This window comes from Variovorax sp. 05L425, from assembly GCF_056397705.1.
In genome coordinates this window covers 1-86,792 of record NZ_JBFTNY010000026.1, presented here as the reverse complement: position 1 = coordinate 86,792, position 86,792 = coordinate 1, and the positions used below count along the sequence as shown (strand labels likewise).

General features: G+C 65.6%; 78 protein-coding genes. 37 read left to right on the top strand and 41 right to left on the bottom strand.

Translation table 11 applies throughout. From position 1 onward, the window contains the following. Positions 1 to 479: 479 nt before the first annotated feature. Together AC1DN9_RS24745 and AC1DN9_RS24740 are read left to right on the top strand one after the other, a co-directional pair. Positions 480 to 3,743: an efflux RND transporter permease subunit gene (locus AC1DN9_RS24745; protein ID WP_478104435.1), complete on the top strand. Its 3,264-nt coding sequence runs from the start codon at positions 480 to 482 to the stop codon at positions 3,741 to 3,743. 47 nt (positions 3,744 to 3,790) lie between these two features. After that, positions 3,791 to 5,233, top strand: coding sequence for an efflux transporter outer membrane subunit (locus tag AC1DN9_RS24740; RefSeq protein ID WP_478104434.1), 1,443 nt, complete (start codon positions 3,791 to 3,793; stop codon positions 5,231 to 5,233). A 1-nt stretch (position 5,234) separates the two neighbouring features. Here AC1DN9_RS24740 and AC1DN9_RS24735 read toward each other — a convergent pair whose 3' ends face one another. Next, positions 5,235 to 6,101 carry a MurR/RpiR family transcriptional regulator gene (locus tag AC1DN9_RS24735; RefSeq protein ID WP_478104433.1) on the bottom strand — a complete coding sequence of 289 codons (867 nt, stop codon included), beginning with the start codon at positions 6,099 to 6,101 and terminating at the stop codon, positions 5,235 to 5,237. Positions 6,102 to 6,231: 130 nt separating this feature from the next. On the opposite strand from AC1DN9_RS24735, the gene AC1DN9_RS24730 reads away from it, so the two are divergent. The 4 genes from AC1DN9_RS24730 (at position 6,232) to AC1DN9_RS24715 (ending at position 9,894) form a co-directional block, all read left to right on the top strand. After that, complete coding sequence (locus AC1DN9_RS24730) at positions 6,232 to 7,578, top strand: aspartate aminotransferase family protein (RefSeq protein WP_478104431.1); 1,347 nt, start codon at positions 6,232 to 6,234, stop codon at positions 7,576 to 7,578. A gap of 71 nt (positions 7,579 to 7,649) precedes the next feature. After that, positions 7,650 to 8,291, top strand: a complete 642-nt coding sequence (locus AC1DN9_RS24725) for an aspartate/glutamate racemase family protein (RefSeq protein WP_478104430.1) — start codon at positions 7,650 to 7,652, stop codon at positions 8,289 to 8,291. Between the two features lie 43 nt (positions 8,292 to 8,334). Then, entirely contained in the window at positions 8,335 to 9,012 is a 678-nt protein-coding gene (locus tag AC1DN9_RS24720) for a GNAT family N-acetyltransferase (protein WP_478104429.1), read from the top strand. Positions 9,013 to 9,069: 57 nt separating this feature from the next. Beyond that, complete coding sequence (locus AC1DN9_RS24715; protein ID WP_478104427.1) at positions 9,070 to 9,894, top strand: undecaprenyl-diphosphate phosphatase; 825 nt, start codon at positions 9,070 to 9,072, stop codon at positions 9,892 to 9,894. Between the two features lie 117 nt (positions 9,895 to 10,011). On the opposite strand, the gene AC1DN9_RS24710 is transcribed toward AC1DN9_RS24715, so the two are convergent. The 3 genes from AC1DN9_RS24710 to mutS all read right to left on the bottom strand — a co-directional run bounded on the left by AC1DN9_RS24710 (position 10,012) and on the right by mutS (position 14,393). Further along, positions 10,012 to 10,815, bottom strand: coding sequence for an alpha/beta fold hydrolase (locus AC1DN9_RS24710; protein WP_478104426.1), 804 nt, complete (start codon positions 10,813 to 10,815; stop codon positions 10,012 to 10,014). Positions 10,816 to 10,892: 77 nt separating this feature from the next. After that, on the bottom strand, positions 10,893 to 11,732 hold the full coding sequence (locus AC1DN9_RS24705) for a proteasome-type protease (protein WP_478104425.1): 840 nt from the start codon (positions 11,730 to 11,732) through the stop codon (positions 10,893 to 10,895). 36 nt (positions 11,733 to 11,768) lie between these two features. Then, on the bottom strand, positions 11,769 to 14,393 hold the full coding sequence (gene mutS / locus AC1DN9_RS24700; protein ID WP_478104424.1) for a DNA mismatch repair protein MutS: 2,625 nt from the start codon (positions 14,391 to 14,393) through the stop codon (positions 11,769 to 11,771). Between mutS and AC1DN9_RS24695 the strand changes: the two genes are divergently transcribed. The 3 genes from AC1DN9_RS24695 to AC1DN9_RS24685 all read left to right on the top strand — a co-directional run bounded on the left by AC1DN9_RS24695 (position 14,394) and on the right by AC1DN9_RS24685 (position 16,574). Continuing rightward, the gene (locus AC1DN9_RS24695; protein ID WP_478104422.1) at positions 14,394 to 14,519 is read left to right on the top strand and encodes a hypothetical protein; all 126 of its coding nucleotides are present in this window, start codon (positions 14,394 to 14,396) and stop codon (positions 14,517 to 14,519) included. 73 nt (positions 14,520 to 14,592) lie between these two features. Next, a complete protein-coding gene (locus AC1DN9_RS24690; RefSeq protein WP_478104421.1) occupies positions 14,593 to 15,672 on the top strand; it encodes a helix-turn-helix domain-containing protein in 1,080 nt (359 codons plus the stop codon). Continuing rightward, complete coding sequence (locus tag AC1DN9_RS24685) at positions 15,672 to 16,574, top strand: antitoxin (protein WP_478104420.1); 903 nt, start codon at positions 15,672 to 15,674, stop codon at positions 16,572 to 16,574. The genes AC1DN9_RS24690 and AC1DN9_RS24685 overlap by 1 nt, the downstream gene beginning before the upstream one ends. A 119-nt stretch (positions 16,575 to 16,693) precedes the next feature. Here AC1DN9_RS24685 and AC1DN9_RS24680 read toward each other — a convergent pair whose 3' ends face one another. The 3 genes from AC1DN9_RS24680 to AC1DN9_RS24670 all read right to left on the bottom strand — a co-directional run bounded on the left by AC1DN9_RS24680 (position 16,694) and on the right by AC1DN9_RS24670 (position 18,759). Then, complete coding sequence (locus AC1DN9_RS24680; protein WP_478104418.1) at positions 16,694 to 17,206, bottom strand: hypothetical protein; 513 nt, start codon at positions 17,204 to 17,206, stop codon at positions 16,694 to 16,696. Between the two features lie 114 nt (positions 17,207 to 17,320). Then, positions 17,321 to 18,160: a siderophore-interacting protein gene (locus AC1DN9_RS24675; RefSeq protein ID WP_478104417.1), complete on the bottom strand. Its 840-nt coding sequence runs from the start codon at positions 18,158 to 18,160 to the stop codon at positions 17,321 to 17,323. 11 nt (positions 18,161 to 18,171) lie between these two features. Beyond that, on the bottom strand, positions 18,172 to 18,759 hold the full coding sequence (locus AC1DN9_RS24670) for a PadR family transcriptional regulator (RefSeq protein WP_478104440.1): 588 nt from the start codon (positions 18,757 to 18,759) through the stop codon (positions 18,172 to 18,174). Between the two features lie 141 nt (positions 18,760 to 18,900). On the opposite strand from AC1DN9_RS24670, the gene AC1DN9_RS24665 reads away from it, so the two are divergent. Continuing rightward, a complete protein-coding gene (locus tag AC1DN9_RS24665) occupies positions 18,901 to 19,827 on the top strand; it encodes an AraC family transcriptional regulator (protein WP_478104416.1) in 927 nt (308 codons plus the stop codon). A gap of 16 nt (positions 19,828 to 19,843) precedes the next feature. Here AC1DN9_RS24665 and AC1DN9_RS24660 read toward each other — a convergent pair whose 3' ends face one another. From AC1DN9_RS24660 to AC1DN9_RS24645, 4 genes are read right to left on the bottom strand one after another with little or no spacing between them, the layout of a single operon-like run. Continuing rightward, positions 19,844 to 21,160, bottom strand: coding sequence for a sulfatase family protein (locus AC1DN9_RS24660; protein WP_478104414.1), 1,317 nt, complete (start codon positions 21,158 to 21,160; stop codon positions 19,844 to 19,846). Between the two features lie 24 nt (positions 21,161 to 21,184). Continuing rightward, on the bottom strand, positions 21,185 to 22,282 hold the full coding sequence (locus AC1DN9_RS24655) for a mechanosensitive ion channel family protein (protein WP_478104413.1): 1,098 nt from the start codon (positions 22,280 to 22,282) through the stop codon (positions 21,185 to 21,187). Then, a complete protein-coding gene (locus AC1DN9_RS24650; RefSeq protein ID WP_478104412.1) occupies positions 22,282 to 24,531 on the bottom strand; it encodes an FUSC family protein in 2,250 nt (749 codons plus the stop codon). The genes AC1DN9_RS24655 and AC1DN9_RS24650 overlap by 1 nt, the downstream gene beginning before the upstream one ends. Continuing rightward, positions 24,531 to 25,568 carry an inositol monophosphatase family protein gene (locus AC1DN9_RS24645; protein ID WP_478104410.1) on the bottom strand — a complete coding sequence of 346 codons (1,038 nt, stop codon included), beginning with the start codon at positions 25,566 to 25,568 and terminating at the stop codon, positions 24,531 to 24,533. The genes AC1DN9_RS24650 and AC1DN9_RS24645 overlap by 1 nt, the downstream gene beginning before the upstream one ends. A 138-nt stretch (positions 25,569 to 25,706) precedes the next feature. Between AC1DN9_RS24645 and AC1DN9_RS24640 the strand changes: the two genes are divergently transcribed. Together AC1DN9_RS24640 and cysE are read left to right on the top strand one after the other, a co-directional pair. After that, positions 25,707 to 26,468: an RNA methyltransferase gene (locus AC1DN9_RS24640; RefSeq protein ID WP_478104409.1), complete on the top strand. Its 762-nt coding sequence runs from the start codon at positions 25,707 to 25,709 to the stop codon at positions 26,466 to 26,468. A 36-nt stretch (positions 26,469 to 26,504) separates the two neighbouring features. Beyond that, complete coding sequence (cysE, locus tag AC1DN9_RS24635; RefSeq protein WP_478104408.1) at positions 26,505 to 27,281, top strand: serine O-acetyltransferase; 777 nt, start codon at positions 26,505 to 26,507, stop codon at positions 27,279 to 27,281. 9 nt (positions 27,282 to 27,290) lie between these two features. Here cysE and AC1DN9_RS24630 read toward each other — a convergent pair whose 3' ends face one another. Beyond that, positions 27,291 to 28,988, bottom strand: a complete 1,698-nt coding sequence (locus AC1DN9_RS24630) for an electron transfer flavoprotein-ubiquinone oxidoreductase (RefSeq protein WP_478104406.1) — start codon at positions 28,986 to 28,988, stop codon at positions 27,291 to 27,293. A 119-nt stretch (positions 28,989 to 29,107) separates the two neighbouring features. Between AC1DN9_RS24630 and AC1DN9_RS24625 the strand changes: the two genes are divergently transcribed. Together AC1DN9_RS24625 and AC1DN9_RS24620 are read left to right on the top strand one after the other, a co-directional pair. Beyond that, positions 29,108 to 29,890, top strand: a complete 783-nt coding sequence (locus AC1DN9_RS24625; protein ID WP_478104405.1) for an SDR family oxidoreductase — start codon at positions 29,108 to 29,110, stop codon at positions 29,888 to 29,890. 8 nt (positions 29,891 to 29,898) lie between these two features. Continuing rightward, positions 29,899 to 30,789 carry a DMT family transporter gene (locus tag AC1DN9_RS24620; RefSeq protein ID WP_478104404.1) on the top strand — a complete coding sequence of 297 codons (891 nt, stop codon included), beginning with the start codon at positions 29,899 to 29,901 and terminating at the stop codon, positions 30,787 to 30,789. 30 nt (positions 30,790 to 30,819) lie between these two features. Here the strand turns inward: AC1DN9_RS24620 and AC1DN9_RS24615 are convergent, their stop codons facing one another. From AC1DN9_RS24615 to AC1DN9_RS24595, 5 genes are read right to left on the bottom strand one after another with little or no spacing between them, the layout of a single operon-like run. Then, on the bottom strand, positions 30,820 to 32,190 hold the full coding sequence (locus AC1DN9_RS24615) for a sensor histidine kinase (RefSeq protein WP_478104403.1): 1,371 nt from the start codon (positions 32,188 to 32,190) through the stop codon (positions 30,820 to 30,822). Continuing rightward, complete coding sequence (locus AC1DN9_RS24610; RefSeq protein WP_478104401.1) at positions 32,187 to 32,864, bottom strand: response regulator; 678 nt, start codon at positions 32,862 to 32,864, stop codon at positions 32,187 to 32,189. Before AC1DN9_RS24610 ends, AC1DN9_RS24615 begins: the two co-directional genes overlap by 4 nt. 17 nt (positions 32,865 to 32,881) lie before the next feature. Then, positions 32,882 to 33,460: a peroxidase-related enzyme gene (locus tag AC1DN9_RS24605; RefSeq protein ID WP_478104400.1), complete on the bottom strand. Its 579-nt coding sequence runs from the start codon at positions 33,458 to 33,460 to the stop codon at positions 32,882 to 32,884. 31 nt (positions 33,461 to 33,491) lie between these two features. After that, positions 33,492 to 34,283, bottom strand: a complete 792-nt coding sequence (gene eutC / locus AC1DN9_RS24600) for an ethanolamine ammonia-lyase subunit EutC (protein ID WP_478104399.1) — start codon at positions 34,281 to 34,283, stop codon at positions 33,492 to 33,494. After that, positions 34,280 to 35,674 (bottom strand): ethanolamine ammonia-lyase subunit EutB, encoded by a 1,395-nt coding sequence (locus AC1DN9_RS24595; protein ID WP_478104397.1) that lies wholly within the window; start codon positions 35,672 to 35,674, stop codon positions 34,280 to 34,282. The genes eutC and AC1DN9_RS24595 overlap by 4 nt, the downstream gene beginning before the upstream one ends. Positions 35,675 to 35,802: 128 nt before the next feature. Between AC1DN9_RS24595 and AC1DN9_RS24590 the strand changes: the two genes are divergently transcribed. Further along, the gene (locus AC1DN9_RS24590) at positions 35,803 to 36,177 is read left to right on the top strand and encodes an FKBP-type peptidyl-prolyl cis-trans isomerase (RefSeq protein ID WP_478104439.1); all 375 of its coding nucleotides are present in this window, start codon (positions 35,803 to 35,805) and stop codon (positions 36,175 to 36,177) included. A 109-nt stretch (positions 36,178 to 36,286) separates the two neighbouring features. Here the strand turns inward: AC1DN9_RS24590 and AC1DN9_RS24585 are convergent, their stop codons facing one another. Next, positions 36,287 to 37,885, bottom strand: a complete 1,599-nt coding sequence (locus tag AC1DN9_RS24585; RefSeq protein WP_478104396.1) for an OpgD/OpgG family glucan biosynthesis protein — start codon at positions 37,883 to 37,885, stop codon at positions 36,287 to 36,289. Between the two features lie 174 nt (positions 37,886 to 38,059). On the opposite strand from AC1DN9_RS24585, the gene ada reads away from it, so the two are divergent. From ada to AC1DN9_RS24565, 4 genes are all read left to right on the top strand, one after another. Continuing rightward, positions 38,060 to 39,142 carry a bifunctional DNA-binding transcriptional regulator/O6-methylguanine-DNA methyltransferase Ada gene (gene ada, locus AC1DN9_RS24580; RefSeq protein ID WP_478104395.1) on the top strand — a complete coding sequence of 361 codons (1,083 nt, stop codon included), beginning with the start codon at positions 38,060 to 38,062 and terminating at the stop codon, positions 39,140 to 39,142. After that, a complete protein-coding gene (locus AC1DN9_RS24575) occupies positions 39,139 to 39,876 on the top strand; it encodes a 2OG-Fe(II) oxygenase (RefSeq protein WP_478104394.1) in 738 nt (245 codons plus the stop codon). The genes ada and AC1DN9_RS24575 overlap by 4 nt, the downstream gene beginning before the upstream one ends. Positions 39,877 to 39,890: 14 nt before the next feature. Then, on the top strand, positions 39,891 to 40,547 hold the full coding sequence (gene alkB, locus AC1DN9_RS24570) for a DNA oxidative demethylase AlkB (RefSeq protein ID WP_478104392.1): 657 nt from the start codon (positions 39,891 to 39,893) through the stop codon (positions 40,545 to 40,547). A gap of 95 nt (positions 40,548 to 40,642) precedes the next feature. Continuing rightward, positions 40,643 to 42,100 carry an NCS1 family nucleobase:cation symporter-1 gene (locus AC1DN9_RS24565; RefSeq protein ID WP_478104391.1) on the top strand — a complete coding sequence of 486 codons (1,458 nt, stop codon included), beginning with the start codon at positions 40,643 to 40,645 and terminating at the stop codon, positions 42,098 to 42,100. 2 nt (positions 42,101 to 42,102) lie between these two features. Here the strand turns inward: AC1DN9_RS24565 and AC1DN9_RS24560 are convergent, their stop codons facing one another. Genes AC1DN9_RS24560 through AC1DN9_RS24545 form a run of 4 tightly spaced genes read right to left on the bottom strand, consistent with a single transcriptional unit; the run spans position 42,103 to position 45,875 of the window. Further along, a complete protein-coding gene (locus AC1DN9_RS24560) occupies positions 42,103 to 43,188 on the bottom strand; it encodes a TAXI family TRAP transporter solute-binding subunit (protein WP_478104390.1) in 1,086 nt (361 codons plus the stop codon). Between the two features lie 35 nt (positions 43,189 to 43,223). Then, on the bottom strand, positions 43,224 to 44,159 hold the full coding sequence (locus AC1DN9_RS24555; RefSeq protein ID WP_478104388.1) for a hypothetical protein: 936 nt from the start codon (positions 44,157 to 44,159) through the stop codon (positions 43,224 to 43,226). 59 nt (positions 44,160 to 44,218) lie between these two features. Then, positions 44,219 to 45,295: an MBL fold metallo-hydrolase gene (locus AC1DN9_RS24550; protein WP_478104387.1), complete on the bottom strand. Its 1,077-nt coding sequence runs from the start codon at positions 45,293 to 45,295 to the stop codon at positions 44,219 to 44,221. A gap of 13 nt (positions 45,296 to 45,308) precedes the next feature. Next, on the bottom strand, positions 45,309 to 45,875 hold the full coding sequence (locus tag AC1DN9_RS24545; protein ID WP_478104438.1) for a LuxR C-terminal-related transcriptional regulator: 567 nt from the start codon (positions 45,873 to 45,875) through the stop codon (positions 45,309 to 45,311). A gap of 102 nt (positions 45,876 to 45,977) precedes the next feature. Here AC1DN9_RS24545 and AC1DN9_RS24540 point away from each other — a divergent pair, with 102 nt between their 5' ends. The 3 genes from AC1DN9_RS24540 (at position 45,978) to AC1DN9_RS24530 (ending at position 48,888) form a co-directional block, all read left to right on the top strand. After that, positions 45,978 to 46,781 (top strand): CoA transferase subunit A, encoded by an 804-nt coding sequence (locus AC1DN9_RS24540; protein ID WP_478104386.1) that lies wholly within the window; start codon positions 45,978 to 45,980, stop codon positions 46,779 to 46,781. Between the two features lies 1 nt (position 46,782). Beyond that, the gene (locus tag AC1DN9_RS24535; protein ID WP_478104385.1) at positions 46,783 to 47,421 is read left to right on the top strand and encodes a 3-oxoacid CoA-transferase subunit B; all 639 of its coding nucleotides are present in this window, start codon (positions 46,783 to 46,785) and stop codon (positions 47,419 to 47,421) included. Positions 47,422 to 47,508: 87 nt separating this feature from the next. After that, positions 47,509 to 48,888 (top strand): CoA transferase, encoded by a 1,380-nt coding sequence (locus tag AC1DN9_RS24530; protein ID WP_478104383.1) that lies wholly within the window; start codon positions 47,509 to 47,511, stop codon positions 48,886 to 48,888. A 25-nt stretch (positions 48,889 to 48,913) separates the two neighbouring features. Here the strand turns inward: AC1DN9_RS24530 and AC1DN9_RS24525 are convergent, their stop codons facing one another. Both AC1DN9_RS24525 and AC1DN9_RS24520 read right to left on the bottom strand, forming a co-directional pair. After that, on the bottom strand, positions 48,914 to 49,393 hold the full coding sequence (locus AC1DN9_RS24525) for a VOC family protein (protein WP_478104382.1): 480 nt from the start codon (positions 49,391 to 49,393) through the stop codon (positions 48,914 to 48,916). Positions 49,394 to 49,543: 150 nt separating this feature from the next. Next, positions 49,544 to 50,608, bottom strand: a complete 1,065-nt coding sequence (locus AC1DN9_RS24520; protein ID WP_478104381.1) for an AraC family transcriptional regulator — start codon at positions 50,606 to 50,608, stop codon at positions 49,544 to 49,546. A 98-nt stretch (positions 50,609 to 50,706) separates the two neighbouring features. On the opposite strand from AC1DN9_RS24520, the gene AC1DN9_RS24515 reads away from it, so the two are divergent. From AC1DN9_RS24515 to AC1DN9_RS24490, 6 genes are all read left to right on the top strand, one after another. Then, positions 50,707 to 52,194, top strand: a complete 1,488-nt coding sequence (locus tag AC1DN9_RS24515; RefSeq protein ID WP_478104379.1) for a flavin-containing monooxygenase — start codon at positions 50,707 to 50,709, stop codon at positions 52,192 to 52,194. A gap of 11 nt (positions 52,195 to 52,205) precedes the next feature. Further along, positions 52,206 to 53,087: an alpha/beta hydrolase gene (locus tag AC1DN9_RS24510; protein ID WP_478104378.1), complete on the top strand. Its 882-nt coding sequence runs from the start codon at positions 52,206 to 52,208 to the stop codon at positions 53,085 to 53,087. 34 nt (positions 53,088 to 53,121) lie between these two features. Beyond that, positions 53,122 to 53,925, top strand: a complete 804-nt coding sequence (locus AC1DN9_RS24505) for an SDR family NAD(P)-dependent oxidoreductase (protein WP_478104376.1) — start codon at positions 53,122 to 53,124, stop codon at positions 53,923 to 53,925. A gap of 30 nt (positions 53,926 to 53,955) precedes the next feature. Further along, complete coding sequence (locus AC1DN9_RS24500) at positions 53,956 to 55,029, top strand: helix-turn-helix domain-containing protein (RefSeq protein WP_478104375.1); 1,074 nt, start codon at positions 53,956 to 53,958, stop codon at positions 55,027 to 55,029. A gap of 113 nt (positions 55,030 to 55,142) precedes the next feature. After that, complete coding sequence (locus AC1DN9_RS24495; RefSeq protein WP_478104374.1) at positions 55,143 to 56,618, top strand: DUF1254 domain-containing protein; 1,476 nt, start codon at positions 55,143 to 55,145, stop codon at positions 56,616 to 56,618. Positions 56,619 to 56,640: 22 nt separating this feature from the next. Then, positions 56,641 to 58,044 (top strand): DUF1254 domain-containing protein, encoded by a 1,404-nt coding sequence (locus AC1DN9_RS24490; protein WP_478104372.1) that lies wholly within the window; start codon positions 56,641 to 56,643, stop codon positions 58,042 to 58,044. A 24-nt stretch (positions 58,045 to 58,068) separates the two neighbouring features. Here AC1DN9_RS24490 and AC1DN9_RS24485 read toward each other — a convergent pair whose 3' ends face one another. Both AC1DN9_RS24485 and AC1DN9_RS24480 read right to left on the bottom strand, forming a co-directional pair. Further along, the gene (locus tag AC1DN9_RS24485; RefSeq protein ID WP_478104371.1) at positions 58,069 to 59,142 is read right to left on the bottom strand and encodes an NAD(P)-dependent alcohol dehydrogenase; all 1,074 of its coding nucleotides are present in this window, start codon (positions 59,140 to 59,142) and stop codon (positions 58,069 to 58,071) included. Between the two features lie 99 nt (positions 59,143 to 59,241). Continuing rightward, positions 59,242 to 60,129, bottom strand: a complete 888-nt coding sequence (locus AC1DN9_RS24480; protein WP_478104370.1) for a LysR family transcriptional regulator — start codon at positions 60,127 to 60,129, stop codon at positions 59,242 to 59,244. A 102-nt stretch (positions 60,130 to 60,231) separates the two neighbouring features. Here AC1DN9_RS24480 and AC1DN9_RS24475 point away from each other — a divergent pair, with 102 nt between their 5' ends. Genes AC1DN9_RS24475 through mmsB form a run of 4 tightly spaced genes read left to right on the top strand, consistent with a single transcriptional unit; the run spans position 60,232 to position 64,989 of the window. Beyond that, a complete protein-coding gene (locus AC1DN9_RS24475; RefSeq protein ID WP_478104368.1) occupies positions 60,232 to 61,755 on the top strand; it encodes a CoA-acylating methylmalonate-semialdehyde dehydrogenase in 1,524 nt (507 codons plus the stop codon). 10 nt (positions 61,756 to 61,765) lie between these two features. Then, positions 61,766 to 62,920: an acyl-CoA dehydrogenase family protein gene (locus AC1DN9_RS24470; RefSeq protein WP_478104367.1), complete on the top strand. Its 1,155-nt coding sequence runs from the start codon at positions 61,766 to 61,768 to the stop codon at positions 62,918 to 62,920. A 16-nt stretch (positions 62,921 to 62,936) separates the two neighbouring features. Further along, positions 62,937 to 64,052: an enoyl-CoA hydratase/isomerase family protein gene (locus tag AC1DN9_RS24465; RefSeq protein ID WP_478104366.1), complete on the top strand. Its 1,116-nt coding sequence runs from the start codon at positions 62,937 to 62,939 to the stop codon at positions 64,050 to 64,052. Positions 64,053 to 64,089: 37 nt separating this feature from the next. After that, a complete protein-coding gene (gene mmsB / locus AC1DN9_RS24460; RefSeq protein WP_478104364.1) occupies positions 64,090 to 64,989 on the top strand; it encodes a 3-hydroxyisobutyrate dehydrogenase in 900 nt (299 codons plus the stop codon). A gap of 9 nt (positions 64,990 to 64,998) precedes the next feature. On the opposite strand, the gene AC1DN9_RS24455 is transcribed toward mmsB, so the two are convergent. The 6 genes from AC1DN9_RS24455 to AC1DN9_RS24430 form a co-directional block, all read right to left on the bottom strand. Next, a complete protein-coding gene (locus AC1DN9_RS24455; RefSeq protein WP_478104363.1) occupies positions 64,999 to 66,261 on the bottom strand; it encodes a dihydrolipoamide acetyltransferase family protein in 1,263 nt (420 codons plus the stop codon). A gap of 1 nt (position 66,262) precedes the next feature. Further along, positions 66,263 to 67,276 carry an alpha-ketoacid dehydrogenase subunit beta gene (locus tag AC1DN9_RS24450; RefSeq protein WP_478104362.1) on the bottom strand — a complete coding sequence of 338 codons (1,014 nt, stop codon included), beginning with the start codon at positions 67,274 to 67,276 and terminating at the stop codon, positions 66,263 to 66,265. Between the two features lie 2 nt (positions 67,277 to 67,278). Next, positions 67,279 to 68,517, bottom strand: a complete 1,239-nt coding sequence (locus AC1DN9_RS24445; RefSeq protein WP_478104361.1) for a thiamine pyrophosphate-dependent enzyme — start codon at positions 68,515 to 68,517, stop codon at positions 67,279 to 67,281. 95 nt (positions 68,518 to 68,612) lie between these two features. Beyond that, complete coding sequence (locus AC1DN9_RS24440) at positions 68,613 to 69,059, bottom strand: outer membrane lipoprotein (RefSeq protein WP_478104359.1); 447 nt, start codon at positions 69,057 to 69,059, stop codon at positions 68,613 to 68,615. Between the two features lie 111 nt (positions 69,060 to 69,170). Next, the gene (locus AC1DN9_RS24435) at positions 69,171 to 70,433 is read right to left on the bottom strand and encodes an MFS transporter (protein WP_478104358.1); all 1,263 of its coding nucleotides are present in this window, start codon (positions 70,431 to 70,433) and stop codon (positions 69,171 to 69,173) included. Positions 70,434 to 70,538: 105 nt separating this feature from the next. Then, positions 70,539 to 71,270 (bottom strand): hypothetical protein, encoded by a 732-nt coding sequence (locus AC1DN9_RS24430; protein ID WP_478104357.1) that lies wholly within the window; start codon positions 71,268 to 71,270, stop codon positions 70,539 to 70,541. A gap of 162 nt (positions 71,271 to 71,432) precedes the next feature. Here AC1DN9_RS24430 and AC1DN9_RS24425 point away from each other — a divergent pair, with 162 nt between their 5' ends. The 3 genes from AC1DN9_RS24425 to AC1DN9_RS24415 all read left to right on the top strand — a co-directional run bounded on the left by AC1DN9_RS24425 (position 71,433) and on the right by AC1DN9_RS24415 (position 74,996). Continuing rightward, the gene (locus tag AC1DN9_RS24425; protein ID WP_478104355.1) at positions 71,433 to 72,401 is read left to right on the top strand and encodes a Bug family tripartite tricarboxylate transporter substrate binding protein; all 969 of its coding nucleotides are present in this window, start codon (positions 71,433 to 71,435) and stop codon (positions 72,399 to 72,401) included. Between the two features lie 4 nt (positions 72,402 to 72,405). Then, positions 72,406 to 74,139, top strand: a complete 1,734-nt coding sequence (locus tag AC1DN9_RS24420; RefSeq protein WP_478104354.1) for a dipeptidase — start codon at positions 72,406 to 72,408, stop codon at positions 74,137 to 74,139. Between the two features lie 62 nt (positions 74,140 to 74,201). Next, on the top strand, positions 74,202 to 74,996 hold the full coding sequence (locus AC1DN9_RS24415) for an enoyl-CoA hydratase (protein WP_478104436.1): 795 nt from the start codon (positions 74,202 to 74,204) through the stop codon (positions 74,994 to 74,996). Positions 74,997 to 75,014: 18 nt separating this feature from the next. Here the strand turns inward: AC1DN9_RS24415 and AC1DN9_RS24410 are convergent, their stop codons facing one another. The 7 genes from AC1DN9_RS24410 to AC1DN9_RS24380 all read right to left on the bottom strand — a co-directional run bounded on the left by AC1DN9_RS24410 (position 75,015) and on the right by AC1DN9_RS24380 (position 82,822). Then, the gene (locus AC1DN9_RS24410; RefSeq protein ID WP_478104352.1) at positions 75,015 to 77,048 is read right to left on the bottom strand and encodes a pyrroloquinoline quinone-dependent dehydrogenase; all 2,034 of its coding nucleotides are present in this window, start codon (positions 77,046 to 77,048) and stop codon (positions 75,015 to 75,017) included. A 38-nt stretch (positions 77,049 to 77,086) separates the two neighbouring features. Continuing rightward, a complete protein-coding gene (locus AC1DN9_RS24405) occupies positions 77,087 to 79,249 on the bottom strand; it encodes an amylo-alpha-1,6-glucosidase (RefSeq protein ID WP_478104350.1) in 2,163 nt (720 codons plus the stop codon). Next, positions 79,246 to 80,304 (bottom strand): glycosyltransferase family 4 protein, encoded by a 1,059-nt coding sequence (locus AC1DN9_RS24400; RefSeq protein ID WP_478104348.1) that lies wholly within the window; start codon positions 80,302 to 80,304, stop codon positions 79,246 to 79,248. Before AC1DN9_RS24400 ends, AC1DN9_RS24405 begins: the two co-directional genes overlap by 4 nt. A gap of 104 nt (positions 80,305 to 80,408) precedes the next feature. Then, positions 80,409 to 80,540, bottom strand: coding sequence for a hypothetical protein (locus AC1DN9_RS24395; RefSeq protein ID WP_478104346.1), 132 nt, complete (start codon positions 80,538 to 80,540; stop codon positions 80,409 to 80,411). A 115-nt stretch (positions 80,541 to 80,655) separates the two neighbouring features. Then, entirely contained in the window at positions 80,656 to 80,922 is a 267-nt protein-coding gene (locus AC1DN9_RS24390; RefSeq protein WP_478104344.1) for a hypothetical protein, read from the bottom strand. 104 nt (positions 80,923 to 81,026) lie between these two features. Beyond that, the gene (locus AC1DN9_RS24385; RefSeq protein ID WP_478104342.1) at positions 81,027 to 81,785 is read right to left on the bottom strand and encodes a Crp/Fnr family transcriptional regulator; all 759 of its coding nucleotides are present in this window, start codon (positions 81,783 to 81,785) and stop codon (positions 81,027 to 81,029) included. 320 nt (positions 81,786 to 82,105) lie between these two features. Beyond that, positions 82,106 to 82,822: a Crp/Fnr family transcriptional regulator gene (locus tag AC1DN9_RS24380; protein ID WP_478104340.1), complete on the bottom strand. Its 717-nt coding sequence runs from the start codon at positions 82,820 to 82,822 to the stop codon at positions 82,106 to 82,108. A gap of 257 nt (positions 82,823 to 83,079) precedes the next feature. On the opposite strand from AC1DN9_RS24380, the gene AC1DN9_RS24375 reads away from it, so the two are divergent. Then, positions 83,080 to 83,238 carry a DUF3309 family protein gene (locus tag AC1DN9_RS24375; protein WP_478104338.1) on the top strand — a complete coding sequence of 53 codons (159 nt, stop codon included), beginning with the start codon at positions 83,080 to 83,082 and terminating at the stop codon, positions 83,236 to 83,238. A gap of 61 nt (positions 83,239 to 83,299) precedes the next feature. Beyond that, entirely contained in the window at positions 83,300 to 85,018 is a 1,719-nt protein-coding gene (locus tag AC1DN9_RS24370) for a SagB/ThcOx family dehydrogenase (protein WP_478104337.1), read from the top strand. Between the two features lie 23 nt (positions 85,019 to 85,041). Here AC1DN9_RS24370 and AC1DN9_RS24365 read toward each other — a convergent pair whose 3' ends face one another. Beyond that, a complete protein-coding gene (locus AC1DN9_RS24365; RefSeq protein WP_478104335.1) occupies positions 85,042 to 85,311 on the bottom strand; it encodes a hypothetical protein in 270 nt (89 codons plus the stop codon). 49 nt (positions 85,312 to 85,360) lie between these two features. Further along, the gene (locus AC1DN9_RS24360; protein ID WP_478104333.1) at positions 85,361 to 86,488 is read right to left on the bottom strand and encodes an ATP-binding protein; all 1,128 of its coding nucleotides are present in this window, start codon (positions 86,486 to 86,488) and stop codon (positions 85,361 to 85,363) included. Between the last annotated feature and the right edge of the window lie 304 nt (positions 86,489 to 86,792).

Here is an 86,792-nt window from a genome sequence, read left to right as displayed (position 1 = left end):
GTATGCGGTGCGGGCTGTGCGACCCCGCTGCGCCGGCCCTTCGGGCTTCCCTGCAGTGCTCGCCTCAGGCGGGGTCCGCGTGAAACTCGCTGCGCTCAGACACACGCGGCCCTGATCCGCCTGAGGCTGCGCGCTTCGGCGGCGCAGAAGGGTCGCACAGCCCGCACCGCATACCGGGCTCCGTGGGTGTGCGACGGATGCGTGCGTCTCGAACGCCTATGGCCTGCGAGTTCATCACAGCGACGGTGGCGGACAAACTACCCCCACCCTTTCCGCGGAGGCGGGCGGTGTGCGCTGGGCCGGCCGTTGAGGCACCGCCGAGCAGCGCAGCGGTGCGCGGAAAAAGGGCCGCGCGTGTTTGAGCGAAGCGAGTTTGCGCGGACCCCGCGTACCGCGAGCAGCGCAGGGCAGCCCGAAGGGCCGGTGACGTCGGCCGGCCCAGCGCACACCGCCCGCCTCCGCCACCCCAACAGCACCCCATGAACCTCTCGAGACCTTTCGTCGAGCGCCCGATCGCGACGGTCCTGCTGACCATCGGCCTGGCCCTGGCCGGCATTGTCGGTTTCCTGGTGTTGCCGGTGTCGCCGCTCCCGCAAGTCGATTTCCCGACGATCTCGGTCCAGGCGCAGCTTGCCGGCGCGAGTCCCAGCACGATGGCGTCGAGCGTCGCCACGCCGCTGGAGCGCAGGCTGGGCATCATTCCCGGTGTCAATGAACTCACGTCGACGAGTTCCAACGGATCGGCACGGGTCACGCTGCAATTCGACCTGAGCCGCAACATCGACAGTGCCGCGCGTGAGGTGCAGGCCGCCATCAATGCGGCGCGCGTCGATCTGCCGGCCACGTTGCGGAGCAATCCGACCTATCGCAAGCGCAATCCGACCGCCGCGCCGGTCATGATTCTTGCGTTGACCTCCAAGACCCGCACGCCAGGGCAGATCTACGAAGAAGTCTCCAACATCGTCAGCCAGCGGCTGTCTCAGGTCGAAGGCGTGGGCGAGGTCGAGATCGGCGGTGGCTCACTGCCTGCGGTGCGCGTGGAGTTGGAGCCCTTTGCGCTGAACAATCTCGGCATCAGCACCGAGGACGTGCGCGCAGCGATCCAGGCCAACAACGCGAACCGACCCAAAGGCGCGATCGAAAGCGGCGATCGCAAGCTGCAGATCTACACGCCGGCGCCCGGAAGGCGTGCGGCCGACTACAAGGATCTCGTCATTGCATGGCGCAACAACGCGGCCGTACGCCTGGGCGATGTGGCGCGCGTGATCGACGGCGTCGAGAACACGCGTACGCTGGGTCTCTTCAACGGCGCGCCCGCGGTGATCGTGCTTGTCACGCAGGCGCCGGGCGCCAACATCATCGAGACCGTGGACGGTGTGCGCAAGCTGTTGCCAGAGCTTCGCGCGCAGCTGCCACAGGACATCGACATTCAGGTCGCCTCGGACCGCACCAACTCCATCCGCGCCTCCCTGCGCGAGATCGAGGGCACGCTGATGATCTCCATCGTCCTCGTCGTGCTCGTGGTCGGCCTGTTCCTGCGCAAGGCGCGTGCCACCATCGTGCCGGCGGTGGCCACGGTGGTTTCGCTGCTCGGCACCTTCGGCGTGATGCACCTGCTGGGGTACAGCCTCAACAACCTGAGCCTGATGGCGCTCACCGTTGCGACCGGCTTCGTGGTCGACGATGCGATCGTTGTGCTCGAAAACACGATGCGCCATGTCGAAACGGGCATGAACCGTGTCGAGGCGGCCTTGCGCGGCGCGCGCGAAGTCGGGTTTACCGTGCTGTCGATCAGCATCTCGCTGGTGGCCGTGTTCATCCCGCTGCTTTTCATGGGCGGCCAGGTCGGACGGCTGTTCCGCGAATTCGCGGTCACGCTGTCGGTCGCGGTGATGATTTCACTCGTGATCTCGCTGACCACCACGCCGATGCTGTGCGCCATGCTGTTGCGCAGCGAGGCCGAAGAGACCGGCAAGCCGCCGGGCCGGGTGCGTGCCTGGTTCATCCGCATGGCCGAACGCATGTGGGACGTCACGCTGCGCACCTATGCCCACAGCCTCGACTGGGCGCTCGCGAGCAAGGGCGTGGTCATCGCGGTGCTGCTGGCAGTGATCGGGCTGAATGTCTATCTCTTTGGCGCCATTCCCAAGGGCTACTTTCCGCAGCAGGACAACGGCCAGCTCAACGCCGGCCTGCGCGCCGATCAGAGCATCTCGTCGGAGGCCATCAACGAAAAGCTGCGGCAGGCCGTGGACATCATCAACAAGGACCCGGCGGTCGACTCGGTGGTGGGCTTCGCGGGCGGCAGCCGGGCGGGCGGCGGATTCATGTTCGTCAATCTCAAGCCCACTTCCGAGCGCACCGAACGCACGCAGGCGGTCATCGACCGCCTTCGCCCGCAACTCAACCAGCTGACGGGGCTGCGCGTGTTCCTGAGCCCCGTGCAGGACTTGCGCATGGGCGGACGGTCGAGCAACTCCACCTACCAATACACGCTCAAGAGCGACAACCTCGCCGATCTGCGCACCTGGTCCACCAAGCTGGCCGACCGCTTGCGGCAGGAGGAGACTCTGACCGATGTCGACAGCGATGACGCCGACAACGGCGTCGAGACCTACGTCGACGTCGACCGAGACGCCGCCGCGCGGCTCGGCGTCACGTCGATGGCAGTCGACAACGCGCTCTACAACGCCTACGGCCAACGCTCGGTGGCGACCATCTACGACGAGCTCAACCAGTACTCCGTGATCATGGAATGGGCGCCGCGCTTCCAGCGCGCGCCGATCGTGCTCAAGGACCTCTTCGTGCCCTCGACGCTGGCGAGCACCACCACGGCAAACGGCGCGACGATCGTCAGTTCGCTCGACGAAAACAGGGATGCGACGACCGGTACATCGACCCTCATCTCGGCCAACCCTGCGCTGCGCACCGCCTCCACGGGGCAGCAGGTCGCGACTGACACGACGCTGATGGTGCCGCTGTCGGCCTTCGCGAAATTCAGCGAGCGCGCGGTGCCGACGTCCATCGACCACCAGGACACCGAGCTTGCCAGCACCGTCTCGTTCAACCTGGCCGATGGCGTGAGCCTGGGCGACGCCAAGCGCATCGTTGCGCAGGCCGAGGCCGACATCGCGATGCCGGTCAACGTGCGCGGCAGCTTCCAGGGCACCGCGCTGGCGGCGCAGCAGTCCCAGGGGCAGCAATGGTTCCTGATCGTCGCGGCGCTGGTTGTCATCTACATCGTGCTGGGCGTGCTCTACGAGAGCCTGATTCATCCGATTACCGTGCTGACGACCCTGCCGTCCGCGGGCGTGGGCGCAGTGCTGGCGCTGCTGCTGTTCCGCATGGAGTTCTCCATCATTGCGCTGATCGGCGTCTTCCTGCTGATCGGCATCGTCAAGAAGAACGCCATCCTGATCATCGACTTTGCGCTGGAGGCCGAGCGCTCGCGAGGGCTCACGGCGGTGGAGGCCGTGCGCGAAGCGTGCCTGCTGCGCTTCCGTCCGATCCTGATGACCACGCTGGCCGCGGCGCTCGGCGCGCTGCCGCTCGCGATCGGCTTCGGCCTGGGCGCGGAACTGCGCCAGCCGCTGGGCGTCGCGATCATCGGCGGATTGATCGCAAGCCAGTTGCTGACGCTGCTGACCACGCCGGTCGTCTACGTGCTGCTCGACAAGCTGCGCCGCCGACCCGCCAACGAGAAATACCTGAGCCGCGCCGCCGACGCCTCCCCGACACCATGACCGCACCGAACCGACTTTCCTTCCGTCGCCCTCAGCGCCGCAGTTTCATGCGCACCTCCGTGGCCCTGGCCATGGCCGCGGCACTGGCCGGCTGCGCAGTGGGCCCCGCCTATGTCCAGCCGACGACCGCGGCGCCGGCCGCGTGGAAATCCGCGCCGGCGGCCGAAGGGTGGCTGCCCGCAGCGCCGGCCGATGCGCTGGATCGCGGCGAGTGGTGGAAGCTTTTCGAGGACCCGACCCTCGACGATCTCGCGGGCCGCGTGCAGGTGTCGAACCAGAACATCGCGACCGCGGTCGCCAACTATTCACAGGCCCAGGCGCTGGTTCGCGGGCAGCGCGCGGCGCTGTTCCCGAGCGTCACGCTGGATGGGAGCGCGGTTCGCACCGGTGCCCGCAACAAGTCGCCCGTGACGGCCGCTACCGCAACGCTGAATGCCGACTGGACGCCGGACGTCTGGGGTCGACTGCGCCAGGCCGTCGACAGCGCGCAGGCCAACGCGCAGGCGAGCGAGGCCGACCTCGCGCTCGCGCGGTTGTCGTCGATCGCCACGCTCGCGACCAACTATTTCTCCTTGCGCGAGGCCGATGCCGAAATTCACATCCTCGACGTCACCATCGAAGGCTACAAGCGCAGCCTGGAGATCACTCGCAACCGCTACGAGGCCAGCATCGCGGCGCAAAGCGATGTGTTGCAGGCGGAGACGCTCTATCTGTCCACTCGGGCCCAACGCCAGGCGGTGCAGAGCACCCGCGACACGCTGGAGCACGCCATCGCGGTGCTCGTGGGGGTGCCGCCAGCCGATTTCTCGCTGCCGGTTGCCGACTGGAAGCCCGTCGTTCCGGGCGTGCCGACCGGCGTACCGACGACGCTCCTGCAGCGCAGGCCCGACATTGCCGCGTCAGAGCGGGCAGTGGCGGCCGCCAATGCACAGATCGGCATTGCGCGTGCTGCCTACTATCCGAACTTCACGCTCAACGGCGGAATCAGCAGCGCGGCGAGCAAGGTGGGCGATCTGTTCAACGCGTCGAACACGCTTTGGTCGCTGGGCCTGTCGGTCGCACAAGTCGTGTTCGATGCCGGCGCGATCGGCGCGAGCGTCGATGCAGCCAAGGCTGGCCACGAAGCGGCTGTGGCGCGCTACAGGCAGACGGTGCTGACCGCGTTCCAGGATGTCGAGGACCAACTCACCGCGGGCGCCAGCCTCGCGCAACAGGAAGTGAATCGCCGCGAGGCTTCTGCCGCTGCCGATCGCACGGAGCAGCAGTTCCTCAACCGCTACCGTGCCGGCACCATCGACTACACCAGCGTCGTGGTTGCGCAGGTGTCCGCGCTCAATGCGCGGCAAACGCTGCTTCAGTTGGAATCGAATCGCCAGATCGCGGCGGTGGCGTTGATCCAGTCACTGGGCGGCGGCTGGCAGGCCGACTGGATGGATCAGGACAAGCCGCAGCCTCTCGCGACACAGCCCGTCGCGAAGACCGGTTCCTGAGTCAACCCCCGCGTGGTCGTGGCGCCTGCAGGTAGGCGCCGGACTCGAACAGCTGAGCTTCAGCCTGCTCGATTCGCTTCACGACCGACTTGCCGGCGCGGCTGGCGAGCAATTCCAGCAGGGCCTCCGTCAAGGCCGCGGCGGCAGCGACCGATGGGAAGAACGAAGGACTGTGGATGGCAAAAAGCAGCGTCTCGTCCGCCAGCAGCGACAGCGGCGACGCCTCGCTGTCGGTCAGCGCCAGCACCTTGCATCCGGCCGCCTTGGCCGCCTGGGCGACCTGCAGCGCCTCGCGGGAGTAGGGTGCGAAACTGGCGATGACCAGCGCATCGCCCTTGACCATCGCGCGCTGCTGCATTTCGAGCAACCCGCCCTGACCGTCGATCAGGCGCACGCTGGCGCGGAACATCCGGTAGACGTAGACGAAGGAAAAGGCGACCGAGAAGCACGCCCTGAAACCCGCTGCGTGCACGGTGGCCGCCTTTTCCAGCAGCGCGCAGGCGCGATGCAGGGAAGGTCCGCTCATGCGCTCGGTGGATTCGAGGTTGTGGCGGTGGACCTTGAACATCTCGCCGACCAACGACTGGTCGCTCGCGCGACCGACGAGGGTGCGGGCGCGCTCGCCGTAGGCTTCGGAAGCCAGGCCCAGCTCCGCCGCGACCGCCTCCTTGAACTGCGGCCAGCCGGCAAATCCCAGATGCTGGGCAAAGCGCACCAACGTCGCCGGCGTGCCACCCGCGCGCGTGCCGACGGTCCGCATCGAGCGGGTCACGACTTCGTTCGGATGGTCGAGCACGTACTTCGCGATCTGTTGCAACGCCGGGCTCAGAGTCGCGAAGCGCTCCCTGAGGTCGTCCTTGACACCCATGATTTCCCTCTCTTTTTCGTTCAAACGAATGTACTGGATGAAACAACGTGGTTCGGACGGCTTGTTGACGGAACAAATGTTCCAAACAATAATTGCACCAATACGTTAGTTCCACAATCGGAGAGCCGCCGTGACGCACGTCTTCCACCGCCACCTTCGCCAGACGCCGCCAGTCGCCGTGTCCGGCAGCGGCATGACCCTGCGCGACGCCGCCGGGCGCGAATACCTCGATGCTTCGGGCGGGGCGGCGGTGTCGTCCCTCGGGCATGGCCACCCGGACGTGATCGCGGCGATGCATGCGCAGATCGACAAGCTCGCCTATGCGCACACGAGCTTCTTCACGACCGAGGTGGCGGAGGAACTGGCCGACGAACTGATCCGCACCGCGCCCGAAGGCATGAGCCACGTGTACCTGGTGAGCGGCGGCTCGGAGGCGGTCGAGTCGGCGCTCAAGATGGCGCGGCAGTACTTCGTCGAGATTGGCCAGCCACAGCGGACGCACTTCATCGCACGCCGGCAGAGTTACCACGGCAACACGCTCGGCGCGCTGGCGGTCGGCGGCAACGCATGGCGCCGCGAGCCTTTCGCGCCGATCCTCGTGCAGGCGACGCATGTGTCGCCGTGCTATCCCTATCGGGAACAGCGCGAGGGCGAGACGGCCGAACAATACGGCCTGCGGCTGGCGGCCGAACTGGAGGCGGCGATCCTCGCGCAGGGCGCCGACCGCGTGATCGCCTTCGTGGCCGAAACGGTGGGCGGCGCGACTGCCGGCGTGCTGGCGCCGGTGCCGGGCTACTTCAAGGCCGTGCGCGCGGTTTGCGACCGCTACGGCGTGTTGCTGATCCTGGACGAGGTGATGTGCGGCATGGGCCGCACGGGTACTCTGTACGCCTGCGAGCAGGAAGGCGTGATTCCCGATCTGGTCACGATCGCCAAGGGGCTGGGCGGCGGCTACCAGCCGGTCGGCGCGGTGTTGGCACAGCGCAGGATCGTCGAGGCGATGTCGCAGGGCAGCGGCTTCTTCCAGCATGGGCACACCTACCTCGGCCATCCCGTGGCTTGCGCCGCCGCGCTCGCGGTGCAGCGCACGATCCACCGCGACGGCCTGCTCGCCAAGGTGCGCGACAACGGTGAAGCCTTCGGCGCGATGCTCCGCGAGACGCTGGGCGCGCATCCGAACGTGGGCGAGATCCGGGGCAGGGGCTTCTTCTGGGGTATCGAACTGGTCGCCGACCGCGCGAACAAGGTGCCTTTCGAGCCGGGACTGAAATTGCACGCCCAGATCAAGAAGGAGGCGATGGCGCAAGGGCTGCTTTGCTATCCCTTCGGTGGGACGGTCGATGGCAGGCAGGGCGATCACGTGCTGCTTGCACCGCCTTTCATCGCCGGGCGGAAGGATTTGCAGGAGATCGCGGCGCGCCTGGCGTCGTCGATCGATACGGTGACGCGCGCAGTCCGTGGATCGCAGGCGGGCTGACCGGCAACTCGCAAGACGGAAAAGCTGTACAACCGCCGGTTCATGTCACCGATTCCGCCGAAACCCAAGCCATGACCCGCATCGCCCTGATCCACGCCCTGACCCATTCGATCGCACCCATCAACGAAGCCTTCGAGCGCGACTGGCCGCAGGCCGTGCGCATGAACCTGATGGACGACAGCTTGTCGGCCGACCTCGCGCGCGGTGGGAGAGGGCTCGACGATGCGATGCACGAGCGCTTTCAGCGACTGGCGGACTACGTTGTGGGCACCGGCGCCGAGGGGATTCTCTTCACCTGCTCGGCCTTTGGTCCCTGCATCGAGGCCGTCGCGCGCCGGCACGCTGGCATCCCGGTGCTCAAGCCCAATGAGGCGATGGTCGCGGAAGTGGCGGCGGGCACCGGCAAGCTGGGGCTGATCGCCACGTTCCAGCCGACGCTGGAATCGATGCCGCCCGAGTTTCCCGAAGACGTCGAGCTCGAACTCGCGCTGGCCGAGGGCGCGCTCGAAGCGCTGAACCGCGGTGACGTGCAACAGCACGACGAGCGCATTGCCGGCGAGGCCAAACGCTTGCGCGATCGCGGCTGCACGCGGTTGGCGCTCGCGCAGTTCAGCATGGCGCGCGCCCGCAGCGCCTGCGAAGCGGCATCGGGGCTGCCTGTGCTGACCACGGTCGACAGCGCGGTGCGCGCATTGCGGCAGCGGCTGGCCTGAAGGAACAGGCTCGCCCGCGCGAGTCGATAGGATCGACATCACGATGAACCCGCTGCTCGACAACATCGCCTGGCACACCTTGGCCGGCCCTCACGCAAAGTACACCATCGGCACTGACCGCATTCGCCGGTACGCCGTCGGCTTTTCGCCGATCGTCGGCTTCGCGGACACCGAATATCCCGATCTCGACGGACTGACGCCGTACTGCGAACCCGGCGACCACTTCTATTGCATGGACTGGTCGGGCCTTGCGCCGGCCAACTGGCGGATCGAACTGGATTCGACCATGTTCAGGATGGTGTGGGCGGGATCGATGCCCGACGATGACCCATCGCTTGACGCCATTCCGCTGAAGCCTGAGCACGCCGCGCAGGCGGTCGAACTGGCGTCGCTGACGCGCCCCGGTCCTTTCGGCCCGCGAACCCCCGAACTCGGCGACTACTTCGGCTGCTTCGAAGGGGAACGCCTGATCGCCATGGCCGGCGAGCGCATGTGCGCCGGCACGTTTCGCGAGATCAGTGGCGTGTGCACGCATCCCGACTTCCAGGGTCGGGGTCTTGCGCGCCGACTGGCCGCGAAACTGATCCGCAGCCAACTTCAGCGTGGCGAAACGCCGTTTCTCCATGTCATGCGGGACAACGAGAGCGCGCACCGGCTCTACCTTCGCATGGGATTCCGCGACCATTGCGAAACGGTCGTCCGGGTCATCTCGCGCGGCTGATTGAAAGAATTCTGAACGCGCGCATCGCGATAATCGACGCTCTTTCAAGGAGCGTGCGTGGATATTGTTTTGCTGGCGAAGGCCGCCATCATGGGCATCGTGGAGGGCCTGACTGAATTCCTCCCCATTTCGTCGACCGGCCACCTGATCCTTGCAGGTTCGCTTCTCGGTTTCGACGACGACAAGGCCAAGGTATTCGACATCGCGATCCAGACCGGTGCGATCTTCGCGGTTGTCCTCGTCTACTGGCACAAGATCCACTCGACCATCGTTGCGCTGCCCCGGCAGCCCAAGGCGCGGCGCTTCGTCCTCAACGTGCTGATCGCCTTCCTGCCGGCGGTGGTCCTGGGGCTGTTGTTCGGCAAGGCGATCAAGGCGCACCTGTTCATCCCGGTCGTCGTTGCCAGCACATTCATCCTCGGCGGCTTCATCATCCTGTGGGCCGAGAGGCGCCCGCCCGGCTCCGTGCGCATCGAGAACGTCGACGACATGACGCCCTGGGACGCACTCAAGGTCGGGCTCGTGCAGTGCCTCGCGATGATTCCAGGGACAAGCCGCAGCGGCGCGACCATCATCGGCGGCATGCTGCTCGGGCTCTCGCGCAAGGCGGCGACGGATTTTTCGTTTTTTCTCGCGATTCCGACGCTGATCGGTGCGGCGGTCTACAGCCTTTACAAGGAACGTGCGTTGCTGTCGGTGGCCGATATTCCGCTGTTCGCGGTCGGCCTCGTGTTTTCGTTCATCAGCGCATGGCTCTGCGTGCGCTGGCTGTTGCGGTACATCAGCACCCACAGCTTCATCCCATTCGCCTGGTATCGCATTGCCTTTGGCATCGTGGTGCTGGCGACCGCCTGGAGCGGAATGGTCGTCTGGGCGGATTAAAGCTCGCCCCCAGGTTGCCCGCACTTCGTGTCGGGCGCCCACCCCCTACCGGGGGCAATACCGGCGGCCCGGCTAAGCCGGTTCCGCGGTATTTCTGGAAGGGGCCTGCCGGCAGGCTTAGGCCAGGTTTCGCAGGGACGCTTCGATGGCCGCTGCCGTGGCGATCGGCTTTTCCATTGGAAAGAGATGTGTGCCGTCTAACATCATGATGCGGCCCTTGGTGACTTGCTGCGTCATCGTCATGCCGACGCGGCGCATTTCGACGGACTGACGGCCGCCGATGAAGGCGGCCGGGCACTTGAGCGGATGCGCGCGCAGGAGTGCGCTCAGGTTGTGCGGGAGGGTGTCATAGATCGCGGTTTCGACGTCGCGGTCAAAGCTCAGGGCGCGGGCGTCCTCCGTATCGAAGGTGCCGTGCTCGATGTAGTCGCGCAGCACGCGCTCGTCCCACTTCGCGAAGGCCTTCTTGCTGCGAAAGTGCTCGAACACCGCTTCGCGATGCTCCCAGATGTTCTTGCGCTTGCGGCTGATCGTGCCGGGCGAGACGCTCTTCATGAGCGGTGTGCGCTTCATGAGGTTGATCGTCCCAGCGCGCCAGCCGCCGATGATCGGCGAGTCGATCAGCACCACGCCCCGGGCAAGTTCAGGATGCCGCGCGGCGCACATCAGGCTCAGGAATCCGCCAAGCGAGTGGCCGACGAGAAACACCGGCCTGCCTGCCTGCTTCACGCGTTCCCTTGCGAAATCGGCGAGCTGCTCCACCAGGTGTGGCCAGTTGTCGGTCACGGGGTACTTCGGATCGTGGCCGAATTTCTCGATCGCATCGACGTCGAAGCCGCGATTGCGCAGGCTGTCGAGCATCACCCGGTAGGTGCTCGCCGGAAAGCTGTTGCCGTGGGAAAAGATGACAGGAGGGAGCATGGGAATGCGATGCCCGTTCGCGAAACCCCGCGGAACCGGCTCCGCCGGGCCGCCGGGGTTGCCCCGGAAGGGGGTGTTCAGATCAGCTTTTCGTCGGGGGTGGAGATCTTGCGCAGCGCGCCGTGTCGCGTGGCCGGCATCTTGAGCGGATGCTCGGTGAAGGCGTCGTCCCAGACCGGATCCTCGATGCTGTCGAACACTTCGCGCAGCTTCTGGCCCCAGCTGTTGTGCATCATGCGGTAGTAGGGGTTCTCGGCATCGATGCAGATCACCTTGTCGGTCTGCAGCTGATTGGCCTCGTACACCACGAGGTCGAGCGGCAGGCCCACCGACAGGTTCGACTTCATCGTCGAATCCATCGACACCAGCGCGCACTTGGCGGCTTCGTCCAGGGGGGTGTCGGGCGTGAGCACGCGGTCGAGCACGGGCTTGCCGTATTTCGATTCGCCGACCTGGAAGTAGGGCGTCTCGCTGGTCGCCTCGATGAAATTTCCGGCAGCGTAGACAAGGAAGAGGCGCATGCCTTCGCCCTTGATCTGCCCGCCGAAGATGAACGAGACGTTGAAGTCCAGCCCCGCATGCTTGAGCGCCTCGGCATCGCGGTCGTACACGTGGCGCACGGCCGAGCCCAGTACGCGGGCCGCGTCGAACATGCTCTTGGCATTCCAGATCGTCATGGGCGTGCCTTCCTCGCCGTCTTCGCGGACTTCGTGCAGTTCCTCGATCTGCAGGATTTCGCGCACCGACTGCGAAATGCTCAGGTTGCCGGCCGACAGCAACACCATGACCCGATCGCCCGGCTTTTCATAGACGATCATCTTGCGGAAGGTGCTGATGTGATCGACCCCCGCATTGGTACGCGAATCGGACAGGAACACCAATCCGGCGTTGAGTTTGATGCCTACGCAGTAAGTCATGAGTTCTTCTTGCACGAAACGGACCACCAACCAACCCTAGCCCTGCTCGCGCATCTGGAGTTTCTTCAAAGCGTAGAGCGCTTCGAGCGCTTCCCGCGGGCTCATCGCGTCGGGATCGATCGCGATCAGCGCGGATTCTACGGCGCTGACCGTCGGCGCCTCGGCTGCCGGTGGCGGCGCGAAGAGATCGACCTGGGCGCGGGCCTGGGTCTGATGCGCTTCGAGCGCTTCCAGCGCCTGCCGCGCATGGTTGACCACGGCTGCCGGCATGCCGGCCAATCGCGCGACCTGGATGCCGTAGCTCTTGCTGGCGGGGCCAGGCTGCATTTCGTGCAGGAACACGATGTCGCGGCCAGCCTCCGTTGCGCTCACGTGCATGTTGACGGCGCCATGATGCGTGGCCGGGAATTCGGTCAGCTCGAAATAGTGCGTGGCGAAGAGCGTGAACGCGCGTGTGCGGTCGTGCAACTGCGCCGCGATGCCGGCGGCCAGCGCCAGGCCGTCGAAAGTGCTGGTGCCGCGGCCGATCTCGTCCATCAGCACCAGCGAATGGGCGGTCGCGCCGTGCAGGATCTGCGCGGCCTCGGTCATTTCCAGCATGAAGGTCGACTGCGCGTTGGCCAGGTCGTCGGCGGCCCCGATGCGGGTGTGGATCGCATCGATGGGGCCGAGCCGGCACGCTTCCGCCGGCACGTGCGAGCCGATCGAAGCCAGCAGCACGATGATCGCCACCTGCCGCATGTAGGTCGATTTACCGCCCATGTTGGGGCCGGTGATGACCTGCATGCGCTGCTGCGGCCCGAGCCGCGTGTCGTTCGCAATGAAAGCGCCTGACGACTTTTCGGCCAACCTCGCCTCGACGACCGGATGGCGACCCTTGTCGATTTCGATGCACGGATGCGCGACGAAGCCTGGCGCGCGCCAGTGCAGTGTGTGGGAGCGCTCGGCGAGCGCGCAGAGGGCGTCGAGCGAGGCGATTGAGCCGGCAAGGCGCGTCAGGCCGGCGACGAAGGGCTGGAGGGCGTCGAGCAGTTGCTCGTAGAGCCACTTTTCGCGCGCCAGGGCGCGGTCCTGCGCCGACAGCGCCTTGTCCTCGAAGGCCTTGAGTTCGGGCGTGATGAAGCGCTCGGCGTTCTTCAGCGTTTGCCGGCGTCGGTAGTTGTCGGGCACACGGTCGAGCGCGCTTTGCGTGACTTCGATGTAGAAGCCGTGCACACGGTTGAACTGCACGCGCAGGTTCGTGATGCCCGTGCGCTCGCGTTCGCTGACTTCGAGTTTCAGGAGGAAGTCGTCGCAGTTCTCGCTGATGGCGCGCAGCTCGTCGAGTTCGGCGTCGTGGCCGGTGGCGATGACGCCGCCATCGCGCACCAGGGCGGCTGGCTCGGGGCTGATGGCGGCGACCAGTGCCTCGACGCAACCCGCAGGCGGTGAGAGCCGGGCCGCGATGTCGGCCAACAGCGCCGCCGAACCCGGCAGCGCGGGCGCGAGCTGCTCGGCCTTGGCCAGCGCCATCCGCAGTGCGACGAGTTCGCGCGGCCGCACCTGGCGCAGCGCGACACGCGCGGCGATGCGTTCGACGTCGCTCGTGTTCTTGAGTTGCTCGCGCAGCGTGCGCCACGGCGCTGCAGTGCCGCCGGGCGGAGCCGCCTGAAGCGCCGCGATGGCTTCGAGCCGTGCCTGTGCATCTCCGCGGTCGCGGCGCGGTGCGAGCAGCCAGCGCTTCAGCAAGCGACTGCCCATGCCCGTCATGCAGGTGTCGAGCAGCGAAAAAAGCGTCGGCGAGTCTTCCCCGCGCAGCGTCTGCACCAGTTCGAGATTGCGGCGGGTGGTCGGCGGGAGTTCGATCAGGTCGCCGTCGCGTTCGACCGAAAGCCGCTGAACGTGCGACAACGCCCGTCCCTGCGTGTGTTCGGCGTAACCCAGCAGCGCGGCGGCGGCGGCATGCGCGTTGGTCAGAGATTCAGCGTTCCAGGCGGCCAGATGGGTGCTGCCCATCTGCTCGCACAGCTTGCGCTCGCCGAGGCCGCCGTCGAACTGCCAGGCCGGTCGGACCGACAGCGTGAAGGGCGTGGCGCTGCGCGCGGCCTTCAGTCGCGACTCAAAGGCGGGCGTGACCTCGGCGCTGTAGAGAAGCTCGCTGGGTGCGATGCGGGCGATCCAGGCTTCGAGCGCATCGGCAGGGCATTCAGCCAGGCGAAGCTCGGCGCCGGTGACGCTGAGCCACGCGAGCCCGCAGAAGTTGCGCGAACCGGCGTGCACGGCGAGCAGCAGCGACTCGCTCTTGTCGTTGAGCAGTTCGGCATCTGTCAACGTGCCGGGCGTGACGACGCGCACCACCTTGCGCTCGACCGGGCCCTTGGCGGCGCCGACCTCGCCGACCTGCTCGCAGATGGCGACCGATTCGCCGAGCTTGATCAGCCGTGCGAGGTAGGTGTCGACCGAATGGAACGGCACGCCGCACATGATCACTGGCTGGCCGGCAGACTGCCCGCGTTGGGTGAGCGTGATGTCGAGCAGGCGCGAAGCCTTCTCGGCATCGGCGTAGAAAAGTTCGTAGAAATCGCCCATCCGGTAGAAGAGCAGGGTGTCCGGATGGTCTGCCTTGAGTCCCAGGTATTGGGTCATCATGGGCGTGTGCGCAGAAACTTCTAATTTTTCCATATGAATCAACAGCTTACCGTTTCTGCATCACTTTTCTGGGGCAAATTTAGGGCACTTTTGTCCAAGCTCACCGCCACGCTGACGACGAGCGATCTGCGTCCCGATCAAATCCGGCAGATTCGCTGAACAGCGAAAATACCGTTATTGTCGAATATTCGCGCAAACGGTATTATTCGCTGAGCAGCGAATAATCCATGCCATGACTGAATCAACCAGCGCCGAACACGCACTGATCGAGCGGTTCCTGGATGCACTCCGGGAACTGCCGGATGTGCGCGCCGAGATGGACGTGCGGGAGGCGGCCCCAGCAGTCCCCTACAAAGTCGATGCCGAGATCCATCTTAACGTTGCCGGCAAGCCGATCGTCCTCCTGGTCGAGGCGAAAAAGACCGCGTATCCCCGGGACGTGCGTCAAGTGCTGTGGCAATTCAAGGCGCTGCGTCAGGCATACCCGCCCGATGTCCAACATCTGCTGGTTGCAGAGTCCCTTTCGCCGGGCGCGAAGGACTTGCTCAAGTCGGAGCGCGTCGGTTACTACGACAGCGGTGGTAGTCTGTTCCTGCCGGCCCCGGGGGCCTACGTGTACATCGACAGGCCGCCCCCGAAGTCCCTTGAGAAATCGGTGCGGTCGCTGTTCTCCGGACGCCGCGCGCAGGTGCTGCATGCGCTCCTGATTCACCATCAGGACTGGTTCGGCGTCACCGAGGTGGCAGAACGGGCGCAGGTCGCGCCGTCCACCGCCTCCGATGTGCTGAGTGAGCTCGAGCGCTTCGATTGGCTCGAATCCCGTGGGCAGGGGCCGGGCAAGGAGCGCCATCTGCGGGAACCTGGCGAGTTGCTGGACGCGTGGACCCAGCAGCTCGCTGGCTCGCCTGCGCCGGTACTGCGCCGCCATTACGTGCCCGGTCTGAAGTCTGATGCCTTGCTCCAGCGCCTCGGTCAAGTCTTCGACGTGCATCAGGCCGCCTACGCGGTGAGCTACGAGGCCGCCGCGCAGCGCTATGCGCCATTCCTGTCCGGCATCTCGCAGGTGCGTACTCGGCTGTTGCCGGCAGCGGGCGCCGAGGCCGCACTGGCAGAACTGGATGCGCGCGTCGTCACCGAGGGGGCGAACCTTGTCGTCATCGAGACGAAAACTGCGGGGGAACTGCTGTTCCGCGAGCGGGTTGATGGCGTGTGGCTGGCGAGCCCAGTGCAGGTCTACCTCGACCTGTTGCGGGGTGAAGGTCGCGCCAAGGAGATGGCCGAGCACCTGCGCCGGGAAAGGATCGGATTCTGATGGTCAAGCCCGCAACGCTCGACGGCTACAGCGACCAGTACACGCTCGACTGCGAACGCGTCCTCGTGACGCTGCTGCGCGGGTTGGGGCCATGGAAGGACTCGGTCTATCTGGTCGGCGGGCTCACGCCACGTTATCTGGTGAAGGCTCGGCCTCCTGTCGTACCGGCGCATGCAGGGACGATGGATGTCGATATCGTGATCGATCTGCAGATCTTGGCCAACACGGATGCTTATCACACGCTTGAAGAGAACCTGAAGAAGATGGGCTTCGAGCGTGCAGAGAACGACAAGCAGCAAAAGCTCTCCTGGCGTTGGCAGACTCGCACTGAGCATGGAGCGCTCATGGTGCTGGAGTTTCTGGCGGACGCACCCGAGATTGCTGGAGGCCGGGTGCAACCGTTGCCAACCGATGGGACGATCTCGGCCATCAACATCCCGCACTCGTCGATCGTGTTCGACCTGCATGAGGTCACCGAGATCGAGGCAGAACTGCTGGGCGGCGATGGGATCGCTGTCGAAAAGATCAAGCATGCCAACCTGATCAGCTTTTCATGCTTGAAGGCGTTCGCATTCGATCAGCGTTTCGAGCGCAAGGATGCGCATGACTTGATCTATTGCCTGGAGCATGCCTCTGGAGGTGCTGATGCGGTGGCGCGGGCGTTTCGCCAAGCGCTTGAAGGCAAACACAGCGATGTTGTGAAAAACGCGCTGGACCTCTTGCGTGCCCGATTTGCGCAGGTTGGAGAGACCGAGGGTTATCGCAAGGACGGTCCGGTTGCGGTGGCCAAGTTTGAGTTGGGCGAAGGCGATGAGCCTGAGCAGCGAGAGGCGAGGGCGCTGCGCCAGCGCGAGGCCAGTGACGTCGTTGAACGACTCCTCGCACGAATTGAACATCAGTAAGGTAGAGCATGCCGATTCCCATAATCGATCTCTTGCAGGACCGGGAGGGCTTGGGGAAGGAACGGTGCCCGGCTCAGCCGCGCGCACGCCTTGCGGACAGATGGGAGGGGGTCGGCGCGTCAGTGCTCGCCGCGCCGCCGGCGAGCGACACGCACGGCTTCCACCCACGTGTCGACATTGAAGCGCTGGCCGGACTCCGCGATGCGGGCAGAGGTGATCCGGTGCAGAGGCAGGCGCCTGATTTCGCCCGGCAATTCGCAGTGCCCCATGATGGTCTTCTTCTGCAGATCGAGATGATCGACCTGCATCACGCATTCGGCCTTCTTGTCGTGGGAGTCGACATAGCGGACGCGAATGCGGGGATGCTCGTCGACCACCGCATGTTCACCCTTGCCCTGGATGAACCATTCGGGAAGCGTGTCGGGCACCGAATCGCCCGACGCGTTCAGGCCGCCGCGGACGGTGGGGATCTCAAGGGGCACATGCCCCGAGCGCACTCTGGCTGCTTCGATGCGGCGCTCCGCTTCGCGCCGCCCGGCAAGGCGGCGCAACGCCCACATGAGGCCGAAGAGCAGCAGAACGCCAGTCAACAGCGAAACGAAGAAATGCCACTGCGCCATGCTCATGTCCATCCCTCGACTCCCTCCTCAGGGCGTAATGCCTAAGTATTCAAAGCGCGAATTTTCGACCCGGCCCCCTCCCGAGTCAATCAGCACGCGCCATAGCGCTTTCGATAAGGGGCGGGCCTACTCGTCGTGCGTGTCGTGGATCGCGACCGCGCCCCTGCGCCAGTAGCCGGAGGCCTTGATCCACTTGGGGTGCGCGCCGCGTTCGCCGACCAGGTACGCGCGAAGGGACTTCGCGGCGCTCGATTCGCAGGCCACCCAGGCATGGAAGTCGCCCTCGGGCAGGATCATTGCGCGCAGCGCGTCGAGCAGCGGCGTGCCGGTGCCGGGCTCTGCACCGCGCCGGTGCACCCAATGCACTTCGATGTCGGCTGCGGATTCCAGCGGGATCTCGTCGACTTCGCTGTCGACTTCCGCCAGCACGACGGCGCTCGCGCCGACCGGCAGTTCCGCGAGGCGGCGCGAGATGGCGGGCAAGGCGGTGTCGTCGCCGACCAGCAGATGCCAGTCGAACGCGGTCGGGATGATGAAGGACCCGCGCGGCCCGCCCACGCCGAGGACGTCGCCGGGCTTTGCGGTCTCGGCCCATTGCGTGGCGGGGCCAGCGTCGTGCAGGGCAAAGTCGATTTCGAGCGTGCCGGCGGCGGCGTCGTACTGGCGGGGCGTGTAGTCACGCATCATGGGTTTCGGGCCCGCCGGCCACTGCGGACCGTCGGGGCCGACGGTCGGCACCGTGAGGGCGCCCGTCTTCGCGTCGGGGAAGAAGATCTTGGCGTGATCGTCGAAGCCGGGGCTCGTGAAGCCGGCGAGTTCATCACCGCCGAGCGTGATGCGAATGAGGTGGGGCGTCACACGCCGCACTGCCTGCACCTGGAGCTTGCGAAAGCGCAGGTCATGGCGGACACGCCGCGGCAGTCGGTCGGGCGCGGAGGAGGGAGGTGTTTCGAAGGATTCGGTCATATCGGTGATCTCTAGATGCGTTCCAGTTGTTGAGCGGCGCTGTCGAGCACCGCGGCGAATTCGTGGGCTTGTTGTTCGGTGAGCGGTTCGCGCGCGAGACGCATGCGCATCGCGAGCTTGAGGTTTTCGATGGCGCGGACCACTTGGGGCGGCCGCCCGGCGCGCGGACCGGCGCCGTCGACACCGCCGTCCATGCGGGCCATCATTTCGTCGGTCGTCGCACGATTGGCGGCGAGGAATTCGCGGCCGGCATCGGTGACGGAATAGCGCTTGCGTCCACCGCTGTCGGCAGTGTCGACATTCACATAGCCCAGTTCCTCGAGCAGCGTGAGGGTCGGGTAGACGATGCCGGGGCTTGGGCTGTAGCGCCCGCCAAGGCGTTCTTCGATGGCCTTGATCAACTCGTAGCCATGCCCGGGCTTGTCGGCGATCAATTGCAGCAGCACAAAGCGCAGGCCGCCATGCCCGAAAACCCTTCCGCCGCCGCGACCGCCGCGCATGCCACCGCGGTGTTCGCGGCCCTCGGCTCGGCCGCCGCCGAGGCCGTCGCCATGTTCGCCGCGCAGGGCGCCGTGTAAAAAGTGCTTGAAACCTCGCATGGAATTCACCTCGATGTCGTTATCTGAATCAGAAAAGATATATCTAAATAGTGTCGAAGTCAAATCGACGACTCGGCTGGACCTATCGCAGGGCGGGGTATGACGACGCCGCGGCACACCTATATCGCGCGCATCAATCGCGTGATCGACCACATCGACGAGCACCTGGCAGAGCCACTGGACCTGACGATGCTCGCTTCGGTCGCGCACTTCTCGTCTTGGCATTTCCATCGCGTTTTCCAGACCATGACCGGCGAGACGTTGGCGGACCGCGTGCGGCGCCGCCGGCTTGAAGTCGCGGCGACGCGGCTGCTGTTCGTGCCGCCGGAGCCGGTGTTGGCCATCGCGCTGGATGTTGGTTTCGGCTCCGCGGCAGTCTTCACGCGCTCATTCAGCGCGCATTTCGGTGTCACGCCGACCGCGTGGCGGCGCGGCGCCTTCCGCGCGTGGGCCGAACAGCGCCGGATGCAGCTCAGCAAGATTCATCAAGCGGATCGCAACAGCTATCAAGCCGTCATCGATGCCTTCCGGCACGATGAGCGTTCCTGGCCCAAGGGCCGTGTTGCTGGTGCAACCGATTCAGGAGAGGCACCCATGAAGGTCGAACTCAAGACTGTCTCGCCTGCGCGCGTGGCCTACATGCGGCACGTCGGGCCCTACGGCAGTTCTGGTATTGCGCAGCTCTGGCAGCGCTTTGCCGCGTGGTGCGGCCAGCAAGGGTTGATGCAGCCGCGCCGTGTGATGTACGGCATCAGCCACGACAACGCGGACGTCACGCCGCCCGAGAAGTGCCGGTACGACGCCTGCATCGAAGTTGAAGAGGATTTCCGGCCGACCGGCGAGATCGGCGTGCAGACCCTTCGCGGAGGTCGCTTTGCCTGCACCCGCTTTTCGGGCACCTCCGCGGAGATCCACGCGGCATGGGTGCAACTGTGCGATTGGCTGCCCGACAGCGGCTACCAGGCCGACGACGCGCCGCCGATCGAGATCTACGGCAAGGACTTCGTCATGGACGAAAAGACCGGCGCGTTCAGCTGCGAGCTGTGCATGCCGGTACGGGCCCTGTAGCGCCGGCCGGCGCTCGTCATCGACTGGGCATGTCCTTGACCGAGTAGCCAAGGCTCACGGTCGCGTCCTCGGGGATCGGCGGCATCGTGGCGTTCCAGGCATTCCACGCGTCGCGCATCGCGGCGAGCCGTGCGGGCTCCTTGTGCGCCTGGTTGGCGCGTTCGCGTTCGTCGGCCGGGATGTTGAACAGGTATTCGTTGCCGTCGACCTGCAGGTACTTCCAGTCGCCGTCGCGCATGGCGCGCTGATCGCGATGGTTCATGCGCCAATGCAGCGGGCGCGAGAAGCTCTGCTTCGCATCGCGCAGCACCGGCAGCAGTGACACGCCGTCGAGCGGATAGCCCGGATCGGCCGAGACGCCTGCCGCATCGAGCATCGTCGCCGACCAGTCCATCGTCATGCACTGCTGCGCACTCTCGCCGCCCGCGCCGATGACCTTGGGCCAGTGCGCGATCCATGGCACGCGGATGCCGCCTTCGGTCAGGTCCATCTTGCCGCCGACGAGCGGCCAGTTGTCGGAGAAGCGCTCGCCGCCGTTGTCGCTGGTGAAAACGACCAGCGTGTTGTCGGCCATGCCGTGCTTCTGGAGCGCATCCATGATCCAGCCGATGCCCTCGTCCATGTGATGGATCATGCGGCGGTAGACGTGGATGTTGCCCCCGGCGAGATCGAACAGGTTGTTCTTGACGGCCGGCGCCTTCGCCGCGTCATCGCGCGTTTCCCATGGCCAGTGTGGCGCGGTGTAGTGCAGGCTCAGGAAGAAGGGCGCGTCCTGCTGTGCCATGCGGTCCACGTAGTCGACGGCGCGTTGTGAGAACAGGTCGGTCAGGTAGCCTTCCTGCTGGCAGTCTTCCTCTCCGAACCACAGGTCATGCTTGCCGGTGGAGTCGCAGTGGGTGAAGTAGTCGACGCCGCCGGACATCGGCCCGAAGAACTCCTCGTAGCCCGAGCGCAATGGACCAAAGGCTGGCGGATAGCCAAGATGCCACTTGCCGATGAGCGCCGTGCGATAGCCGGCATCCTTCAGCAGCGAGGGGAGCGTCGGATGCTCCGGCGGCAAGCCGAGCGTGGTGCTGCCACGGCTCTTGCTGTTGATCGGCTCTTCGGCCGCGCCGCGCAGGCGGTATTGGTAACGCGCGGTGATCATCGCGAAGCGCGTCGGCGAGCACACCGGCGAATTTGCATAGCCCTGCGTGAACTTGATGCCCTTGGCCGCAAGGCGATCGAGCACCGGCGAAACAGGTCCGAATGGCGCATCCCGGCCGCCGTAGCAGCCGAGGTCGGCATAACCGAGGTCGTCGGCCACGATGAAGATGATGTTGGGTCGTTGCATGGATGATCGACGAAGGCGTGAAAGTCAGCGATCTTCCGACAGCGCCTCGATCCGATCGTCGGATCTGTCGCGCATCGCGCCGCCGGTGGCCTCGATGCGCATCTTCGGCAGGAACTGCGGATATTCGCGCTGCATGAATTCGATCAGTCCTTCGCGCACCGTGCAGCGCAGATCAAAGGCCAGCGCCGACGATGCCGCGGTGCAGAGCACACGGATCTGCATCGTCCGTTCGGTCGCGTCGGTCACGCGCAGGTTGAAGAAGCGGCCGTCCCATTCGGGCGCCGCCTTGACGATGCGTTCCACCTCCGCCCGCAGGGGCGCGAGCGGCATGCCGTAGTCGGCATGGATGAAGACCGAGCCCAGTAGCTGCGAGTTGTGGCGGGTCCAATTCTGGAACGGGCGTTCGATGAAATAGGTGAGCGGCAGGACCAGCCGCCGGTCGTCCCAGATCCGCAGCACGACGAAGGTGCCGGTGATTTCCTCGACGCGACCCCATTCGCCCTCGACCACCAGCACGTCGTCGAGCCGGATCGGCTGCGCCAGCGCGATCTGCAGGCCCGCGATGAGATTGCTGAAGACCGGCTTGGCCGCCAGGCCGGCCACGATACCGATCACCCCCGCCGAAGCAAGCAGGCTGGCGCCGACCTGTCGCGCGCCCGGGAAAGTCATCAGCATCAGCGCGGCGCCCGCCACCAGCAGCACCGTGTTCGCGGTGCGTGCCAGCACGCGCGCCTGGGTGAGCACGCTGCGCGCTTCCAGGTTGTCCCGGATGTCGGAAGGATGCTGCTTGACCATGCCTTCCGCGAAGCCATTGACCGCCTGGACCGCGAGCCAGGTCGCGGCCGCGATCAGCAGGAGGCCGTTCAGATGCCGGACATTGCTGATGAAGCGCACGTCATCGGGTGCCGCTTGCCAGAGCAACTGGAGCGCGACAAGCGGCAGCACGACCTTGGCGATCTGCTTGATATTGAGCAGCATCGCATGCAGCGCCGGCACCGACCGGGTCACGCGCTCGAGCACCAGCCCGCCGACACGGTGCGTCAGCAGTGCAATCGGCACGACGAGAAGCGCCGCGATCAGGAGGCCGACCCATGGATTGGTGAGCAGTTCCTTGGTGGTCATCAGGCGGCTTCGGTCTTGGTTCCTGATTCTGTCCGGGTTTCGTCGAGCGATTGCAGGATGCGTGCCGCATCGTCGCGCAGTTGGGCGGCGATGCCCGTCGCCATGTCGAGGCGCCGAAACATCCAGGGCGTGATGTCGTTGTCGAACGGATCGGGCAGCGGAATCGGGCCGGCGATGGTGGTGGAAGACCCGCTTTCCGGCATCGCCGGGCCGCCGCTGGGCGCGGCGCCGATGGTCGCCTCGATGCGCTGCGCGGTGCGCGCCAGCGGGCCTTCGATCTCGGACAACGTGAGGCGGTCGCGCCGCAGCACGAGCATCGACTTGACCGCGCTCAACTGCGCCAGCAATTGATAGCTGTGCGCTTGCAGGTGTTCGAGTGGGCCGACCGGCGGGCGCACTGCGCGTGGTTCGGACAGCGAGCGCTGCGTCGCCTGCACCAGCGCCGAAAGGCTGTCGAAGGCTTCGCGGCGCGCCAGGCGCCATTCGAGTTCGGGGCTGGCGTCGATGGAGCGCAGTTGCCCGAGCCCCAACGCGAGCCGCGCGTGGCGCGCTTGCGCGGTGAGCACACGCGCCACGAGCGCCGGTATCTGGTTGCGTTCCCATGACGGCAGGACGTAGCAGAACGCCCAGGCCAGCGCGGCGCCGATCAGGGTGTCGGCGACCCGTTCGAACAGCGCAAAGGTCGTGCTGATGCCCTTGTTGAGCATGTGAGCCTGGACCAGACCCAGCACCGTCGCCGCCACAGCGGTGATGAGATAGCGGCGCACTGCGAAGCCGTGCGCAATGGCCTGCGCCAGCGTCATGGCGAACAACAGTTCCAGCGGCCCGAATTGGGCCGAAAGCAGCGCCACCGCGAACACGCAGCCCAGCAGCGTGCCGGCCACGCGGCTGTTGCGCCGCTCCAGCGTTTGCGAAAGACTGCCCCGCAACACCACCACGATGGTCAGCAGGATCCAGTAGTCGTGCGAGCCCCAGGGCATGGCAAGCGCGACCCCGTAGCCGGCCGCGATGGCGAGCGAAGCACGGATGGCGTGGCGCAGCGGCGGTGCGTCCCAGCGCCACAGCGCGAGAAACGGTCGCCACGACCATTCGGTGGGGCTGACGAACACCTGCCAGCTCGCGCGCACGACCGCGAGATCGGGCTCGCGATCGCCGCGGGCCAGCGCGGACAGGCGCATGACCTCGTCGTTGATGTGGCCGATGCGGCTGGCCAGGCCGCGAGCGAGCATGGCGGGCGTCGGGCCGGTGTAGCCCTGGTTCGGCACGGAATCCTCGTCGACGTAGATGGCAGCGAGGCGAAGACGGCGGTCGCTGAGCTCGGCGGGCTGGCGACCCAGCAGCAGGGCGTCGGTCAGTGCCACCGTGTCATCGGCCAGTTCTTCGAGGATGCCCCGCATTTCGCCCAGGGCCGGCGCGTGGCTGGGGTGCGATCGGAGCGCATCGAGGTCGAGTTCGCTCGCAAGCAGCAGGTCGCGGAGTTCGAGCACCGTCACCAGCATGCCGGCAAGCAGTTGCCGGCGCGGCGTGCGCGGGGATTCAAGGACGATGTCGCGCGCCGCCTGCAACTGGTCCGCCAGCGCCGCCTGCTCACGCAGGAGCTGTCCGAGCAGGGAGGCCGGCACTTCGCGCACATCGCTGGCATCGTCCATGGGCGTGAACTGGCGCGCTTCGGTGCGCATGAGCGCGGCCAGCGACAGGAGCAGGTCGGCCATCACCTGCACACGGTAGCGGCCGTTGAGCGCCAGGTTGGCAAGGGTCGCATAGATCACGTAGAGGCCCGCGCCGAGCCCGAAGTACATCGTGCGCTCCACGGCCTCGGGCATCCCGGTGGGCGTGGGTGTCGCCATCGAGAAGATCATCGAGAACATGACCGCGATGGCAATCGGAATGCCTCGCTTGCCCCAGGCCATGGCAAGGAATGCGAAGAAGGTCGCCGGCACCAGGAGCAGGCCGAGCCGCAACGGCGCCGCGTGCAGCAGTTGCACGAGGAAGAACAACGGCAGGCCGATCAGCGGTGCCGGCAGCATCTGCAGGAATTTGCCGCGACGAGGGGCGGCCAGGTCGGGCGGGGCGGTCACGATCACACCGGTCGAGGCGGCGGATGCCGCCACCGCGCCGAGCCACAGGTGCACGCCGCCCGAAATGAGAAGAAGGCCCAGCGCGACCGAGATGCCGTTCGCGATGTAGTGGCTCAAGGCCACGCGCATTGCGGCGCGGCTTCGAGCAGTGGCGGCGCGGGGCGCCTGCATCACTTCGCGGAAGCGTCGCCCTTGGCGGGTGCGACGGACGCGTCACGGCGGATGCGCGTGAGCTTGCGTTGCGGTGGGGTGGCCTCGGCGGCGGGCCCGGCCGGCGCGTCTTCGCCGCTCGACGGGGTCGACAGCTCGACGGTGCTGCGGGCGTAGGTGTCGGCCTTGGAGAAGGAAGGATCGACGGCCCGGATTCGGTCGCTGGCGCGCAACTTGTCGTCCACGCCGGCGAACTTCGAGTACTTGGACAGCAGCGGCACGAGTTGCCCGTAGATGCGCGGGGCGCCCGCGAGGACTTCGCGCTGTTCGAGGAAGTCGGGTTCGCCCGTGAAATTGCCGATCAGGCCGCCGGCCTCGGTGACGATCAGCGAACCGGCCGCGATGTCCCAGATGTTCAGGCCTGTCTCGAAGAAGGCATCGGTAAAACCGGCCGCCACGTAGGCGAGGTCGAGCGCGGCGGCGCCGGGGCGGCGCAGGCCGGCCGCGCGGGGCATCAGGTCGGCCATGATGGCCAGGTATTGCTTGAAGTTGTCGCCGGTCCGGAACGGGAAGCCTGTCGAGATCAGGCACTCGTTGAGCCGCGTTCGTTTGCTGACGCGCAGGCGGCGGTCGTTGACGAAGGCGCCGCGGCCCTTGGTGGCCGTGAAGAGGTCGTTGCGGGTCGGGTCGTAGATGACGGCCTGTTCGATCTTGCCCCGGACGGAGAGCGCGATGGAGACGCAGTAGACCGGGAAGCCGTGGATGAAGTTGGTGGTGCCGTCCAGCGGATCGATGATCCAGACGCAGTCCGAATCCTTGGCGCCGTGCTGGGTGCCCGACTCTTCGGCCAGGATGCCGTGCCCCGGGTAGGCGGTGAGCAGCGTTTCGATGATCGCGTGCTCGCTCGCGTGGTCGACTTCGGTGACGAAGTCGTTGACCTGCTTTTGCGAAATGCGCACAGCCTCGACGTCGAGCGCGGCGCGATTGATGATGGCGCCGGCGGCGCGGGCGGCCTTGACGGCCACGTTGAGCATGGGGTGCAGGTTGGGGGACGACATGAATTGTGCGAAGAACGGTAGAGGGGCGCAGTGTGCATGTGGCCCCCTGAAATGCGGCCCGGCGATGCGGGCGGCGAGAATCGAGGGATTTTACCGGCTCCGCGCCGTCTTGCCTTGAGCAGTGCGAACCAAGTCTCCATGCGAACCCGATTCATCCTGATCCAGACCAGCCACGCCGGCAATGTCGGCGCCGCCGCCCGCGCCATGAAAACGATGGGTTTCGGCGACCTCGTGCTGGTCGCACCGCGCTGGGCGAACGTGCTGCGGCGCGAAGAGACCATCCAGCGGGCGAGCGGCGCCCTCGACGTGCTGGCCAATGCGCGCATCGTCGATACGCTGGACGAGGCGCTGGACGGTGTCACGCACCTTTGCGCCACTGCGATGGTGCCGCGCGATTTCGGCCCGCCGACGCGCACGCCCCGCGAACACCTCGAACCGCTGGCCAGGGACGAGGCGCAGCATGTCGCTTTCCTGTTCGGTTCGGAGCGCTTCGGCATGCGCAACGAGGACGTCTACCGTTGCAACGTTGCGCTCAGCATCCCGACCGATCCGAATTTCGGTTCGTTGAACCTCGGTGCGGCGATCCAGGTGATCGCCTACGAATGGCGTCTTGCGCTGGGCGGCTATGCAGTGCGCGACGCGACCGCGCCCGTTCGCGTGGCCGATGCGCAAGCGGTGGCGGGCATGCTCGACCACTGGGAGCGTTCGCTCGTCGAGATCGGCTTTCTCGACCCTGAGGCGCCCAAGAAGCTCATGCCCCGGCTTCAGCAGTTGTTCAACCGCGCGCAGCCGACGCAGGAGGAAATTCACATCCTGCGCGGCATTGCCAAGGCGATGGCGGATGCAGCGGGCGGCGGGCCCAAGACCCCATCCGCCGTGCGCGAAGGGCCGGGGCTATAGACTGCCTGTCCCCTATCGATATAACTAAAACCGAGCATGTTTTCGCGGCTGCGTTCCGACATCCAGTGCATCCTCGACCGCGACCCCGCGGCGCGGACGCGCTGGGAAGTATTGACTCTCTATCCCGGCCTGCACGCCATCGTGCTGCATCGGGTCGCGCACTGGTTCTGGACCCACGGCTTCAAGTGGCTGGGGCGCTTCATCTCGCAGGGCTCGCGCTGGTTCACGGGTATCGAGATCCATCCGGGCGCGATCGTCGGCGAACGCGTGTTCTTCGATCATGCGATGGGCGTCGTCGTGGGCGAAACCGCTGAAATCGGCGACGGCTGCACGATCTACCAGGGCGTGACGCTCGGCGGCACCTCGCTCTACAAGGGTGCCAAGCGGCATCCGACGCTGGGGCGCAATGTGGTGGTCAGTGCCGGCGCCAAGGTGCTGGGCGGCTTCCTGGTGGGCGATGGTGCCAAGATCGGCAGCAACGCGGTGGTGATCAAGCCGGTGCCGGCCGGCGCCACCGCCGTGGGCATCCCGGCCCGGATCATTCCCTCCAAGGCCGGCGAGAGCGCCGACCTCGCCAAGCCGGCGGCGGCCAAATTCTCGGCCTACGGCGTCACGCTGGAAGACGACCCGCTCAGCCAGGCGATGAAGGGCTTGATCGACAGCGCGGCTGGCCAGGATCACCAGATTGCGCTGCTCTGGCAGGCCATCGAAGCTCTGTCAGTGCAGCCCGGAAAGAAGGACTGCGTCCCGTGCGATGCCGCCAAGGACGAGTCCTTCGAAGCCGATCGCCTGACTCAGCTGATCGGCAAGTGAATCAGTGAATCACATCCCGACGTAGTTCGGGCCGCCGCCGCCTTCGGGCGTCACCCACACGATGTTCTGCGTCGGATCCTTGATGTCGCAGGTCTTGCAATGCACGCAATTCTGCGCATTGATCTGCAGTCGCTCCTTGCCGGTGGTCGTGTCCGGCACGAACTCGTAGACGCCGGCCGGGCAGTAGCGGCTTTCGGGTCCTGCGTATTCGGGGAGGTTGATCTCCGTCGGCACCGCCGCGTTTTTCAGCGTCAGGTGCGCAGGCTGGTTCTCTTCGTGATTGGTGTTGCTGATGAACACCGAAGAAAGCCGGTCGAAGGTCAGTTTGCCATCGGGCTTGGGATAGACGATCTTCTTCGAGGCGGAGGCGCGCTTGAGCCGTTCGTTGTCGGGCTGCTTCCGATGGATGGTCCACGGCACGTGTCCGCGCAGCAGGAACTGCTCGATGCCGGTCATGATCGTGCCGACGGCGAGACCCTTCTTGAACCACTGCTTGAAGTTGCGCGCCTTCTTGAGTTCGTCGTGCAGCCAGCTTCGTTCGAATGCCGCCGGATAGCCCGTGAGTTCGTCGTGCTGGCGACCGCCCGTGACGGCCTCGTAGGCGGCTTCGGCGGCCAGCATGCCGGTCTTGATCGCGGCATGGCTGCCCTTGATGCGGCTTGCATTCAGATAACCTGCATCGCAGCCCACCAGAACGCCGCCCGGGAACACCGTCTTGGGCAGCGAGAGCAGGCCGCCCGCGGTGATCGCGCGTGCGCCGTAGCTCAGCCGCTTGGGCGCCTTGAGGCCCTTGTCCTGGCCTTCGAAGTACCAGCGGATGTTGGGGTGCGTCTTGAAGCGCTGGAATTCCTCGAAGGGGCTCAGGTACGGATTCTGGTAGTCGAGGCCGACCACGTAGCCGATGACGATCTGGTTGTTTTCAGCGTGATAGAGGAACGAGCCGCCATAGGTGTCCGAAGGCAGCGGCCATCCGGCGGTGTGCACGGCCAGGCCGGGTTCGTGGCGCGCGGGATCGATCTCCCACAGTTCCTTGATGCCGATGCCGTAGCTCTGCGGGTCCTTGCCGTCGTCGAGCTTGTACTTGGCGATCAGCTGGCGGCCCAGGTGGCCGCGCGCGCCTTCGGCGAACACCGTGTACTTGCCGAGCAGTTCCATTCCGAGCTGGAAGTTCTCGGTCGGCTCGCCGTCCTTGCCGATGCCCATGTTGCCGGTGGCAACGCCGCGGACCTTGCCGTCGTCGGTGTAGAGCACTTCCGCTGCGGGGAAGCCGGGGAAGATCTCGACGCCGAGGGCTTCGGCCTGCTGCGCCAGCCAGCGCACCACGTTGCCGAGGCTGACGATGTAGTTGCCCTCGTTGTGGAAATTCTTGGGCAGGAGGAAGTTCGGGGTGCGCGTGGCGCCGGTCTCGGTCAGCATCAGGAACGTGTCCTGGGTGACGGGCTGGTTGAGCGGAGCGCCCATTTCTTCCCAGTCGGGGATCAGTTCGTAGAGCGCGCGGGGATCCATGATCGCGCCCGACAGGATGTGCGCACCGGGCTCCGAGCCCTTTTCGAGCACGACGACCGAGATTTCCTTCCCGTGCGAGGCGGCCAGTTGCTTCAGGCGAATGGCGGTCGAAAGGCCTGCGGGGCCGGCGCCGACGACCACCACGTCGTATTCCATGGCTTCTCGGGGGCCGAACTGGGCAAGTATTTCGTCGTGCGTCATTTTGTGGGTCTCGTCGATAATGATTCGGGGGTGCGAGGCACCGCTTGGGCCGGACCATTTTATGCGGCGGTTGCGCGGGTCCCGGGCCGTCGCGCAGGCGACTCCAAAGGATCTTCTCCATGGCTTACAGCATCGATCTTTCCGGCCGGGTGGCTTTCGTCACCGGCGCGTCGAGCGGCCTCGGCGCGCAGTTCGCCAAAACCCTGGCCCGTGCCGGTGCCGCGGTGGTCCTGGCCAGCCGCGGCACGGACAAACTCAAGGAGCTTCGTGCGCGCATCGAGGGCGAGGGCGGCGATGCCCACGTGGTCGACCTCGACGTGACCGATGTCGACAGCATCAAGGCCGCCGTGGCTCGCGCCGAGACCGAAGTCGGGCCGATCGACATCCTCGTCAACAACTCCGGCGTGAGCAGGACGCAGCGGCTGCAGGAAGTGTCGAGCGAGGACTACGACTTCATCTTCGACACCAACGTCAAGGGCTCCTTCTTCGTCGCGCAGGAGATAGGCAAGCGCATGCTCGCGCGTGCCAAGGGGGCTGCGCCGGGCACCTACATCGGCGGCCGCATCATCAACATCGCTTCGGTCGCCGCGCTCAAGGTGCTGCCGCAGATCGGCGTCTATTGCATGAGCAAGGCGGCCGTGGTGCAGATGACCAAGGCGATGGCGCTCGAATGGGGGCGCTTCGGCATCAATGTCAACGCCTTGTGCCCGGGCTACATCGCCACCGAACTCAATGAAGAACACTGGGTGACCGACGGCGGGCAGAAGCTGGTGGGCATGCTGCCGCGCAAGCGGGTCGGCAAGCCCGAGGACCTCGATGGACTGATCGTGCTGCTTGCCAGTGGGCAGAGCCATTTCGTCAATGGTGCGGTCATCGCGGCCGACGACGGATTCGCGCTCTGAGCTCGCGCATGGTCGTCGGGATCGTGGCCGGCCTGGCTGCGGGCGCGCTGTGGGGGCTCGTCTTCGTCGCGCCTCGCATGGTCGGCCATTTCGGCATGGTGGACATCACGGCAGCGCGCTTCGTCGTGTTCGGCGCGGTGGCTGCGCTGGCGGTTCGAGCGCGGCCGGCCAGGCAGCGCTGGCCGAGCGGCCGTCAGGCGGCTTGGGCACTGGGCCTCAGCGTGCTGGGGTTCACCGGCTATTACCTGTTGCTGGCCTTCGGCATCGCGGAGGCTGGCACTGCCGTGCCGAGCCTGATCATCGGGACCATCCCCGTCTGGATGATGCTGTTGGGTCGGCCGGCGGGACTTCGCATGCAGGCCCTGCTGCCCGGATTGCTGCTGACCGCCTGCGGCATCGGGCTGATGATCGCCGGCTCCTGGCCGGAGGCGGGCGAAGAGGGCGGCCGTTTCGAATGGGGCCTCGCGCTCTCGCTGCTGGCGATGGCGAGTTGGACCGCCTTCGGCCTGCTCAACGCGCGCTGGCTGCAACGCCATCCCGAGGTCCACGCGGCGGACTGGGCGAACTGGCTGGGCATCGCAACCGGCCTGGGTGCCTGCCTTCTGTGGGTGATCGCCGGATCGGATGTGCAGACCTTGCGCGCGCAGCCCGACGGCCTGCTGTTCGTGCTCATCGCGCTGGGCGGCGGCGTGGGCTCTTCGTGGCTCGCGACCATTCTGTGGAACATCGCCAGCCAGCGGCTGTCCGCCAGCCTTTGCGGCCAGTTGATCGTCAGCGAGACGCTGTTCGCCTTGCTCTATTCCTTCCTCTGGGACGGTCGATGGCCGCAGGCGAGCGAGTGGACCGCCGCGCTGCTGTTCGTCCTGGGCATCCTCGCATCCGTCAAGGCACATCGATAGAAAGATGGATGGCCTTCAGGGTGGCCTCGCTCAAGCCGGCTTCAGGACGATGCGAGCCTCGAAACCGGTGGCTGCACCCGCGGGCGGTGAACTCAAGTCGAGGCGTCCGCCGAGCTTCTCGACGATGGTCGCGACGATGGACAGTCCGAGGCCGTAACCTGCGCGGTCCGGGCCATGCCGGACATGGCGCTGCTGCAGGGTGCGCAATTGTTCGAGGCTGACGCCGGGCCCGGCGTCGCGTACCGATAGCGTGCAAGGCGCCATCACCTCGATGACGACGCGGCCGTGGCCATACCGCAGTGCGTTTTCCACCAGATTGCGCAGCGCAATCGCCAATGCATCGACGTCGCCCCATGCGACGGGCGGCTCGGTGTCGGGCACCTTCAGCGCCAGGCGCTCGTTCGCCTCGGGGGTCTGCCAGAACTCCTGCGCCACGGTGCCGGAGAGTTGGACGAGGTCGACCCTCTCGCGTGTCAGCGACGCCGCGGATTCGGCCCTTGAAAGCTGCAGCAGCTTTTCGGTGCGCTGGCCGAGCACCTGGAGCGCTTCGAGCGCGGCCAGAACCTCGTCGCGCTTCAGATCGTGCTCCAGCGCGGTTTGCAGGCGCAGTCGTGCGGCCGCCAGCGGCGTGCGCAGCTCGTGCGCAGCATTCGCGGCCAGCGCGCGTTCGACGTCGAGCGATTGCGACAGTCGTTCGAGCAACTGATTGACGTGATCGCCGACCGACCGAAGCTCCCTGGGCAGGCCCGGCAAACGGATCGGGCGCAGGTCGGTGCCGCTGCGCCGCTCGATCTCGTTGGCCAGTGTCTCCAGCGCTCGCAGCTCGGTGCGTGCCACGTTGCGCAACACCAGCGCGAGCAGGGGGAGCACCGCGCCCAGCGGGATGATCAGCCCGAGCAACGTATGGTTGAGCGTCCTGCGGCGTTCGTTCAGCGGATCAGCGACCTGCAGGAACAGATCGCGCGTCGGGTGCCGCACGGTGTAGATCCGCCACCGCTTTGCATTCGCAAAACCGGGCGCGAGCGGCACGTCGAAAGAGCCGTCCGCAGCTTCTACGGAACGCAGCAGTACGCGCCCGTGCAGATCGACGAGCTCGTACTTCACCGCGAAGGTCGGGAAAAGCTGGGGAGACGCGATCAGCGGTGTCTTTGCGTCGGGGCTGCTTTGCTGCAGCCTGTCGAGTTCCTGCACGGCCATGGCGAACATGCGGTGCGAGACTTCCACCAGTTCGTTGTCGAAGTTGTGATTGATCTCGCGGTCCACATACCAGACCACGCCGAGCACGCACAGCAGCCAGACACCGCCGACCCAGATGATGAGTGTTCGCGTCAGGCGGCCCGCGAGCGAGTCGCGCTTGTCGAGCAAACCGACGCCGGCCGTCCGCGGAAACCCGTGACTCATTCGTCCTCTTCTTCAGGGGTGAAGGACAGCCGGTAGCCCAGCCCGCGAAGCGTCTGGATATGACTGCGCCCGAGCTTGCGACGCAGGCGGCTGATGAACACCTCGAGCGTGTTGCTGTCGGCCTCGTCGCCGAAGCCATAGAGTGCGTCGGCGAGGTTGTCGCGCGTGTGGATGCGATCGGGTCGCGTGGCCATCACTCGCAGCAGCGCCCATTCCTTTTGTGTCAGCGTGACAGGTGTGCCGTCCTTTCGCACCAGGTCGCGGGCGAGGTCGATCTCCAGCGTGCCGAGTCGCAGCACCGGTGAACTGCTCGTGCTGCGCCGGCGCTCGACGGCCCGCAGGCGCGCGAGCAGTTCCGCGGGGTCGTAGGGCTTGATGAGGTAGTCGTCGGCGCCGGCATCCAGGCCGCGGATGCGGTCCGTCACCTGGTCCCGTGCCGTCAGCACGATCACGATCGGGCGATCGCGCAACGCGCGCACGTTCGACAACAAGGAAAGTCCGTCGCCGTCGCCCAGGTGCAGGTCCAGGAGGACCGCGGCGTACTGCGCCGTCAGCAGCGCGGCGCGCGCTTCGGCGAGGCCGGGCGCCACGTCGACGACGAAGGCCTTTGCCATGAGATAGCTGCAGACTGCGTTCGCCAGGGCGGTGTCATCTTCAACCAGCAATATGCGCACGTCTCCGTCCTTCAAAACTATTTCTTCTCGCGCGGCAGCCGGCCCATCAGATAGAACTCCGGGTTCGGCTGCATGCCGCTGAAGCTGGCCATGCGATTCGAAAGGCCGAAGAAGGCGGTGATCGCGGCAATGTCCCAGATGTCTTCGTCGCTGAAGCCGTGTGCGTGCAGCGGCGGGAAGTCGTTCTCGTCGATCTCGTGTGAACGCTCGCAGACCTTCATCGCAAATTCGAGCATCGCATGCTGGCGCGGCGTGATGTCGGCCTTGCGCCAGTTGACCGCAACCTGGTCGGCAACCAGCGGCTTCTTCTCGTAGATGCGCAGCAGCGCGCCATGCGCCACCACGCAATAGAGGCATTGGTTGGCCGCGCTCGTGGCAGTCACGATCATTTCGCGGTCGCCCTTGGTCAGCGACCCTTCCTCTTTCAGCATCAGCGCGTCGTGGTACGCGAAGAAAGCGCGCCATTCGGCCGGTCGCCGCGCGAGCGCGAGGAACACGTTGGGCACGAAGCCGGCCTTTTCCTGGACTTCGAGAATCGTGGCGCGGATGTCGTCGGGCAAATCCTTGAGTTCGGCCAGGGGATAGCGTTCGGTCATGAGGTCTCCTGATGAGCGGGAACGAGCCAGATCATAGGGAGTTGCCGAGCGTCGACGGCCCGCCGTCCGCTGCGACCATTGCCAGATGGCTTTCATCCTTCAGCTCGATGCCGGTCAGCCCGCGTCGCAGCGATTCGCGTACAAGCCACGCGAGCTTGAATGCGGCCGCGGCATACCCAAGTCCCTCGGGCCGTATGTTCGAGATGCAATTGCGCTCGGCGTCGTGTCGCCCACGGCGTGGCGCGTAAGTGATGTAGACCCCCAAGCTGTCGGGCGAACTAAGGCCCGGGCGCTCGCCGATCAGCATGATCGACAAGCGGGCGCCAAGGTCTTCCGCGATCTCGTCCGCCAGGGCCACGCGCGCTTGCGAAGCGATCACGATCGGCGTGAGCGAGAGGGTCGGCGGCAACTGCTGCCGAAACGCTGCCAGCAGCGGGACCGCATGCCGATCGATGGCGAGCGAGGACAAGCCGTCGCCGATCACGATGCAAATGTCCGTCGGCGAGCCAGCCAGCGAGCGCATGCGCGATGCATCGCCGCTGTCGAGCTGTCGGCCGAGGTCGGGGCGGCGCAGATAGGTCGTTCGATCGGTCGCGCGGCTGCGCACTTGGGCGGTCTCCCAGCCCTGGGCATCCAGCGATGCTGCCAGCGCTTCGACATCGAGCGCGGCGTGGATCGCGTCGCGCGCCATTGCATGCGCCCATCCGAAGCGCAGCACTTCGTCGGTCGGCATGCCCGCGCCGGCCCGGCCGAGCGCGACCCGCGCCGGCGTCGCCTTGCGCCAGTCGCTCCATGGACTTGGGTTGACCGGGTCGTTCTTCATCCGGCGAGGGCGTTCAGTGCGTGCATGTCGGCGAGCAGGTGGTTGGAAGAGGGCGGCTGGAGCCGACCCGCCGTATCGGTGATCTGCATGCGCTGCAGCCACGCTTCGAACTCGGGTGCGCGTTTCAGGCCCATGGTCTCGCGCATGAAAAGCGCGTCATGGAACGAGGTGCTCTGGTAGTTGAGCATCACGTCGTCCGCGCCCGGCACGCCCATGATGAAGTTGATGCCCGCGGTGCCGAGCAGCACCAGCAGCGTGTCCATGTCGTCCTGATCGGCTTCGGCGTGGTTGGTGTAGCAGACGTCGCAGCCCAGCGGCAGGCCGAGCAGCTTGCCGCAGAAGTGATCCTCCAGGCCCGCCCGGATGATCTGCTTGCCGTCGTAGAGGTATTCCGGCCCGATGAAGCCGACCACTGTGTTGATCAGCAGCGGCTTGTAGCGCCGTGCGAGCGCATAGGCGCGGGCCTCGCAGGTCTGCTGGTCGACGCCGAAATTGGCATTGGCAGACAGCGCGCTGCCCTGGCCGGTTTCGAAGTACATGACGTTGCTTCCGACCGTCCCGCGCTTCATCGCCAGCGCGGCGGCATACGCTTCGTCGAGCAGTTCGGGCGTCACGCCGAAGGAGCGATTGGTTTTCTCGGTGCCGCCGATCGATTGGAACACGAGGTCGACCGGCGCGCCGGATTCGGCCAGCTTCAACGTGTGGGTGACATGGGTCAGCACGCAGCTTTGCGTCGGGATCTCGAAGCGCTGGATCACCTCGTCGAGCATGCGCAGCAAGTCGCCCAGCACCGGCATGCTGTCGGATGCCGGATTGATGCCGATCACCGCGTCGCCGGCCCCCATGAGCAGGCCGTCGAGGATGGACGCAGCCACGCCGTGAAGATCATCGGTCGGGTGATTGGGCTGCAGCCGCACCGAGAGGTGGCCGGGCAGGCCGATGGTGTCGCGGAACCGCGTGACCACGGTGCATTTGCGCGCGACCGCGACGAGGTCCTGGTTGCGCATGAGCTTCGACACCGCGGCCACCATTTCCGGCGTGAGTCCGGGCGCGAGGGCAGTCAGCGATTCGGTGCTCGCGTGTTCGGACAAGAGCCAGTTTCGAAAATCGCCGACGGTGTGGTGCGATACCGGCGCGAAGGCCTGCGCATCGTGCCCGTCGATGATGAGCCGCGTGACGTTGTCGTCCTCGTAGGGCACCAGCGCTTCGGTGAGGAACTGTTTCAGCGGCGTCTCCGCCAGCACATGGCGCGCGGCCATGCGTTGTTGCGCGGTGGCGGCGGCGATCTGGGCGAGATAGTCGCCGGAGCGCGCCGGGCTCGCGAAGGCCATGACCTGCTTCAGGTCGACGAAGTCGAAGACCTGCGAATCGATCGTGGTTCGGTAGCGCATGGTGTGTCAAGTGCAAGAGCGATGCCAAAGTGGGCAAGTAGGCTGGGCCACCCGGCAATAATGAGCCCGTTCATTCATTCGACCAAGGGTATATCGTGCGATCCATTCTTGTTGCAACCGCCGTTTCGATGTTCTGCCTGCCTGCAGCTTTCGCGCAATCGGCGCCCGTCACCAAGCCGAGCGGCCTGATCTTCCAGTCGCTGGTGGACGGCAAGGGACCGTCGCCGGCGGCGACCGACACGGTGAAGGTGAACTACCGCGGCACATTCCCGGACGGCAAGGAGTTCGACAGCTCCTACAAGCGCGGCGAGCCCGCCGAGTTCCCGCTGAGCGGTGTCATTCCCTGCTGGACCGAAGGCGTGCAGTTGATGAAGGTCGGCGGCAAGGCCAAGCTGACCTGCCCGCCCGCCATCGCCTACGGCACCCGCGGCGCTGGCGGCGTGATTCCGCCGAATGCCACCCTCAATTTCGAGATCGAGCTAATTTCCATCAAGGGCCGTTGATCCCTTATTCCAGAAATACCGCGGAACCGGCTTCGCCGGGCCGCCGGTATTGCCCCCGGCAGGGGGTGGGCGGCTACACGAAGTGAGCCAACCTGGGGGCGAGCAACAGCTAGAACGGCTGGAACTGGTAGAGCCAGGTTTCGGACAACGTCTGATCGCCGTTCTTCAGGAAGAGCCGCATGTCAACGGGCTCTGTCCCCTCAGCCGTGAAATCGAACTGCGCCCGCCAGTGCCCCGGCACGCCGTTCGGCACGGCTTCGGCAAAGATGTACGAGAACTTGCCGCGCGAGGCCGTCAGCACCAGTTCGGGCTTGGTGCCGAAAGGCAATGACTCCAGCGGCTTGCCGATGAACTCGACCATGAACTTGCGTACGCCCGCCGGCCTTGGCTGGCCGGGCTGTCCGCCGCGGCCGATGCGCGTCGCCGCAACGCGCGCGAGCGGCGACGGAAAGGGCTCGTCGGCCGCCCAGTGCAGCCGGTACTTGAGGTTGTAGCTCGATCCCGCCGTGGCCGGCGCCTTGGGCACCCAGCAGGCGAGGACGTTGTCGTGGATCTCGTCGTCGGTCGGGATCTCGATGAGTTGCACGGTGCCTTCGCCCCAATTGCCGAGCGGCTCGACCCAGAGGCTTGGGCGCTTGTCGTAGTAGACGCCGTCCTGGTAGTGATCGAACAAGCGGTCGCGCTGGAGCAGCCCGAACCCGCGCGGGTTGGTGTCGCTGAAGGCCGACGCGCGGGTTTGCGTGGGGTTGTTCAGCGGACGCCAGATGCGCTCGCCGGCCCCGTTCCACATGGCCAAACCGTCGGAGTCGTGCACCTCGGGCCGCCAGTCGATGCCGGTGGGCTTCACCGTTTCGGAATACCAGTACATCGAAGTCAGCGGCGTCAGGCCGAAGCGGCCCACGTCGCGACGCAGGAAGAGCCGCGCATCGATCTCCATCAGCACCGCCTTGTCGCGCTGGAGCACGAACTTGTAGGCGCCGGTGATGCTGGGCCCTTCGAGCAGCGCGTAGATGGTCATCGAGTTCGCGCTGTCCGTCGCGGGCGGCTCGAAGTAGAAGCGCGTGAAGGTCGGAAACTCCTCGGCCCGGTCGGGCATGGCCGCATCGAGCGCGATGCCGCGCGCGGACAGGCCGTACTGGTAGAGCTCGCCGATCGCGCGAAAGTACGAGGCGCCCAGGAAAGCCGCCCAATCGTTCGTCTGCCACGGGAGCTTCTTCTGGTCGCCGAGGCGGCTTTCCTGCAGGCGGAAGCCCGCGAAGCCTGCGCCGTCCGGCAACTGGCGCGCCGGGCTGTCGGCAGGCATCGTGAAGTAGGCGCTGTCGTAGACGATCTCGCGGGCAAAGCCGTCGCCGCTCGCGTTCTCCAGGACGTACATGTGAACCGGAACCTGGAAGAAGCGGCCGAGATGGAAGAAGGTCACCGGAAACTGGCCCGGCCCATCCCGGAACAGCGCGTTGTCGGTGTTGAACTTGATCTTGCCGTGCGCGTCGTAGTCGATGCGCTCGAGCACGTCGGCAGGCAGGGACTTGTCCGTGACGTAGGGCTTGGCGCCGAGCGACTTTGCGAATGCAACAAGACGTTCGAAGGAGAAGGGCCGGGGCTCGCTCAGCTTGAGCCCGGCGGCGGCGAGTGCTTCGGCGGGAATGCCGAGGGCGGCGAGCACCATGGAGGCACTGCCGGCGGTGAGGAGTGAACGACGATCGATCATGTGGCCCAAATGGTAACGAGGCTCCGAGATCGACCCCGTAGGCCGAGGGCTGAAGAAAGCACGCCGATGTCGGTATCGTCCTACGATCGAATTCGAAAGCAAGAGCCGGAGTGCCTCGCCGGCCATCGATCCCTACAGTGGACGCATCGACAACGACATGACTGAAGGATGCAAATGAACATGCGCAATCCCAACGAGATGCGGGCCCTCGCCACCGTCAGCGACCCGCGCTGGACAGCCGTGATGGCCCGCGATGCATCGGCGGACGGCAGCTTCTTCTATTCGGTCCGTACGACCGGCGTGTATTGCCGGCCTTCCTGCGGGGCGCGCCAGGCCCGCCCCGAGAACGTGACCTTTCATGCGACGGCGGCCGACGCCGAGCGTGCAGGCTTTCGTCCCTGCAGGCGCTGCAAGCCGGACGCGCCTGCACAGGCCGCGCAACACGCGGCGATGGTGGCCGAGCAGTGCCGCTTCATCGAAAGCGCAGAGCAGACGCCGACGCTGGACGAGCTTGCAGAGCGGGCGGGTCTCAGCAGTTCGCACTTTCATCGGCTCTTCAAGGAAGTGACCGGCGTCACGCCCAAGGCCTACGCCGCGGCGCATCGCGCGAGCCGGGTCCGGCGAGAACTGCTGCGCAGCGACACCGTGACCGACGCGATCTACGACGCCGGCTACAACTCGAACGGCCGTTTCTACGCGAGCTCGAACGAGATGCTGGGCATGACGCCGACGGCGTGGAGGGCGGGCGGCGCCGACACGGACATTCGCTTCGCCATCGGCCAATGTGCGCTGGGCGCGATCCTGGTTGCGCAAAGCGACCGCGGTATCTGCGCGATCGCATTGGGCGATGACCCCGAAACCTTGGCGCGCGATCTGCAGGACCAGTTTCCGCGGGCTCGACTGATTGGCGGCGACGCGGAGTTCGAAGCGCTGGTCGCGAAGGTGGTCGGCTTCGTCGAGGCGCCGGGCGTGGGGCTCGACCTCCCGCTCGACGTGCGCGGCACGGCCTTTCAGCAGCGCGTCTGGCAGGCGTTGCGCGAGATTCCGGCCGGCAAGACCGCGAGCTACAGCGACATCGCGCAGCGCATCGGCGCGCCGAAGTCGGTGCGTGCGGTGGCACAGGCCTGCGGCGCCAACGCGCTGGCGGTGGCGATCCCATGCCATCGGGTGGTTCGCAGCGACGGCAGCCTCTCGGGCTACCGTTGGGGCGTGGAGCGCAAGAGCGCCTTGCTTCAGCGGGAGGCAGAGTCGGCATGAACGCGCGGGACCAATCGCCGGTGCGCGACGAAACCGGCACGCGCGTGGCGGCGATCGATTGGGCACAGGTGAGCGACGATCTGGACGATCAGGGCAATGCCGTGATCCAGGGTCTGCTCACCCCGTCCGAGTGCGAATCGCTCGCCGCGCTGTATGCGGCCGACACGCTGTTTCGCAGCCGCGTCGTGATGGAACGGCACGGCTTCGGCCGCGGGGAATACAAGTACTTCGCCTATCCGTTGCCGGACCTCGTCGGCGACTTGCGCGCGCTGTTCTATCCCCATCTTGCGCCGATCGCGAATCGCTGGAACGAGGTCATGGGGATCGACGCGCGCTATCCGCAGGTGCATGCAGATTTCATCGCGCGCTGCCATGCGGATGGCCAGATGCGCCCGACGCCGCTGTTGCTGCAATACGGCCCTGACGACTACAACTGCTTGCACCAGGACCTTTACGGCGAGCATGTCTTTCCGCTGCAGCTCGTGATCCTGCTGTCGGAGCCCGGTCGCGATTTCACCGGCGGCGAGTTCGTGATGACCGAGCAGCGGCCGCGGATGCAGTCGCGGCCGATGGTGTTGCCGCTGCGGCAGGGCGACGCGGCGGTGATCGCGGTGCACCACCGGCCGGTGCAAGGCACGCGTGGGGCGTATCGGGTCAACCTGCGCCACGGCGTGAGCCGGGTTCGGTCAGGGCGGCGCCATACGGCAGGCATCATCTTTCACGACGCTGCGTGAGGACAAGGGCTCCCATGACGCTGGACTTGTTCGAAGACGCCGCTGAATCCGAGCTGCCCGCGCTGGAGCCCCTGGAGCCGGGCGCGGTCGTCTTGCGGCGCTTCGCCAAGACCCGGGAGACCGAGCTGCTCGCCGCCATTCAACAGGTGATTGAGCGGGCGCCGCTGCGTCACATGGTCACGCCGGGTGGCTTCCGCATGTCGGTGGCGATGACCAATTGCGGCGAGCTGGGCTGGGTGACCGATCGGACGGGCTACCGTTATGACGCGATCGACCCCGACAGCGAGCACCCTTGGCCGCGCATGCCGGGCGCATTCACGCGGCTGGCTGCCGACGCGGCTTCGCAGGCCGGATTCCAGGACTTCGTGCCTGATGCATGCCTGGTCAACCGCTACGAGCCGGGCACGCGCCTTTCACTGCATCAGGACCGCAACGAGCGCGACTTCAGCCAGCCCATCGTCTCCGTGTCGCTCGGCATTCCGGTGGTGTTCCTGTTCGGTGGCCCGAAGCGTACTGACAAGGCCCGTCGCGTGCCGCTCGGTCATGGCGATGTGGTGATCTGGGGCGGGCCGGCGCGCTTGCACTACCACGGCGTGCTGCCGTTGAAGGAGGGCGCCCATCCGTTCATGGGGGCGTGCCGCATCAACCTCACTTTTCGCAAGGCAGGTTGAGCAACCCCCTGGGAAAACCGGCATCTACGTCGCATGATGCGAGGTGTATCGGCTATCGGCTTGCACTCCAATCACAGCCAGAACAGGAGGTTTCCATGGAAATTCGCAATCCGTCTCCCGGCCTCTACAACGAAGACCTGGCGCCCGCGAAGGAGCGAAACTGGGGTGCCTTCAGCATCTTCAACGTGTGGACTTCCGACGTTCACAGCCTCTGGGGCTACTACCTGGCGGCCAGCCTGTTCCTGCTGTGCGGCAGCTTTACCAACTTCCTGCTCGCGATCGGACTCAGTTCGCTGGTGATCTTCGGGCTGATGAACCTGATCGGCTATGCCGGCGAAAAGACAGGCGTGCCCTATCCGGTGCTCGCGCGCGCCTCATTCGGCGTCTGGGGTGCGAATCTCGCGGCGATGGTGCGGGCGGTGGTCGCCTGCTTCTGGTACGGCGCGCAGACCGCGGCGGCCTCGGGTGCCGTGGTCGCGCTGCTGATCCGCAGCGACGCCATGCTCGCGTTCCACAAGGGCACGCATGTCCTTGGCCACTCGGGGCTGGAGGTGATCTGTTACCTCGTGATCTGGGGGCTGCAACTGCTCATCATCCAGAAGGGCATGGAGACCGTTCGCCGGTTCCAGGATTGGGCAGGTCCGGCCGTCTGGGGCGCCATGCTGCTGCTCGCGGTCGGGCTGTGCATCAAGGCCGGGGGAATCTCGTTCGATCACGGCATCCCGATGGATTCTCTGATCCAGAAGACGCAGGACGCCGGCGTCCCCGGCGAGCCGGGCTCGTTCTGGGCGCTGATGGCGGTCGGCGCGACATGGATCACGTACTTCGCGGCGCTCTACCTCAACTTCTGCGACTTCTCGCGCTATGCCAAGAACAAGGACGCCGTGAGGAAGGGCAACCTCTGGGGCCTGCCGATCAACCTGGTCGCGTTCTCGCTTGTCGCCGGTGTCACCACGCTCGCGGCCTTCAAGGTCTACGGCGAGGTGCTGCTCCATCCCGAGCAGATCTCGGCGAAGTTCGACAGCTGGGTGCTGGCGCTCGTGGCCGCGATCACCTTCGCGGTGGCCACGCTCGGCATCAACGTTGTGGCCAACTTCGTATCGGCGGCGTTCGATATCTCCAATACCTTCCCCCGGCAGATCAGCTTCAAGAAGGGCGGCCTCATCGCAGCGACGATTGCCCTGGTGCTCTATCCGTTTGCGCCCTGGGAAGGAAACGCCGCGCACTTCGTCAACGCCATCGGTTCCACCATGGGGCCGTTGCTGGGCGTCATCCTGGTCGACTACTACCTCGTGGCCAAGGCCAACATCAACGTGCCTGCGCTGTACCAGGAGCACGGCGAGTACCGCTATGAGGGCGGCTGGAACATCAACGCCCTGGTGGCTGCGGGCATCGGCAGCGTGTTCTCCACGTTCCTGCCCAACTTCACCAGCTTGCTGCCGGCCTGGTGGAACATCTACGGCTGGTTCTTCGGCGTGGTGATCGGCGGCGGTGTCTACCTCGTGATGGCAACGCTGCGTCCGCGCGCAGCGGTGGTGGCAGCACGCGCCTGAGGCTACTTCCGGCAGATCCCGAGCACCACCTCCTGATCCGTGCAAGGTCTCGGCGCCGCAGGTTGCGCCCGGGTGCTCGTCGACCGCGCGGCGGAGGCCGTGGCCGCCTGGCCGGAGATGCAGGCGCGCATTCTCTTTTCCATGGGCGCGTAGTAGCGCCACCCCTGGCTGAGGGGAGGCAGTTCCAGTTTCACCTGCTTCCACTTGGGATGGCCGTTGGCCTGGAGCTTGTCGAAATTCGTGCACAGCGAATCCGCAAAGCGGACGAGATTCCCGACGGTGGACTGCAGGTTGTAGTCGTAGGTGACCAGGTAGGCCTTCACCGTCAGGGTGGGGATGTCGGCCGTGAGCCATGAGGGGTAGCTGCTGGTGCGTATCACGGCGGGAAAGTAGGTCTTCTTCGCGCGCGCCGTTTCCGGCGCCGCATCGTCCAGCTTCAGGATCTTGATGTAGTTGCGCGCCTCCGGCTTCATGTCCGCGAACAGCTTGGCCGGCTGCCCGGCGACGATGATCGCGACATCGATCGTCTTGTCGACCGTGAGCTTGACGAGCGCATCCTCGTTGCCCAGATACTCGGTGTTGGCCGCCGGCATCGGCTCTCCGAACATCAGGTTGTAGAGCGTCTTGGAGGTGAGCGCCGTGCCGCTGCCCAAGGGTCCGACGCTGATCTTCTTGTTCTTGATCTCGTGGATGGAATTGATCGGCGCGTCGGCGCGGGCGACGAAATAGATCTCCTCGTCGTACAGCGGCATGATGAGTCGCAGCGGGCGGATGATGTTGCCCGCATCGGCGTTGCCCGCCTTCGCCTCGTCCAGGAAGGCCTGGTAGACGTCGGACTGCACCAGGGCCAGCTTCACGCCGGGCTCGAAGCGCATGCGAGAGATGTTCTCGGCGGAGCCCTTCGACTCGAGGACTTCGAGGTCGATGCCGGCAGGCTCGGCGACATACTTGGCGATGTCATTGCCGATCTGGATGTAGGTGCCGGTTTTCGATGCGGTGACGATCTTGTACTGCGCCCGGGTCTGCGCAAAGCCTGACGACACGAAGACCATCAACATCAGCGCGGTCAGTAGGGATCTGATGGGCATGCTGGCTCTCCATTGAAGTTAATGGGTTGTTCTCGTCACTTCTGGCATAGAGCCAGCGCCGCAAGCGTTCCACTGCAGTCGTTTCCCTTTGGCTCGGGGGGCGGTGGGGTCGGGGTTTGGGCTGCGGCTGGGGCTGGGGCTGGGGCTGCTGGGGCTTGCGGCTTGGCGGGCTCGCCGAGTCCGAGCGCCTTGATCGCTTCCTGGGCGGAATCTCGACGTTGCGGCGGGACCGGGCTCTGGACCTGGACCTGAGGCGGCGGCGTGACCGGCCCGGAAATTCCGATCGCCTTCGATGCCTTCTGCGCCGCGTCGCGGAGCTGTTCACGCTTGGATTGCTCCTGCAGTCGCCGATCGAACGCGTCTCTCAAGGCCTCCACGCCGGGGTCGTCTGCGTGGTCGGTCTCGAGTTCCTCGAGCACGCGCGCCGCGACGCCGAAGTCGCCACGGTTCAAGGCGCTCTGCACCTGCTCCACATTCGCCTTGAACTCCCGCTGCCTGCCGGCCTCGCTTTCGTTGTCAAGATACAGGTTGTCGATCAACAGGGCGATCCCGACCAGTGCCCCCGCCGCCAGGACGCTGATGACGAGGCGAATCGGCAGGATGGAACTGCCCGCCCAATGCCTGCGGCTGCTGCCATCTCCGAGTACTTCCTCCTGCCAGAAAGCGCCAGGGCGAACGAGGCCGATCTCGGGGTCTGACTCGTCGTTGGCCGCAGCGGTCGTCGGGATGGGATAGCCAAGCGACTCGTGCTGTTCCGGCTGCACGGTGTCGGCGAAGTCCACCACGTCCATGGGCGCCCGTGAAGTGCCCCCGGAAGGAGCGCGCTCGGGCTCGGAAGTCGGCTTCGCGTCAGGAATGTCGAGGACGGCGGACTGATCCTTGCCACAGAACGGACAAATCCGGACCCCATGCTGCAACAGCGCAGCGCAATGCATGCAGGGCACTGAGTACGACGGGTCCGGATCGGCCATGTTCATCATTGCTGGGAACGAATGTCTTACACGGAGACGGAAGCAGCGCCATTTTGGACCTACGTTCCCGTCGATCCAACGCCGCCCGGCGTTCGCGGCGCGAGTTCAAGTGTCTCGCCGATGGCAAGGACGAAAAACTGGTCTTCCGACATACCCCGTGCGTCGCGCAGTTCCGCCAGCTTTCTCGGCGGCTCGTCCAGTGCCTCGTCGGTCAGGTTGAAAACGCCCCAGTGGATGCCGAGCGACCGCTTGGCACCGACATCGCCGTGGATTCGAAGCGCTTCCTCGACGTCCACGTGTTGCGTCTGCATGAACCAGCGCGGTGCGTAGGCACCGATGGGGATCAGCGCGATGTCGAAGCCGCCGCCATGCTCGGGCGTCTGCCGATCGGCGAAGTGCCTGCGGATGTCGGCGAAGTCGCGCGAATAGCCCGTGTCGCCGGTGAAGAGCAAATGGCAATCCGGCGCGATCACGACAAAGCCGCCCCACAGTGTCGCCATGGCGTCGGTCGGGCTTCGCGACGACCAGTGCTGCGCGGGTACGAGCGCCACTTCGACGGCGCCTTGCGGTCCCGGTACGCGATGGCGATCCCACCAGTCCAGCTCCACCACGTTGCGAATGTCGTGCGAAGCCATCCACGCCTTGAGGCCCAGCGGAACGACGAAGAGCGGCGGGCCGCCGGGCTGCCGGTTCAGCGCGGCCACAGAAGGCAGGTCGAGATGGTCGTAGTGGTTGTGCGACACCAGCACCAGGTCCACGTGCGGCAGGTCTGCCAGCGGGATGCCGGGCGGCGTCTGCCGCTTCGGGCCGAACAGCGGCACGGGCGAGGCCCGCTGCGAGAACATCGGATCGGTCAGCGCCGTGAGCCCGCCCATCTGGGCCAGCACCGTCGCGTGGCCGACCCAGTTGATGGCCGGCACCATTTCGGCGCCTGCGCCCGCGTTGGTGCGCAGCCATGAGAGGTCGGGCGGCACCCTCGGCGTGGGCGCGAGAGGAGGGGGCGGCAGATGATTGCGGATCGCATCCCTGCGCCAGCGCAGGAGTTCCGAAAGGCTCTTCGGCTGGAACTCGATGTAGTTGTTCTGGAAGCCGCGCGCGCGGTGGTGTGGTTTGCCGGGGTCGTCGGAGGAGGCCATCGTTGGCCGCAATCTATCCCGCGATCAGCTTTTGCACCAGTTCCGCGGTGGTCGCCGCCGCGTATTTGCGCATCAGCCGCGCGCGATGGATCTCGACCGTGCGGTGGCTGATGGCGAGCGCCTTGCCGATTTCCTTCGATGTCCGGCCCTGCATCACCTGTGCCGCGACCTCGCGCTCGCGCGGCGTGAGTTCGGCCTTGCCGGAGCGCCGCGAGCCCAGGTCCTCGAAGGTCCAGATGCCTGCCTCGTGCGGCGCTTCGCGGTTGAGGGCCTGGCCGCTCACGTGGCACCAGAAGGTCTCGCCGGCAAAGGCGCCGTGCAGGTTGCCCAGCCTTTTCATCATCCGGTTGTCGGCATAGCGCCCGCTCGTGTTCAGGATGGGCTCCATCCGCTTGCCGATCCGCTCGAATTCGACGACGCTCGGGTACAGCACCTGAAAGGATTGGCCGATCAGCGCATCGCGCGTGGTGCCGAACATCTCGCACAGACGCGCATTGCAGTCGATGATGTTGCGGTGACTGGAAAGCACCATGCCCACCGGCGCGAGTTCGAAGGCGAGCCGGTAGTCGATGGTCTGCAATTCCTTGTCGGGTGTCTCCATTACGAAATACTACGTATGCATATACGTAGTATCGTCGAAAGCTCAGATTCAACCACCACCACCACCATCGAACGAGGAACCATGGCGAACAAGATCTACCCCTCCGCCGACGCGGCGCTCAAGGGCGTCGTGGCCGACGGCCAGACACTCGCCGTCGGCGGCTTCGGCCTCTGCGGCATTCCCGAAGCGCTGATCGATGCACTGCACGACTCCGGCGTCAAGAACCTCACCTGCATCTCCAACAACGCCGGCGTCGACGGCTTCGGCCTCGGCAGGCTGCTCGGGACGCGCCAGATCAAGAAGATGATCGCGAGCTACGTGGGCGAGAACAAGGAGTTCGAGCGCCAGTACCTCGCGGGCGAACTGGAGCTCGAATTCACGCCCCAGGGCACGCTGGCCGAAAAGCTGCGCGCGGGCGGTGCGGGCATCCCGGCCTTCTTCACCAAGACCGGTGTCGGCACGCAGGTGGCCGAGGGCAAGGAGCTTCGCGAATTCGACGGCGAGACCTACGTGATGGAACGCTCGCTCGTGCCTGACGTGGCACTGGTCAAGGCCGACGTCGCCGACAAGTCGGGCAACCTGCGCTTCCGCCTGACGGCGCGCAACTTCAACCCCGCTGCGGCGATGGCCGGCAAGATCTGCATCGTCGAGGTCGAGAAGATCGTCGAGGTCGGTGAGATCGCACCGGACGACATCCATCTGCCGGGCATCTACGTGCATCGCATCGTGCTCAACAGCACGCCCGAGAAGCGCATCGAGAAGCGCACCGTGAGCGCCGAGGCGCCGGTCGACGCCGTGGCCGCCAAGGTCCAGGCGCAGGCAGCGATTGCGCAGGCCGCAGCCGGCAGCGACGTTCCGGCCCCCATCAAGAACAAAGGAGCCTGAAATGCCCTGGACCCAAGACCAGATGGCCGCACGCGCGGCGCAAGAACTCGAAGACGGCTTCTACGTCAACCTCGGCATCGGCATCCCCACGCTCGTCGCGAACTTCGTCGGCGACAAGGAAGTGTGGCTGCAGAGCGAGAACGGCATGCTGGGCATCGGCCCGTTCCCGACCGAAGACCAGGTCGACGCCGACCTCATCAACGCCGGCAAGCAAACCGTGACGACCATTCCCGGCTCCGCCATCTTCGGCAGCCATGACAGCTTCGCGATGATCCGCGGCGGCAAGATCAACCTGTCGATCCTCGGCGCGATGCAGGTCAGCAGCAAGGGCGACCTCGCCAACTGGATGATCCCCGGCAAGATGGTCAAGGGCATGGGCGGCGCGATGGATCTCGTCGCCGGCGTGAAGCGCGTGATCGTGCTGATGGAACACGTCGCCCGGAAGAAGGACGGCACCGAAGACCTCAAGATCCTCGACAAGTGCACGCTGCCGTTGACGGGCGTGGGCGTGGTCGATCGCATCATCACCGACCTGGCCGTGATGGACGTGGTGCCCGAGGGCCTGAAGGTCGTCGAACTCGCGCCGGGAGTGAGCTTCGAGATGCTGCAGTCGAAGACCGGCCCCAAGCTGATCCAGTAACAGCAACAGTCATGAGAGGCGCTCTCTAGCGCGCAGGGGCAGGGTCGTGCGAACGAGCCCTGCCTTTTTCTTTTTGGAGAGCACGACATGGATGCGATCGAAGTCCTGAAAGATATCTGGCGGCAGGCAGGCCTGCCGATCGATGCGTTGGCATTCGCGCGGCTCAGCGGCGCGGACCCCGTATTGCCTTCGTCGTTCGCGGTGGGCGCCGCGGCGCAGAGCGCCATTGCCGCCGCTGCACTTGCGGCCTGCGAACTGGGCCATGCGCGCGGCGCGCCGCGGCAGCAGGTCGACGTCGACATGCTGCATGCGGCGCTCGAATGCACGGGTTGGTTCAGCATCGACGGACGGGTGCCCGATCTGTGGGATCCGTTCTCGGGCCTCTATCGCACTGCCGATGGCTGGGTGCGCATTCATGCCAACTTCGCGCACCACCGCGACGGTGCGCTGCGGCTGCTGGGGCTCGACCCGGCCACCGCGCAGCGCGCCGATGCCGAGGCCGCAATGCAGACGTGGAAGTCGCAGGACTTCGAAGACGCGGCGGCTGCCAAGGGCTTGGTCGCGACCGCACTGCGGCGCTTCGACGACTGGGATGCCACGCCGCAGGGCAGGGCGCTGGTGTCGCAGCCCTTGTTCACCATCGAACGCATCGGCGATGCACCGCCCCACGCGCTGCCGCCCCTGGGCGCGGATGCGCGGCCGCTGTCCGGCGTGCGTGTGCTCGATCTCACGCGCATCCTCGCCGGCCCGGTGGGCGGGCGCGCTCTCGCGGCCTACGGCGCGGATGTGATGCTGGTCAACTCGCCCCATCTGCCGAACATCGAGGCGATCGCGGATACGAGCCGCGGTAAGCTTTCGACGCATGTCGACCTGGGCAGCGAGGCGGGCCGCGATGCGCTCGGCCGACTGCTGAAGGATGCGCACGTGTTCATCCAGGGCTATCGTCCGGGCGGCATCGCGTCGCTGGGCTTCGGTCCCGAGGATGCGGCGCGCGCCCGGCCAGGCATCGCCTACGTTTCGCTGTCGGCTTACGGAACACTCGGCCCATGGGCTGCACGCCGGGGCTTCGATTCACTCGTGCAGACGGCCATGGGCTTCAACCATGCCGAGGGCGAAGCGGTCGGCGGCGGCAAGCCAAGGCCCTTGCCGATGCAGATCCTCGACGAGGCGACGGGCTACCTGATCGCGATGGGCGCAGCCGCTGCGCTATGGCGCCAGCAGCGCGAAGGCGGCAGTTGGCACGTGCAAGTGTCGCTGGCGCAAACGGGGCATTGGCTGCGCGGCCTGGGTCGGGCGGCGGACGGATTCCGGATCCAGGTGCCCGACAAGACGCCGTATCTGGAAACCTCCGCATCGGGCTTCGGCGAATTGAGCGGATTCAGGCACAGCGCGCAGCTTTCGCGCACGCCGGCCGCGTGGCCGCGCCCGTCGATGCCGCCGGGGAGTCATCCGCCGGCGTGGCCTTGAGTACTAGACAGGGTGTTTAAAGGCCTCAGCCCCGCCGCGCCGCCTCCAGTGTGGCGATGTCGATCTTCTTCATGGTCATCATCGCGTCGAACACGCGCTTGGACGCCGCGCGATCGGGATCGGACAGTGACGTGATGAGAATGCGAGGGGTGATCTGCCAAGACAGCCCCCAACGGTCCTTGCACCAGCCGCACTCGCTTTCCTGGCCGCCATTGCCGACGATCGCGTTCCACAAGCGGTCGGTCTCGGCCTGGTCGTCGGTCGCGATCTGAAAAGAGAAGGCCTCGCTGTGCTTGAAATGCGGGCCGCCGTTCAGTCCGACGCAGGGAATGCCGGCGACCGTGAACTCGACCAGAAGGACATCGCCCTGCTTGCCGTCGGGATAGTCGCCCGGTGCGCGGTGGACGGCGCCGACAGCGCTATCGGGGAATGTCTTGGCGTAGAAGTTCGCGGCGTCAAGGGCGGTGCCGTCGTACCACAGACAGATCGTGTTCTTGCTGGTCATTTCGTGTCTCCTGAAGTTGAGCATGCGGCATCCGCCGCGGTCCAAAAAAACTCCCATCGTCCTCATCGCGAGACGTCGGTTTGTCGGACGGGACTGATGTCATCGTAGGGATCCGCCCCGGCGGTCGCGCGGCGCTGCGGAACGGCGCCATCATCGCGGGAGTCGTCGCTCTTGTCGCTCTACTGCGGCGCTGGCGCCGGCGACGCTGATCGCGTCCTGGCGCAATGCCGAGGGCGGAACGCCGAACCAGCGCCGGCAAGATCGCGTCATCGCCGACTGTTCCGAGAAGCCGAGGAGGTCCGCGAGTTGGCCCAGCGGAATCTTCGTCTCGCGCAGATAGTGCATGGCGGCCTCCTTGCGCACTTCTTCGCGAATGAGCTCGAAGGTGGTGCGTTCGGCGGCAAGGTGACGCTGCAGGGTGCGTGGATGGATAGCAAGCAGGGCTGCGACATCGGTCTTGCTGCCTTGCGGGGTGCCTAGGATATGGCGCAATGCCAGGCGAACACGGGCCGAAACGCTTTCGCCCGGGACTCGAAAGTGCCTCGCCAAATAGTCTTCCGTGATCTTCCGCAATGCAGGGTTCGCTCCCCGCAGGTCGGCGCGCAGGGATTCGCGACTGACGTGCAGGGCGGCATGCGGCTGCTCGATGAATACGGGCGCACCGAAGAATCGCTCGTAGACGGAATGCGGCGCGACGGGCGTGTGCGGCAGCGCGACCGCGCGCAGATGGTACTGCTGGCCCGCGAGCAGGCGGGTGATGTGGTGCATGTCGCCGAGGCACAGATCGATCGTCTGACGTTGCGCCGGCAGCCTGGCGAGCCGGATCTCCAGAGTCATCTCCGCGGCCCCTTCGATCAGCGAACTGTCGTCATGAATGCCCATCACCAGCCCAGGGCTGTGTACGAACAAGTGGCGAGAAGCGTAGTCCATGGCCTCCCTGACGGTGGGCGCGTTCTGTAGAACGATGCCGAGGGGACCAAGGATGCTGACGTCCTGCACTTGCGCAAGGCGCAAGCCCAAATCCGCGCAGCCCGTCTCGACGGCGCTGGCCTCGAGAAGATGGACGCAGGAACGCAGAGACAGCAGCGCGTCATCGTCTTTCAGCGAGTCCGATGGAATCCGGTATCGCTGCAACAGGGGCAACGGGTCGGCACCCAAGCCTCGCATGAGGGCCGCGTATCCCCGCAGTCCGCTCGCCCGCACCATGTCTGTCATGTCTCGAAATGTCAAACATGAGTCTCGCAATGTCAAGAAGCGAGGAGGGTGGGCGGGAATACTCCCTGCATCACATCGACCCTTAGAGGCAGAAGCGCATGGAGACAAATTTCGACGTACTGATCATCGGTGCCGGCCTGTCCGGCATCAGCATGGCCTGCCATCTGCAGATGGAATGCCCCACCAAGCGCGTGGGTCTGCTGGAGCGGCGCAAGGCGATCGGCGGCACCTGGGACCTGTTCCGCTACCCGGGCATCCGCTCGGATTCGGACATGTTCACCTTCGGCTACCGGTTTCGCCCGTGGCATGAACTGAAGGTGCTCGCGGACGGCCCTTCGATTCGTCGCTATGTCACCGATACGGCGCGCGAATACGGGGTCGACAAGAACATCCGCTTCGGCATCAAGACCACCGAAGCGTCCTGGTCGAGCGAGCAAAAGCGCTGGACCATCACCGCGGTCGATGAAGAAACCGACGAGGCCCGCGTGTTCACCTGCAACTACCTGGTCAGCTGCACCGGCTACTACAACCACGATGAGGGCTATCTGCCGAGCTTCCCGGGCGTCGAGCGATTCAAGGGGCAGTGCATCCATCCCCAGCAGTGGCCGGAAGGCCTGGACTACCGCGGCAAGCGGGTCATCGTGATCGGCAGCGGCGCGACCGCCGTGACGCTCGTGCCGACCATGGCTCGGGAGACCGCGCACATCACGATGCTGCAGCGCTCGCCGAGCTACGTGTTCTCCGTGCCGGCCTACGACAAGATTTCTGCCGTGCTGCGGCGCGTTCTCCCGGATCGCTGGGTCTACGGCATGGCCCGTCGGCGCAACCTGTTCCTTCAGCGACTGATCTACAAGCTCTCGAAGCGCTGGCCCGATCAGATGAGAGCGTGGCTGCTGTCCGGCGTGCAGAAGCACCTGGGCAAGGACTTCGACATGAGCCACTTCTCGCCCCGCTACAAGCCCTGGGACGAGCGCCTGTGCGCTGTGCCGGATGCCGACCTCTTCAAGGCGATCCGGGAGGGCAAGGCCTCCATCGTGACCGACCACATCGAGACCTTCACCGAGAACGGCATCCGCCTGAAGTCCGGCAAGGAATTGCAAGCCGACATCATCGTGACCGCGACCGGTCTGCAGCTTCAGTCCTTCGGCGGCATGGCGTTGCGCGTGGACGACCAGGCGCTCGCCGTGAACAAGTTGATGACCTACAAGAGTGTGCTGCTTCAGGACGTGCCGAACATGGCGTGGCTCTTCGGCTACATCAATGCACCCTGGACGCTGAAGGTGGACATGGCGTCGAGCTACGTCTGCCGCCTGCTCAATCACATGGACCGCAAGGGGGTCGATGTGGTGACGGCCCGCGCGCCGGAGGGAGAGATGCAGGACGAAGACATCGTGGCTGCGCTCCAGTCGGGCTACGCGCGGCGTGGCCGGGCGATGGTGCCGCGCCAGGGCCGCGGGCTGCCGTGGCGTGTGTTGCACAACCCCGAGAAAGACCGCGTGATGCTGCTCAAGGATCCGGTGGAGGATTCGGCGCTGGAGTTCGGCGGCGGATCGCTGCGCGCCGCGCCGCGCCTTGCAGGCGCCTGACGCGAGCGCCCATGAAATCCATCGAATCCTCGTTCGCCAGCCAGGGCCTGCGCTGCGCAGGGACCCTGCTGATGCCCAGCCAGGGCGATCGCCCCCCCGTCATCGTGATGGCGCACGGCTTTGCCGGCGTGCGCGCGATGCTGCTCCCGCACGCCACGCGCTTCGTCGAGGCCGGCTACGCCGTGTTCCTGTTCGACTATCGCAACTTCGGCGACAGCGAGGGCCAGCCGCGCCACTGGGTGGATCCTGCTCGGCACCTGAAGGACTGGGACGCCGCGATCCGACACGTCAAGACGCTCGAGGGCGTCGACGACCGGCGCATGGTGCTGTGGGGTACTTCCTTGTCCGGCGGGCACGTGACCTGCATGGCGGCGCGCGGACATCGCGTGGCTGCGGTCATCGCCGGGCATCCGCTGATGAGCGGTTGGGCTGCCATCACTTCGCTCAGCCCGTCGGCCGTCCTGCGGCTGACTTTCGCGGGCCTGCGCGACGTCGTCGGCAGCCTGTTCGGCAGGCCGCACTACGTGCCCGTCGTCGGCCGGCACGGCGACCTGGCTGCGCTGACCGGCCCCGAAGCCTGGGACGGCATGGAGAAGCTGAAGGCCATCGCCGACGTGCCGTGGGAGAACAAGGTCCTCGCTCGCGTGCTGCTGAAGATTCCCCGCTACAACCCGATCCGGAGCGCCCGCAGGGTTCGGGTGCCGACGCTCGTGATCGCCGGGTCGAACGACACCATCGTCTCGGCGGCCATCGCGCGAAAGGCAGCGAGCCGCATGCGGAACGCGGAGTTCACGCTGCACGCGTCCGATCACTTCCAGCCGTACTACGGCGATTACCTCGACAAGAACGTACGAACGCAATTGGCGTTCCTGCGCAAGCACGTGGCCGTGTGACGCGCAGCCATCTCACGAAACAAGGAAACCTCTCATGCATCCCCCTTTCAAAGCCAAGGTCGCGGTCGTCACCGGCGCTGGATCCGGCATCGGCCGCGCGCTGGCCCTCCAGTTGGGCGCCGCTGGAGCGCGGCTCGCGCTGTCCGACATTGACGCCGCAGGGCTCACCCAGACCATCAGCCAGATGCCAGCCGGCACCGATGTTCGAGGCTACAAGCTCGACGTCTCCTCACGCGAGGCCGTGTTCGCCCACGCCGACGACGTGAAGCGCGATTTCGGCGCGGCACATCTGGTGTTCAACAACGCGGGCACGACCATGGTCGGCACCTTCGAGCACTTGGACATCGACGAGATCGAATGGCAGCTCGGCATCAACCTGTGGGGCGTGATCTACGGCAGCAAGGCTTTCCTTCCGATGATGCTGGCGCAGCGCGAGGGCTGCATCGTGAACATCTCGAGCATCTTCGGCCTGATCGGCTATCCCGCCCAGAGCGCCTACAACATCTCCAAGTTCGGCGTGCGCGGGCTCACCGAGTGCCTGTGGCGCGAGCTCGAAGGCACCGGCGTGCGCGCGGTGAGCGTGCACCCGGGTGGCATCAAGACCAACATCGAGCGGGACGGCCGGCGCTGCCGAAACGCCGGCGCCGAAGAGACGCAGATCTCGTCGCAGGGCGCAAAGATCATGACCACGCCGCCAGAAGACTGCGCCGCCGCCATCCTGAACGGCGTTCGCCGCGGAAAGAAGCGCGTAGTCACGGGCAACCAGTCCGGGCGGGTCTTCTGGCTGTCACGGCTGATGCCCAACAGCTACCACAGCGTCGTCAAGCTGATTGCCTGAATCCAGCTCGCCCCGACTTCCGACAAGACCATGGAAACGCTCGTATCGCCAGCGCCCATCGGCACGGCCAGGTCGCCGAAGCGCGTGCCGGTGCGCTACTTCTCGCTGCTGCTGGGCTTTCTGCGGGCGCAGGGCGTGAACACGGCGCGACTTCTGGAGCTCACGGGCATCGACCCGGGCCGCTTCGAGCGTCCCGACGGCATGCTGCTGCTGAGCGAGGCCGAGGCCTTCGTCAATGCGTCGTATCGGCTGTCGGGACGCAAGGACCTGGGCTTCGAGGCGGGCCGGCTGATCAAGCCCAACTCGCACGACCTGCTCGGCTACGGCATGCTGAGCTGCCGCGACCTCGACCAGATGCTCCGGCTGGCCAGTCGTCACTACCACCTGATCACCGAGCTGTTCACGATGAGGTACCGGCGCGGGGCTCAGCGCGGCGAGGTCGTCTTCAGCCCGACAACCGCGATGTCGCTGGAGATGTTGCGCTTCCACATGGAAGCGATCGCCGTGTCGACCTGCCACCACATCCAACTGCTGTCCGGACCCGGGTTGGCTTCCTGCGAGATCCGGTTGGGCATGCCGGTGCCGCGCCACCATGCGCGCTACGTCGCCATGTCGTCTGCAGATTTCCGCTTCGATGATCGTGCGCTGCCGGGCGTCACGATGGTGATCGATGCAAGCGCCCTCGACAAGGCGCTGCCGCTGGCCGCGCCACAGGTGGTCGAACAGATCGAGGAGCGCCTTCAGGCGCTGCGGCGCCGGCCGGGGCCCGACGCGCGCTGGGGTGACTACGTCGCCATGCTATTGCGCGAAGCGAAAGGGCAGCAGGTCACGCTCGACGAGATCGCGCGACGCATGAACATTTCCGAGCGAACGATCGACCGCCACCTGAAGAAGGAGCAACTGCAGTTTCGCGACTTGTCGCAGCAGGTACGCTTCGAGCGCGCACGCGAACTGCTCGTGCAACGCGGAACCACGGTGTCGCGGGTGGCCGAGCAGCTCGGCTTCACTGACGCAGCCAACTTCACCCGGGCCTTCAGGCGCCACTCGGGCGAGACGCCGAGCGAGTTTCAGCGGGCTGCATCGGCTTGCGGTGCCTCATGCTGAGACCTGCCGATATTGCCCATAAGGCCAATTGCCAGACTTCCGGGCCAGTGCAACGATCGCGCTCGCAAACAGGTACGTACAGGGATCACGATGTGCAAACTACGAGGGCAATCATGAAAGCCGAGATTTCATCACTCACGAAATGGGCCGCGATTGCGGCCGCCGCGGTGGCGCTGATCGCTGGCTGTGCCAGCAAGAGTGATCCCGTGGCCCAGGCCGAGAAAGCCGACTCAGCCAGGGGCATCGCCGCGCCAAGCATCGCCGAGACCAAGGCCATCGCCGAGGAGGCCTTCGTCTACGGCCTGCCTCTCGTGATGAACTACGCGGTGATGTACGAATATGCCGTGGACAAGGGCGGCCCGCAGTTCAAGGCGCCTTTCAACCAGATCAAGAACGAAGCCCGCGTCTTCACCTACCAGGACACGGCCATCGTCACGCCGAACAGCGACACGCCGTATTCGATCCTGTGGATGGACCTGCGCGCCGAGCCGATGGTGATCTCGGTGCCGGCGGTGGAAAAAAGGCGCTACTACTCGGTGCAATTGATCGACGGCAACACCTACAACTTCGGCTACATCGGCAGCCGCGCCACGGGGAACGAGCCGGGCAACTACATGGTGGTCGGCCCGGGCTGGACAGGCGCGACGCCCCCGGGCATCAGGAAGGTCTTCACCTCGACCACGCCCTTCGCCGCCGCGGCCTACCGGACCCAGCTCTTCAACGCCAAAGACATGCCCAACGTCGTGAAGGTGCAGTCGGGCTACAAGGCGCAGCCGCTTTCCGCCTTCCTCAAACAACCTGCGCCGCCGGCTGCGCCGGCCGTCAATTTCCTGCCGGCCACGACTGCCGGGATCAAGCAGAACTACTTCGAGTATCTGGACGCCGCCCTCCAGTACGTGCCGCCCACCCCGGAAGACAGGGCGGTGCGGGCCAGGCTCGCCCGCATCGGCATCGGGCCCGGCAAGACCTTCGAGTTCAAGGATCTTTCGCTCGAACACAAGGCCGCCGTCCTGTTGGCCATGAAGGAGGGTGACGAGAAGATCGACAAGTTTGCGGCCGGCGGAGTGAAGAAGATCAACGGCTGGAACATCGGATCATTCTTCGGCGACCGCACCTTCTACAAAGGGGACTGGCTGTTGCGCTCCGCTGCCGCCAAGGTCGGCATCTATGGCAACGATGCCGTGGAAGCGATGTATCCCTACACTCGCGTGACCGCAGCGGGCGAGACGCTCGACACCAGCAAGCACAACTACACGCTCACCTTCCCCGCCGGGCAACTGCCGCCGGTGAGCGCCTTCTGGTCGGTGACGATGTACGACGGCAAGAGCCAGCTGTTGATCAAGAACCCGATCAACCGCTATCTCATCAACTCGCCAATGCTGTCGGGCATGAAGAAGAACGCCGACGGCTCGCTCACGCTCTACATCCAGAAGGACTCGCCCGGCAAGGCGCTGGAGGCCAACTGGCTGCCCGCGCCGAACGACACCGTCTACCTGGTGATGCGCCTGTACTGGCCCAAGGACACACCGCCTTCGGTCCTGCCGGCCGGCGAAGGAACGTGGAAGCCGCCAGGCATCGTGGCGTCATAGAGGAGGCACGTCGGAGGTTCCCATGAAATTCACGACACTGAAACTCATCATCTCCCTGATGGCACTGCCAATGGTCGTTCCCTTGACGGCGCGCGCCCAGCCGAAAGTAACTTCCACCGAGGCCCGCGCGATCGCCAAGGAGGCCTACGTCTACGGTTTCCCGATAGTGGATAGCTACCGCGTCCAATACAGCTACTTCGTGGATCGCCAGACCCCCGAATTCAAGGCGCCGTGGAATCAGATCCACAACACTCCTCGCGTCTACACGCCGGCGGATACGGCCATCCAGACGCCCAACTCGGACACGCCGTATTCTTGGTTGGGCATGGATCTGCGCGCCGAACCCCTGGTTCTTACCGTGCCGGTGATCGAAAAGGAGCGCTATTTCAGCGTCCAGCTCATCGACGCCTACACCTTCAACTTTGCCTACATCGGCAGCCGCACCACCGGCAACGGTGGCGGAAGCTTCCTCATCGCGGGGCCGGGCTGGAAAGGACAGACGCCCAAGGGCGTGAAGGAGGTGATCCGCTCGGAGACGGAATTCGTCTTCGCCGCCTATCGCACGCAACTCTTCAATCCGGCCGACCTCGACAACGTGAAGAAAGTGCAAGCCGGCTACAAGGTTCAGACGCTCTCAGCGTTCCTTGGCACAGCCGCACCCAAGGCCGCGCCGGCCATCGATTTCATCAAGCCCCTCACGCCCGTAGAAGAGAAGACCTCGCTGCAGTTCTTCGACATCCTGAACTTCGTGCTGCAGTTCTGCCCGACAGATCCGTCCGAGATCGAACTCATGGCGCGTTTCGCCAAGATCGGCGTCGGGCGAGGACAGACCTTCGACCCCAGCAAGCTCTCGCCTGAAATGAAGGCGGCCATGGAGCAGGGCATCGCCGACGCCTGGGCGGACTTCGCTGGCCTGAAGAAAGAAGTTGAACAGGGAAAGGTGACCTCCGGCGATGTCTTCGGCACGCGGGAATATCTGAAGAACAACTATCTCTACCGCATGGGCGCCGCCGTTCTGGGCATCTACGGCAATTCGAAGCAGGAAGCGATGTATCCGGCTTATTACGTGGATGAGGCGAAGCAGAAGCTGAATGGTGCGAACCGTTATGCCTTGCACTTTGCGTCGGACCAGTTGCCACCCGTGAATGCGTTCTGGTCGCTGACGATGTATGAGGCGCCGCAGAGCCTCCTCGTTGCCAATCCCATCAACCGGTACCTGGTCAACTCACCCATGCTGCCGCAGTTCAAGCGCGATGCCGACGGCGGGCTGACGCTGATCATCCAGAACGAATCGCCCGGCAAGGACCAGGAAGCCAACTGGCTGCCCGCGCCGAAGGGGCCATTCTCGATGATCATGCGGCTCTACTGGCCAAAAGCCGAAGCGACGGAAGGCAAGTGGACTGCGCCGCCGGTGAAGCAGATGTAAGCGACCTTGGGCCACCATCGACACTCAAGGCGTGATCGCCACCTTGAGCACCCCATCGCGCTGGTTCGCGAAAAGCTCGTAGGCCGTTTCGATGTCGTCGAGCTTGAAGCGATGCGTCACCAAAGGCTTCAGGTCCACGCGCCCGGACGCGACGACATCCATCAGCCGCCGCATGCGCTCCTTGCCGCCGGGGCACAGCGTGCTGACGATCTTCAGGTCGCCAAGCCCGGCCGCGAAGGCGTCCAGCGGAATCTTCAGGTCGCTCGAATAGACGCCGAGGCTCGACAGCGTTCCGCCCGGGCGCAGCACGCGCAGCGACGATTCGAAGGTGCCCTGCGTGCCGAGCGCCTCGATGGACACATCGACGCCGCGCCCATCGGTCAAGGCCATGATCTGTTCGACCGGATCACCCTTGCGAAAGTCGACCACATGGTCGCAGCCGAGTGCGCGGGCGACTTCGAGCCGCGCGGGGACCGTATCGACGCCGATGATGGTCGTCGCGCCCATCAGCTTCGCACCGGCGACCGCGCACAGGCCGATGGGGCCCAGCGCGAAGACAACGACGGTATCCCCGATCCTGACCTTTCCGCTTTCGGCGCCGGAGAAGCCCGTGGACATGATGTCCGGACACATCAGCACCTGTTCGTCGGTGAGGCTGTCCGGAATCGGGCTGAGATTGGCCATGGCGTCCTTGACGAGCACATATTCCGCCTGGCAGCCGTCGATCGTGTTGCCGAACTTCCAGCCGCCCATGGCCTTGAAGCCGTGCTTCGTGCCCGGACCATCCTGCGATCCGCAGCCGCACAGGCAGGCGTAGCTGTGCCCGCTGGGCGTGATGGCACCGGCAATCACGCGCTGGCCTTCCTTGTAGCCATCGACGGCCGAACCCAGCTTCTCGATGACGCCGACCGGCTCGTGGCCGATGGTCAGCCCGCGCTCGACCGGGTATTCGCCCTTGAGGATGTGAACATCCGTGCCGCAGATCGTTGTCGTCGTGATGCGAATCAGCGCATCGAGCGGCCCGACGTCGGGGATCGGCTTCTCGTCGAGAACGATCCGACCTTTTTCGACAAAGATGGCGGCTTTCATTTTGGCCATGGAAAGAGCCCTTTCGAAGAGGTGTTTCGGAGCCTCTCCATTGGACTTCAACTGCGTTGCACGGGTTTGACTTTGCGCAACATTGGGCGACAAATGTTCCTACGGCAACAGCAATGCGCGCTGCGCCTCGACCGTCTCGCGCAGGAAATCCCATGTCGCCTTCATGCGCGCCAGATGGCGCGTCTCCGCCGGCACCGACATCCAGAAGGTGCGCGTGAAGTTCGCCTCATCCGGCAGCACGCGCCGCAGCGATTTGTCGCGCTCTGCGATAAAGGCCGGCAGCACTGCGATGCCCGCGCCCGCCACGGTCGCCTGATATTGGGCAAGGATGCTGGTGCTGCGCAGCGCAAAGGAATCCGGCCGATAGAGCTCGTCCAGGTATTGCAACTCCTTGCTGAAGAGCAGGTCGTCCACGTAGCTGATGAAGGTGTGGCCGCGCAGGTCGTCGCGGATGCGGATCGCGCCATGCTTCGCCAGGTACTGCTTCGACGCATACAGCCGCAGCGCGTAGTCGGTCAGCTTGGTCACGACCACCGGCCCGCGCGCGGGGCGTTCGAGCGAGATCACGATGTCCGCCTCGCGGCGTGACAGATGCACCAGCCGAGGCATCGCCAGCAGGTCGATCACCAGCTTGGGATGCTGCTGCGCGAACAGCGCCAGATGCGGCGCCAAGACGATGGTGCCGAATCCCTCGGTCGCGCCGATGCGCACCAGCCCCGACAAACCTTCGTTCGATGCCGGGGTCGTGCTCTCGACCGTGAGGAAGGCACTTTCCATCGCCTCGACCTGCGGCTGCAACCGGCGGCCGGCCTCGGTGAGCCGATGCCCGTCGGCTTCGCGCGAGAAGAGGGCCGTGCCGACCTGCTTTTCGAGCGTCTGGATGCGGCGCGCCACCGTCGTGTGATCGACGGCCAGCCGTCGTGCCGCCCCGACCAGCGTGCCCGAGCGCGCGAGCTCCAGAAAAAAGCGCAGGTTGTCCCAATCCATGCTTTGCAATTATGCAGATCGAGAATGCGTATTTGTCTATTGCTATCGCAAAAGTGCAAAGCTAGCATCGTCGCCTGCACCCCCATTCTGGAGACAAGGTTCATGGACGCCACCACCACCCCCGCGACGAAGGTCGCTACCGTCAAGCTGCTCATCGGCGGCAAGTTCGTCGAGTCGAAGACCACCGAGTGGCGCGACATCGTCAACCCGGCCACGCAGGAAGTGCTTGCGAAGGTGCCCTTTGCCACGCAGGCCGAAGTCGATGCGGCCGTCGATTCCGCCAAGGAAGCCTTCAAGACCTGGCGCAAGACGCCCATCGGTGCGCGCTCGCGCATCTTCCTGAAGTACCAGCAGCTCATTCGCGAGAACATGGCCGAGCTGGCCGCCATCCTCACCGCAGAGCAGGGCAAGACACTGCCCGATGCCGAAGGCGACGTGTTCCGCGGCCTCGAAGTGGTCGAGCACGCATCGGGCATCGGTAACCTCCAACTTGGCGAATTGGCCAACAACGTGGCCAACGGCGTCGACACCTACACGCTGCTGCAGCCGCTCGGCGTGTGCGCCGGCATCACGCCTTTCAACTTCCCCGCGATGATCCCGCTGTGGATGTTCCCGATGGCGATCGCCACCGGCAACACCTTCGTGCTCAAGCCTTCCGAGCAGGACCCGATGGTCACCATGCGCCTGTGCGAACTCGCGCTCGAAGCCGGCATCCCGCCGGGCGTGCTCAACGTCGTGCACGGCGGTGAGGCGGTCGTCAACGCGATCTGCGACCACAAGGACATCAAGGCGATCTCCTTCGTCGGCTCGACCAAGGTCGGCACGCACGTCTACAACCGCGCCACGCTGGCCGGCAAGCGCGTGCAATGCATGATGGGCGCGAAGAACCACGCCATCGTGATGCCCGACGCCAACAAGGAGCAGACGCTCAACGCACTCGCAGGCGCGAGCTTCGGCGCCGCAGGCCAGCGCTGTATGGCCGTGTCGGTCGCAGTGCTGGTGGGCGATGCGCAGAAGTGGGTGCCCGACCTCGTCGAGAAGGCCAAGACTCTGAAGGTCGGCGCCGGCACCGAGAAGGGCGTGGATGTCGGCCCCCTGGTGTCCTGCGCGGCCTACGAGCGCGTCACCGGATTGATCGAACGCGGCGTGGCCGATGGCGCGACGCTGGCACTCGACGGACGCAAGCCCACGGTGCCCGGCTACGAGAAGGGCAACTTCGTCGGCCCGACGGTGTTCGCCGACGTCAAGCCCGGCATGAGCATCTACGACCAGGAAATCTTCGGCCCGGTGCTGTGCCTGGCGAACGCCGCGGACATCGACGAGGCCATCGAACTCATCAATGCCAACCCCAACGGCAACGGCACAGCGATCTTCACGCAGTCGGGTGCCGCCGCGCGCCGCTTCCAGGAAGACATCGATGTCGGCCAGGTCGGCATCAATGTGCCGATCCCGGTGCCGGTGCCGATGTTCTCCTTCACTGGTTCGCGTGCTTCCAAGCTGGGCGACCTCGGGCCTTACGGCAAGCAGGTCGTGCTGTTCTACACGCAGACCAAGACGGTCACGGAGCGCTGGTTCGACGACAGCACCGTCTCGCACGGCGTCAACACCACCATCAGCCTCAAGTAAGCTCGTCCGCATGGACTTCGAGCTGACTGAAGAGCAGCGCGCCTTTGCCCAGACGGCGCGCGACTTTGCGCTGAGTGAATTCGCGCCGCATGCGGCCCGTTGGGACGCGGAGGCGATCTTCCCCAGGGAAGCGATCGCCAAGGCGGGCGAACTCGGCTTTTGCGGGCTCTATGCGCCCGAAAGCATCCAGGGCTTGGCGCTGCCCCGTCTCGATGCCGCACTGGTGTTCGAGGAGATGGCCGCGGTCGATCCGTCGACCACGGCCTTCATCACCATCCACAACATGGCGACGTGGATGCTCGGCACCTGGGGTGGTCCGGCCGTGCGCGAGCAGTGGGGCGCGGACTTGACGAGCGGGCGCAAGCTGGCGTCGTATTGCCTGACGGAACCGGGCGCGGGCTCAGATGCCGGATCGCTCAAGACGCGCGCCGAGTTGCAGGGCAACGAATACCTCATCAACGGCGGCAAGGCCTTCATCTCGGGCGCCGGCGCGACCGACGTGCTGGTGCTGATGGCGCGCACGGGCGGTGGGGGCGCCGGCGGCATTTCTGCCTTTGCCGTGCCCGCCGACGCGCCCGGCATCAGCTACGGCAAGAAGGAACACAAGATGGGCTGGAACAGCCAGCCCACGCGCACCATCAACTTCGACAACGTGCGCGTGCCTGCCGCGAACCTGCTGGGCAGCGAAGGCGAAGGCTTCCGCATCGCCATGAAGGGGCTCGACGGCGGGCGCATCAACATCGCGACATGCTCGGTCGGCGCGGCGCAAGGCGCATTGGATGCGGCCCGCCGCTATCTGAACGAGCGCCAGCAGTTCGGCAAGCCGCTGGCCAGCTTCCAGGCGCTGCAGTTCAAGCTGGCGGACATGGCGACCGAACTCGTGGCCGCGCGCCAGATGGTGCGCCTCGCCGCGAGCAAGCTCGATGCGGGTCATGCCGACGCGAGCACCTATTGCGCGATGGCCAAGCGCTTTGCCACCGATGCGGGCTTCACGGTCTGCAACGAAGCCTTGCAACTGCATGGTGGCTACGGCTACCTGAGCGAATTCCCGCTGGAGCGGCTGGTGCGCGATGCGCGCGTGCACCAGATCCTCGAAGGCACCAACGAAATCATGCGCATGATCGTCGCGCGAAAACTGCTCGAAGGCGACTCCGACATTCGATGAATCCCGCCCAAAAGAAATGACAGATCCCGTAGTTCTCTTCAACGAAATCAAGACCGCCAACGGCAAGCGCTTCGGCGTTGCCACGCTCAATTCGCCTGCTTCGCTCAATTCGCTGTCGGTGGCGATGGTGCGGCTGCTGATCCCCAAGCTCCAGGAATGGGCGAAGGACGACGGCGTCGTCGGCGTGCTGCTCGACGCTGCGGGCGAGAAGGCTTTCTGCGCCGGCGGCGATTTGCGCCAGCTCTATCAGACGCTGCTCGAATGCGGCCCTGCGCGCAACACCTATGCCGAGTCCTTCTTCAGCGAGGAATACGAGCTCGACTACCTGATCCACACCTTTCCGAAGCCCTTCCTCTGCTGGGGCCACGGCATCGTGATGGGCGGCGGCGTCGGGCTTCTGGCGGGCGCGTCGCATCGCGTCGTGACCTTGCAGAGCCGTGTCGCGATGCCCGAGATCAACATCGGCCTGTACCCCGATGTGGGCGGCAGTTGGTTCCTGCGCCGCGCGCCGGGGCGGGTCGGGCTGTTCCTCGCACTCACGGCGGCGCCGTTGAATGCGGCCGATGCCATCTTCTGCGGGCTGGCGGACATCGTGGTGCCGCATGAGCGAAAGTCGCAATTGCTCGAGGCCGTTGCCGCGAGCGCATGGCAAGGCGAGACGAAGGCGGACCGCGCGACGCTGTCGCGGCTGCTCGCGCAAGCCGGGGAGGGCGCCGAGAAGCAGCCGTCCAAGCTGAGGGAGCACTTCGACACCATCAACGCGTTGATGGCCGGCGACGACCTGCTGGACATTGCCAATCGCCTGCGCACGCTGAAATCCGACGATCCGTGGCTGCAGACCGCAGCCACCACGTTCACGAAAGGCTCGCCGAGTACGGCGGCCGTGTCCTTCGCCTTGTGGCAGCGCGTCTTGCACATGTCGCTGGCCGAAGTGTTCCGGCTCGAATACTGGGCATCGCTCGGCTTCTGCGCGCACAAGGACTTTGCCGAAGGCATCCGCGCGTTGCTGATCGACAAGGACCGCAATCCGCGCTGGAACCCGGCCACGATCGAAGAGATCACGCCCGAATTCGTCGAAGACCACCTGCGCGTGCGCACCGAGGGACCGCACCCGCTCGCCGCGCTCGTCTGAGCCCATCCAATCATCGAAAGCAATGGAGACAAGGAATATGAAGATCGCATTCATCGGCCTGGGCAACATGGGCGGCCCCATGGCACTGAACCTGCACAAGGCCGGCCATGCGGTCAGCGCCTTCGACCTGTCGGCGGAGGCTTGCAAGAAGCTGGCAGGCGAGGGCGTGAAGATCGCCACGTCGGCGGCGGACACGCTCGCCGGTGCCGAAGTCGTCATCAGCATGCTGCCCGCGAGCCAGCACGTCGAGGCGCTCTACCTCGGCAGCGACGGCAAGGCCGGGCTGATGGCGGAGATTCCGGCCGGCACGCTGGTGATCGACAGCAGCACCATCGCCGCTGCGACCTCGCGCAAGGTGGCCGAGGCGGGCGCGAAGCGCGGCGTTGCCGTGATCGATGCGCCGGTATCGGGCGGCACCGGCGGCGCCATCGCGGGCACCTTGACTTTCATGGTCGGCGGCGCCGAAGCCGATCTCGAACGCGCGCGCCCTGTGCTCGAAAAAATGGGCGCCAACATCTTCCATGCGGGCGGCGCAGGTGCGGGCCAGACTGCGAAGATCTGCAACAACATGCTGCTCGGCATCCTGATGATCGGCACTTCGGAGGCCATCGCGTTGGGCGTTGCCAACGGACTCGATCCCAAGGTGCTGTCGGAAATCATGCGGCGCAGCTCGGGCGGCAACTGGGCGTTGGAAAAGTACAACCCCCTGCCGGGCGTGATGGAAACCGCGCCGGCCTCGAAGGGCTATGCCGGCGGCTTCGGTACCGACCTGATGCTCAAGGATCTCGGTCTCGCGCAGGAAAACGCCGCGGCGGTGCGCGCGGCCACGCCGCTGGGCGGCCTTGCGCGCAATCTCTACGCGGCGCACAGCCTCGCCGGGCATGGCGCGCTCGATTTTTCGAGCGTCATCAAGCTCGTGCAGGCCAAGTCCAGCTAGAAGGGCCTGCTAGTCGACGAACAGCAGCGCAGGCTCTTCGAGCATCGCGCGCATCGACTGCACGAACCGGGCGGCGTCCATGCCGTCGACAACCCGGTGATCGAACGATGACGACAGGTTCATCATCCGGCGCGAGACGACGGCTCCGCCGCGCAATACCGGGCGTTCGACGATCCGGTTGACTGCGACGATGGCAACCTCGGGCCGGTTGATCACCGGCGTCGATACGATCCCGCCGAGCGCGCCGAGGCTGCTGATGGTGATCGTCGAGCCGCTCAGTTCCGCACGCGTCGCGCGGCCCGCCCGCGCGGCTTCGACCAGGCGCGCCAATTCGGCGGCCATGGCCCACACGTCGCGGGCCTCGACGTGTCGAACCACCGGCACGACGAGCCCGTTCGGGGTCTGCGTCGCGATGCCGATGTGCACCGCGCCGTGGCGGGTGACGACGCCCGCTTCGTCGTCGAAGAGGGCGTTGATCTGCGGGCACTCGCGCGCCGCCAGCACCGTCGCGCGCATGAGCAGGGGCAGCAGGGTCAGGTGCCCTCGCTCGGCGTTCCATTTCGTGTTGAGCGCCGCGCGCAGGGCCTCGACCTCGGTGACATCGACCTCTTCGACGTAGCTGAAGTGCGGGATGCGACGCTTCGATTCCTGCATCTGCAACGCGATGCGGCGGCGCAGGCCGATGACGGGCACCGCCTGCTGGTCGTTGCGTTCGGCGCTGCCTGTTCCGGGCGCACGGTCCGGCGGCCGCGTGCCGTGCGCGGCAACGTGCGCGTCGAGGTCGGCGTGCACGATGCGGCCGGCAGTGCCGCTGGCCGCGACGTCCTTCAAGTCGACGCCCAGTTCCCAGGCTCGCCTGCGCACTGCCGGTGAGGCGATCGGACGGTCAGCCGCGGCCCCGGCGGACAGCGACGCCGGTCGTGTCGGCGCCATCGCAGGCACCGATGGCGTGGCGGCTCGGGCCGCGGCGGGCGCGCGTGCCGGGGCGGCCAATGCAGGCGCAGCCACTGGCGCGCTGGCGTCGTCGGCCCGCTCGATGCGGATCAGCTCGGCGCCGACCGCCAGGATCTGTCCGACTTCGCCGCCAAGCGCCATCACGCGGCCAGCGACCGGCGAAGGGATCTCGACGTTGGCCTTGTCCGTCATCACGTCGGCCAGCCCCTGGTCCTCGATGACCGCGTCGCCGGGCTTGACGTGCCAGGCCACGAGTTCGACTTCCGCGATGCCTTCGCCCACGTCGGGCACCTTGATCACATGGATGCTGCCCGGCATTTCAGGTCTCCATCGCGCGCCTGAACGCTGCAGCCACGCGTGCCGGGCCCGGGAAATAGGCCCATTCCAGCGCATGCGGATACGGTGTATCCCAGCCAGTCACGCGTTCGACGGGCGCCTCCAGGTGATAGAAACAGTGTTCCTGCACCAAGGCCACGAGTTCCGCCCCGAAGCCGCTGGTGCGCGTCGCTTCGTGGGCAACGACGCAACGGCCGGTCTTCTTGACGGATGCGACGATCGCCGCCAGATCCAGGGGCCAGAGACTGCGCAGATCGATGATCTCGGCATCGACACCGCTTTCGGCCGCAGCCGCTTCCGAGACATACACCATCGTGCCGTAGGCCAGCACGGTCAGGTCGGCACCGGTGCGGAACACCGCGGCCGCATCGAGCGGCACTGTGTAATGACTTTCGGGCACCTCGCCGAGCGCGTGCTGCGACCAGGGCACCAACGGTCGGTCGTGATGACCGTCGAACGGGCCGTTGTACAGCCGCTTGGGTTCGAGAAAGATCACCGGGTCGTCGTTCTCGATCGACGAAATCAACAGACCCTTGGCATCGTAGGGATTGCTGGGCATCACGGTACGAAGACCGCAGACATGCGTGAACAAGGCTTCCGGACTCTGGCTGTGTGTCTGTCCGCCATAGATGCCGCCGCCGCAGGGCATGCGGATCGTGAGTGGTGCGCTGAAGTCGCCGGCCGAGCGGTAGCGCAGCCGCGCCGCCTCCGACACGATCTGGTCCGAGGCCGGGTAGAAGTAATCGGCGAACTGCACTTCGACCACCGGGCGCAGTCCGTAGGCCGCCATGCCGATCGCCGAGCCGACGATGCCGCCCTCGGAGATCGGGGCATCGAAAACGCGCGAGCGGCCGTACTTCTCCTGCAGGCCTTCGGTGCAGCGGAAAACACCGCCGAAGTAGCCGACATCCTGACCGTAGATCACGACGTTCGGATCGCGCTCGAGCATCACGTCCATCGCCGAGCGCAGGGCCTGCACCATGGTCATGCGCGCCATGGTCAGCTACGCGCCTGCCGCAACTGCTCTTGCAGATGCGCCGGCATGTCCTTGTAGACGTCCTCGAACATCGACTCGATCGGCGGGACATGACCGTCGATCAGCGTGCCGCCATAGCGCTCGGCCTCCTTCAGTGCAGCGGCGACGTCGGCCTCGACCTGCGCTTGCGTGCGCTCATGCTCTTCGTCGGACCAGGCGCCCAGGCCGCCCAGATGCTGCTTCAGCCGCGCAATCGGGTCGCCCAGCGGGAAATGCTGCCAATCGTCGGCAGGCCGATAGCGCGACGGGTCGTCCGACGTCGAGTGTGCGCCAGCGCGGTAAGTGACCCATTCGATCAGCGTAGGCCCGAGATTGCTGCGCGCCCGCTCGGCCGCCCAGCGCGACGCGGCGAGCACCGCGAGAAAGTCATTGCCATCGACGCGCAGCGAGGCGATTCCGCAGCCGACGCCGCGGGCCGCGAAAGTCGTTGCCTCTCCGCCGGCAATGGCCTGAAAGGTCGAGATGGCCCACTGGTTGTTGACGACGTTGAGAATCACCGGCGCACGGTAGACATGCGCGAAGGTGAGCGCCGTATGGAAGTCGGCCTCGGCGGTGGCACCGTCGCCGATCCACGCCGAGGCGATCCTGGTGTCACTCTTGATCGCCGAAGCCATGGCCCATCCGACCGCCTGGATGAACTGCGTCGCCAGATTGCCGCTGATCGAGAAGAAGCCGGCTCGCTTGTATGAGTACATCACCGGCAACTGGCGCCCCCTCATCGGATCGTGCCCGTTGCTCATCAACTGGCAAACCAACTCGGTCATTGGAATGTCGTCGCGCGCCAGCAGCAGCCCCTGCTGGCGGTAGGTCGGAAAACACATGTCGCCCGGCTGGATGGCGAACGCATGGGCCGTTCCGATGGCTTCCTCGCCCAGGCATTGGATGTAGAACGAGATCTTCTTCTGCCGCTGGGCAATCAGCATCTTCGCGTCGAAGGCTCGCGTCTTCATCATTGCGCGCAGACCGCGCTTGAAAAGCGGCACGTCGGACTGCGGTGCCCACGAGCCGACGGCGCGGCCGTCCTGGTCGAGCACGCGCACCAGCGTGAAAGCGAGGTCGGCAGTGTCGACCGGTGACACGTCGAGCGCCGGCTTGCGCACGGCGCCGGCAGGCGACAGGTGGAGGTAGGAGAAGTCGGTCTCGTGACCCGGTCGCCCGGTCGGCTCGGGCACGTACAAGCGCAGAGGTTGCGGCGATGTCATCTTCGTCCCTCGGCGCGGGCCTGTCACGCCATCGGGAAAGTATGCGCCACCCGGCGCATTGGAGGAACAGGAACGGCTTCCGGCCGAAGCGACTGCTATTGAGGAATGACGCGGGCTGCGTCGCCGTTGCCCTGGATGAACACCCGCTGGCCCACACGCAGGCCGGGGGTGACCGGCTGGGTCACTTCGACCAGCACGCCGCTGTCGGTGCGAACGAAGACTTCCTGCCCTGGCATTGGCTGCGCGGCCCGGTTGGCGATCTCGGCGCCGGCCATGGTTCCGCCCACGGCGCCCGCGACCATGGCGACATCGCGTCCCGTTCCTCCGCCGATCAGGCTGCCCAGGCCGACGCCGGTGAGGCCGCCGACGACGGCACCCACACCCGTGTGCGCCGGGCTTCGAATGGTGGTCGGCGTGATCTGCTCGATCTTGCCCTGCCTGATCGACATGGGCGCCGATTGCGGACCGCCGGGTGCGGCGCAGGCGGTCAGGACAAGCGCAGTGGCGAGAGCGGCAATGCGGGAGAAGAGAGGGAATGCCATGGAGATCGATCCTTGTGTATGACTGTCAGCGCGACAGTTTGGACTCGATTCGCGTCGGCACGAGCATGTTCGGCCGGCTTCCTTCTTTGGCTGTCTTCTGCTAGACAGGGCCTAGCGCTGTCCGCGCCAGTTCAGCACGGCGCCGACCGCCATCAGCACACAGGTCGCCAGGAACACGAAGCGCATTCCGAAATGCCCGCCGACGAAGCCGCCGAGCAGCGGCCCGACGACCTGCCCGGTGTATTGCGCGGACACCGAGTAACCCAGCATGCTGCCCGCCGATCGCTCGGGCACGCTGTGCCGGATCACATGCGCGATGCACGGCAGCAGGCCACCAAGCGACAGGCCCATCAGAAAGCGCAATGCGACCAGTTGCCAGCTTGCGGTGACGAAAGCCTGCGGGATCAGCAGCACCGCGGATACCGCGAGGCAGCCCACGATCACGTTCCACGCCCCCACGCGGTCGGCGAGCTTGCCCAGGCGTGCGGCCGAGAGAATGCTCCCCAGGGCCGCGGCGGACATGACGAGGCCGGCGACCATCGTGACATGGCGCGGGTCGCCGACGAGTTGCTGCACGTAGACAGTGATGATCGGCTCTATCGACATGTTCGCCAACATCAGCAGCGTGCCGGTGACGAACATGACGATCACGGGCCGCTTGTTCTCGATGCTCGACCAGCCGCCGCGCGACTTCGCCGTCTTCGCGACGGGCGGCTTCTTGTCTTCGCGAATCAGAAACAGTGTTGCCAGGAAGGCCACGAAGATGACCGCGCCCGCTGCGAAGAAAGTCCAGCGGATGCCGATCAACGGCGGCAGCGCGCCGCCGATGAGCGGGCCCGCCAGGCTGCCGGCCATGATGGCCGACGACAGCGTGCCGAGCGCCCAGCCGGAGCGTTCCTTGGGCGTCTGCGTGGCGATCAGCAAGGTCGAGCCCGAGGCATAGCCGCCGAGGAAGCCCGCGAGCAGTCGCAGTCCCACAAGCTGCCAGACGTTCTGTGCGGTGCCGATGAGCGCCATGGCGACGGCCATGCCGAGGCTTGCGCGGATCAGCATCAACTTGCGGCCGTACAAGTCGGCGAGGCGACCCCAGAGCGGCGCGACGAATGCCGCGGACAGAAAGGTCGCGCCATAGGCTGCGCCGGACCATTGCGCGATGCCCGCGGGATCTTTCACGCCGAGTTGCTCGACGAAGAGCGGCAGGAACGGCAGCAGCAGCGTCATCGCCACGATCGTGGTGAACGAGCCGAACATGCAGACGTAGAGGTTGCGGCGCCAGTGCGAATCAGCGGGCGAGGCCGCTGCGGATTGCGGATCGGGACGCGTCGAGGGAGGAGTCGTGGAGGGGGTCGCGGAGGGGGTCGTGGAAGAGGACATGGGCACGCAGGCATCTTAGGACGATGCTCCTGCACGAGCCGTGCTCATCGGCGGGGTGGACCATCGCGCGGCGCGACGGATGCCGGGCCCCGTTCGGCCCGCCGTTCAAAAGCCCAGCGTGGGGTTGCGACGGGCCTCGTCGCGCCGGCGCTCCTCGCGCACGAGGTTGCAGCGCGGGTGGCGGGCGTATTCGGCCTTGTCGCAATGCGCGGCCTCGCAGCGCGCGGCAAAGACGAAGTTGAGCGTTTCGCAGCCATGGCGCGGATCGAGAGCCACCTGACGTGGGGGCGCTGCCGCGCGCGGTGGCGACCGACGGTCGGGCTCGGTCGGAGCGGCCAAGGCGACCGGCGGCGCGGGCGCGACGGGCGCCATGGCGGGGCCGGGCGAAAGTTCGATCTCGCCCGGCGCCAAAGACGCGACAACCGGAACAGGGTCGGCGGGCTTGGGCGCCTCGGGCTTCACCGGCGCGACGGCGACCGCGGCGGGCGCAACCACCGCCGGCTTGGCGGCAACGCTCACCGCGCTCACCGCGCTCACGGCGCTTGCGACGCGCGCGGCCTTGGGCGGCTCGCGCGTTGCCTGCGCATACCAGCCCACGGTCAGCGCCGCGACAAGCAGTGCCACGCCAAGGGGAAACAGGGGTTCGCGCACCGCGCGCCTCGTGACGGCCGCCAGCCGGGACGACGGTCGGGCGGCGGCCTCTGCGTCGCGTGTCCGCATGGTCTCCAGCAAGGAGGGCGCAGTAGCCACGAAAGCGGGCAGCTTGCGGGCGCAGCCGTGACAGAACATCGCGGCATCGCGATTTTCGGTGTGGCAGACGGCGCAGATCACGGCCATTCAAGACTCCGGTGCGTTGGCAAGATGATGCGTCACTTTCGTTGCACGGCGCTGCAATGTCTGCCAGTCGCTTCCTACTTTCTGCCCGATCGTCGAACGGCAGAATCCGTGGCACCCCGCGTTAGCATCACCCCCAAAACCCTACATCACCTGGAGACACCCATGCAATTGTTTCGCCGTCTTTCGTTGGCAGTCAGTCTCGCCGCGGCATTCGCTGCCGGCAGCGCGGGCGCGCAGACCTGGCCTACCAAGCCGATCCGTCTCGTCGTGCCGTTCTCGGCCGGCGGCGCCAACGACCTGATGGCGCGCGCCGCCGCCGAAGGCGCTTCCAAGGTGCTCGGCCAGCCGATCGTGGTCGACAACAAGCCTGGCGCGGGCGCCATCCTCGGTGCGGACATCGTGGCCAAGAGCGCACCGGACGGCTACACCTTCCTGGTGAGTGCCGCGGGCGTGATTTCCAACAGCATGATCAAGAAGACCATGCCCTACAAGGACGGCGAACTGGTGCCGGTCGCATTGATCGGCCTCGCGCCCTCGGTGGTGGTCGTGCCGGCCGACGCGCCCTACAAGGACCTGAAGGAATTCGTCGCGGCGTCGAAGAAGGCCGGCAGCGGCTTCCACTGGGCGACCGCCGGCACCGGCAGCACGCCGCATTTCGTCGAAGGCATTCTTGAAACCAAATACGGCGCCAAGCTCGACGTGGTGCCTTACAAGAGCGGTTCCGAATCCATCACCGCGGTGCTGGGCAGCCAGGTCGAGGCCACATCGGAGGCCAGCATCGTGGTGCTGCCTTATGTCAAGAGCGGCAAGCTCAAGGCGCTGGCCGGCACATGGACGCAGCGCATTTCCGCCTACCCCGAGCTCCCGACGGCGAGCGAGGAAGGATTCCCGGAAATCCGCATCGCGCACTGGGCCGGCGTGCACGCGCCGCGCGGCACGCCCGACGCGATCCTCGACAAGATGGCCGATGCGATCGACAAGGCGATGAAGATGCCGGCGACGGTGGAACGCCTCAAGAGCATGGGCATCGAGCCCATCGGCGGGACGCGTGCCTCGTTCGTGAAGTTCGTCGACGAAGAGCGCACGCGACTCGGGAATGTGGTCAAGGCCACCGGCATGAAAGAAGACTGATGCAATGACAACCCGCAAGACCCTTCGCGCGGTGTTGGTGCCGGCGGCACTCGTGCTTGTGCTCGCGCACCCTGCCTTTGCCGACACCATCAAGAAACCCGAACTCGACAAGCTTGCGGCGGCACAGCAGGCGGCGCCTTCGGCCAGCTTCCGCGCGTTCCTCGCGCAGGCGGCCAAGGCTGATCCGCGTCTCAAGCCTGCCATCGCTGCCTATGAGCGCAAGGAGCCGCTTTTCGGCGACGACCTGACCAACATCAGCCGGCTGCTCGGGCTCTACAACCGCCTGCACAACCAGAAGGCGGTCATCGAAACCCTGGACGCGATGGTGGCGCTGCCGACCGTGCGGGACGACAAGGTGCCGCCGCACGAAAGCAAGCCTATCGTCGAGTTCGGCCAACTGGTCGAAAAGACGGCGCGGGACTTCGGCCTGCAATACCGCAACGTCGACAACCGCATCTTCGAAGTCAAGCTGCCCGGCCACGGCAAGGAGGAGTTCGGCATCCTCACGCATGCCGACGTCGTGCCTGTCGTGGCGGATGAATGGGTGCTCGACGACGGCACCCGGCTCGATCCGTTCAAACTCACCCGTGTCGGCGACTATCTCTACGGCCGCGGCACCATCGACGACAAGGGCTCCATCGCCGCTGTGCTGTATGCGATGAAGGCCGTCCGCGAAAGCGGCTTGCCGATGAGCCGGACCATCCGCCTCATGATCGAGACGACCGAGGAAACCGGCGGCGACGGCATGAAGTACTACCGCGCCAAGACGCCGCTGCCGGCCTACAACATCGTGCTCGACAGCAAGTACCCGGCGGTCGTGGCGGAAAAGGGTTCGGGTGCGCTCAAGGTGTTCTTCCCGGTGGAGACTGCGGACGCAACGGCGACCGCCGTCGTGGCGATGACCGGTTCGGCATCGGCCAACGCGGTGCCGCAAACGGCCACTGCGACGCTGAAGGGCGGCGATCTCGTGCAGGTCGCTGCGAGACTGGAGTTCGCCAGCAAGCCCTTCGTCCAGAAATACGAGAGCCAGGGCGGCAAGTTCAGCATCGATATCGTCAAGAGCGCCGATGCCGTCGAGGTCAAGGTCACCGGCGTTTCGGCCCATGGCTCGCGGCCGGAGGAGGGCGTCAATCCCGTGCCACGGCTCGCGCTCTTCCTGAAGGAATCGGGCCTCGTGACCGGCGCCAACCACTACACGAAGGCGATCCAGTACATCAACGAGCTCTATGGCACCGGCTACCTCGGCGAGAAGATGGGCGTGGGCTATCGCGACGATTTCATGGGTCCGCTGACCTTGTCGCCGAATCTCATCCGCGAGAAGGACGGCAAGCTGGAGGTGACGACCAATGTGCGCATGCCCCGCGGCAACACGCCGGAGAAGCTCACAGCCGCCATCCGCGAAAAGATCGACGCCTGGGCCACCGCGAACCAGGCGAAAGCCGAGACCGACTATGAGCAGGGCGACTGGATGGCTCGCGATCCAAAGGGTGCATGGCTGTCCACGCTGCTCAACATCTTTGGCGAAACCACCGGCCTCGAGGCCAAGCCGGTGCCCACCGCGGGCAGCACCACCGCCAAGCTGATGCCCAACGCGATCAACTTCGGGCCGGCGATGCCGGGGAAGAAGTACACCGCGCACAACGCCAAGGAATACAAGGAAGCGCCTGATCTCGACGCGGACATGCAGATGTTCACCGAGATGCTGGTGCGGATCGGAAACCTGAAGAAGATGCAGTAGGTGCTGCTCGCGTCAAACCTGTCCTGGAGGTGCGTTCGATGAAGACCGATATGCCCGAGAAGATGCCCGAGAAGACGCCCGAGCCGACTCGGATCGTCGTGCGCGAGGATCTGCGCGGTGTCGCGACGCTGTGGCTCAACCGCCCGGCGCAATTCAATGCGCTGTCGGAGGCGATGCTGGACGCGCTGCAGGCGCAACTGGATGCGCTGGCCGTCGACCGCGAGGTGCGCTGCGTGGTCATCGCGGCCAAGGGCAAGGCCTTCTGTGCGGGGCACGATCTTCGAGAGATGCGCGGCAAGCCTGAACTGGCCTACTACCAGGCGCTTTTCGCCCGCTGCAGCCGCGTCATGCAGGCCATCCAGGCGCTTCCTGTGCCTGTCATTGCGCGGGTGCACGGCATTGCGACGGCCGCGGGGTGCCAGCTCGTGGCCAGTTGCGACCTGGCGATCGCGGCGCAGTCGGCCCGATTCGCGGTGTCGGGGATCAACGTCGGTCTCTTCTGCTCGACACCGTCGGTGGCGCTGTCACGGAACATGTCGGCGAAGCGTGCGTTCGACATGCTGGTCACCGGGCGCTTTGTCGACGCCGCAACCGCTGCGGACTGGGGCCTGATCAACGAGGCCGTTGCCGACGAGGCCCTGGATTCCGCCATCGCGCAGAAGGCCGCCGAGATTCTTGCAAAGAGTGCCGCCGCAGTGCGCTACGGCAAGGCCATGTTCTATCGGCAACGCCAGATGGCGCTCGCCGAAGCGTATGCCTACGCCGGCGACGTCATGGCGCGCAACATGATGGAAGAAGATGCCGGCGAAGGCGTCGATGCATTCCTGGAGAAGCGCCCGCCCAAATGGGCGTCCTGACTTGATCGGACCACCCACTCAACGTGGACTGACGCGACGCCCGCGTCGCCGGCGCCAGCGCCGCAGTAGAGCGACAAGAGCGATGACTCCCGCGATGATGGCGCCGATCCGCAGCGCCGCGCGACCGCCGGGCTGATCAATCGTCCGGTCCCACAATGTCCGAGGGGATTCCCCCGACACGGGCAACGCAAAGGCGACCACGGCGTCGCTGGTCTCTGTTCCGACCTCACCGTGGCCGCCGGCGGCGACGACGACATACTGTCGTCCGTGCCAGACATAAGTCATCGGCGTGGCCATCGCCGACGCGGGAAGTCGGCCACGCCACAACTCGACGCCGCTCGTCGAGTCGAACGCGCGCAGGTAACGGTCCATCGCTGCGCCGATGAACACCAGGCCGCCGGCCGTCGCGACGGGTCCTCCGAAGTTCGGCGTCCCGGTCGACAGCGCGATGCCAAGCGGGAAGAGGTCTTCGGTCGTCCCGAGCGGCGCCTCCCAAAGGATCTTGCGCTGATTCAGGTCGAGCGCAGCGATCGTTCCCCAGGGCGGCGGGTTGCAGGGCATCCCGATCGGCGAAAGCAGCGTCTCCCGAATCATCCCGAACGGCCCTCCGGACTGCGGGCTCACCTCCTTGCCCGGGTTCGCCGCCTTGGTCGCCGCGAAGTCGGCGCGCGGGATGAGTCGCACGACGTGAGCGGCTCGCGTCGTGTTGACGAAGACGACGCCGCGCGGATCGACCGCCACGCCGCCCCAGTTGGCGCCGCCGCCGGTCATCGGAAAGATGATCGTTCCCTGCACGCTCGGCGGTGTGTAGAGGCCTTCGCTGCGCAACGAGGCGATGCGATCGCGGCACGCACCGCGGTCCCACGACGTGTAGCCGTACGCGTTGTCCGCGCGCAGTGTCGACGGCACGAGCGCCGGCATGTCGGAAGGAAAGGTCTGAGTCGGCGAGAGCATCTCGCCGGGTGCGCCGCCTTGTGGCACGGCACGCTCCTCCACCGGGAAGACCGGCGCGCCGGTGTCGCGGTCGAGAACGAAGACGAAGCCTTGCTTGGTCGCCTGGACGACGACGTCGCGAGGGCGGCCGGCGATGGTCAACGTGGTCAGCGTCGGCTGCGCCGGGAGGTCATAGTCCCAGACGTCATGCTTGACGATCTGGAAGGCCCAGGCGAGCGTGCCATCGGACGCGTGCAGCGCGACCACCGAATTGGCGTGTTCGTTCGCGCCCGGGCGCAGACCGCCGTAGAAATCCGGGCTGGGACTCGACGTCGGCAGGAAGACCAGGCCGCGCTTTGCGTCCACCGACATCGGCGGCCAGACGTTTGCCGCGCCCGTCGTCGTGCCGGGTTGCGGCACGAGTGGCTCCCAGCTCCAGCGCGGCTTGCCGCTGCGCGCGTCGAATGCGCGCACGCGCCCCGAGGGCGCCGAGACGCGGGCGTTGTCGGCGATCGACGAACCGACGACCACGACGTCGCCGACCACGACCGGCGCCGACGACACCTGGAATTCGCCCGGCCAGAGAAGCTCGCCGGCGTCGATCTCGATTTGGCCGCCGTTGCCGAAGCCGGCGCAGCTCCGGCCGGTGCGCGCGTCGAGTGCGATCAGGCGCCCGTCGGTCGTCGCGCTCACAACGCGCAGCGCGCAGGACGCGTCGGCCGGCGCCGCGGGATCGCGCCACTGCGCGACGCCGCGACAGTTGAAGCGATTCGCAGGCCGCCGATCGATCGCGACCTTCGGGTCGTAGCGCCAGGCCTCGGCACCCGTCGCCGGGTCGAGAGCGATGATCTCGTTGAAGGACGAGCACAGCACGAGCTTGTCGGCGACGAGGATGGGCGTCGTCTCGAACTTCACACGACGCATCAGCGCTGCAGGGCGGCTCAACGCGTCGCCGGTGCGATAGAGCCACTGTTGGCGCAACTCGTCGACGTTGGCGGGCGTGACGAGCGCCGCGTCGCTGTAGCGTCGCCCGCCGGCGTCGCCGCCATACTCCGGCCAGTCAATGTCGGGCGACAGGGCTCCCGGCGCGGCGACAGGGCACGACAACGCAGCCGTCACGCCAAGAATGAAGGGGGCGAGGGGACGTCGTACGCGTTTCACAAACGCAGATCAACTTGCAGGTGATCCGCCCCCGACTGCCGCGAGACCGTCGCCTGCACATTGCCACCCCTGCGGCACAAGCTGAGGTCGACGGCGCCTTGGGGCAAGCGCAGGTCGCGCAGCACAAGCGCATCGATCTCGTCGGGCAGAACCGGTTGCTCAACCACAATGCGTCCGTGCATGGCGTCTATGTCGATGCCCAAGCAGCCCTGCAGCAACATGAACACCGAGCCGGCGGCCCAGGCTTGTGGCAGGCATGCCACCGGATAGGAGACCGGCGCCTCACCATTGACCCTTTCGAAACCGCAAAACAGTTCGGGCAGACGCATACCCATCAAGCTGGCACATTCGAACATCTCGCTCGTCAATCGCGCCGTGCTGTCCCGCTCGCCGTAGCGCGCCATGCCGGCAGCGCATAACGCCACGTCGTGGGGCCAGACGGACCCATTGTGGTACGACATGGGGTTGTAGCGAATGGCCTTGGACGACAGCGTGCGCAGCCCCCATCCCGACTCGAGGCCGGCAGCAAGCAGTTGGCGCGCTACAGCCCGGCCGCGCTCGGCGCCTGGCAATCCCACGTACAGCAAGTGCCCTGGGTTGGAGGCATAGACGCGACACGGCGCACCGGCACCATCCAGCGCCAGGGCGTAGAACTGCATGTCTTCCTGCCAGAAGCGCGCCTCTACCCGCTCCCGCCAGGCCTCGGCTGCCTCCGCGTAGGGCGCGACTGCCGTGTCATGCCCAAGCCACTTCGCCAGCAGCGCCATTCCTTTCAGTGCAGCGACCGCGTAGCCTTGAACTTCGACCAGCGCAATTGGCCCTTCGGGCGTGCGCCCATTCTCGTGGAAGATGGCGTCGTGGCTGTCCTTCCAACCCTGGTTGGCCAAGCCGGAAGCCTGCGCACGCGCGTAAGACAGAAATCCGCCATACCGACTCGCATTGCCCAGAATCCAGGCGGTCGCGGCCACCAGCGCAGGCCACAGTTCCGCGATGAAGGACCGATCCGCGGTGCGCCGGGCATATGCAGCCGCCAACGCAACGAACAACGGCGTTGTGTCCACGCCGCCATAGTAGCGGCCGAAGGGTAGTTCACCCATCGCCGTCATTTCGCCCTTGCGCAGTTCATGCATGATCTTGCCGGGCTCCGCATCGTGAAAGGCAGACGTCTCCCGAGCCTGATGACTGGCCAGGTAGGCCAACACGCCGCGCGCGAGGGATGGCTTGAGCCAAAGCGTTTGCAGCGCGGTAATGATTGCGTCGCGACCGAAGGGGGTCGAGAACCAAGGAATGCCAGCATAGGGATAGGGCCCTGTCGGCAGTGCAGTGGTCAGCAACGCAAGGTCGGCTTCCGACCGATCCAGCCAGGCCTGGAACTGCCGGGCGGATGTCCGCACGCGCGCACCGGCGCGCTGACGAGTGCGCATGCTGCGACGTGCGGCAGCGCTCGCGGCTCGAAACTGCGCGCGCGTCGGTGCCAGCGCAGCCGGGCCGATGTCCACATACAGGACAACATCCTCGCGACCGTTCAGGACAAGGTCGAAGCGGCAGCGTTTCTCGTCGATGGCTGTAGGCTGGATCGAGAACACCACGCGGGTTCGCCGCTCCACGCCATCCAGCCCTCGGTATCCCAATTCGACGCCCTTGCTTTGCACCCTGGCGGGCAGAAATTCGCCCCGCCGGGAGCGGCGCTCCCCACGCACCTCGAAGGTGTCGCTGAAGTCTGCACCGTAGGCCAAGCTGAGCTGAAGGCGTGTGACCGCTATGCCGTAGTTCCTCAAGGTGATGCTCTCGCGTAGCAGCCCGTCCCACAGGAGGCGACGCCGCTCGATGTGCACCACGCCCTGCGGCAAGGATTCGTCCCCTAGCGGGGGCAGCGGTCGGTTGGTGGCATGCGCGGTGAAAAACACGTTGTCACGGCTGACCGCGCTGGACAGCAGGGTCGGCCGTACGCCTCCCAGCAACAGGTAGAAGCTCGACAGCAGGCGTGTATCTTCCAGAAAGAAGCCATCGCCCGAACCCGCGATGTCGCCATAGGGGTCGGCAACCACGAAGCCGTCGCCATCCTTGAGGACGTAGAGATGCTCGGGCGTGCGCGGCTCCGATGCGTTCGCCGTTGCGGGCTGAGGGTGCGGCACTGCCTGCGGATGGGGCGTGTTCATGCCACCTCGATTTCGTGCAGACGGTGGTTGCCAGCGAGTTGCCAATACAGGCGGGCGTAGCGCTTGGCCATCGCCTGCGCAGTGAAGCGCTCATCGAACGCTCGGCGCACGCGTGCGCGCGACAGCTCTCCGATACCGTGCACTGCCTTCACGGCCCCAGCGATGTCGTCGACGATGAGACCCGAGACGCCGTGCTCCACCACCTCCGGGACCGAACCGCAACGCCAGGCGATGACGGGTGTGCCGCACGCCATCGCCTCGATCATCACCAGGCCAAAAGGCTCGGGCCAGTCAATCGGAAACAGCAACGCCCGCGCGCCACCCAGGAACGCGCTCTTCTCGGAGTCGCCGATCTCGCCCACGAAGTCGATCAGCGGATGGCCCAGCAGGGGCTGGATGCACTCGTCGAAGTAGACGCGATCCACGGCGTCCACCTTGGCCGCAATCTTCAGGGGCACACCAGCCGCGATCGCGATCTCGATCGCCCGATCGGGTCGCTTTTCCGGCGAAATCCGCCCCAGGAAGGCGAGGTAGCCCCTTTGGGCCCGTGGACTGAACTGGTAGTGATCGGGCAGCATGCCATGTTGCACCGTGGCGTACCAGTTGGCATCCGGCAGCGGGGCGCGCTGGCTGCTGGAAATGGACACCAATGGATACGAATGCCAGCGTGCATAGACGCCGCGCAGGTCGTCGATGTCGAGCCGACCATGCAGGGTCGTGAGCGTGCGTTCCGGCATGCCCTCGAAGAAGGGAAAGTGGATCAGGTCGACGTGAAAGTGGATGACGTCAAATGCATCGGCACGCCGTCGCACCTCGTGAATCATGGTGAGGTGGCTGGCCAGGTCCGAGTTCAGGCGCCCGCGGTCCAGCCGCAGAGGCCGGGCGCGTGTCGCGACCAGCCTGGCCTTGGTCTGTGTCTCGCCGGCGGCGAACAGCGTGACCTCGTGGCCCTGATCGACCAGAGCGTCCGTGAGATGGGCCACCACCCGCTCCGTGCCGCCATACAGTTTCGGCGGCACCGCCTCGTACAACGGGGCCACCTGTGCAATCCTCATGTCATTGTTCCGATCCAGTGCTGGTTGCGATGCGCGCGATGCGCATCACAAGGTCCGATTCCGGGTTGCGCGGCCATTCCTGATGGGCGCGATGTCTTCTGGCGCTACTCGATGCCCTTTCCGGTCGGCTCGTGCAGATCGTGCTCGCGCACCAGGATGGGCTCGACGGAGCCGGCTGCGAAGCGGCGACGCACCGCGTCGTCGATCTCCTGTGAATGAAGCGCGTAGGTGTCCATCGGCTCATCATCACTGGCGCTTGGCCGATAGCAGTAGTGCAATGTTTCCCTGCCAATGCGCGCACCGACGAACTCGCCGTCAATGGGGACCCAAAAATGGACGGACCCCGATGGTTCATGAAAGAAGGGAGGGTTCGACATCATCGGTCCTGGGATTGCTTTCGCGGTCATCGATCCAGAGCGCCGCTTTTGTTTCAATCGCCCGGATGGCATCGCTGCCATCGGCGAATTGCTTGCACGACATGATGTGGCACTTGCATGCCTCGGCGAAATACAGCGTCGCGCCGGCAGCCACTGTGCCTTCGAAAGATACGTTCGTGAGGTTGCTGCGTATTTCCCAGCCGTGATAGGGGAGTCGCTTGGAGTCGCTGTCGTAGTCCATGGTGTTTGCTCGAAAAGGGCGGCGCCCAATCTCCCCTTGTAGAGCCGCGGCCGGTTCTCGTCTGTTCGTCAGCGCACAGAACACACCCTTTCCTTCGCGCGAAGTCAGAGCAGTCCCTCGTAGCTTTTGCTGTCCGCTGCATAGCAGGCACAGGCCATCGCTTCGAGTCCTGGGCGATCGAGCACCTTGAGGGTGCCGCGGCTGTATTCGATCAATCCGTGGCGCTGCAAGCCACCGGCGGCCAAGGTGATTCCAACGCGGCGCACGCCCAGCATGTACGCCAAAAACTCCTGGGTGACATGGAAACTGTCGGCGTGGGCGCGGTCCTGGCTCATCAAGAGCCAGCGCGCAAGCCGTGGACCGATCTGATGAAAGCGCAGGCACGCGGCCGACGCTGCCAACTGGGACATCGAGACATGGGTGTAGCGGTCCAATATGCGCCGCAGCGCCGGGCGAGCCCCAAGTTCGCGACGGAAATCAGCGGCCTTGATTTGCCACGCGGCACCAGCGCCTTGCACCACCGCGTGCAGCGGCGCGTTCACAACGCCAAGGGCAAGTTGCAATCCCAGCATGCCTTCGCGGCCCACCATGCCGACTTCCATGCCCGGATGGTCGTCGATTCGCGCAATCAGCGAAATGAAGCCGTCGACAGGAAAGTAGACGTGCGTCGTCGCCGAGCCTGATTCGTACAGCACTTCACCCAGCGACAGCTCGACGGATTCGCAGACCGTGAGCAGAGACCGGCGGTCGTTGCGCGGCAACAGTTCGATGAGATGGTTCTCGGCGGCGGCCAAGGCGTTCTCCCGGTGCTTGGATACGCCAGTCTGCGCGAAGCCGCGAGGCTCGACTGTGTGCCAGCGCACAGAGCAGCAAATGAATTGCCGCGCTCCCTATGAGCGGTACCGAACAGACGCGGTGCGCGTTCCCGGTCAAAGTGCGGCTTGCGCCCCGTGGCTCGGGGATGCAGGGGTCGATATGGTGATCGTCATCAGAGAGGTACCGCGGGAGGAACGCCCCGACTTGGTCATCAACTGGCTGCGCGCCTCCATTTGGGCGCTTGTGGAGGGTCGACCCTATTGCGTCGTGGCCTTGCAAACGAACGCGGAGCATTCTGCACAAGAGAGCCTGCGCAGAGATCGCGAGGCCACTTGAGCCTTGCCTCCAAACGTCTCGACGGCTGCTTCTAGATCGCGACCTGCTTTGGGAGGAGCCTGTCGTATTCTTTCTTGACCACCGCGTAGCACTCGCACGAGCGCTGTTCGAGCCCTGGACGGTTCAGCACCGAAATGCGCCCTCGCGAGTAACTGATCAGGCCTGCCTTTTGGAGCTTGAGCGCGCCCTCGGTCACGCCTTCACGACGCACGCCGAGCATGTTGGCGATCAGCTCCTGGGTCATCACGAGCTCGTTGCCCTGCAGCCGGTCCAGGCTCAGAAGCAGCCAGCGGCACAGTTGCTGGTCGAGCGAATGGTGCCGGTTGCAGACCGCCGTTTGCGCCATCTGCGTGATCAGCGCCTGGGTGTATCGCAGCAGCAGGTGCAGAACCGGTCCAGCCCGGTTGAATTCCTCCTTGAGCACCTGGGACTTGAGCCGGAAGCCGTGACCGGCGCTTTGCACGACCGCTCGACTGGGCGTGGACTCGCCGCCCATGAAGAGCGAGATACCCACGATGCCCTCGTTGCCGACGACTGCGATCTCCGCGGATGCGCCGTCCTCCATCACGTACAGCAAGGAGACGATGGCGGTGGTCGGAAAGTAGACGTGGCTCAACGTGCTGCCAGACTCGTACAGCACCTGTCCCAGCGGCATCTCGACCGCTTCCAGCTGCGGGAGCCAGCGCCGCCATTCAGCATCGGGAAGCGCCGAAAGCAGCTGGTTCTTTCTCGGTTCGGGCATGGGCATAGTCTTTCTGTTCGCTATCGCACAGATCGACCTTGTAATGTACGGCGGCGCACAGACGAGTGGCACGCATTGTTCCAAGCTCCGATACGACAGTCTGTCGGCGCTGGTAGAGGTTGCTTCGGCACCCGCCCATCGAGGGCGGTTCCTCGATGCCGACGACTGTTCCCATTTTCCCCGGCGGGCGACGATGTCCCCGTCGGGCTTTTTGGGTTCCACGGCCGGCACGCATCATGGACATGCATATTTAGGAGAACCGTATGAGCCTCGGCACTATCTTGTTGATTGTCCTGGTCCTGATGCTGATCGGCGCCTTTCCCTCGTGGCCTCACAGTAGCAGTTGGGGCTACGGGCCCGTCGGCGGATTGGGGCTGGTATTGGTTGTCGTCGTCGTACTGGTGATGACGGGCCGGGTGTGACAAAGGCGCGCGCTGTCGCCTTCATCCAGGTGGGCGATGTCGTCGAGGTGCTTTGACCCCGATGGACGACGCCGACAAACTCGAAGCGGTGCTGCGCTATCACGAGCGCACCAAGCACCAGTTTCACCGCTATGCGCGTTCCGCCGGCGCGCTGGATTGGGTGAACCAGCCCAACCCGTTCCGTCGATACGAGGGGGCGCCGCTCACGCAGTTTCCCATCCTTGTGGCGGACGAAGAGCCGGTGTCGCCTCGCTACGAGGACATCTATCGGTGGGGCTCGGTGCCGAGCGCGCCGCTCACGATCCGCTCGCTGTCGCGCCTGTTCGAATACGCGCTGGCGCTGTCGGCCTGGAAGCAGGCGGGCGGCACGCGGTGGGCACTGCGCAGCAACCCATCGAGCGGCAACCTGCATCCCACCGAGGGCTATCTGCTGATCGGCGTGTTTCCCGGGCAGGCGCTCGCGCCCGGCCTGTACCACTACGCGCCGAGTGAACACGGCCTTGAACGGCGCGCGCATGGTTCCGCCGAATGGTTCACGCTATTGATGCGGGAGTTTCCCCCTCAGGCCTTTCTGGTCGGCCTCTCGTCCATCCACTGGCGCGAAGCGTGGAAGTACGGCGAACGCGCATTCCGCTATTGTCAGCACGACGCGGGCCATGCCATCGGCACGCTTCGCATCGCCGCCGCGACCCTGGGTTGGAGCGCGGTCGTGTTGCACGGCCTGGCAGATGAAACCATCGAAGCCTTGCTGGGGCTGAACCGCGCCGAGGACTTCGCAGGCGCCGAGCGCGAACAACCGGAACTCGTCATGCTCGTCTGGCCGAGCGATTCGGCGGGGCCGTGGTGTGCGGGCCCGCAGCGCGCGCTGCCGCTCGGCCTTGATCCGCTGCTGGCGCGCGAGCTCACGAAGCAGGACTGGTGCGGAACCGCGAACCGGCTCAGCCGCGACGACCCCGTCGCATGGACCGTCATCGACGAGGTGGTGCTCGCCTCACGCAAACCGATGGGACAGCGAGATGCCTTGGACCTGTTCGACGCACCTGCCCCGGCGCATTCAACCGCAGCGTTCCCAGACGGGCCGTCGGCCGGGCAGATCATCCGCCAGCGGCGCAGCCTCCTGGCCTGCGACGGCCGGACATCGATCACGCCCAAGCGCTTTTACGGCATGCTCGCGCGTGTGATGCCACGCGTGGAAATGGAAACGAACCAGCGGCCACCACCCTGGGATGCCATTGCCTGGGAGCCGCGCATCCACCTCGCCTTGTTCGTTCATCGGGTGGACGGACTCGAGCCAGGGCTGTACGTACTTGTCCGCGACCCGGCCAAGCTGGACAAGCTGAAGCGCGCCATGCATCAGCACTTCGACTGGTCTACGCCCCCTGGATGCCCGGCGGACCTTCCCCTTCGCAGGCTGGAAAGCGGCGACGCGCAGCAGCTTGCGACGCAAGTGAGCTGCTTTCAGGACATCGCGGGCGATGGGGTCTTTTCGCTCGGCATGATCGCCGAGTATCGAGACGCCTTGTTCACGCACGGGCCCTGGTTCTATCGCCAGCTCTTTTGGGAAACGGGGGTGATCGGGCAGGTGTTGTATCTGGAGGCCGAAGCGGCGGGCATAGGTGCCACGGGCATCGGCTGTTTCTTCGACGATCCGGTGCACCGGGTGTTCGGTTTCAGCGACCTGGAGTTCCAGTCGCTCTATCACTTCACGATCGGCGGCCCGGTGGAGGACAGCCGACTTACCACGCTGGAGCCCTATGGTGTGAGCAGTTCACGCACTTGAAGCAAGCAATGCGTCGTACTTCATCAGGTCTGTGCCTGGGTCGCGAGACGCCCCGTCGCCAACTTCATGCCAAGGTCGAATGCCTCGTGAAGGCTGTTCGCCTTGTGCTGCGTGGGGGTCTCCGTCAGTCGATCGGTGCCCCCCTGGTTGTGGTGAAGATAGACATGAAACATCCATTGGTCTTCGCGGATGTCGTACCCAGCCACAACTTCAAAGCGGGTACCCTGGTAAGTGCCCTGCATCACGTGACGCGGCCCCGTTTCGGTCTGCAAGAGATTCTCGATTTCTTCCATTGAGATCGTCTCCGGTGAATGCACAGAGTATGGACTGTCGAAACCATCGCTAGTCAAACATCCTGCGCGGAAGCTTGATGGTGAAGACACACCCCGTGCCAGGTACGTCTCGAACGGTCAAGATGCCTCCGTCAGCCTCCACGTTTCGTCGCGCGATGGAAAGACCGAGTCCTAACCCGCTCTTGTTGTCACCGACCTGGACAAAGGATTGGAAGATGCGTGAGGTAGCTCCTGGAGGAAGTCCTCCGCAGTGGTCCTTGACGTCGATCAAAACATAGTCGCCTTCTGCGTAGGCGCTCAGTGTCACCTCGGTGTGGGCGTGGGTGAACTTGAAGGCGTTCTGCAGCAAGTTCACCAAGGCCGCCAGGAGACGCTCCCGATTCCCGGAGATGCCTAGCGCGGCATCGACGTCGAGGACCGAGAACGTGCAGCCCTTGCCGCTCGCCTCGAGCGAGGCGGCATTCCTGGCGTCCGCGACGAACAACGCGACCGAAAAGGGCGCCTCCTGCGGAGCTTCGGCTGTGCCCCTGACCTGAGACAGCGACAGGTTGAGCAGGGCCGCTAACGAAGTCAGGCTCCTTTTCAACACGGCGCCGGTTGCACCACCGATTGGAACTCTTCCCGATTCCAGGGCCGCGAATGCAAGCGTTGCAGTGTGCAAATAATTCCGCAGCTCATGGACCAGCATGCCGAGGCGCTCGTTCTCCTCGGCAGTCTGCTGAAGTGCCATGCTGGCGTCCCGCCAGACGGCGAATTCCGTGACCGCGTCGGCGATGGCGTTGTCGAGGCAACGGTTCAACGTGCGGAATTCGTCGACGGAAAACGGCGCATCGAGCTCCACCGCGAGGTCCGTGATAGCTTGGCAAAGGTCGCCGTAGTCATGCACCACCTGGTCGACGGTAAACCCCAGCTCCAAGAGCGCCTTGCCGTGCGCAGCGGCGCTCAGGCCCATCTCGGACAATTCGCTCGCATCACCGCCAGCGGCGCCGGAAATCCGGAAGCTCTCGCCAACATCACCGTCTTGTCGTGCTTCCAGCGCTCTCATCAACTGGTCCAAGAACAGCGGAATTCCGTTGGCGAGCTGCGCTTCGGTCGCGGCCCGTCTGGGTCGGTGCGCGACCTTCACCTTGCAACGTTCAATCAACTCCTCTCGGTGGTTGAATAGAAATTGATGCATGTGGTCCTCCGTCAGTGGCCCCGGGTCCCCGACATCGTGAATAGGACCTCTGGTGGAGGGGATGAGTTCCAGACGCTGATTCCTCAAGCCCAAAACAGGAGCCTTGCCGCACTCCACGCCACCCGGGGACCTCTGTGCGCTAGCTGTGAAGCTTCAATAGGTTGTATCCGGTGTTCATCCGGATTGGGTTTGAGAGACTGGAAGTCGCCAAACACCCAATCCACCCAGGACGCCCAACCGGATGAACAGCCATAAGCATGCCCGACTTACCTTTGCCCGCCGAATCGAGATGGAATCGAGATGG

What these genes read in the sequence shown, in the direction of transcription:
- AC1DN9_RS24745 (WP_478104435.1), top strand. Translation starts at nt 480, where the DNA reads ATGAACCTCTCGAGACCTTTCGTCGAGCGCCCGATCGCGACGGTCCTG.
- AC1DN9_RS24740 (WP_478104434.1), top strand. Translation starts at nt 3,791, where the DNA reads ATGCGCACCTCCGTGGCCCTGGCCATGGCCGCGGCACTGGCCGGCTGC.
- AC1DN9_RS24735 (WP_478104433.1), bottom strand. Translation starts at nt 6,101, where the DNA reads ATGGGTGTCAAGGACGACCTCAGGGAGCGCTTCGCGACTCTGAGCCCG.
- AC1DN9_RS24725 (WP_478104430.1), top strand. Translation starts at nt 7,650, where the DNA reads ATGACCCGCATCGCCCTGATCCACGCCCTGACCCATTCGATCGCACCC.
- AC1DN9_RS24720 (WP_478104429.1), top strand. Translation starts at nt 8,335, where the DNA reads ATGAACCCGCTGCTCGACAACATCGCCTGGCACACCTTGGCCGGCCCT.
- AC1DN9_RS24710 (WP_478104426.1), bottom strand. Translation starts at nt 10,815, where the DNA reads ATGCTCCCTCCTGTCATCTTTTCCCACGGCAACAGCTTTCCGGCGAGC.
- AC1DN9_RS24705 (WP_478104425.1), bottom strand. Translation starts at nt 11,732, where the DNA reads ATGACTTACTGCGTAGGCATCAAACTCAACGCCGGATTGGTGTTCCTG.
- mutS (WP_478104424.1), bottom strand. Translation starts at nt 14,393, where the DNA reads ATGGAAAAATTAGAAGTTTCTGCGCACACGCCCATGATGACCCAATAC.
- AC1DN9_RS24695 (WP_478104422.1), top strand. Translation starts at nt 14,394, where the DNA reads ATGAATCAACAGCTTACCGTTTCTGCATCACTTTTCTGGGGCAAATTT.
- AC1DN9_RS24690 (WP_478104421.1), top strand. Translation starts at nt 14,593, where the DNA reads ATGACTGAATCAACCAGCGCCGAACACGCACTGATCGAGCGGTTCCTG.
- AC1DN9_RS24685 (WP_478104420.1), top strand. Translation starts at nt 15,672, where the DNA reads ATGGTCAAGCCCGCAACGCTCGACGGCTACAGCGACCAGTACACGCTC.
- AC1DN9_RS24680 (WP_478104418.1), bottom strand. Translation starts at nt 17,206, where the DNA reads ATGGACATGAGCATGGCGCAGTGGCATTTCTTCGTTTCGCTGTTGACT.
- AC1DN9_RS24675 (WP_478104417.1), bottom strand. Translation starts at nt 18,160, where the DNA reads ATGACCGAATCCTTCGAAACACCTCCCTCCTCCGCGCCCGACCGACTG.
- AC1DN9_RS24670 (WP_478104440.1), bottom strand. Translation starts at nt 18,759, where the DNA reads ATGCGAGGTTTCAAGCACTTTTTACACGGCGCCCTGCGCGGCGAACAT.
- AC1DN9_RS24660 (WP_478104414.1), bottom strand. Translation starts at nt 21,160, where the DNA reads ATGCAACGACCCAACATCATCTTCATCGTGGCCGACGACCTCGGTTAT.
- AC1DN9_RS24655 (WP_478104413.1), bottom strand. Translation starts at nt 22,282, where the DNA reads ATGACCACCAAGGAACTGCTCACCAATCCATGGGTCGGCCTCCTGATC.
- AC1DN9_RS24650 (WP_478104412.1), bottom strand. Translation starts at nt 24,531, where the DNA reads ATGCAGGCGCCCCGCGCCGCCACTGCTCGAAGCCGCGCCGCAATGCGC.
- AC1DN9_RS24645 (WP_478104410.1), bottom strand. Translation starts at nt 25,568, where the DNA reads ATGTCGTCCCCCAACCTGCACCCCATGCTCAACGTGGCCGTCAAGGCC.
- AC1DN9_RS24640 (WP_478104409.1), top strand. Translation starts at nt 25,707, where the DNA reads ATGCGAACCCGATTCATCCTGATCCAGACCAGCCACGCCGGCAATGTC.
- cysE (WP_478104408.1), top strand. Translation starts at nt 26,505, where the DNA reads ATGTTTTCGCGGCTGCGTTCCGACATCCAGTGCATCCTCGACCGCGAC.
- AC1DN9_RS24630 (WP_478104406.1), bottom strand. Translation starts at nt 28,988, where the DNA reads ATGACGCACGACGAAATACTTGCCCAGTTCGGCCCCCGAGAAGCCATG.
- AC1DN9_RS24625 (WP_478104405.1), top strand. Translation starts at nt 29,108, where the DNA reads ATGGCTTACAGCATCGATCTTTCCGGCCGGGTGGCTTTCGTCACCGGC.
- AC1DN9_RS24620 (WP_478104404.1), top strand. Translation starts at nt 29,899, where the DNA reads ATGGTCGTCGGGATCGTGGCCGGCCTGGCTGCGGGCGCGCTGTGGGGG.
- AC1DN9_RS24615 (WP_478104403.1), bottom strand. Translation starts at nt 32,190, where the DNA reads ATGAGTCACGGGTTTCCGCGGACGGCCGGCGTCGGTTTGCTCGACAAG.
- AC1DN9_RS24605 (WP_478104400.1), bottom strand. Translation starts at nt 33,460, where the DNA reads ATGACCGAACGCTATCCCCTGGCCGAACTCAAGGATTTGCCCGACGAC.
- eutC (WP_478104399.1), bottom strand. Translation starts at nt 34,283, where the DNA reads ATGAAGAACGACCCGGTCAACCCAAGTCCATGGAGCGACTGGCGCAAG.
- AC1DN9_RS24595 (WP_478104397.1), bottom strand. Translation starts at nt 35,674, where the DNA reads ATGCGCTACCGAACCACGATCGATTCGCAGGTCTTCGACTTCGTCGAC.
- AC1DN9_RS24590 (WP_478104439.1), top strand. Translation starts at nt 35,803, where the DNA reads ATGTTCTGCCTGCCTGCAGCTTTCGCGCAATCGGCGCCCGTCACCAAG.
- AC1DN9_RS24585 (WP_478104396.1), bottom strand. Translation starts at nt 37,885, where the DNA reads ATGATCGATCGTCGTTCACTCCTCACCGCCGGCAGTGCCTCCATGGTG.
- ada (WP_478104395.1), top strand. Translation starts at nt 38,060, where the DNA reads ATGAACATGCGCAATCCCAACGAGATGCGGGCCCTCGCCACCGTCAGC.
- AC1DN9_RS24575 (WP_478104394.1), top strand. Translation starts at nt 39,139, where the DNA reads ATGAACGCGCGGGACCAATCGCCGGTGCGCGACGAAACCGGCACGCGC.
- alkB (WP_478104392.1), top strand. Translation starts at nt 39,891, where the DNA reads ATGACGCTGGACTTGTTCGAAGACGCCGCTGAATCCGAGCTGCCCGCG.
- AC1DN9_RS24565 (WP_478104391.1), top strand. Translation starts at nt 40,643, where the DNA reads ATGGAAATTCGCAATCCGTCTCCCGGCCTCTACAACGAAGACCTGGCG.
- AC1DN9_RS24560 (WP_478104390.1), bottom strand. Translation starts at nt 43,188, where the DNA reads ATGCCCATCAGATCCCTACTGACCGCGCTGATGTTGATGGTCTTCGTG.
- AC1DN9_RS24555 (WP_478104388.1), bottom strand. Translation starts at nt 44,159, where the DNA reads ATGGCCGATCCGGACCCGTCGTACTCAGTGCCCTGCATGCATTGCGCT.
- AC1DN9_RS24550 (WP_478104387.1), bottom strand. Translation starts at nt 45,295, where the DNA reads ATGGCCTCCTCCGACGACCCCGGCAAACCACACCACCGCGCGCGCGGC.
- AC1DN9_RS24540 (WP_478104386.1), top strand. Translation starts at nt 45,978, where the DNA reads ATGGCGAACAAGATCTACCCCTCCGCCGACGCGGCGCTCAAGGGCGTC.
- AC1DN9_RS24535 (WP_478104385.1), top strand. Translation starts at nt 46,783, where the DNA reads ATGCCCTGGACCCAAGACCAGATGGCCGCACGCGCGGCGCAAGAACTC.
- AC1DN9_RS24530 (WP_478104383.1), top strand. Translation starts at nt 47,509, where the DNA reads ATGGATGCGATCGAAGTCCTGAAAGATATCTGGCGGCAGGCAGGCCTG.
- AC1DN9_RS24525 (WP_478104382.1), bottom strand. Translation starts at nt 49,393, where the DNA reads ATGACCAGCAAGAACACGATCTGTCTGTGGTACGACGGCACCGCCCTT.
- AC1DN9_RS24520 (WP_478104381.1), bottom strand. Translation starts at nt 50,608, where the DNA reads ATGACAGACATGGTGCGGGCGAGCGGACTGCGGGGATACGCGGCCCTC.
- AC1DN9_RS24515 (WP_478104379.1), top strand. Translation starts at nt 50,707, where the DNA reads ATGGAGACAAATTTCGACGTACTGATCATCGGTGCCGGCCTGTCCGGC.
- AC1DN9_RS24510 (WP_478104378.1), top strand. Translation starts at nt 52,206, where the DNA reads ATGAAATCCATCGAATCCTCGTTCGCCAGCCAGGGCCTGCGCTGCGCA.
- AC1DN9_RS24505 (WP_478104376.1), top strand. Translation starts at nt 53,122, where the DNA reads ATGCATCCCCCTTTCAAAGCCAAGGTCGCGGTCGTCACCGGCGCTGGA.
- AC1DN9_RS24500 (WP_478104375.1), top strand. Translation starts at nt 53,956, where the DNA reads ATGGAAACGCTCGTATCGCCAGCGCCCATCGGCACGGCCAGGTCGCCG.
- AC1DN9_RS24495 (WP_478104374.1), top strand. Translation starts at nt 55,143, where the DNA reads ATGAAAGCCGAGATTTCATCACTCACGAAATGGGCCGCGATTGCGGCC.
- AC1DN9_RS24490 (WP_478104372.1), top strand. Translation starts at nt 56,641, where the DNA reads ATGAAATTCACGACACTGAAACTCATCATCTCCCTGATGGCACTGCCA.
- AC1DN9_RS24485 (WP_478104371.1), bottom strand. Translation starts at nt 59,142, where the DNA reads ATGGCCAAAATGAAAGCCGCCATCTTTGTCGAAAAAGGTCGGATCGTT.
- AC1DN9_RS24480 (WP_478104370.1), bottom strand. Translation starts at nt 60,129, where the DNA reads ATGGATTGGGACAACCTGCGCTTTTTTCTGGAGCTCGCGCGCTCGGGC.
- AC1DN9_RS24475 (WP_478104368.1), top strand. Translation starts at nt 60,232, where the DNA reads ATGGACGCCACCACCACCCCCGCGACGAAGGTCGCTACCGTCAAGCTG.
- AC1DN9_RS24470 (WP_478104367.1), top strand. Translation starts at nt 61,766, where the DNA reads ATGGACTTCGAGCTGACTGAAGAGCAGCGCGCCTTTGCCCAGACGGCG.
- AC1DN9_RS24465 (WP_478104366.1), top strand. Translation starts at nt 62,937, where the DNA reads ATGACAGATCCCGTAGTTCTCTTCAACGAAATCAAGACCGCCAACGGC.
- mmsB (WP_478104364.1), top strand. Translation starts at nt 64,090, where the DNA reads ATGAAGATCGCATTCATCGGCCTGGGCAACATGGGCGGCCCCATGGCA.
- AC1DN9_RS24455 (WP_478104363.1), bottom strand. Translation starts at nt 66,261, where the DNA reads ATGCCGGGCAGCATCCATGTGATCAAGGTGCCCGACGTGGGCGAAGGC.
- AC1DN9_RS24450 (WP_478104362.1), bottom strand. Translation starts at nt 67,276, where the DNA reads ATGGCGCGCATGACCATGGTGCAGGCCCTGCGCTCGGCGATGGACGTG.
- AC1DN9_RS24445 (WP_478104361.1), bottom strand. Translation starts at nt 68,517, where the DNA reads ATGACATCGCCGCAACCTCTGCGCTTGTACGTGCCCGAGCCGACCGGG.
- AC1DN9_RS24440 (WP_478104359.1), bottom strand. Translation starts at nt 69,059, where the DNA reads ATGGCATTCCCTCTCTTCTCCCGCATTGCCGCTCTCGCCACTGCGCTT.
- AC1DN9_RS24435 (WP_478104358.1), bottom strand. Translation starts at nt 70,433, where the DNA reads ATGTCCTCTTCCACGACCCCCTCCGCGACCCCCTCCACGACTCCTCCC.
- AC1DN9_RS24430 (WP_478104357.1), bottom strand. Translation starts at nt 71,270, where the DNA reads ATGGCCGTGATCTGCGCCGTCTGCCACACCGAAAATCGCGATGCCGCG.
- AC1DN9_RS24425 (WP_478104355.1), top strand. Translation starts at nt 71,433, where the DNA reads ATGCAATTGTTTCGCCGTCTTTCGTTGGCAGTCAGTCTCGCCGCGGCA.
- AC1DN9_RS24420 (WP_478104354.1), top strand. Translation starts at nt 72,406, where the DNA reads ATGACAACCCGCAAGACCCTTCGCGCGGTGTTGGTGCCGGCGGCACTC.
- AC1DN9_RS24415 (WP_478104436.1), top strand. Translation starts at nt 74,202, where the DNA reads ATGCCCGAGAAGACGCCCGAGCCGACTCGGATCGTCGTGCGCGAGGAT.
- AC1DN9_RS24405 (WP_478104350.1), bottom strand. Translation starts at nt 79,249, where the DNA reads ATGAACACGCCCCATCCGCAGGCAGTGCCGCACCCTCAGCCCGCAACG.
- AC1DN9_RS24400 (WP_478104348.1), bottom strand. Translation starts at nt 80,304, where the DNA reads ATGAGGATTGCACAGGTGGCCCCGTTGTACGAGGCGGTGCCGCCGAAA.
- AC1DN9_RS24395 (WP_478104346.1), bottom strand. Translation starts at nt 80,540, where the DNA reads ATGGACACCTACGCGCTTCATTCACAGGAGATCGACGACGCGGTGCGT.
- AC1DN9_RS24390 (WP_478104344.1), bottom strand. Translation starts at nt 80,922, where the DNA reads ATGGACTACGACAGCGACTCCAAGCGACTCCCCTATCACGGCTGGGAA.
- AC1DN9_RS24380 (WP_478104340.1), bottom strand. Translation starts at nt 82,822, where the DNA reads ATGCCCATGCCCGAACCGAGAAAGAACCAGCTGCTTTCGGCGCTTCCC.
- AC1DN9_RS24375 (WP_478104338.1), top strand. Translation starts at nt 83,080, where the DNA reads ATGAGCCTCGGCACTATCTTGTTGATTGTCCTGGTCCTGATGCTGATC.
- AC1DN9_RS24370 (WP_478104337.1), top strand. Translation starts at nt 83,300, where the DNA reads ATGGACGACGCCGACAAACTCGAAGCGGTGCTGCGCTATCACGAGCGC.
- AC1DN9_RS24365 (WP_478104335.1), bottom strand. Translation starts at nt 85,311, where the DNA reads ATGGAAGAAATCGAGAATCTCTTGCAGACCGAAACGGGGCCGCGTCAC.
- AC1DN9_RS24360 (WP_478104333.1), bottom strand. Translation starts at nt 86,488, where the DNA reads ATGCATCAATTTCTATTCAACCACCGAGAGGAGTTGATTGAACGTTGC.